We start from the raw sequence: 108,475 nt of genomic DNA, 5'->3' as shown, positions 1-108,475 counted from the left end.
GGAAGGCGCGGATGGCCCGGCAGTCGGCGGCCGACTGCTTCCCGTCGGCCTTCAGCCGCAGCAGCCGCTCGACCTGCCGCTGGTACATCCCGGTCTGCGCGGTGCAGGCGGCCTTGGTGGCGTTGCGCGGGAGGTACTCGACGAGTTCGTCGACCTCCTCCTCCGGCTCGGGGACGGGGATCTCGCCGTCGGGGGCGATCGGCGGCAGGACCTGGTCGGGGGTGTCCATGGGGTATTCGGGGCGGCCGGCGCCGGCGATGCCGGGGACGAGGACGTCGGCGGCGGGCCCGGCCTCCGCGGGGGCCGGCTCCTCCCCGTGCGCGGGGGCGGCGCCGGCCAGCAGGACGGTGGCGAGCAACGGCGGCAGGATGCGGCTTCTCCATCTGGTCACCGCTCCATCCGAACCCGCCCCGGCCGGGCCCGGCACGCGCTGGCCCCCGGGCGGAGCAGCGGAGTTGGGCCGACCGGGGGCGCGGCGCGGTCAGGGCTCGCGGACGTCCCGCCAGGCGGCGCGCAGGGCGCCGGCGACCTCCGTCGCGGTGATCGGCCCGGCGCCGGCGGCGGCCCGGCGGGCGGCGAGTCCGTGCAGGTAGGCGGCGCAGGAGGCGGCGTCGACCGCGCCGAGTCCGGCGGCGAGGAGGGAGCCGGCGAGGCCGGACAGGACGTCGCCGGAGCCGGCGGTGGCGAGCCAGGGGGTGCCGGTGGGGTTGACCCGGACGGGACCGGTGCCGCCGGGCCCGCAGACGAGGGTGGTGGAGCCCTTGAGGAGGACGGTGGCGCCGTAGCGGGCGGCGAGCGCGCGGACGGCGGCGAGCCGGCCGGCCTCCACGGCCGTCCGGTCGGTGCCGAGCAGGGCCGCCGCCTCGCCGGCGTGCGGGGTGAGCAGGGTGGCGGCGGGGCGGCCGCGGACGGCCTCGGGGTCGAGGGCGCGCAGGCCGTCGGCGTCGACGAGGACGGGCACGTCGGAGGCGAGCACCTCGTCGACCGCGAGCCGGGCGCCGGGCCCTTCGCCGAGGCCGGGGCCGACGACCCAGGCCTGGACGCGGCCGGCCTTCCCGGGCGGGCCCGCGTGCACCAGGGTCTCCGGGTGGGCGGCGATCACCGCGTCGCGGGCGTGGCCCACGTACCGGACGGCCCCGGCGCCGCCGCGCAGCGCGCCGGCCACGGCGAGGACGGCGGCGCCGGGGTACCGCTCGGAGCCGGCGACGACGCCGAGGACGCCCCGCCGGTACTTGTCGCTCTCGGCGGCCGGCGCGGGGAGCAGCCGGGCCACGTCCCGGTGCTGGAGCGCCTCGGCGTCGGGCACGGAGGGGAGGGTGGCGGCGAGCCCGATGTCCACGAGCCGCAGGGCGCCGGCGTACTCCCGTGCGGGGTCGACGAGGAGCCCCGGCTTGTACGTGCCGAAGGTGACGGTGGCGTCGGCGCGCAGGGCCTCGCCGGTGACCTCGCCGGTGTCGGCGTCGACGCCGCTGGGCAGGTCGACGGCGACGACGACCGCGTCGGAGCCGCGCGCGGCCCGGGCGACGGGCACGGCCTCGGGGCGCAGTCCGCCGACGCCGCCGATGCCGGTGATGCCGTCGAGGACGAGGTCGGCGGCGGCGAGCGCCTCGTAGGGGTCCTCGGCGACGCGTCCGCCGGCGGCCCGCAGCGCGGCGAGCCCGGCGCCGTGGGCGCGGGCGCCGAGGAGCACGGCGGTGACCCCGGCGCCGCGCCGGGCGAGGCGGGCGCCGGCGTAGAGGGCGTCGCCGCCGTTGTCGCCGCTGCCGACGAGGAGGACGACCCGGGAGCCGTAGACCCGGCCCCTGCCGAGCAGCGAGCAGCAGGCGGCGGCGAGTCCGGCGGCGGCCCGCTGCATCAGCGCGCCCTCGGGCAGCCGTGCCATCAGTGCGGCCTCGGCGGCCCGGACGGTCTCCACGTGGTGAGCGGTACGCATGGGCAGCAGTCTGCCCCAGGCGCGGGGCCCCCGCCCGGAGGGGACGGGTGGGGTGGAGGAGCGGGGCGGGTGTGCGCGAGAGGGGTGGGCGGGGCTTCCTCGGCGTCGGCCGGAAAGCGCGGTTGACACCCCTCCACACCTCGACTTAGGTTTGCCTTACCTAAGCATCCTTGCCCGGCCGGTCCCGCCGGCCCCCGAGGGGCACCGACCCCGCGCGCGGCACTCGTATCCGTCGCCGGCCCTGGCGGTCGCGCGCGGCACGGAGCGGGGCCCGGTACCGCCTCCCCGCGGCCGGGCCCCGCTCCTCCGTCCGTACGGCTCAGCCCTCGGCGATCACCACCGCCGAGGCCACCCCGGCGTCATGGCTCAGCGAGACGTGCCAGTGCTTCACGCCCAGCTCGTCCGCGCGGGCCGCCACCGTGCCGCTGACCCGCAGCCGGGGGCGGCCGGTGGACTCGACGTACACCTCGGCGTCCGTCCAGAGCAGGTTGCCCGGCGCGCCGAGCGCCTTCGCCAGGGCCTCCTTCGCGGCGAAGCGCGCCGCGAGGGAGGCCGGGCCGCGGCGCTCGCCGCTCGGCAGGAGCAGCTCGGCGTCCACGAAGAGGCGCCGGACGAGCGCCGGCGTACGTTCCAGCGACGCGGCGAAACGGTCGATCTCCGCCACGTCGATCCCCACCCCGATGATCATTTCCTCACTCACTCCACCGTCACGGACTTGGCCAGGTTGCGGGGCTGGTCCACCTCGTTGCCCCGGGCGGCGGCCAGCTCGCAGGCGAAGACCTGGAGCGGCACCGTGGAGACGAGCGGCTGGAGCAGCGTGGGCGTGGCCGGGATCCGGACGAGGTGGTCGGCGAAGGGGACGACGGCCTCGTCGCCCTCCTCCGCGATCACGATCGTCCGGGCGCCGCGGGCCCGGATCTCCTGGATGTTGGAGACGATCTTGTCGTGGAGGACCGAGCGCCCCTTGGGCGAGGGCACCACGACGACGACCGGCAGGTCCTCCTCGACGAGGGCGATCGGCCCGTGCTTCAGCTCGCCGGCCGCGAAGCCCTCGGCGTGCATGTACGCCAGCTCCTTCAGCTTCAGCGCACCCTCCAGGGCGACCGGGTAGCCGACGTGCCGGCCGAGGAAGAGGATCGTGTCCTTGTGGGCGAGGGAGCGGGCGAGCGCCCGGACGGGCTCCATGGTCTCCAGGACCCGCTCGACCTCCTCGCCGATCCGGGCGAGTTCGCGGACGACCGCGTGGATCTCGTCGCCCCACTTGGTGCCGCGCACCTGCCCCAGGTAGAGGGCGAGGAGGTAGCAGGCGACGAGCTGGGTGAGGAAGGCCTTCGTGGAGGCGACGGCGACCTCGGGCCCGGCGTGCGTGTACAGCACGGCGTCGGACTCCCGGGGGATGGTCGACCCGTTGGTGTTGCACACGGCGAGGACCTTGGCGCCCTGCTCGCGGGCGTGCCGCAGCGCCATCAGGGTGTCCATGGTCTCGCCGGACTGGGAGATCGCGATGACGAGCGTCCGCTGCCCGAGGATCGGGTCGCGGTAGCGGAACTCGCTGGCCAGCTCCACCTCGCAGGGGATCCGGGTCCAGTGCTCGATGGCGTACTTGGCGATGAGGCCGGCGTGGAAGGCGGTGCCGCAGGCGATGACGACGATCTTGTCGGCCTCGCGGAGCACGGCGTCCGGGATGCGCACCTCGTCGAGGGTGAGCCGCCCGTTCGCGTCGATCCGGCCGAGGAGGGTGTCGGCGACGGCCTTCGGCTGCTCGGCGATCTCCTTGAGCATGAAGTGGTCGTAGCCGCCCTTCTCGGCGGCGGAGGCGTCCCAGTCGACGTGGAAGGCCCGGACCTCGGCCGGCGCGCCGCCGAAGTCGGTGACGGCGACCCCGTCCCGGGTCAGCTCGACGACCTGGTCCTGTCCGAGTTCGATGGCGGACCGGGTGTGCGCGATGAAGGCGGACACGTCGGAGGCGAGGAAGTTCTCCCCCTCCCCGACGCCGACCACGAGCGGCGAGTTCCGCCGCGCGCCGACCACGACGTCGGGCTGGTCGGCGTGGACGGCGACCAGGGTGAAGGCCCCGTCGAGCCGCCGGCAGACCAGCCGCATGGCCTCGGCCAGGTCGCCGACCGAGGAGAACTCCTCGGCCAGCAGGTGGGCGACGACCTCGGTGTCGGTCTCGGAGCTCAGCTCGTGCCCGCGCTCGGCCAGCTCCTCGCGCAGGGCGGCGAAGTTCTCGATGATCCCGTTGTGCACGACGGCGACGCGCCCGGCGTTGTCGAGGTGCGGGTGGGCGTTGGCGTCGGTCGGGCCGCCGTGGGTGGCCCACCGGGTGTGCCCGATCCCGACGGACCCGCCGGCCAGCGGCCGTTCCACCAGCTCCTTCTCCAGGTTGACGAGCTTCCCCGCCTTCTTCGCCGCGGCGAGCCCGCCGTCCGCGAGCACGGCGACCCCGGCGGAGTCGTACCCCCGGTACTCCAGCCGCTTCAGCCCCGCGACGACCACATCAAGCGCCGACTGCCCGCCGACGTATCCCACGATTCCGCACATGACGGCAGCCTACGGCCGAACCCCGCCCCCGGCCCGTACCCCGCACGGAGTCGGCCGGGCGCCGTCAACCGCGCGGCACGTGACCCACCCCACGGCCCACGGCGTGCGGGAACCCGGGACAATGGAGCCCGTGATCACTTCGCCGCCACGAAGCGCCAACGGCAACGGCAACGGAGCCGGGACCGGGACCGGGGGGACCCGCCGGGGTTCCGAGCCGACGCCCTACGTCGACCTCACCCGGGCCGAGTGGAGCGCGCTGCGGGACAAGACGCCGCTCCCGCTCACCGCCGACGAGGTCGAACGGCTCCAGGGGCTGGGGGACGTCATCGACCTCGACGAGGTGCGGGACGTGTACCTGCCGCTGTCCCGGCTGCTCAACCTGTACGTGCAGGCCACCAGCGGCCTGCGGGGGGCGCTGAACACCTTCCTCGGGGAGAAGGCCGAACAGCGCGGCACGCCGTTCGTCATAGGGGTCGCCGGGTCGGTCGCGGTCGGGAAGTCGACCGTGGCGCGGCTCCTGGAGGCGCTGCTCGCCCGCTGGCCCGAGCACCCCCGGGTGGAGCGGATCACCACCGACGGGTTCCTCTACCCGATGGCGGAGCTGAAGGCGCGCGGGCTGATGTCCCGGAAGGGGTTCCCCGAGTCGTACGACCGGCGGGCGCTGACCCGGTTCGTCGCCGACGTGAAGGCGGGGAAGGACGAGGTCACCGCGCCGGTCTACTCGCACCTCATCTACGACCGGGTGCCCGGCGAGCAGCTCGTGGTGCGCCGGCCCGACATCCTGATCGTCGAGGGGCTGAACGTCCTCCAGCCGGCGCTGCCCGGCAAGGACGGGCGGACCCGGGTCGGGCTCGCCGACTACTTCGACTTCTCCGTGTACGTGGACGCGCGGCCGGAGGACATCGAGGGCTGGTACCTCAACCGCTTCCGGAAGCTGCGGGAGACCGCCTTCCAGGACCCTTCCTCGTACTTCCGGCGCTGGACGCAGGTCTCCGAGGAGGAGGCCCTCGACTACGCCCGCACGATGTGGCGGACCGTCAACAAGGTGAACCTGCTGGAGAACGTGGCGCCGACCCGCGGCCGGGCGACGCTCGTGGTCCGCAAGGGCCCCGACCACAAGGTGCAGCGCCTCAGCCTCCGCAAGCTCTGACCTCCGTAAGCTCGGGGGCATGCTGCACCTGCGGATGATCGTGCCATCGGACCGGACCGAGGCCGTGACCGAGCTGATCGGGTCGACGGTCGGCACCACCCACGTGGTGGTGCTGCCGGGAGCCGCCAGGGACCCGGCCGGGGACGTCGTCATGTGCGACGTCGCCCGCGAGGCGGGCGACGAACTCCTGCACGGGCTGCGGGGACTGAAGCTCGATCAGGACGGGTCGATCGCGGTCGAGAACATCGACCTGTCCATGTCGGAGCGGGCCGACACGGCCGAGGAGGACGCCCCCGGCGAGGGCGCCGACGCGGTGCTCTGGGAACAGCTGGCGACCTCGACGCACGAGGAGTCGACGCTCTCCTTCACCTATCTCGCCTTCATGCTCCTGGCGACGATGATCGCGGCCTGCGGCGTCGTCCTGGACAACGCGATCCTGATCGTGGGCGCGATGGCGGTGGGCCCGGAGTTCGGTCCGCTCGCCGGGGTGTGCACGGCGATCGTGAAGCGGGCGCCGCGGCTCGCGGTCCGGTCGCTGATCGCGCTGCTCGTCGGCTTCCTGGCGGCGATCCTGGCCACGACCCTGTTCAGCCTGCTGATGGACCGGCTCGGGCTGTTCAGCGTGGAGATGCTGGACGGGGAGCGGCCCCAGACCAGCTTCATCTGGCAGCCGGACCCGTTCTCCTTCGTCGTCGCGCTGCTCGCGGGCGCGGCCGGCACCCTCTCCCTGACCTCGTCGAAGGCGGGCGCCCTGGTGGGCGTGGCGATCTCCGTGACGACCGTCCCGGCGGCGGCGAACGCGGCGGTGGCGCTGAGCTACGGCGAGGTCGGCCAGACGTGGGGGTCGATCGAACAGCTGCTGCTCAACCTGCTGGGGATCATGCTGTCGGGGACCCTGACGCTGCTGGCGCAGAAGTGGCTGTGGGACACCCAGCGCGGCAAGCTGAAGCGCCGGCTGCGCCGGGGCTGACCGGGGTACGGAGAAGGGCCCCGCCGCACCGGAGTGCGCGGGGCCCTTCGCCGTACCGCCCGGAGGGCCTAGCCCAGCGCGGACTTCACGACGTCGGCGAGGCGCTGCGCGACGGCGCGGGCCTGCTCGATGTCGGCGGCCTCGACCATGACGCGGACCAGCGGCTCGGTGCCGGAGGAGCGGAGCAGCACGCGGCCGGTGGTGCCCAGCTCGCGCTCGGCGTCGACGACGGCGGCGGCCAGGTCGGCGGAGGTGGTGACGCGGGACTTGTCGACGTCCTTGACGTTGATCAGGATCTGCGGCAGCCGCTCCATGACGGAGGCCAGCTCGGCGAGGGACTTGCCGGTGGCGGCGACCCGGGCGGCCAGCATGAGGCCGGTGAGGGTGCCGTCGCCGGTGGTGGCGTGGTCGAGCACGATGACGTGGCCGGACTGCTCGCCGCCGAGGGCGTAGCCGTGCTCCTTCATGGACTCCAGGACGTAGCGGTCGCCGACCGCGGTCTGGACGAGGGTGAGGCCCTCGCGCTCCATGGCGAGCTTGAAGCCCAGGTTGGACATGACGGTGGCGACGACGGTGTCGCCGCGCAGGGTGCCGGCCTCGCGCATGGCGAGGGAGAGCACGGCGAGGATCTGGTCGCCGTCCACCTCCGCGCCGGTGTGGTCGACGGCGAGGCAGCGGTCGGCGTCGCCGTCGTGGGCGATGCCGAGGTCGGCGCCGTGCTCGACGACGGCGGCCTTCAGCAGCTCCAGGTGGGTGGAGCCGCAGCCGTCGTTGATGTTGAGGCCGTCGGGGGCCGCGCCGATGGTGACGACCTGGGCGCCGGCGCGGGTGAAGGCCTCGGGCGAGACGCGGGCGGCGGCGCCGTGGGCCTCGTCGAGGACGATCTTCAGGCCGTCGAGGCGGTTGGGGAGGACGCCGAGGAGGTGGGCGACGTACGTCTCGAAGCCCTCGGTGTAGTCGCGGACGCGGCCGACGCCGGCGCCGGTCGGGCGGTCCCAGGGGGCGCCGGTGCGGTGCTCCTCGTAGACGGCCTCGATCTTGTCCTCCAGGTCGTCGGCGAGCTTGTGGCCGCCGCGGGCGAAGAACTTGATGCCGTTGTCGGGCATGGCGTTGTGGCTGGCGGACAGCATCACGCCGAGGTCGGCGCCGAGGACGCCGGTGAGGTGGGCGACGGCCGGGGTCGGCAGGACGCCGACGCGCAGGACGTCGACGCCTGCGCTGGCGAGACCGGCGACGACGGCCGCCTCCAGGAACTCTCCGGACGCCCGCGGGTCACGGCCGACCACGGCGGTCGGCCGATGGCCCTCGAAGGTCCCCGCCTCGGCGAGCACGTGCGCCGCCGCGACCGACAGGCCGAGCGCGAGCTCCGCCGTCAGGTCGGCGTTGGCGACGCCGCGTACGCCGTCGGTGCCGAAGAGTCGTCCCACAGCTGTCCTCCGAAAATGCGTGCCCAAGACTGAAAGGAAAGAGGTTAAGAAAAAACGTACGCCCCGACGGCACGCGCAGTGCGCCGGGGCGTACGTACAAGCAGTGCGGCAGGCGATTAACGCTTGCTGTACTGCGGAGCCTTGCGGGCCTTCTTGAGACCGGCCTTCTTCCGCTCGACCGCGCGGTCGTCACGGGAGAGGAAGCCGGCCTTCTTCAGCGCCGGGCGGTTGTTCTCGACGTCGGCCTCGTTGAGGGCGCGGGCCACGCCGAGGCGCAGGGCGCCGGCCTGGCCGGAGACGCCGCCACCGGCGATGCGGGCGATGACGTCGTAGCGGTTGTCGAGCTCGAGCACCTTGAAGGGCTCGTTGACTTCCTGCTGGTGGACCTTGTTCGGGAAGTAGTCCTCGAGCGTGCGCCCGTTGATCTTCCACTTGCCGGTGCCCGGGACGATCCGGACGCGGGCGATGGCGTTCTTGCGACGGCCCAGGCCGGCGGCCGGCTGCGGGTCGCCGAAGCGGGACGCGAGGGACTCGGAGGTGTAGTCACCCTCGACGATCTCGGTCTCGGTGGTGTACTCCTCGACGCCCTCGAACTCGTCGACGGGGGTCTCGGGGGTGGTCTCGGCCACGATGCTCCTCAGATTTCTTTCGTTCTTAGGGGGTGTGGCCGGAACTACTGCGCGACCTGGGTGATCTCGAACGGGACCGGCTGCTGGGCAGCGTGCGGGTGGTTCTCGCCCGCGTAGACCTTCAGCTTCGAGAGCATCTGACGGCCCAGGGAGTTCTTGGGGATCATGCCCTTGATGGCCTTCTCGACGGCCTTCTCGGGGTTCTTGTCGAGCAGCTCGTCGTAACGGACGGAGCGCAGACCGCCCGGGAAGCCGGAGTGGCGGTACGCCATCTTCTGGGTCTTCTTGTTGCCGGACAGGTGGACCTTGTCGGCGTTGATGATGATGACGAAGTCGCCCATGTCCATGTGGGGGGCGTAGACCGGCTTGTGCTTGCCTCGCAGGAGGTTCGCGGCCGTGGTCGCCAGACGACCCAGGACGATGTCCTGCGCGTCGATGATGTGCCACTGGCGAGTGACATCGCCGGGCTTGGGGCTGTACGTACGCACTTCGTAGCCTTCGCTTCTTCAGTGGATGGAGTCCAGACACACCTGAAGCGATCATGCAGCTGGGGCCTGCACTGCCGGGTCACCGCCCGTATGCGAGCCACTGGTAACTGCTCCAGGGAACCTGCGCAAGGCCCCTCCGCGTGAGAACGACGAAGCCAATACGCATAACAGAGCAGAAGCGTACCCGCGCTCCCCCGGCCGGGTCAAAACGCTCCGCCCCGCCCCCTCACCCCCCGTCGTACGCCGCCCGCGCCACCGCCACCTCGCCCATGTGCCCGTCCGCCCACGCCTTCAGTGCCGCCACCACCGGCAGCAACGACTCCCCCAACGGCGTCAGCGCGTAATCGACCCGGACCGGAACCGACGGGGTCACCGACCGGGACACCAGACCGTCCCGCTCCAGGGAACGGAGGGTCTGGGTGAGCATCTTCTGGCTGACGCCGGCGAGCTTGCGGCTCAGTTCGCCGTAGCGGCGGGGGCCGTCGGCCAGGGCGTTCAGGACGAGGGTGACTCACTTGTCGGAGATGCGGTCGAGGAGCTGCCGGGCGGGGCATTCGGCGAGGTACGCGTCATAGGCCCGGCGCGCCTCGTCGCGGCGCTCGGCGGCGGTACGGGTGGGCACGGGACACGCTCCCTCCGGTGCGGTACGCACTTCCGGGTACCTGCTTCCCGACGGAGAGTAGCTCTCCCTAGGTTCGTGGGGAACGGTCACCCACGTCCTCCACGGAAGGTCCGGCCCATGCGCGCGCTCGTCTTCGACTCCTTCGGCGGCCCCGAGGTCCTGCGGATCGCCGAGGTGCCCGTCCCCGCGGCCGGTCCCGGGCAGGTCCGCGTCCGGGTGGAGGCCGCGACCGTCCACCCGGTGGACCTGGCCACCCGTTCCGGCGGGCTCGCCGGGGCCGGGCTGATGGGCGGCGGGGCCCGCACCGGCCTCGGCTGGGACGTGGCGGGGGTGGTCGAGGAGACCGGCTCCGGCGTCACCGCGGTCCGCCCCGGCGACCGGGTCATCGGCATGAACGACCGGCTCGACGTGCCCCTCGGCACCCAGGCCGAGCACGTGGTGCTGGACGCCCACGCGGTGGCGCCGGCCCCGGCGGGGCTCGACCCGGTGGCCGCCGCGACCCTCCCGCTGGCGGGGCTCACCGCCCTCCAGGCGCTCGACGCGCTGGCCCTGCCCGGAGGGGAGACGCTGCTGGTCACGGGCGCGGCCGGCGCGGTCGGCGGGTACGCGGTGCAGCTGGCCGCCGCGCGCGGACTGCGGGTGGTGGCGACGGCCCGCCCCGCGGACGAGCCGCTCGTACGGGAGCTGGGCGCCGCCCGCTTCGTCCCCGCCGGCCCCGGCCGGCTCGGCACGGAGGTCCGCGCCCTGGTCCCCGGCGGCGTGGCGGGCGCGCTCGACGCCGCCGTCCTGGGCGCGACGGCCCTGGACGCGGTCCGGACGGGCGGCGCCTTCGCCGCGCTGGTCGCGGGCGGAGCCCCGTACCCGCTGCGCGGCATCCGGGTCGCCCAGGTCTGGGTCCGCGCCGACGCGACCGCCCTGGCCCGTCTGGCCTCCCTGGCCGAGGCGGGCGTCCTCACCCCCCGCGTGGCGGAGGCCCTCCCCCTGGAGGAGGCGGCGAAGGCCCACCACCGCTTGGCCGAGGGCGGTCTCAGGGGCCTCCTGGTCCTGCTCCCGTAGAACCCCCGGCGGCGGCGCTCCCCCGCCGGGCGTCCGGCGTCAGCGCGCCCGCTCCACCCGCCGCTCGTCCCACACCGGCTCCGTGGACTCGCGCACGACGCCGTCGGAACCGAAGACCAGGTAGCGGTCGAAGCTCTTGGCGAACCAGCGGTCGTGGGTGACGGCGAGGACCGTGCCCTCGTAGGACTCCAGACCGTCCTGGAGGGCCTCGGCGGACTCCAGGTCCAGGTTGTCCGTGGGCTCGTCCAGGAGCAGGGCCGTGGTGCCGGCCAGCTCCAGGAGGAGGATCTGGAAGCGGGCCTGCTGGCCGCCGGAGAGCTTGTCGAAGGACTGGTCGCCCTGCCGCTCCAGCTCGTAGCGCCGCAGCATCGACATCGCCGCGCCCCGGTCCTTGGCGTGCTCGGTCCACAGGATGTCGACGAGCGGGCGGCCGGCGAGCTCGGGGTGGGCGTGGGTCTGGGCGAAGTGCCCGGGGACGACCCGCGCGCCCAGCTTCCACGTGCCCGTGTGGGCCACCGACGGGTCGCCCGCGAGCAGCCGCAGGAAGTGGGACTTGCCGGAGCCGTTCGAGCCGAGGACGCCGACCCGCTCGCCGTAGAAGATCTCCAGGGAGAAGGGCTTCATCAGGCCGGTCAGTTCGAGGTTCTCGCAGGTCACGGCCCGCACGCCGGTCCGGCCGCCGCGCAGCCGCATCCGGATGTCCTGCTCGCGCGGCGGCTCCGGCGGCGGGCCGGCCTCCTCGAACTTCCGCAGCCGGGTCTGCGCGGCGGCGTACCGGGACGCCATCTCGTGGCTGACCGCGGCCGCCTGCCGCAGGTTGACGACGAGCTTCTTCAGCTGCGCGTGCTTCTCCTCCCAGCGCCGCTTCAGCTCCTCGAAGCGGGCGAACCGCTCCCGCCGGGCCTCGTGGAAGGTGTCGAAGCCGCCGCCGTGCACCCACACGTCGGAGCCGGCCGCGCCGGGCTCCACCGCGATGATCTTCTGCGCGGCCCGGGAGAGCAGCTCCCGGTCGTGGGAGATGAAGAGCACGGTCTTGCGGGTCTCCCGCAGCCGCTCCTCCAGCCACCGCTTGCCGGGCACGTCCAGGTAGTTGTCCGGCTCGTCGAGGAGCAGCACCTCGTCGGTGCCGCGCAGCAGCGACTCCAGGACGAGCCGCTTCTGCTCGCCGCCGGAGAGCGTCCGCACCTGGCGGAACTGCGCCTTGTCGTACGGCATGCCGAGCGCGGCCGTGGTGCAGATGTCCCACAGCGTCTCGGCCTCGTAGCCCTGCACCTCGGCCCAGTCGGCGAGGGCCTGCGCGTACGCCATCTGCGCGGCCTCGTCGTCGACGGTCATGATCAGGTGCTCGGCCGCGTCGACGGCCTTCGCCGCCTCCCGGATCCGCGGGTGCGCGACGGAGACGAGCAGGTCGCGGACGGTCGACTCGTCCCGCACAGAGCCGATGAACTGCGGCATCACGCCGAGCCCGCCGCTGACGGTGACGGAGCCGCCGTGCGGCTGGAGGTCTCCCGCGATCATCCGCAGGAGGGTGGTCTTGCCGGCGCCGTTGGCCCCGACGAGCGCGACGACCGCGCCCTCTCCCACCCGGAAGGAGGCGTCCCCGAGCAGGACCCTCCCGTCGGGAAGGTAGTACTCCAGATGCGCGGCCTCGACGTGTCCCATGGGATGCATTGTCGCCGCCCGCGTCGCCCCGGCCCAACCGGTTTAGGATGCGGCGCATGAGCTTTGGGGGACCGCAGTGGCCGCAGGAGCCGCAGCAGCAGGGGCAGGGGCAGGGGCAGCCGGGCTACGGGTATCCGCCGCAGCAGGGACAGGGGCAGCAGCCGGGGTACGGGTATCCGCCGCAGCAGGGACCGTACGGGCAGCAGCAGCCGCACCCGGGCCACGGGCAGCAGCAGTGGCCGCAGCAGCCCCAGGGCGGCGGCACCCCTGACTGGAGCGCCCTCGCGGACGCCTCCGCGGCCGGGAACCGCCGCAGGCGCAGGCTGGTGATCGCGGGCGGGGTCGTCGCCACGCTCGTCGTGGGCGCGGTCGTCGCGACCGCCGTCGTGGCCACGAACAAGAAGAACGACGAGGCCAAGAACGGCACCCCGACCCCCACGGGCACGGCCACCGCGACGGTCTCCCCCACCCCCGCGCCGACCTTCTCCTCCGTGGCCCCGCCGCCCCCGCCGGACCCGAAGGACTACATCTCCGACCCGAAGAAGGACAAGGCGCCGCTGACCGCCGAGGGGCTCTACCCCGGCACTAAGCTCACCATGTACGGCCGCCCCTACAAGAAGGGCGCGATCTCCGCGGCGAAGAACTGCGCCTCGGTCACCACGGGCGGGCTCGGCTCGGTCCTGCAGAAGAACGGCTGCGAGCGCGTGCTGCGCGCCACCTACGTGAAGGACGGCGTGGCCATCACCGTCGGCGTGGCCGTCTTCCCCTCCGAGAAGGCGGCCCTCGCGGCGAAGAAGCAGGCCACCGGCGGCATCGCGACGCTCTCCGGCAAGGGCGTCGGCACCTTCTGCCACGCCACCGTCTGCCTGCGCCGCGCCAACTCGGTCGGCCGCTACGCCTACTTCACCCAGGCCGGCTTCACCAGCGGCAGGAAGGTCACCACCGCGGACAAGCCGGTCTTCCAGGCCAGCGACGACCTCGCCGCCTTCGTCTTCAACCAGATCTACGCCCGCGGCAAGAGCCAGGCGAAGGCGGCGGCCGCCGCCTCGGCCCCGCCGCAGTAGCCGCCCGGAAGCCTCAGCAGCAGCCGGCGGCGCCGGGCAGGGTCCGCTTGTTGCGGGCCTCCCGGCTGCGCGCGGCCAGCCGGTCGTCGGCCGGGTAGCCGACCTCTTCGAGGGTGAGGCCGTGCGGCCGTACGACGTGGACGGCGGAGTCCCGCACGCCGGCGGCCAGCACCTTGCCCGGCCACTCGACCGGCCGGTGCCCGTCGCCGACGAAGAGCAGCGCGCCGACCAGCGAGCGGACCATGTTGTGGCAGAAGGCGTCGGCCTTGACCGTGGCCTCCAGGACGCCGTCGGGCCGCCGCTCCCAGCGCAGCTCCTGGAGGGTGCGGATGGTCGTCGCGCCCTCGCGCTTCTTGCAGTACGCGGCGAAGTCGTGCTCGCCGACGAGCGCGGCGGCGGCCTCGTTCATGGCGTCCACGTCGAGCGTCCAGTCGTGCCACAGCACGTGCCCGCGCAGCAGCGGGTCGACGCCGCCGGGGTGGTCGGTGACCCGGTACGCGTACCGCCGCCAGACCGCCGAGAAGCGGGCGTTGAACCCCTCGGGGGCCTCGGCGACGCTCCACACCCGCACGTCGTGCGCGAGCCGCCCCGCGAGCCGCCGCAGCAGCTTCTCGCGGTGCTCCTCCCACAGCTCCGCCGGCAGGTCCACGTGGGCGACCTGCCCGCGCGCGTGCACCCCCGCGTCGGTCCGGCCGGCGACGGTCAGCTCGTACGTCTCCGGGGACCGCGTCACGGTCTTCAGGGCGTCCTCGATCTCGCCCTGCACGGTCCGCTGCCCGCGGGCCTGCTTGGCCCACCCGGAGAAGTCCCGGCCGTCGTAGGAAAGGTCCAGCCGTACCCGTACGAAGCCGGGCTGCACGTCATCGCTCACCGGGAAATCCTCTCAGACGCACGGGAACGGGCCCGCACCCCAGGGGGTACGGGCCCGTTCCGTGAGAAACGTCGGAAGAACGCTTACGCGTCCTTCGCCTCGTCCTCGGTCGCCGGGGCGGCGGCGGCCTCGTCGGCCTCCTTGACGGCGCGCTTGGTGGCGGCCTCGGCCTCGGCGACGGTCGCCTTCTTGGCGATCTCGCCCTCGACGAGCTCGATCACGGCCATCGGGGCGTTGTCGCCACGACGGTTGCCGATCTTGGTGATGCGGGTGTAACCACCCGGACGCTCCGAGTAGCGCGGGGCGATCTCGGTGAAGAGGGTGTGGACGATGCCCTTGTCGGTGATCGTCTGCAGCACCAGGCGACGGTTGTGGATGTCGCCCTTCTTCGCCTTGGTGATCAGGCGCTCGGCGACGGGACGCAGACGGCGGGCCTTGGCCTCGGTCGTCGTGATGCGGCCGTGCTCGAACAGCGACTTCGCCAGGTTGGCGAGCAGCAGCTTCTCGTGAGCGGCGGAACCGCCGAGGCGGGCACCCTTCGCGGGACGCGGCATGGTGTTTCTCCTTGTGATCTGCACCGGCCGTATGAGGTACCGGTGTCAGTATCCGAGCAGGCGGTTACCTGTCGGAGACCGGAGCTTGCGCTCCGGAGGGGGCGCGGGGAACTGCGCGATCAAGCACAGCGCTCCCGCGCCCGGGTACGGACCGTGAGGCCCGAGCTCTCAGTACTGCTCGGTCTCGACGAACCCGGCGTCCGCGTCGTCGTCGGCGCCGAAGGCGTCGGCCGCGGCGGTCGGGTCGAATCCGGGCGGGCTGTCCTTGAGCGCGAGGCCCATGCCGGCCAGCTTCGCCTTGACCTCGTCGATCGACTTCGCACCGAAGTTGCGGATGTCGAGCAGGTCGGCCTCGGAGCGCGCCACGAGCTCACCCACGGAGTGGATGCCCTCGCGCTTGAGGCAGTTGTAGGAGCGGACCGTGAGCTCCAGCTCCTCGATCGGCAGCGCCAGGTCGGCGGCGAGGGCGGCGTCCGTCGGGGACGGGCCCATGTCGATGCCCTCGGCGTCGATGTTCAGCTCGCGGGCGAGACCGAACAGCTCGACCAGGGTCTTGCCGGCGGACGCCATGGCGTCGCGCGGGCGCATGGCCTGCTTGGTCTCGACATCGACGATGAGCTTGTCGAAGTCGGTGCGCTGCTCGACTCGGGTCGCCTCGACCTTGTAGGTGACCTTGAGGACCGGCGAGTAGATGGAGTCGACCGGGATGCGGCCGATCTCCTGGCCGACCTGCTTGTTCTGGACGGCGGAGACGTAGCCGCGACCGCGCTCGACGGTCAGCTCCATCTCCAGCTTGCCCTTGGCGTTCAGGGTCGCCAGGACGAGGTCGGGGTTGTGCACCTCGACACCGGCCGGGGGCGCGATGTCGGCGGCGGTGACCAGACCCGGGCCCTGCTTGCGCAGGTACATCACGACCGGCTCGTCGTGCTCCGAGGAGACGACCAGCTGCTTGATGTTGAGGATGAGGTCGGTGACGTCCTCCTTGACGCCCGGCACGGTGGTGAACTCGTGCAGGACGCCGTCGATGCGGATGCTGGTGACGGCGGCACCCGGGATCGAGGAGAGGAGGGTACGGCGGAGGCTGTTGCCGAGGGTGTAGCCGAAGCCCGGCTCCAGCGGCTCGATCACGAACCGGGAGCGGAACTCGTCGACGACCTCTTCGGTCAGCGACGGACGCTGAGCGATAAGCATGTGTGTTCCTTCATTCGTGGACGCCCACTATTTGACGCCCGACGGGGGTCTTGCGGTACTGCGTACTGCAAGGGTACGGGCGGCACGCCCCCGGAAGGGGACGCACCGCCCGAAAGCCCGGGTCAAGCAGGCGACGCGTCAGACGCGGCGGCGCTTGGGGGGACGGCAGCCGTTGTGCGGCGTGGGGGTGACGTCCTGGATCGAGCCGACCTCGAGGCCGGTGGCCTGGAGGGAGCGGATCGCGGTCTCACGGCCGGAGCCGGGACCCTTGACGAAGACGTCGACCTTGCGCATGCCGTGCTCCTGCGCGCGGCGGGCGGCCGACTCGGCGGCCATCTGCGCGGCGAAGGGGGTGGACTTGCGCGAGCCCTTGAAGCCGACGTGGCCGGCGGAGGCCCAGGAGATCACGTTGCCCGAGGGGTCGGTGATCGAGACGATCGTGTTGTTGAACGTGCTCTTGATGTGCGCGTGGCCGTGAGCGACGTTCTTCTTTTCCTTGCGGCGCACCTTCTTGGCAGCGCCCTGACGACCCTTGGGGGGCATCTCTTACTCCTACGGGAGGTGGTCGGTCCTACAGCGAAGACCGCTTGGTCAAGCGTCCGCTGAGGACTACTTCTTGCCCGGCTTCTTCTTGCCGGCGATGGCGCGACGCGGGCCCTTGCGGGTACGAGCGTTCGTGCTGGTGCGCTGGCCGCGGACGGGCAGGCCACGACGGTGGCGCAGGCCCTGGTAGCAGCCGATCTCGACCTTGCGGCGGATGTCGGCGGCGATCTCGCGACGGAGGTCACCCTCGGTCTGGAGGTTGGCGTCCACGTACTCGCGGATCTTGACGAGGTCTTCCTCGGCAAGGTCGCGGACACGGGTGGACGGGTTCACGCCGGTCGCGGCGAGAATCTCCTCGGACCGGGTACGCCCGATGCCGAAGACGTAGGTGAGTGCGACCACCACACGCTTTTCGCGCGGGATGTCAACACCGGAAACGCGTGCCATTCAATGGCTCCTGTGTTCTCGGGGGTCTGCTGCAGAACCGTTCCCGGCTGCCGTATGAGGTACAGGTCGGGTCCCCGGCCCCCGCCGGAGGTGCCGTCAACCGCGCGGGGCGGTCGGACGGGCTCTGCGTATGTACGTGTTGCTATGCGTCGCGCGAAGAACTGCGAAGTTGCAGGTCGGTCGGCGTGCGTCAGCCCTGGCGCTGCTTGTGGCGCAGGTTGTCGCAGATGACCATGACCCGGCCGTGACGGCGGATCACCTTGCACTTGTCGCAGATCTTCTTGACGCTCGGCTTGACCTTCATGGGATGTGAGGTTCTCCGGGTCAGTGCCACCACCCGCGCGCGGAGGCGGGGTGCGGGCAAGATCTACTTGTACCGGTAGACGATCCGGCCACGCGTCAGGTCGTACGGAGAGAGCTCCACGACGACCCGGTCGTCCGGGAGGATGCGGATGTAGTGCATACGCATCTTGCCGGAGATGTGCGCGAGGACCTTGTGACCGTTCTGGAGCTCCACCTTGAACATGGCGTTCGGCAGGGACTCGATCACGGTGCCCTCGATCTCGATGGCACCTTGCTTCTTGGCCACGCTTCGCCCTTCGAATCGGCTACCTTGATCGACTCTCACTCCCCGGTGCGGACACACGGGTACACGAGAGCCGACGCATCAGTCTACGCCAGGCCCCTCGAAAAGACGAATCCGAGGAATCTGCCCCACGCAGAAGATCGTTACTCCGCCCTTCTCGGGGCGGATCGCGCCGGAGGATCCGGCGCGGGGACTACGCCAGCGGGTCCGGGGCCGCCGTCACGCCCAGCTCCGCCAGCTTCGCCCTGCCGCCGTCGACGGCGGTGAGGACCAGGGGGCCGGCCTCGGTGAGGGCGACGCTGTGCTCCCAGTGGGAGGACCAGGTGCCGTCGGTGGAGACGACCGTCCAGTCGTCCTCCAGGACCTCCGTGTGCGGGGTGCCGAGGGAGACCATGGGCTCGATGGCCAGGCAGAAGCCGGGGACCAGCTTCGGGCCCTTGCCGCGCTTGCGGGAGACGTAGTTCAGGAGGTGCGGGTCCATGTGCATCTCGGTGCCGATGCCGTGGCCGCCGTAGTCCTCGACGATGCCGTACCTGCCGAGGCTGTGGTCGCCGACGGCGGGCCGCGGCTGGCGCTTGATGTACGACTCGATCGCCTTCGAGATGTCGACCAGGCGCGCGCCCACCCGCATCGCGGCGATGCCGGCCCACATCGACTCCTCGGTCACCCGGGAGAGCTCGATCAGCTCCGGGGCGTGACCGGTGCCGACGAAGGCGGTGTACGCGGCGTCGCCGTGCCAGCCGTCGACGATCGCCCCGGCGTCGATCGAGATGATGTCGCCGTCCTTGAGGACGGTCTTCTCGTCGGGGATGCCGTGGACGACGACCTCGTTGACCGAGGTGCAGATGGTCGCGGGGAAGCCGCCGTACCCGAGGAAGTTCGACTTCGCCCCGTGGTCGGCGATCACCTTGCGCGCGACCTCGTCCAGGTCCTTCGTCGTGGCGCCCGGCACGGCCGCCTCGCGGGTCGCCGCGTGGATGGCGGCGACGACCAGCCCCGCCTCGCGCATCTTCGCGATCTGCTCGGGGGTCTTGATCTGCACCATCGTGACGGGGGCCTTTCCTTGCGCGGGAGGGGACAGAACAACGATACGGCCGCGGCGCCCGTCCGGGGCACCGCGGCCGTACCGCGTGAGCGTGGGGTTACTTCTTCAGCGCGTCCATCGCGCGCGCCGTGACCTCGTCCACCTTGCCGAGCGCCGAGATCGTCACGACCAGGTTCTGCGCCCGGTAGTAGTCGATGATCGGCTCGGTCTGCGTGTGGTAGACCTCCAGGCGGGTGCGGACGGTCTCCTCGGAGTCGTCCGCGCGCTGGTAGAGCTCGCCACCGCAGGTGTCGCAGACGCCCTCGGTCTTGGGGGCGTTGTACTCGACGTGGAAGACGTGCGAGGAGTCGTTGCGGCAGATGCGGCGACCCGCGATCCGCTTCACGACCTCGTCCTCGGGGACCTCCAGGTCCAGGACCGCGTCCAGCTGCATGTCGTCGGCCTTGAGCACGACATCCAGGGCCTCGGCCTGAGCCACGTTGCGCGGGAACCCGTCGAGCAGGAAGCCGTTGGCGGCGTCCGCCTGCTCCATGCGGTCCTTGGCCATCCCGATGGTCACCTCGTCCGGGACGAGCTCGCCCCGGTCCATGTAACCCTTCGCCTCCAGGCCCAGCGCCGTGCCCTGCGAGATGTTGGCACGGAACAGGTCGCCGGTGGAGATGTGCGGGATGTCCAGGTTCTTGGCGAGGAACGCGGCCTGCGTTCCCTTGCCGGCCCCGGGCGGTCCGACGAGGACGATTCGCATCAGCGGAGGAACCCTTCGTAATTGCGCTGCTGGAGCTGGCTCTCGATCTGCTTCACGGTCTCCAGCCCCACACCCACGATGATCAGGATGCTCGTCCCGCCGAAGGGGAAGTTGGCATTGGCACCGCCGAAGCCTGCCAACGCCATCGTCGGCACAAGAGCGATCAGACCCAAGTACAGCGAGCCCGGCCAAGTGATCCGGTTGAGCACGTAGCTCAGGTACTCGGCAGTAGGTCGACCAGCCCGGATACCCGGGATGAAGCCACCATACTTCTTCATGTTGTCGGCGACTTCCTCGGGGTTGAACGAGATCGCCACGTAGAAGAAGGCGAAGAACACGATCAGGAGGAAGTACGTCGCGATGTAGTAGGGGTGGTCACCCTTGACGAAGTGGGCTTCGATCCAGGTCTTCCAGCCCGCGGTGGAGTTGGAGAACTGCGCGATCAGGGCCGGGATGTAGAGCAGCGACGACGCGAAGATGACAGGAATCACACCCGCCTGGTTCACCTTCAGCGGGATGTAAGTGGACGTACCGCCGTACGACCTGCGGCCGATCATGCGCTTCGCGTACTGCACCGGGATGCGGCGCTGGGCCTGCTCGACGAAGACGACGAGGGCCACCATCACGAAGCCGATGAGGATGACGGTGCCGAACTCGATCCAGCCCTGGGCGAGCTTGCCGCTCTCCTTGATGGCCCACAGGGCGCCCGGGAAGCCGGCGGCGATCGAGATGAACATCAGGATCGACATGCCGTTGCCGATGCCGCGGTCGGTGATGAGCTCACCGAGCCACATGACGACCGCGGTGCCCGCGGTCATGGTGATGACCATGACGGCGATGGTGAAGATCGTGGGGTCCGGGACGACCTGGTTCGCGACGCTGCAGCCGCTGAAGAGGGCACCGCTCTTGGCGGTGGCCACCAGACCCGTGCCCTGGAGGATCGCCAGCGCGATCGTCAGGTAGCGGGTGTACTGCGTGATCTTCGCGGTGCCGCTCTGGCCCTCCTTCTTGAGGGCTTCCAGGCGCGGAATCACGACGGTGAGCAGCTGCAGGATGATGCTCGCCGTGATGTACGGCATGATGCCGAGCGCGAAGATGGTGATCTGCAGCAGTGCGCCGCCACTGAACATGTTCACCAGGCCGAACAGGCTGTTGTTGCCTTCGCGCGCCTGGTCCACGCACATCTGGACGGCCTCGTAGCTGACACCGGGGACCGGGATGTGGGCCCCGAGGCGGTACAGCACGATGATCGCCAGCGTGAAGAGCAGCTTCTTGCGCAGGTCGGGCGTCTTGAACGCCCGGGCGAAGCCGGTGAGCACGGTGCCTCCTGCGACCCCCGCGCTATGCGTCAGAGGTGACGGTCTTGAGATTCGATAAGGACTGATTGGATCGGTCCCGGCTCCGCGGTCTATACCGCATGAGCATGGACGGTGCACGCCACCTTACCGGCGACCATGCCCCCCTAGGAACGACCAACCGGGGATGCCCCTTTTGAGAGGCATCCCCGGTCGGATGTTCAGGCCATCGAGTCGTCTCAGACGAGCTCGGTGACGGTGCCGCCGGCGGCGGCGATCTTCTCCTTGGCGGAGCCGGAGACGGCGTCGACCGTCACCTGCAGCGCCACGGAGACCTCGCCGGTGCCGAGCACCTTGACGAGCTGGTTCTTACGAACCGCACCCTTGGCGACCAGGTCGGCCACCGTGACCTCGCCACCCTGCGGGTAGAGCGCGGCCAGCTTGTCCAGGTTCACGACCTGGTACTCGGTGCGGAACGGGTTCTTGAAGCCCTTGAGCTTCGGGAGACGCATGTGGAGGGGCATCTGGCCACCCTCGAAGCGCTCCGGAACCTGGTAGCGGGCCTTGGTGCCCTTGGTACCACGACCGGCCGTCTTACCCTTCGACGCCTCACCACGACCCACACGGGTCTTGGCGGTCTTGGCGCCCGGGGCGGGACGGAGGTTGTGGATCTTGAGCGGGTTGTTCTCCGCCATGATCAGTCGACCTCCTCAACCGTCACGAGGTGGCGGACGGTGTGCACCATTCCGCGGAACTCGGGGCGGTCCTCCTTGACGACCACGTCGTTCAGGCGCTTGAGCCCGAGCGAACGCAGCGTGTCGCGGTGGTTCTGCTTGCTGCCGATGTACGACTTCGTCTGCGTGATCTTGAGGCGAGCCATTACGCACCCGCTCCCGCACGCGCACGAAGCAGAGCCGCGGGGGCGACGTCCTCGAGCGGCAGACCGCGGCGGGCCGCGATCTCCTCGGGACGCTGCAGGCCCTTGAGGGCCTCCACGGTCGCGTGCACGATGTTGATCGCGTTGTCGGAGCCGAGCGACTTCGACAGGATGTCGTGAACGCCGGCGCACTCGAGGACGGCGCGCACCGGGCCACCGGCGATCACACCGGTACCGGGGGAAGCCGGCTTGAGCAGGACGACGCCCGCGGCCTTCTCGCCCTGGATCGGGTGCGGGATGGTGCCCTGGATACGGGGGACCTTGAAGAAGTGCTTCTTGGCCTCCTCCACACCCTTGGCGATGGCGGCCGGCACCTCCTTGGCCTTGCCGTAACCGACACCCACGGTGCCGTCACCGTCGCCCACCACGACCAGCGCGGTGAAGCTGAAGCGACGACCACCCTTGACAACCTTGGCGACGCGGTTGATCGCGACTACGCGCTCAACGTACGCGGTCTTCTCGGCGGCGGCAGCGCCACCGTCGCGGCCCTTCCGGTCCCGCCGCTCGCCGCCACCGGCACCGCTGCCGCGGCGCTGGGGTCCAGCCATTGGAATACCTCTCTCTGTTACGTCCGTTAGTCCCGGAACCGGGGCTTAGAACTTCAGCCCGGCTTCGCGGGCGGCGTCAGCCAGAGCGGCAATGCGCCCGGCGTACCTGTTGCCACCACGGTCGAACACGACGGCCTCGACACCGGCGGCCTTGGCGCGCTCGGCGACCAGGGCGCCGACCTGCTGGGCCTGCGAGGACTTGGAGCCCTCGCCACCGCGGATCGAAGCGTCCAGGTGGGACGCCGACGCGACGGTGTGACCCTTGAGGTCGTCGATGACCTGCGCGGTGATACCGCGGTTCGAGCGCGTCACGACGAGGCGCGGACGCTCCGCCGTACCCGACACGTTCTTACGGATGCGCAGGTGACGGCGCGCCTTCGCGGCGCGCTTGTAAGCGTCGCCCTTGGCGATCTTGACACCGTATGCCATGGCTTACTTACCAGCCTTTCCGACCTTGCGGCGGATGACCTCGCCCGCGTACTTGACACCCTTGGCCTTGTACGGGTCAGGCTTCCGCAGCTTGCGGATGTTCGCGGCGACCTCGCCGACCTTCTGCTTGTCGATGCCCTCGACCGAGAACTTGGTCGGCGACTCGACCTTGAAGGAGATGCCCTCGGGGGCCTCCACCAGGATCGGGTGGCTGTAGCCGAGCTGGAACTCCAGGCCGGAGCCCTTCGCGGCCACGCGGTAACCGACACCGCTGATCTCGAGCGCCTTGACGTACCCCTGGGTCACACCGGTGATCATGTTGGCCACCAGCGTGCGGGACAGGCCGTGGAGGGCCTTGTTCTGACGCTCGTCGTTCGGACGGGTGACGTTGAGAACGCCGTCCTCGCCCTTAACGATCTCGATCGGCGCGGCGACGGTGTGCGTCAGCGAGCCCTTCGAGCCCTTGACGGTGACCGTGCGGCCCTCGATGGTGACGTCCACGCCGGCGGGAACCGTGATGGGGAGCTTGCCGATTCGCGACATTGCTATTCCTCCGTTCCCGACTACCAGACGTAGGCGAGGACTTCCCCACCCACGCCCTTCTTCTGCGCCTGCTGGCCGGTCAGGAGACCGTGGGACGTGGAGATGATCGCCACGCCCAGGCCGCCGAGGACCTTCGGCAGGTTGGTGGACTTCGCGTAAACCCGGAGGCCCGGCTTCGAGATCCGCTTGATGCCCGCGATGGAGCGCTCACGGTTCGGACCGAACTTCAGGTCGACGACGAGGTTCTTGCCGACCTCGGCGTCCTCGACCTTCCAGCCGGTGATGAAGCCCTCCTGCTGGAGGATTTCCGCGATGTGCGACTTGATCTTGCTGTGCGGCATCGTCACGGTGTCGTGGTACGCCGAGTTCGCGTTACGCAGACGCGTGAGCATGTCTGCGATCGGATCAGTCATGGTCATGAATTGGCCTTCGGCCTCTCTCGCCGGGGTTTCCTGGTGCACCATCCCTCTCCCCGATCCGAGACGGGGCGGGTGCGGTGCGGTGGACCTACGGCGTAGTAAGTCGTAAGGGCGGCGGACGCCCAACCCCACTAGCCTAAGCCATGCGGGGACGGGAGTCCGCCAACCCAATGCCTACCGAGAGACTCCGGTCATTCACCAACGCCCAAAGGGCGAAGGGGAATTACCAGGAGCTCTTGGTCACGCCCGGCAGCTCGCCACGGTGAGCCATCTCACGAAGGCACACGCGGCAGAGGCCGAACTTGCGGTACACGGAGTGGGGGCGGCCGCAGCGCTGGCAGCGCGTGTACGCACGCACACCGAACTTGGGCTTGCGGGCAGCCTTCGCGATGAGAGCCTTCTTCGCCATCTCGCTTACGCCTCCTTGAACGGGAAGCCGAGGTGACGGAGAAGCGCACGGCCCTCGTCGTCGTTGGTCGCCGTGGTGACCACGGTGATGTCCATACCCCGGGTGCGGTCGATCTTGTCCTGGTCGATCTCGTGGAACATGACCTGCTCCGTGAGACCGAAGGTGTAGTTGCCGCGGCCGTCGAACTGCTTCGGGGACAGGCCGCGGAAGTCGCGGATGCGCGGCAGCGCGAGCGACAGGGTGCGGTCCAGGAACTCCCACATGCGGTCGCCACGGAGCGTGACGTGGGCACCGATCGGCTGGCCCTCGCGCAGCTTGAACTGCGCGATGGACTTGCGGGCCTTGGTGACGGCCGGCTTCTGACCGGTGATCGTGGTGAGGTCGCGGATCGCGCCCTCGATCAGCTTCGAGTCACGGGCGGCGTCGCCGACACCCATGTTGACCACGATCTTCACGAGGCCGGGGATCTGCATGACGTTCTCGTACTTGAACTCGTCACGCAGCTTGCCCGCGATCTCCTCGCGGTACTTCGTCTTGAGACGCGGAGTGGTGGTAGCCATCAGATGTCCTCACCCGTCCGCTTGGCAACGCGGATCTTGTTGCCCTCGTCGTCGAAGCGGAAACCGACACGCGTGACGACCTTCTTGCCGTCCTTCTCCACGACCAGCTGGACGTTGGAGACGTGGACCGGCGCCTCGGTGGTCACGATGCCGCCGGCCTGGTTGGGGCCGGCCTTCGTGTGCTTCTTGACCCGGTTGACACCCTCGACGAGAACGCGGGACTCGGCGGGGTAGGCCGCGATGACCTTGCCCTGCTTGCCCTTGTCCTTACCGGTGATGACCTGGACCAGGTCGCCCTTCTTGATCTTCATGCTTACAGCACCTCCGGCGCGAGCGAGATGATCTTCATGAACTTCTTCTCGCGCAGCTCACGGCCGACCGGGCCGAAGATACGGGTGCCACGAGGGTCGCCGTCGTTCTTGAGAATGACAGCGGCGTTCTCGTCGAAGCGGATGTACGAGCCGTCCTGGCGGCGGCGCTCCTTGACGGTGCGAACGATGACCGCCTTGACGACGTCACCCTTCTTCACGTTGCCACCGGGGATCGCGTCCTTGACGGTGGCGACGATGACGTCACCGATGCCCGCGTAGCGGCGACCCGAGCCACCGAGAACACGGATGCAAAGGATCTCCTTGGCACCAGTGTTGTCGGCGACGCGAAGTCGCGACTCCTGCTGGATCACGTCTATCTCCTGATTGTCTGCCGGTTCCCGGCGGGGGCCGCTGGTCGATCAGCGGTCCCCACCGAGCCTGGCGGAACTGTTCCTAGGGGGTCCCCCTAGGAGGGATTACTTGGCCTTCTCGAGGATCTCGACGACGCGCCAGTGCTTCGTCGACGACAGCTTCCGGGTCTCCATCAGGAGGACGCGGTCGCCGATGCCGGCAGCGTTCTGCTCGTCGTGAGCCTTGAGCTTGTTCGTACGGCGGATGACCTTGCCGTACAGCGCGTGCTTGACGCGGTCCTCGACGGCGACGACGACGGTCTTGTCCATCTTGTCGCTGACGACCAGGCCCTCGCGGACCTTGCGAGCGTTGCGCTCGGTCTTCTCAGTCACGTTGCTCTCGCTCATCAGGCGTTCTCCACCGTCTCAATGCCGAGCTCACGCTCTCGCATGAGGGTGTAGATACGGGCGATGTCCTTACGGACCGCCCGGAGACGGCCGTGGTTCTCGAGCTGACCCGTCGCCGCCTGGAAGCGGAGGTTGAACAGCTCTTCCTTGGCCTCGCGGAGCTTGGCGACAAGCTCCTCGTTGCCCAGCTCGCGCAGCTCGGACGCCTTGGTACCGGCCGACATCACAGCTCACCTGCCTCGCGCTTAACGATCTTGCACTTCATCGGCAGCTTGTGAGCCGCACGAGTCAGAGCCTCACGCGCGATCTTCTCGTTCGGGTAGGACAGCTCGAACATCACCCGACCGGGCTTGACGTTCGCGATCCACCACTCCGGAGAACCCTTACCGGAACCCATGCGGGTCTCGGCAGGCTTCTTCGTGAGCGGGCGGTCCGGGTAGATGTTGATCCAGACCTTGCCGCCACGCTTGATGTGGCGGGTCATCGCGATACGCGCGGCCTCGATCTGACGGTTGGTCACGTACGCCGGCGTGAGGGCCTGAATGCCGTACTCGCCGAACGCGACCTGCGTGCCACCCTTGCTCATGCCCGAGCGCTTGGGGTGGTGCTGCTTGCGGTGCTTGACCCTACGGGGGATCAGCATGTCGGTCAGGCCTCCGTTCCGGTGCTCTCAGCAGCCGGAGCGGCGGCGGCCTCGGCCTTGGGGGCCTCGGCAGCGGGAGCCGACTGCGGCTTGCGACCGCGACCGCCACGCTCGCCACCGCGGCCACCGCGGCCGGCCGGACGGTCAGCGCCGCCACGGGCCGGGCGGTTGCCCGCACGGGCAGCAGCGTTCTCGGCGCGGACCTCGGCGATGTTCTTGACGTCGCCCTTGTAGATCCAGACCTTCACGCCGATGCGGCCGAAGGTCGTCTTGGCCTCGAAGAAGCCGTACTCGACGTTCGCGCGCAGCGTGTGCAGCGGCACACGGCCCTCGCGGTAGAACTCCGAGCGGGACATCTCGGCGCCGCCGAGACGGCCACCGCACTGGATCTTGATGCCCTTGGCGCCAGCCTTCATGGCGGACTGCATGCTCTTGCGCATGGCCCGACGGAAGGAGACGCGGGAGGAGAGCTGCTCGGCGACGGCCTGGGCCACGAGCTGAGCGTCGACCTCGGGGTTCTTGACCTCGAGGATGTTCAGCTGGACCTGCTTGCCGGTCAGCTTCTCCAGCTGGCCGCGGATCTTGTCGGCCTCGGCGCCGCGGCGGCCGATGACGATGCCCGGGCGAGCGGTGTGGATGTCCACGCGGACGCGGTCGCGGGTGCGCTCGATCTCGACCTTGGAGATGCCGGCGCGCTCCATGCCGGACGTCAGCATCCGGCGGATGGCGACGTCTTCCTTGACGTAGTCCTTGTACAGCTTGTCGGCGTACCAGCGGGACTTGAAGTCCGTGGTGATGCCGAGCCGGAACCCATGCGGGTTAACCTTCTGGCCCATTACCGGGTTCCTTCCTTGCTGCTGACGACCACGGTGATGTGGCTGGTCCGCTTGCGGATCCGGTAGGCACGGCCCTGGGCGCGCGGACGGAACCGCTTCAGGGTCGGACCCTCGTCGACGAACGCCTCGCTGATGAACAGCGAGGAGGCGTCCGTGTGGTCGTAGTTGTGCGCGGCGTTGGCAATGGCGCTGTCGAGCACCTTGCCGACCGGCACGGAGGCTGCCTGCGGAGCGAATCGCAGAACAGCCTGAGCCTCCGTGGCGTCCATGCCACGGATCAGGTCCACCACGCGGCGGGCCTTCATGGGCGTGACGCGGATGTACCGCGCCTGGGCCCTGGCTTCCATGGTTGTCCCTCTCAGTTACTTACGTGTCTGAATGCGATCCGCTACTAGCGGCGCTTCGACTTCCGGTCGTCCTTGACGTGGCCCCGGAAGGTACGCGTCGGCGAGAACTCGCCGAGCTTGTGACCGACCATCGACTCGGTGACGAACACCGGGACGTGGGTCTTGCCGTTGTGCACCGCGATCGTGTGCCCGAGCATCGCCGGGATGATCATGGAGCGACGGGACCAGGTCTTGATGACGTTCTTGGTACCGGCCTCGTTCTGAGCGTCCACCTTCTTGATGAGGTGGCCGTCGACGAAGGGTCCCTTCTTGAGACTGCGCGGCATCTAAACCCGCTCCTAGCGCTTCTTGTTCGTCTTGCGGCGGCGGACGATGTACTTGTTCGAAGCCTTCTTCGGCGAACGAGTACGACCCTCCTTCTGACCCCACGGGGAGACCGGGTGACGACCACCGGAGGTCTTGCCCTCACCACCACCGTGCGGGTGGTCAACCGGGTTCATCGCCACACCGCGAACGGTCGGGCGGACGCCCAGCCAGCGCTTGCGGCCGGCCTTGCCCCAGTTGATGTTCGACTGCTCGGCGTTGCCGACCTCGCCGATGGTGGCGCGGCAGCGGGCGTCGACCAGACGGATCTCGCCGGACGGCATGCGGAGGTGGGCCATCGTGCCCTCCTTCGCCAGCAGCTGCACGGAGGCACCCGCGGAGCGGGCGAACTTGGCGCCGCCGCCGGGACGGAGCTCGATCGCGTGGATCGTGGTACCGACCGGGATGTTGCGGAGGGCCAGGTTGTTGCCGGGCTTGATGTCCGCGCCCGGGCCGTTCTCGACGCGGTCGCCCTGCGTCAGGCCCTTGGGAGCGATGATGTAGCGCTTCTCGCCGTCCGCGTAGTGGAGCAGCGCGATGCGCGCGGTGCGGTTGGGGTCGTACTCGATGTGAGCGACCTTGGCCGGCACGCCGTCCTTGTCGTGACGACGGAAGTCGATCACGCGGTAGGCACGCTTGTGGCCACCGCCCTGGTGACGGACGGTCACACGACCGGTGTTGTTACGGCCGCCCTTGCTGTGCAGGGGGCGGACCAGCGACTTCTCCGGCGTGGACCGCGTGATCTCGACGAAGTCGGCTACGGAGGAGCCACGACGGCCCGGCGTAGTCGGCTTGTACTTGCGGATACCCATTTCTCAGTCCTCGTCCGATATCGGACGACTCGACCGCCGTCAGGCGGTCGGGCCGCCGAAGATGTCGATTCGGTTGCCCTCAGCAAGGGTCACGATGGCGCGCTTGGTGTTGGCGCGCTTGCCGAAACCGGTGCGGGTGCGCTTGCGCTTGCCCTGGCGGTTGATCGTGTTGACCCCGGTGACCTTGACCGAGAAGACCGCCTCGACGGCCTGCTTGATCTGGGTCTTGTTGGAGCCGGGCGCGACGATGAACGTGTACTTGTTCTCGTCGAGCAGGGCGTAGCTCTTCTCGGAGACAACCGGCTTGACGAGGACGTCGCGCGGGTCCGTGAAGGTCTTGCTGGTGATCTCGGCCATCAGGCTTCGTTCCCCTCGTTGTCGTCGGCCTTGGGGCCAGACACGAAGGACTCGAGGGCGGCCTGGGTGAAGACCACGTCGTCGGATCGCATCACGTCGTACGTGTTCAGCTGGCCCGGCTCCAGGATGTGCACCTGGGGCAGGTTGCGGGCGGACAGCCACGCGGCCTCGTCGGAGCGCTCGGCGACCAGGAGCAGGTTCTTGCGCTCCGAGATCTTGCCGAACAGCGTCTTGGCGGCCTTGGTGGAGATGCCACCCTCGACCACGCCGGTGACGACGTGGATGCGGGAGTGGTTCGCCCGGTCGGAGAGGGCACCGCGGAGGGCGGCGGCCTTCATCTTCTTCGGGGTCCGCTGCGAGTAGTCACGCGGCACGGGACCGTGCACGACGCCACCACCGGCGAACTGCGGGGCGCGGGTCGAACCCTGACGGGCGCGGCCGGTGCCCTTCTGGCGGTACGGCTTCTTGCCACCACCGCGGACCTCGCCACGCGTCTTGGTCTTGTGGGTGCCCTGGCGGGCAGCCGCAAGCTGCGCGACGACGACCTGGTGGATCAGCGGGACGCTGACCTTGGCGTCGAAGATCTCGGCCGGGAGCTCGACGGTCCCGGTCTTGTCGCCGGAGGGCGACAGAATGTCAATGGTGCTCATATCCTCAGGCCCCCTTGGCCGCGGTGCGGACCAGGACGAGGCCGCCGTTCGGACCAGGAACCGCACCCTTGATCAGGAGCAGGCCCTTCTCCGCGTCAACGGCGTGAACGGTCAGGTTCTGGGTGGTCACGCGCTCGTTGCCCATGCGGCCGGCCATGCGCATGCCCTTGAAGACGCGGCCCGGGGTGGCGCAGCCACCGATCGAACCCGGCTTGCGGTGCACGCGGTGGGCACCGTGGGAGGCCTTGCCACCACGGAAGTTGTGGCGCTTCATGACACCGGCGAAGCCCTTGCCCTTGCTCTTGCCGGTCACGTCGACCTTGATGCCCGCCTCGAAGACCTCGGCGGTGATCTCCTGGCCGAGGGTGTACTCGCTGGCGTCAGCGGTACGCAGCTCGACGAGGTGGCGGCGCGGGGTGACGTCGGCCTTGGCGAAGTGGCCCTTGAGGGGCTTGTTCACCTTGCGCGGGTCGATCTCGCCGAAGGCGATCTGGACCGACTCGTAGCCGTCGACGTCGTTCGTACGCACCTGGGTCACGACATTCGGGCCGGCCTTGACGACGGTCACCGGGACGACCCGGTTGTTCTCGTCCCAGACCTGCGTCATGCCGAGCTTCTCGCCCAGGATGCCCTTGATGTTCTTAGCCATCTCGCGCGCCCTCAGAGCTTGATCTCGATGTCGACACCGGCCGGGAGGTCGAGACGCATGAGCGAGTCGACGGTCTTCGGCGTGGGGTCGAGGATGTCGATGAGGCGCTTGTGCGTGCGCATCTCGAAGTGCTCGCGCGAGTCCTTGTACTTGTGCGGCGACTTGATGACGCAGTACACGTTCTTCTCAGTGGGCAGCGGCACCGGGCCCGCGACCGACGCACCAGTGCGGGTCACCGTCTCGACGATCTTCTTCGCCGAGGAGTCGATGACCTCGTGGTCGTAGGCCTTGAGCCGGATGCGGATCTTCTGTCCCGCCATGGCTACTCCGTAGTCCTGTCTTGTCGTTAAACGCTCTGGAACCCGGCGGATTCGCGTTCTCCTCCGACCCACGCGGTCGGGCGTGTCGCACTCCCTCTACGAAGAAGTCCCGAAGGATTTCCCAACCAAGGGGGTGCGGGCCGAGGACCGCGGAACGGGGGTGAACACCCACCGGGCGCCTGGTCGGTACCCCGCTGACACTTCCCGGAAGATTCCCGTACGTCCGCTCCTGAGAAGGGGCGACGAGTACTGTGGGACTCGCTTCCGGTCCCCCCGACGGGAGGCGCGCAGCATCGGCACTCAACCGAGCAACCCCGCTAGTCTGCCATACCGCCCCTGCGGCCCGCCAATCGGGTCGAAGACTGTACCCCACGTCACGTTCGGGTACACGCAGGGGGCGAGCGGGCTTCCGGAGGCTCCGGCACCGCCCCGGCGGGTCAGCCCAGCCGGCGGGCGCGCTCCGTGAGGTGACGGCGCTCCGGCGCGCTCGTGGTGTGCCGGGCGGCCTCGCGGTAGGCCTCCGCCGCGGCCCCGGTGTCGCCGGACAGCTCCAGGAGGTGGGCCCGGGCGGCCGACAGCCGGTGGTGGCGGGCCAGCCGCTTGTCCGCGGCCAGCGCGTCGAGCAGCTCCAGGCCGGCCCGCGGGCCGTGCACCATGGCGACGGCCACCGCGCGGTTCAGGGTCACCATCGGGTTGGGGCCCGTCCGCTCCAGGAGCTCGTACAGGGCGAGGATCTGCGGCCAGTCGGTCGCCTCCGCCGACTCGGCCTCGTCGTGCACCGCCGCGATCGCCGCCTGGATCTGGTACGGGCCCACCCGCCCGCGCGGCAGGGTGCGGGCGATCAGGGCGAGGCCCTCGGCCAGCGGGGCCGCGTCCCAGCGGCTCCGGTCCTGCTCCGCCAGCGGGACCAGCTCGCCGTGCGGGCCCGTGCGGGCCGGGCGGCGGGCGTCGGTGAGCAGCATCAGGGCGAGCAGCCCGGCCGTCTCGGTGTCCTCCGGGACGAGCCGGTGCAGCAGCCGGGCCAGCCGGATCGCCTCCGCGGACAGCTCGGGCGCGGTCAGCTCCTCGCCGCCGCTCGCGGTGTAGCCCTCGTTGAAGACCAGGTACAGCACGTGCCGGACCTCGGCGAGCCGGGCGGTGCGGTCCTCGCCCTCCGGCAGCGCGAGGGAGTCCCCGGCCGCCCGGACGGCCTGCTTGGCGCGGCTGATCCGCTGCGCCATCGTCGCCTCCGGCACCAGGAACGCGGCCGCGATCTGCGCGGTGGTGAGACCGCCGACCGCCCGCAGGGTGAGCGCGATCCGGCTGGGCGGCGACAGGTCCCGGTGGCAGCAGAGGAAGAGCAGCGCGAGCGAGTCGTCCGCGGCCCCCTCGCCCGCCTCGTCGGCGGCGGGCGCGAGCAGCTCGGCCGCCGGGGTGGCCAGCGCGACGGTGTCCTCGCGCCGCCGGCGTGCGGCCTCGCTGCGCACCTGGTCGACGTACCTGCGCCGGGCGACGGCCAGCAGCCAGCTCTCCGGCCGCTCGGGCACGCCCTGCTCCGGCCACTGCCGGGCCGCCGCGATCAGCGCCTCCTGGACGGCGTCCTCGCAGCCGTAGAAGTCGCCGTGGCGGCGGACGAGCGCGCCGAGGACCCGCGGGGCGCTGGCCCGCAGCAGCTCCTCGACGCCGGCCGGCTCGCTCACACGTCCGCCGCGGACTCGTGCAGGACCGGCCACAGCTCCACCGGGTCGACGTCCGCGAAGGGCATGTCCGCGGCGATCTCCCGGGCCCGCTCCGGGGACTCGCAGTCCAGGAGGTAGAAGCTGGCCAGGTACTCCTTGGTCTCCAGGTAGGGCCCGTCGGTGACGGCCGGAGCGCCGTCCTCGCGGCGGACCAGCTGGGCGGCGGCCGCGTCGGCGAGGCCGTAGGCGCCGAGGAGTTCGCCGGTCTCCCGGTACTTCCGGTTGAAGGCCTCCTGGCGGGCGATCGCCTCCGGCCACGCCTCGGCGGGGAACGCGTCCCACTTGGCCTGGTTGCCGTAGATCATCGCGACGTACTTCATCTCGGGTGTCCTCCCCTGTGCCGCGCGCCTCTTCCGGCGCGCTGTCACCCTACGGTCGGAGCCGCCGCGGCGATCTCTACACGGCCCGGAAAGATCTTCGGAGAAAATCCTTCCGGGCCGTGCCGGGGGCGTGCGGGGTCAGATCACGCCCTGCGCGAGCATCGCGTCCGCGACCCGCTCGAAGCCGGCGATGTTGGCGCCGGTGACGTAGTCGCCGGGGGCGCCGTACCGCTCGGCGGTCTCGTGGCAGGTGCGGTGGATGTCGGTCATGATCCCGGCCAGCTCCTCCTCGACCCGGGCGGCGGTCCAGGACGTGCGGGAGTGGTTCTGGGCCATCTCCAGGGCGCTGACGGCGACGCCGCCCGCGTTGGCCGCCTTGCCGGGGCCGAAGGCGACGCCGGCCCGCTGGAGGAGGTGGACGGCCTCGGCGGTGGTGGGCATGTTGGCGCCCTCGGCGACGGCCTTGACGCCGTTGCGGACCAGCGCGGCGGCGTCGTTCTCGTCCAGCTCGTTCTGGGTCGCGGACGGCAGGGCGACGTCGGCGGGGACCTCCCAGACCCGGCCGCCGGGCACGAAGCGGGCGGAGGCGCCGCGCCGCTCGGCGTAGTCGGCGACCCGGCCGCGCTCGACCTCCTTGACCTGCTTGAGCAGGTCGAGGTCGATGCCCTTGTCGTCGTAGACGTAGCCGCTGGAGTCGGAACAGGTCAGCGGGTTGGCGCCGAGGGCGAGCAGCTTCTCGATCGTGTACAGCGCCACGTTCCCGGAGCCGGAGACGACGGCGGTCTGGCCCTCCAGGTCCTCGCCGCGCTCGCGGAGCATGGCGGCGGCGAAGAGCACGCTGCCGTAGCCGGTGGCCTCGGGTCGGATGGCGGAGCCGCCCCAGCCGGTGCCCTTGCCGGTGAGGACGCCGGCCTCCCAGCGATTGGTGATGCGCCGGTACTGGCCGAAGAGGTAGCCGATCTCCCGGCCGCCCACGCCGATGTCGCCGGCGGGCACGTCGGTGTGCTCGCCGAGGTGGCGGTACAGCTCGGTCATGAACGACTGGCAGAAGCGCATGACCTCGGCGTCGGAGCGGCCGTGCGGGTCGAAGTCGCTGCCGCCCTTGCCGCCGCCGATGCCGAGGCCGGTGAGGGCGTTCTTGAAGATCTGCTCGAAGCCGAGGAACTTCACGATGCCGAGGTTCACCGAGGGGTGGAAGCGCAGGCCGCCCTTGTAGGGGCCCAGCGCGCTGTTGAACTCGACGCGGTAGCCGCGGTTGACGTGCACGCGGCCCCGGTCGTCCTGCCACGGCACGCGGAAGACGATCTGCCGCTCGGGCTCGACGAGCCGCTCCAGGAGGCCGGGCTCGGCGTACTCGGGGCGGGCGGCGAGCACCGGCGCGAGGGAGTCGAGCACCTCGTGGACGGCCTGGTGGAACTCGGGCTGGGCCGGGTTGCGCTCCTCGATCCCGACGCGCAGGGCGTCGAGGGCGGACCGGGCGGCGGTGGTCTCGGCGATGGGACGGGACGGCACGGAGTACCCCCTTCTGGCACGGCTGTGCGCGCCAGGGAAGCGGTGCGGTGCTCGGCGCCGTTGCCGAGCCTTGACGGGCGGCGTCCTCGCGCGCCCCCGCACCTCTGGGACCGCCGCAGGACCCCACTGTTGCATCCATGTGAATGCAGACACCAGTAAGCATTCCCCTTCGTCCGGCATGCGAGACGACGGCGGCCCCCGCGCGGCGGGCAACCCCGGCCCCGCGCCGCCCGTCTTACCGGGGACCGACCCCGGGGGAAGGGCCATCCGCCGTGCACCGACCGTCCCGCCGTACGCTGCTGGCCACCGCCGTGACCACGGCGCTGGCCGCGGGCTGTTCCGTACCCGCTCCGCGGCGGGCCTCCCCGGTCGCGGACCCCGCGCCGGGCAAGCCGTTCGCCGCCGGGGAGCCGGGCCGGGCGCTGCTGCTCCAGCTCGTCGCGCACCCGGACGACGACCTGTACTTCATGAACCCGGACGCGCAGCGGCTGCTCGACGACGGGGTGCCGGTGGTCTGCGTCTACGTGACGGCCGGCGAGCACACCGGCGTCAACCGGGTGAAGGGCATGCCGAGGACGGCTCCGGACCGGGCCGCTTACTCCTCGGCCCGCCGCCAGGGCCTGCGGCAGAGCTACGCGGAGGCGCTCGGCCTGCCGCTCTTCACGCCGTGGCGGCGCGAGGCGCTGGCGCTCGGCGGCGGGCGGACGGCCGAGCGGGCGGTCCTGGCGCACGGCGGACGCCGGGTCGAACTGGTCTTCCTGGACCTGCCGATGCACACCCCGCGCCGGTACGCGGCGCTGCCCGCGCTGTGGGAGGACCGGGCCCTGGAGCTGCCGGCGCACCGCTCCGCGGGCTCGCCGGCCGTGCGCCCGGGGCCGTACGACCACGACGGTCTGGTGGCGGTCCTGACCGGGCTGCTGCGGCGCTACCGGCCCACCGTGGTGCACACCCTCGACCCGGACCCGGACGTGCAGCCGGGCGACGACGCGGCCCGCCGCCGGGACTCCGAGCAGCGGGGCTTCTCCGACCACGGGGACCACACGGCGGCGGCCTGCTTCGGCTGGGCGGCACTGGTCCGCTGGGTGGCGGAGGAGGTGCGGGCCGGGGCGCCGGTGCCGCTCTTCACGGCGAGCGCCTTCCGCGGCTACTACAACCGGCACTGGCCGAAGAACCTGCCGCCCGGGGTGCTCGCGGAGAAGGCCGCCCGGCTGGTGCCGTACGGCGGCGATCCGGCCTGGGCGTGCGGGAACCCGTCGGGGTGCGGCGACTACGGGGTGGGCGGCGGCCGGCCGCTGACCAACCGCAAGGGCTGGGTCCGCTCCACCCACCACCGCTGGCCGGGCGGGGCGCTGCGGCTCGCCGCGGAGCCGGACGGGCGGCTCGCCGCCTACGGGGTGCTGGGGCTGCGCGCGGTGCGCCGGCGGGAGGCCTCCGCCGGGGTGTGGGGCGAGCCGGAGGACCTGGGCGGCGGCCCGCTGGCGCCGGCGCTGGGCTCGGCGGTGCTGCCGGACGGGCGGGTGCTGCTCTTCGGGGTGCGCTTCGCGGCCCTGGAGGGGCGCGGCGGGCCCAACCGGCGGGAGGTGGTCGTCCTGGAGCAGCGCTCCCCCGGCGGGCCGTTCCCGGCCTGGCGGGGGCTCGGCACGCCGGACCGCGGGGCGGACCGCAGCCGCCGGCTGGGCGTGCCGGTGGCGGTGGCCGCGCCGGACGGCCGGGTGCGGCTGTACGTGCGGAACGCGGCGCGGGGCGTCGCCGAGCGGGTCCGGGAGCCGGACGGCGGCTGGGGCCCGTGGCGGGTGCTGCCGGGGGACGCGGTGGTGCAGGACGGCCTGGCCGTCTCGCTGGACGGGGCGGGGCGGACGCACGTGTACGCGGCGGGGCGGGAGTCCGTACGGCACTGGGTGGACGGCCGGGAGGCACCGGGGGCGCTGCCGGCGGCGGCCGCGGGACCGGCGAGCGCGGGCGGCGGGCTCTACCACCGGGCGCCGGCCTCGGCGCGGCTGGTCGGTCCGGACGGCGCGGACGCGGGGCTGGACGGCTACGGGGAGGTGGTGGCGGCGCACTCGGCCGCACTGGGCACGGTGCTGCTGGGGAGGGACGCGGCGGGGCGGCTGTGCGTCCGGGCCGGCGGGCGGCTGCGTACCCGGGCGCGGGGCCCGGCGGCGGTGGCGGCGGCGCTCCACGTGGACGCCCGGGACGTGACGGTGGTGGGGCTGGGCGCGGACGGCCGGCTCTGGTCCTGGCGGCCGTAGCGGTTCTCCTCGCGCCCCCGGGCCGGCCGGGAACGCGAGAGGGCCCCGCACCTGACGGTGCGGGGCCCTCCCCTACTGCTCAGCGGCTCCTGCGAGCCACCAGGTCAGTGCAAGATCAGGCGTTGATCTTGACGACCTGGCCGGCGCCGACGGTCCGGCCACCCTCACGGATGGCGAACTTGAGGCCCTCCTCCATGGCGACGGGCTGGATCAGCTCGACGGTCATGGAGGTGTTGTCGCCCGGCATGACCATCTCGGTGCCCTCGGGGAGGGTCACGACGCCGGTCACGTCCGTGGTACGGAAGTAGAACTGCGGGCGGTAGTTGTTGAAGAACGGGGTGTGACGGCCACCCTCGTCCTTCGACAGGATGTACGCCTGGGCCTCGAAGGAGGTGTGCGGCGTGACCGAGCCGGGCTTGATGATGACCTGGCCGCGCTCGACGTCCTCGCGCTTGATGCCACGGAGGAGCAGACCGACGTTCTCACCGGCCTGGCCCTCGTCGAGGAGCTTGCGGAACATCTCGATGCCGGTGACCGTGGTGGTGGTCTTCTCGGTCTTGATGCCGATGATGTCGACGGTCTCGTTGACCTTGAGGACACCACGCTCGATGCGGCCGGTGACGACGGTGCCACGACCGGTGATCGTGAAGACGTCCTCGATCGGCATCAGGAACGGCTTGTCGACGTCGCGCTCGGGCTGCGGGATGGACTCGTCCACGGCCTTCATGAGGCCGAGGAGCTTCTCGCCCCACTCCTTGTCGCCCTCGAGGGCCTTGAGCGCGGAGACGCGGACGACCGGCAGGTCGTCGCCCGGGAACTCGTACTCGGAGAGGAGCTCACGGACCTCGAGCTCAACGAGCTCGAGGATCTCCTCGTCGTCCACCATGTCGGCCTTGTTCAGGGCGACGACGATGTACGGAACGCCGACCTGGCGGGCCAGGAGCACGTGCTCCTTGGTCTGCGGCATCGGGCCGTCGGTGGCGGCGACCACGAGGATGGCGCCGTCCATCTGCGCGGCACCGGTGATCATGTTCTTGATGTAGTCCGCGTGACCCGGGCAGTCGACGTGGGCGTAGTGACGCTGCTCGGTCTGGTACTCGACGTGCGCGATCGAGATCGTGATACCGCGCTGGCGCTCCTCGGGAGCCTTGTCGATCTGGTCGAAGGCCGAGGCCTCGTTCAGGTCCGGGTACGCGTCGTGCAGCACCTTGGTAATGGCGGCCGTGAGGGTCGTCTTACCGTGGTCGATGTGACCGATGGTGCCGATGTTGACGTGCGGCTTAGTCCGCTCGAACTTCGCCTTCGCCACTGGGGTCCTCCTGGAGTGGTTCTGAACGCCTTGCTTCATCGGCGCCAGGTGATCTTTGCTGGGGTGCCGTCCGGCAGGGGGTATCCCTCTCGGGACGGCCCCCCACCGGTCGGTGTCAAGCCTAAAGCGTGTGGACGCGGTGCGTTACTCGCCCTTGGCCTTCGCGATGATCTCCTCGGCGACGTTCCGCGGAACCTCGGCGTAGGAGTCGAACTGCATCGAGTAGCTTGCGCGACCCGAGGTCTTGCTGCGGAGGTCGCCGACGTAGCCGAACATCTCCGACAGGGGCACGAGGCCCTTCACGATGCGGGCACCGTGACGCTCCTCCATGGCCTGGATCTGGCCACGGCGGGAGTTGATGTCGCCGATGACCTCACCCATGTAGTCCTCGGGCGTGGTGACCTCGACGGCCATCATCGGCTCAAGGAGCACGGGGGAAGCCTTGCGCGCGGCCTCCTTGAAGGCCTGCGAACCGGCGATCTTGAACGCGAGCTCGGAGGAGTCGACCTCGTGGTAGGCACCGTCGAGAAGGATGACGCGGACGCCGGTCATCTCGTAGCCGGCCAGGATGCCGAACTGCATGGCCTCCTGCGCACCCGCGTCGACCGAAGGGATGTACTCCTTCGGGATGCGGCCACCGGTGACCTTGTTCACGAACTCGTACGACGCCTCGCCGCCCTCGATGGGCTCGATCGCGATCTGCACCTTGGCGAACTGACCGGTACCACCGGTCTGCTTCTTGTGGGTGTAGTCCACGCGCTCGACGGCCTTGCGGATCGTCTCGCGGTACGCGACCTGCGGCTTGCCGACGTTGGCCTCGACCTTGAACTCGCGACGCATGCGGTCGACGAGGATGTCGAGGTGGAGCTCGCCCATGCCACCGATGATGGTCTGGCCGGTCTCCTCGTCCGAGTGGACCTGGAAGGAGGGGTCCTCCTCCGCGAGACGCTGGATGGCGACACCCAGCTTCTCCTGGTCACCCTTGGACTTGGGCTCGATCGCGACCTGGATGACCGGCGCCGGGAAGTCCATGGACTCCAGGATGACCGGGTTCTTCTCGTCGCACAGCGTCTCACCGGTGGTGGTCTGCTTCAGGCCCATGACGGCGACGATGTCGCCGGCGCCCACCGAGTCGATCTCCTCACGCTTGTTCGCGTGCATGCGGTAGATCTTGCCGATGCGCTCCTTCTTGCCCTTGACGGAGTTCAGCACCGCGGTGCCGGCCTCCAGGCGACCGGAGTAGATCCGGACGAAGGTGAGCTTGCCGAGGTGCGGGTCGCTCGCGATCTTGAACGCGAGGGCGGCCAGCGGCTCGTCGTCGGACGGCTTGCGCCGGACGACGACCTCGGCGTCCTTGACGTCCTGGCCCTCGATGGCCTCGACGTCGAGGGGCGACGGCAGGTAGCGGACGACGGCGTCGAGCAGGGGCTGGACGCCCTTGTTCTTGAACGCGGTGCCACAGAACACGGGGGTGACCGTGGTCTCGCCGCCCTTGCCGGAGGCGATGGTGATGCGACGGATGGCCGCGTAGAGCTGCTCCTCGGTGGGCTCCTGGCCCTCGAGGAAGAGCTCCATGAGCTCCTCGTCGTTCTCGGCGACGGCCTCGACGAGCTTGGCGCGGTACTCGTCGGCGAGCTCCTGCTTGTCGGCAGGGATGTCGACGACGTCGTACATCTCGCCCTTGGTCGCCTCGGCGGACCAGACGAGGGCCTTCATCTTGACGAGGTCGATGACGCCCTCGAAGTCGGCCTCGGCACCGATCGGGAGCTGCATCACGATCGGGGTGGCGCCGAGGCGGTCCACGATCATGTCGACGCAGCGGAAGAAGTCGGCACCGGTGCGGTCGAGCTTGTTGACGAAGCAGATGCGCGGAACGCCGTAGCGGTCCGCCTGACGCCAGACGGTCTCGGACTGGGGCTCGACGCCGGCCACGCCGTCGAACACGGTCACGGCACCGTCGAGCACGCGCAGGGAACGCTCCACCTCGACGGTGAAGTCGACGTGGCCCGGCGTGTCGATGATGTTGATCGTGTGATCGACGTTCTCGAGCGGCCAGTGGCAGGTGGTGGCAGCGGACGTGATCGTGATGCCACGCTCCTGCTCCTGCTCCATCCAGTCCATCGTGGCAGCGCCGTCGTGGACCTCACCGATCTTGTACGAAACGCCGGTGTAGAACAGGATCCGCTCGGTGGTGGTCGTCTTGCCCGCGTCGATGTGGGCCATGATGCCGATGTTGCGCACCTTGGCCAGGTCAAGCGAAGTGGTAGCCATAAGGCTTCAGTCTTCTCTCGGTCTCGATGGGGGTTGCGACTACCAGCGGTAGTGCGCGAAGGCCTTGTTGGACTCGGCCATCTTGTGCGTGTCCTCACGCTTCTTGACCGAAGCGCCCAGGCCGTTGGAGGCGTCCAGGAGCTCGTTCATGAGGCGCTCGGTCATGGTCTTCTCGCGGCGGGCGCGGGAGTAACCGACGAGCCAGCGCAGCGCGAGGGTGGAGGCACGACCGGGCTTGACCTCGATCGGCACCTGGTAGGTGGCGCCACCGACACGGCGGGACTTGACCTCGAGAGCCGGCTTGACGTTCTCGAGGGCGCGCTTCAGCGTGACGACCGGGTCGGCGCCGGTCTTCTCGCGCAGGCCCTCCATGGCGCCGTAGACGATGCGCTCGGCGGTGGAGCGCTTGCCGTCGAGCAGGATCTTGTTGATCAGCGACGTGACAAGAGGAGAACCGTAGACCGGGTCGATGATGACCGGGCGCTTCGGGGCGGGGCCCTTACGAGGCATTCTTACTTCTCCTTCTTGGCGCCGTAGCGGCTGCGGGCCTGCTTGCGGTTCTTGACACCCTGGGTGTCGAGGGAGCCGCGGATGATCTTGTAACGAACACCAGGCAGGTCCTTCACACGGCCACCACGCACGAGCACGATGGAGTGCTCCTGCAGGTTGTGTCCCTCACCCGGGATGTAGGCCGTGACCTCGATGCCGCTGGTCAGACGCACACGCGCGACCTTACGGAGGGCCGAGTTCGGCTTCTTCGGGGTGGTCGTGAACACACGCGTGCAGACGCCACGGCGCTGGGGCGAACCCTCGAGAGCGGGCGTCTTGTTCTTCTCGACCTTGTCCTGCCGGCCCTTCCGGACCAGCTGCTGGATCGTAGGCACTACTTCTCCGGTTTCTGTGTGCCGTAAGTACTACTAACCTGGAACATTCACCGACCCACGCGGTCGGGCGTGTCGGACCCGCGGGACCTTCCGCTGAGCGCGGAAAGGTGCGGATCGCGGTGGCCGCTCTCGGACTCACCGTGCGGTTGTGGACACGCACAGGAGCCCAGGCACACCCCAGGCACAAGGCATGAGCGTACCTATCGCACGGACTGCGGTCAAAAGAAATGGAACCCGCCACCTCCGCCGCGAAGATCGTCCGGCCGGACGCCCCCCGGACCCCGCCCTTCCGCCGGACGCCTCCCGGCCGGAGCCCGCCCGCCCGCCGCGCGGTCCGGGACCCGCCCGACCTCCCCCGCACCGGGGGCGACTTGGGGAATCCGCGGCCGGGCGCCCCCCGCCGGGAAGCCGAGACCTTCCGGCTCCGCCCACGGGCCGGCCGTCCGCCGTGGGCGCGGCGGGCGGCGGGAGGAGGCCGACGGAACCGTCCGGATCCCGGGATCCGGATCCCGGGGTTCGGGCAGGGGCCGGGGGCGGGTCAGTCGCGGGCCGTGCGGCGGGGTTCCGCGCGGGGGTCGTCCTCGCCGGGGGCGGCATCGGGCTCCAGGAACTGGCTGACGACCTTGACGAAGACGCCCATGCGGTCGTCGGGGACGCCCAGCCAGCGGGCGAAGTCCTCCATGGTCGGCTGCCAGTCGGACGGCGGGAGGAGGTCCGCCGCGAGGGGCAGCTCCTCCGGGGTGACCCGGCCGGAGCGGATCAGCATGTCGCGGACGGAGACCCCGAGGAGCGGGGCGATGCGGCGCATGGTCTCCAGGTCGGGCATGCTCTGCCGCTGGAGCAGGCGGGTCACCGCGGCCCGGTGGACGCCGGCCTCGTCCGCGATGCGCGACTTGCCGCCGCCGCGCGGACTGTCGATGTCGTACCCGCGCCGTCTCATGAGGTCTTCGACCCAGCCGGCGAACTCGTCGAGCCCTTGAGTGTTCATGCTTACCGCTCCCTCATCATCCCCACCCTCCGGGCCCTCCACTCTAGCGTGCTTGCGCGCACGGAATTACGTGCTTTCGGGCACGCAATAGTGTCGAATCGATGAAGAACCCTCCACAACCGTAGTTGCGAGCTCGCACGCAACATGCAAGTCTGCTGGCCGCCGCACTCGCCGGCCTCCCGCACACCGGGCCCCTTCGGGGTGCCCCGTGTTCCGGCGGCCCCGGACCGTGGAGAGAACCGTCTTGTCCCAGCCCGACCCCACCCCCTGGCAGGCCGCCGCCGCGTGCGCCGGCCTCTCCCCGTCCGTCGTCTTCGCCCGCCGCGAGCGACAGGCGGCCCCCGCCCTGGAGGCCTGCGCCGCCTGCCCCGTCGCCCGCGAGTGCGAGGAGGCCGTCGCCCCCGCCGAGAGCTGGTTCGACGGCGTCTGCGCCGGCCGCCTCTGGCGCAACGGACGCGCCGTGAAGCCCCGTTCGCCCCGCGCCCGGCGGGCCGCCGGCGCCGTGCCGGCCGGCGACCCGTTCGACGTCCGGGCCGTCGCCGCCCAGCTCGACGCCGCGCTCGCGGGCACCGGGGGCACCCGTGGCTGAACGTTCCGCCGCCGGCGCGGAGGCCGTCCTGCGGGACACCGTGCTCTGGGCCGCCGCCCTCGTCCGCCACTTCCCCGAACTGGCCGAGGAGCTGGCCCCCGTACGCCGCTCCCCCGTCGGCCCCGCGCCCGCCGGCCCGCACCCCGGCGCCGGCGAACTCCTCCGCCAGGAGCGGCGCGAGGCACTGCTCCTGGAGCAGCGGCACGGGCTCGCCGTCCCCGGTCACGGCGCCGCCCCGATCCGGCTCCACGTCTCGGACTGCATCCGGGACGTCACCGACGGCGTGGTGGAGCTGGAGGAGGCCGTGCACGCGCGGCTCGGCCTGCCCCGGCCGCCGCGGGCCGGGGTGACGGACCGGCTGCGCCGGATCGTCGCCCTGCTCGACGGCGTCGCGGCCCACCCGGACCTCGCCCGGCACGTGCGGGACGAGATCCGGCGGATGGCCCGCCGGTGCGCCCGCACCCTCGGCGAGGCCGAGACGGTCGTCCGGGTGGCGGGCCGCTGCCCCTGGTGCGACTCGGTCTCGCTGCGCGCCTTCCCCGACCGGCGGGCGGTGCTCTGCGTCAACCCGGCCTGCGTGTGCGCGGACCCGGTCTGCGGCTGCCAGGACGACCCCGCCTACCGGCACCTGTGGCGGGAGGCGGAGTGGCCGGAACTGGCCGACGCCTCCGGGGCCAGCACGGAGGAGATGGCGGCGGCGATGGACGACGCGAACGGCCCGGACGCCACGGCCTGCACGGACCGCACGGACGGCACGACCCGCCCGGACGGCACGAACCACACGGACGGCACGAACCACACGGACGACACGACCCGCACGGAGGAGACCGCATGCTGAGCACCCCCCACCTGCCGGTCCTGATCCCCGGCCCGCTCGCCGCCGAGGAGGCGGGCGTCGCCCCCGCCACCATCCGCAAGTGGGTCCAGCTGGGCCACCTGCGGGCCGCGGGCAAGGCGGGCCGGGCCCAGCTCTTCCGCCTGGAGGACGTCTTCGCGGCGGAGCGGGCGACCCGCCGCCGCCCCCGTACCGTCTGAGCCCGTTCGAGGGCCGCCCACGGCGCCCCCGTGTCCCGACGGACGCGGGGGCGCTTCGTCATGCCTTCAGGAAGTCCCGGAGCGAGCGGGTCAGTTCCGCGGCGAAGCGGGCGCGGACCGGCTCGCCGACGCGGTCGAGGGAGAGGTACGGGTTGAGGTCCTCCAGCTCGACCAGGAGCAGCCCGCCGTCCGGCGCCCGGCAGGCGTCCACCCGCTGGACGCCGTGGCGCAGGGTGTTCCAGGCGACGAAGCGGCGCGCGAAGTCGAGGTCGGCCGCGGTGGACTCGTACGGCACCAGCTCCCAGCGGCGCGCGGGGTCGGGGGCGTACAGCGCGTACTGGAAGCGGTCGTCGACGAAGTAGAAGGAGACCTCGTACCGGAAGTCGATCCGGGGCTGGACGAGGAGGTCGCCGCCGGCCGCGAGGGCGGGGAGTTCGGCGTACGGGACGAAGCGCAGTCCTATGGAGTCGGCGCCGGTCCTGGGCTTGACCGCGTACTCCCCGGCCTCGGGCAGGCGGTGCAGGTCCTCCGGCCGGTCGACCGTGGGGATGACGGGGAGGCCTTCGGCGGTGAGGTCGAGGAGGTACTGCTTGCCCGCCATGTCCCCGCGGCCGTGGAGCGGGTTGTAGACGCGGGTGCCGAGGGCGGCGGCGCGCTCGCGGAAGCGGTCGTACGCCTCCTGGTGGTGGAGGACCGGGCCGCTGTTGCGGACGACGACGGCGTCGAAGGAGTCCATGAGGGCGGCGGCGTCGCGGGGGTGGCAGAGGGCGAGGTCGAAGGAGGCGCGGAGGCGGGCGGTGAGGTCGATGTCCTCGTCGCAGTAGCGGCGTCCGCGGGCCGGGTAGGCGAGGTCGGTGACGTAGAGCAGGCGGGGGCGGTCGGCGGACACGGGCGGCTCCTCGGGGGGTCGGGGAGGGCCAACCTATCGGCGGGCACCGGCTCTTCGGAAGACGTTTCCGCAGGTCAGGGCCGCACGCCCGAGAGGTCGGCCCGGTCGGCCACCGAACTAGTTGCGTGCGCGCACGCTCTCTGTCACAGTTGGCGCAGCGGCGGAGCTGCGCCCGCAGGACGGGCGGCGGCTCCGCCGTCCGCCGTCCGGGCGCGTTCCCGCGCCCCTCGCCCCCTCCCCCGCGGGAACCCCGGACGGCGGCCCCTCCCCTGCCCTCCCCACCGCCCCTCCCTCCCGAGGAGAACCGTCATGACCACTCCCCCGAGTGCGTTCCCGGACGTCGAGAAGCTGGTCGTCGACGTCCTCAAGGCCGACCCGGCCCTGGCCGGGGCGGTGATCGCCGTCCAGCCGCCCGCCGGCTTCGACGGCACCCAGGCCGCCGTCCTGGTCAACCGCCGCGGCGGCGCCTGGATCGGCGACCTCCACGTCGACATGCCGCTGATCGAGTTCGAGGTGTACGGCCCCACCAAGGAGGCCGCCCACGTCCTCGCCAACGGCGCCCGGCGCGCCCTGCTCGCCACCCTCGGCAAGCAGGTCGGCGCGGGCAACGTCGTCCACGACGTGGAGGAGCAGGACGGCCCGCGCTGGCTGCCCGACTACCTCTACCGGGGCGCGAACCGCTACCTCTGCGTGCTGCGCCTCTCCCTCACCGTCTTCTGACGGCCGGGGCGGCCGCCCCTTCCGCGCGCCGCTCCCCCGCCGTCCCGCGACGGCCCGCCGGACCCCGTCCGGCCCCACCGACAAGGCCCCGCCGCCCGGCGGGGCCTTTGCCGTGCCCGGGCCTTCCCTCGCCCGGGCGCGGTGCCCTCACCCTCACAAGGAGAAACCCACCATGGCAGGAAACAACTCGGCCGAGATCCGCGTCGCCGGCACCGGCAAGCTCTTCGTCGCCGCCGCCGGCGCGGCCGCCCCGTCCTTCGGCGCCGACCCGGCCGCCGACTGGTCCGCGACGACCTGGACGAACCTCGGCTACACCACCGGCGACGGCGTCACCTTCTCCAAGAAGGACAAGCTGGAGCCGATCGACACCTGGCAGTCGGTCTCCCCGGTGCACTTCATCTACTCCAGCCGCGACCTCTCGCTGAAGTTCTCGATGCTGCAGTTCAACGAGGACACGCTGCCGTTCTTCATGGGCGGCGGCAAGGTCGAGGCGGAGCCGGCCGCGTCGACCGACACGTACAAGTACGAGATCGCCGAGCGCCCGTACGCGGACGCCCGCGCCCTCGGCCTGGAGTTCACCGACGTGAAGGTCGGCGGCGTCGCGGTCACCTACCGCTTCATCATCCCGCGCGGCCAGGTCACCGCTTCCGACGACATCAAGCTGGCCCGCAAGGCGGCGTCCACCCTCGGCGTCACCTTCACCGCCATGTCGAACGGCGACGGCAAGCCGCTGGCGACCTTCCTCATGAAGGACGGCCAGTACGGCACGGCCTCGGCCTGATCCACCCTCCGGGGCGGGACGGCCGAGCGCCGTCCCGCCCCGGGCCCCCTCCCCACCCCACGCACCCGACGCACCCGACGCACCCGACCAAGGAGTACGCATCGCCATGGCCCGTTTCGACGTCAACGCCGCCCGCGCCCAGCGCCAGGAGGGCCGCGGCCGCTCCTGGACCTTCGAGCTGGACGGCGACACCTTCACCCTCCCGACGGAGCTCTCCCGCACGACCGCGAAGGGGCTGCGCAAGCTCGACGACAACGACGTGGACGGGCTGCTCGCGCTCCTGATGGGCGCCGAGGAGTTCGCCCGCTTCGAGGAGCACGAGGTCACCATGCAGGACATCGCCGCGATCCTGGAGGCGTACGGCAAGGAGACCGGGCTCGGCCTGGGGGAAGACTGAGCCTCGTCGAGTTCGTCGACGAACACGCCGAGGCCCTCGAAGCGGACCTGATCCGCTACTACGGGACCGACATCCTCGACTGGCACCGGGGCGAGCTGTCCAGCCGGCGGCTGATGGTGCTGATCAAGCACCTGCCCCGGGACAGCGCGCTCCAGCGCGACCTCCACGGCGAGGCGGCCGACTGGTCGGTCACCGACCACCTGCTGGCGGCGGCGGTGGACCACCTGGCCGTCGCCAACTGGATGTTCTCCTGCGTCAACAGCGGGGAGGACGACGAGACGCCGGAGTTCCCGCAGCCGGTGCCCCGGCCGAAGCCCGGGGAGGACGAGGAGAGCGAGGAGGACGGGGGCGGGCCCGGTGCGGACGGGTCCTCCGGGGCGGCCTCCGCCCCCGACGGCGGGAAGGCGCCCCCGGCCGTCTCCCCCGGCCAGCTGGCCCGCTTCTTCGGCTGACCCCGCCCGGCCGCCCCGGCGGCACCGCCCTCCCGGAGTCCGTTCCCGTCAGGGGGCGGACTCCGGAGGTGCTTCCTGGGCGCGTTCGGCGGCCAGTTCCTCCTCCAGGGCCTTGGCGCGCTCGGAGAGCGTGCGGGACCTGCGGGACTCGGCGTCCCGGCGTTCGCCGGAGCCGCCGGCCTGCTGGGCGGGGACGTGGGAGAGCGGCGGGACGATCGGACGGCCGCCCTTGCCCCGTACGACCTTCCGCACGGGCCGCGCGGCGCGCCGGGCGCGGCTCTCCTGGGCCGTGACCAGGGCGTCGGGCGCGGACTCCCGGCCGTACTCGGGCCCGGCCTCGGTCTCGGGCCCGGTCGCGGGCCCGAGACCGAGGCCGCCTTCGGGTTCGCCCACGGGGCCGGCCCCGCCTCCGTCCCCGGCCCCGACCCCTCCTCCCGTCCCCGCCCCGTCCTCGTCCCCCGGGTCGCCCTCCGGTGCGGCGCCCTGTTCGAACAGCGCGCGCTCCCTGCGCACCCGTTCCTCCGCCTCGACGACGGAGGCGGGCGGTTCGAGGAGCCGTGCGAAGGGCAGGGCGATGACCCGGGCGCCGTCCTGCGGGCCGGTGTCCGTGCGGCGCTGCGGCCGTCTGATGCCGCGGCCGTCGCTCTGGCCCTGGGCGTAGGCGTCGGCGACGCGGCGCTCGTACTCCCTCCGGATGCGCGGGAGTTCGTCGGAGACGGCCTCGGCCCAGCCGGAGGTGAAGGCGGTGGTCTCCCGGCGGTCGATCTCGGACCGGGGGATCACGACGAGTTCCTCGGGGGCGTGCCCGAAGACGTGGACGAGTTCGGAGAGCCGTGCGAAGAGGTGGGGCAGGTCCGGGTGGGAGGCGAGCCAGTCGACCACCCGCTCCCGCCGGTCGGCGTCCGTCTCCGTGTCCATGTGCCAGTGCTGCCTTCCAGCCCCCTGGGGTCCCCGCGCGCCCCTCGCGCCCCGTGCCGCCCCGGAGCGGTCAGGTCCGGGAGAGCACCCTCCAGATTACCCGGTCCGGTTTTCCTTTCGATCACGGCCAACTCGTTCGGGAACCTGACGAGAAGACACACCGTCAGCCCCTTCTCGCTCGACAAACCTCGAACGTATGTTCCACACTCTGTTCGCACAGTAGTTCGAAAACGTGGTGCCCCCGCTCTTCCCACGCACGCGGCGCCGCCACGCACGCACGGGCAAGCAAAGGAAGGCAGGCGTCCATGACTCAGCCGGGCGAGGCACCGCGACCGCACATCCCCCTCCAGGACCGCCTTCGCCAGCTCCTCGACGGACCCGCCGCCCTCGACAAGAGGGTCCTGCTCGGCACCCTGTGCGCCGAGGTCTCCCGCCGCGAGACCCTCGCGTACGCCGCCGGCTGGAACGACGCCCTCGCGACGGCGCGGCGTGCCCCCCGCCGGGACCACGACGCCCAGCCGTAGCGCACCGCCCCTGCGAACGAGCCCCCGCCGGAGACCGGCGGGGGCTTTTCGGCGCTTGGCCCCCACGGGCCGGAAGCGGAGCAATCATGACCACGAAGGACCAGGAGATCCTCGACAGGATCTCCGAACTCAAGAACGCCCTGCTCGTCGACAGGCCCAACAAGGACAAGCCGGAGGAGTCGAAGCTCTCCGAGCTCAAGGAACACCTCATCAACAAGGAGCCGGGGCTGGTGACCCGGCAGTGGCTCGAGAAGCAGCTGCCGGAGAAGTTCGCCGAGCGGTTCCAGGCGATGTACGACGAGCTCACCAAGGCGAAGAAGACCGAGTGGCTCGAAGCCATGGGCCTGGACGGCTTCGCCTCCGCCCTGGAGAAGTTCCACGAGGGCAGCAAGTGGTGGCCCGTCTACCTGCTCTCGGGCTTCATGGGGCTCGCCGTCCCGGCGTTCATCGCCATCCTCGCGCTGAACCTCAAGGTGCTCCAGCGCGGCATCCAGAAGGCGGTCTCCAAGTTCTTCACCGGCCGGGAGACCGTCCTGGCCACCTCCGACAGCGGTCGCGGCATCCGCCCCCAGAACGCCACCACCGTCGAGGGCCGCGAGGCCAACGGCGCCGTCACCGGCACCAACACCCCGCCGGACCCGGCGACCCTGGAGCCCCTGTACCAGAAGCTCGGCCAGGTCAACCGCCGCATCCTGGTGTTCAACAAGGGCATCAAGCGGATGGCGAGCCCCCGCGAACTCGGCAAGCTCGCCACGGGCATCGGCAAGGTCAACGACGCCGTCGAGGCCAGCAGGCCCGAGACGATCGAGACCCTCGCCACCCACGTCGGCACCCTCAAGACGGTCATGGCGGACTTCAAGCCCGGCAGGATCCCGCAGGACCTCCAGAACACCCGGACGGAGACGCGGAACCTCGGCCGCACCGTCGACGAGCTGAAGACCTCGTTCCAGCAGCTCAAGGAAGAGGCCACGCGCGTCGCCACCGTTCTCGCCTGACACCTCTCACGGAAGGAGGTGACCCATGTCCCTCGTCAAGTCCCTCAAAAGCGCGTCCGACAGCCTGCGCGCCCTCAAGTCGCAGGCATCCGGCGCCGGCACCTCGGTCAAGAAGGTCGGCGACGCCGGCCGCGCGGCCAACGGCCAGCTGAAGAACCTCAAGAGCGGCGCCCAGGGCGCCGGCACCCAGCTGAAGAACCTCAAGACCGCCTCCGACCAGGCCGAGCGGGCCATGAAGAAGGCCGGCAGCACCGCCCAGTCCGCCGGCGGCAAGCTCGCGAAGTACGAATCCGGCGCCGGCAAGGCCGCCAAGGGCCAGGACAGGCTCAACAAGTCCATGAAGGGCAACTTCCTGGTCCGCCTGCTCGAACTCTTCATGCCGCTCATCGAGGCCGTCGTCGACATGGCGCTGCGCTCGAAGACGATGCAGACGGTCCTGAAGAAGGCCTTCAGCGCGGTCAAGAGCGTCATCAGCTCGGTCATGAAGGCCATCGGGCCGATCATGAAGAAGGCCGGCAGCCTCATCAAGACGGTCTGGAACGGCATCAAGAAGGCCATCTCCAGCGTCGTCAAGGCCGTCGCCACCGTCATCAAGACCTACGTGAAGATCTGGAAGACGGTCATCACCACGGTCATGAAGGCGATCAAGAGCGTCGTCAGCACCGTCTGGAACGGCATCAAGCGCGTCATCACCCCGGTGGTGAACTGGATCAAGAGCGCGATCCCCAAGGCGTTCAGCGCCGTCAAGGAGAAGATGTCGTCCATCTGGAACGGCCTCAAGGGCATCGCGTCCCGCGCCTTCGACGGCATCAAGAGCGGCGTCAAGGGCCCGATCAACGCCGTCATCGGCCTGATCAACTCCATGATCCGCGCCATCAACCGGGTCAAGGTCTCCGTCCCCGGCTGGGTCCCCGTCGTCGGCGGCAAGACCTTCGGCGTCAACATCCCGACCATCCCGATGCTCGCCACCGGCGGCGTCGTGATGCCCCGCACCGGGGGCGTCCCCGCCATCCTCGCCGAGGCCGGCGAGGCCGAGGCCGTCCTGCCGCTCTCCAAGCTCGACCGGCTCCTCGCCCTCACCGCCCGCCGCGCCCGCCAGGCCCGGGGCCAGGCCGCCGCGGCCGGCGCCGGACTGCACATCGAGCACTACCACGCGGCCCGCGGCAGCGACCCGCACGCCACCGCCGACGCCCTGATGTACCTGGTGAAGGCGCGTGGAGCGCGGGCATGAGTGCCGCGCTCGCCATGCCCCGGCTCGTCATGCCCCGCTTCCGGGTCGCCGCCGGCCCGATGCGCGGCCTCCGGCAGGGGGCCGTCTCGGCGAGGGGAGCGGTACGGAGCCTCCGGGACGGCGCCCAGCGGGCGGCCTCCGGCGCCGGCGCGCTCGCCACCGCCGTCCGTGACGCCGCCACCGCCACCGGCGCCCTCGGCCGGAACGCCACCGGCACCCGCACCGCCCTCGACAAGCTCCGCCGCTCCCCCGCCGCCACCCGCCTCAAGCGGATCGCCACCGCCGCGGGCAGGGCCCGCACCGCCGCCGGACGGATCGGCACCGCGGCCGGGACGGTCCTCGGGCTCCTCCTGCCGCTGCTGCCCGTCGCCGACGTCCTCACCGGCCTGATGGACACCTTCGGCACCGTCATGACCGTCGCCTCGGTCGCCATGACGGGCGTCAACGTCGCCATGCGGGCCAACCCGCTCGGCTTCCTCGTCGGCCTGCTCGTGCCCGTCGCCGCGTACCTCGTCGAACTGGCCGTCAACTCCGAGACGGGACAGCGGATCATCCGCCAGGTCCTCCAGCAGGCGCTCAAGGTCGTCCGGTCCGTCTGGAACTTCCTCAGCCCCTTCATGAAGGCCCTCGGCAAGGCCGTCGGAACCTACGCCAAGGCCTACCTGACCGTCTTCAGGACCGCCCTCAGGATCGTGGGCGCGGCGATCGGCGGGATCTCCCGGATCGGCTCCGCCGTCCGCTCCGCGAGCAACGCCCTCGGCGGCATCGCCTCCCGCACCCTCGGCGGCGTCAAGAGCGCCGTCCGGCCCGTCGTCCGCTGGATCACCGAGAAGATCCCCGGCTTCTTCCGCACCGCCAAGGACGCCGTCGCCAAGGCCCTCAAGGGCATCGGCGACCTGGTCAAGGGCGGTCTCAGCGCCGTCCTCGGCGTGGTCAAGGGCCCCCTCAACGGCCTCATCGCCTTCGCCAACTGGATCATCGACGGCCTCAACAAGCTCAGCTTCAAGATCCCGCTCACCGGCAAGAAGTTCGGCGTCTCGCTCGACAAGATCCCGATGCTCGCCGAGGGCGGCATCGTCGCGCCCCCCGAGGCCGGCGAGTACCGCATCGACGCCCTGAACGAGCTGGAGCACCGGCGCGTCCCGGCGCTCACCGAACCGCCCCCGCGCCCGCACCGCGTCCGGGAGTTCCGCGAGGAACCCGGCGCCGGCCCCCGGGGGGCGGCCGAGGACCTCTTCTTCCTCCTCACCGCCCACGCCGGAGCCGGCTCCGCGGAGCCGGTCCTGACCTGACGACCCGCCCACCGAAGTGAGGTGACGGCCCCATGGCCGAGACCACGACCCCGTACGCCGGAAACACCCACACCGCCGACCTCGCGCCCGGCTCGCTCATCACCCAGGACGGGCAGATGCAGTGGGCCGGGCTGCTCATCGGCCCCGGCACCCCCTTCGCCGTCGACAAGTCCGGCCTGAGCGGCTGGGAGGACCTGCCCGAGTACGACTCCTCCGACGCCGACCGGCCCACCTCCCACGGCGCCTGGCCCGGCTCCCGCTACGCCAAGCCCCGCAAGGTCGGCGGCACCATCGTGCTGATGCCCGAACACGGCGCGGCCGCCGCGGCCGTCCGGGCGCTGCGCCAGGCGCTGGCCCTGCTCGACGAGGAGCGCTGGCTCGCCGTCCGGCTGCACGGCGAGACCCTCGCCGTGCGGGCCCGGATCGCCCAGCGCGTGATCCCCGCCGACCAGGGCTTCGCCACCCAGGGCAGCTCCCGCATGTCCGTCCAGTGGCTGGCCTCCGACCCGCGCCGGTACGTGACGAACGAGCAGCTCGCCACGACCACCCCGCCGCAGCCGGAGGACGGCCTCACCTGGCCGCTGACCTGGCCGCTGTCCTGGGGCGAGGCCAAGAGCACCGGCGACGCGGTCGCCGAGAACACCGGCTCTGCCCCCGCCCACCCGGTGATCGTCTTCCGCGGCCCCTGCTCGATGCCGAGCATCACCGAGCGGGTCAGCCGGCGGCGGCTGCGGTACGCGATCGACCTGGCCGCCGGCGACGAGCTCACCGTCGACACCCGCGCGGGCACGGTGATGCTCAACAACTCCGCCTCCCGGCTGCACACGGCGATGGCCGACTCCACCCCGGAGGAACTGTTCGTCCTGGAGCCCGGCCGCAGCGACCTCTCCTTCCGCCCCGAGGAGGGCACCGAGCAGGCCCTGATGACCGTGCGCTGGCGCAGCGCCGAATGGTGACACCCGCCTGAAGCCCGGAGCGGCCCCGAATCCACCCCCGGCACCGCACACCGCGCCCCCACCCCGCCGACCGGCGGCCGTCCAGGCCCGCGCCCCGCGCCGCCACGGCCGCCGGCCGGCCCCCAGGCACGCCCGCACCCACCCGGACGGGCCGGTGGACGCACCCCCGCACACCCGCGCGGGGCCCGCACCCACCCGCGTACACCCGCACGGTCCCGGTACGCGCCCGCGCGGGGCCGGCACCCCGCCCCCGCACACCCGCACGGGCCCGCGCCCGCCCCCGTGGGACCCCGTACCCCAGCCGTGCACCCGCCCGGCCGCCCCGCGTAGCCGCCCCGCGCCCCCGCGTAGCCGCCCCGCGCCCGGTCCGCCGACGGCGGCCGCGCCCCTCCCTCTCCCACCCCGAGGTGATCCCATGACCGTACGAGCCGCCTGGCTCCAGTCCGACGGGCAGACCCGCGAGGACACCCGACTCACCCTCGCCGCCCTCCTCACCCCCAGCGGCCAGAGCCCCCAGGAGACCCCGCTCCGCTCCCGGCCCGGCGTCGTGCCGGGCGGGCTCGGGCTCACCGCCGGGTCGCCGATGCAGGCCATCATCGGCACCGGCCGCGCCATCGTCCAGGGCAAGGACACCGCCCAGGGGGCGTACCTCGTCGCCGTCACGGCGCCGGAGACCCTGACGCTGGAGGACGGCAACGCGCAGTACGACCGGATCGACCTGATCGAACTGGCCGTCGTCGACGACGCCTACGACCGCACCGGCGTCACCGAGGCCGTCGTCCGCCTGGTCAAGGGCGAGCCGAGCGCCACCCCGGTCGCCCCCGCGAGCGGCCCGGGCAGCGTCCTGCCGCTGTACACCGTCAAGGTGCCGAAGGGCACCTCGGCCGGCACCGGCGGCATCGCCTGGGGCACCTCCGCCGTCACCACCCAGCACTGGCCGGTCGTCGCCCTCGGCGGGATCATGCCGACCAGCGGCTACAAGGGCGCGTACACCGGGCAGTACCGGGACGCCGCCGGGCTGCTCCAGCGCTGGGACGGCGCCACCTGGGTCTCGTACCCGAAGGCGATCGGCGGCATCGCGCCGAACTCCACCACCACCGGCACCTACACCGGGCAGTTCCGCGACAACGCCGGCTCCCTCCAGCGCTGGGACGGGACCGCCTGGCAGTACACCGAGGGCGCCTCCACCGTGCTGTTCGGCGCCACCCAGTGGACGACCGCCCAGCAGCAGACCCTGGCCTCCAACAGCTGGACGGTGCTCAGCCTGCCGACCGTCGAGATCGACGACGCCGGCGGCTTCAACGGCACCACCACCTACACCGTCTCCCGCCCCGGCTGGTACCGGATCACCGCCCACGCCACCTTCGCCAACGACAGCCAGACCGGCATGCGCGGCAGCCGCGTCGTCGTCAGCGGCGTCGGCCAGGCCCGCCTCACCTGGCTCGTCCCGGCCGGCAACGGCGCCGTCTCGGTCGGCGGCAGCGGCCTGCTCCGGCTCTCGGCCGGCGACACGCTCCAGCTCTCCGCCTTCCAGAACAGCGGCACCGCGGTGAAGACCCTCGGCGGCTCCGGCTACGGCTGCGCCCTCGCCGCCGAATGGATCAGGTCCTGACCCCCACCGCCCTCGCCCCCGCCCCTCCCCCGATCGGAGAACCCCGTGAACCTGCGCAGCAGCTGGACCGCCGAGACCGGCCAGACCCGCGAGGACACCCGCCTCACCCAGACCGGCGTCACCACCCTCGTCAACCCGGTCCAGGTCCGCTCCGGAGTCCTGCCCGGCTCCTACGACGGCCAGTACCGGCTCGCCGCCTTCTGGACCTTCGGCTCCGCCCCGATGACCGCCACCGTCTCCGAGGGCCGGGCCGTCATCCAGGGCGAGATCTCCCAGGGCGCCTACCCGGTGACCCTGCCGAACTCCGAGACCCTCACCTTCGCGCCGGGCAACGCCTACAACCGCATCGACCTGATCGTCCTCAAGGTCTACGACGGCCTGTACGACGAGAACCAGCGGTACGAGGCCAAGCTGGAGATCATCCAGGGCGCCGCCGACCCGAACCCGCAGGCCCCGGTGGTCCCGCCGCGCTGCCTCCCGCTCTACGAGGTCCTCGTCCCGGCCGGCGTCAGCGCGGGCAACGGCGGCATCCCGTGGAACACCTCGCTCAAGGACCTCCGCACCCCGGTCGTGGGCCTCGGCGGCATCCTCCCGGTCGAGGGCCAGGTCCTGCCCGGCGCCTACCCGGGCCAGTACCAGGACGCCGGCGGCGCGCTCCAGCGCTGGGACGGCGGCGCCTGGGTGTCGTACCCCTCCGCACTCGGCGGCATCGTCCCCAGCTCGGCGGGCAGCACCCCCGCCAGCTACATCGGTCAGTACCGGGACTCCGCCACCGGCGTCCTCCAGCGCTGGAACGGCACCGCCTGGGTGCCGGCGGTGCCGGGGCCGTACTTCGCCGACAACACCGACCAGGGCGAGACCAGCTCCGCCACCTACACCTCCACGCTGGTGGGCCGCGCCGTCAACCCGCTCAAGGTCAGCTTCACCGCCCCGCCGTCGAAGTCGGTCGCCGCCTCCTACGGCTGCCGCACCCGCGCCCGCGACGACCTCTACTCGTACATGGCGCTCGAACTCTCCCTCAACGGCACGGTCATCACCCCCGCCGAGGACGAGTACGGCATCTACACCGCCACCACCACGACGACCTCGATCTCCTCCGTCCGCCGGTTCGCGAACCTGACGCCGGGCGCCACCTACACGCTGACCGCCTACTTCCGGGTCGTCCCCGCCACGCCGGTCGTCAAGGCCTTCTTCGACAACACCTACATCAAGGTCGACCCGCTGCCGTAGCCCGGCCCGCCACCCGACCACCGAGAGGAGCACCCCATGCCCCTGCGTCCCGGCTGGCTGCTGCCCAGCGGCCAGACCCGCCAGACGACCCGCCTCACCGACCTCGGGGCCGGCACCCCGGTCGACCCGCTCGTCTCCCGCTCCGGCATCCTGCCGGGCTCCGCCGACGGCACCTACCGTGTCAGCGGCCTGTCGATGACCGGAAGCGGGCCGATGACCGCGACCGTGCACGCCGGGCGGGCCCTCGTCCAGGGCCGGCCCGAGCAGGGCGCCTACCCCGTCGCCCTCGACGGCGACACCGTCCTCACCTTCGGCGACGGCGACCCGCTCAACCCGCGCGTCGACCTCGTGGTACTGCGCGTGTACGACGACGAGTTCGACAGCCTCACCCGCCACGAGGCCGTCCTGGAGGTGCTCGTCGGCCAGCCGTCGGCCACCCCCTCGGCCCCGCCCGCCCCCGCCGCCTCGCTGCCGCTCTTCACCGTCCGGGTCAAGGCCGGCGCCTCGGCCGGCACCGGCGGCATCGAATGGGCCAAGGACCTCACCGACCTGCGCACCACCATCGCCTCGGTCGGCGGCATCCTGCCCGTCTACAACAACGCCGGCGTCCCCGGCTCCTACCCGGGCCAGTACCAGGACAACGACACCGCCCACCACCTCCAGCGGTGGAGCGGCACCGGCTGGGTCGCGTACCCCAGGGAGATCGGCGGCGTCGCCCCCCAGGGCGCGCTCACCGTCGGCAGCTACGCCGGGCAGTACCGCGAGCACAACGGCGTCCTCCAGCGGTGGAACGGCACCACCTGGGCCACCTACCACCCCCCGGTGGAGACCGAGACCGTCACCGCCGGGGCGGTCGCCCTCGCCAACTGGTCGCTCGTGTCCTACGAGGCCCGCCGCACCAGGGGCGGGCTCTGCACCATGTCGGTGATCGTCACCCGCAGCGGCACCCAGGTCGACGCGAGCTCCGCCGGCAACATCGTCAACGACGAGCCGCTGTGCACCCTGCCCTCCGGCTGGCGCCCCGCCCTCGCGATGGAGGCGAGCGCCGCCGACGGCTACGGCAGCGGCTCGGCGGTGATCACCACCGGCGGCACGGTCACCCTGCGGACCTGGTCGTCCAGCGGCGCCCTCGTCCCCGGCCGCAACATCCGCGTCAGCGCCACCTACATCCTTCCGTGAGGGCCGCCCCATGAGTCTCGACACCCCTTACCGGGCCGTCTTCTGCGACCTGGTGACCGACCAGACCCTCGACATCCTGCCGCTGCGGGACGTCTCCTTCGAGGACTACATCGGACGGGCCGGCTCGCTCTCCGGCACCGTGCCCGTCCCCGACCGGGCCATGGCCGAGCGCGCCCACAAGATCAAGCCCGGCCGGACCACCGTCTACCTGGAGCGCGGCGGCTTCCTGTGGTGGGGCGGCATCGTCTGGACCACCAACCTCCAGGGCAGCGACCGGGGCGTGGTGACCCTCGGCATCCAGGCGTCCACCTTCGACTCGTACGCCGCCCGGCGCCGCATCCGCACCGACGCGCTCAAGTTCGGCGAGGTCGAGCAGTTCCAGATCGTCCGCCGCCTCTGGGAGGAGCTCGGCGCCGGTCTCGGAGCCAGCGCGGTCGAACCCGGGGACGACGTGCCCTCGACACCGGTGCCGCGGACCATCTCCTGGCGGCTGGGCGACGAGACCGTCTACCAGGAGGCGCTCGACCAGCTGAGCGCGTACGAGGACGGGGTCGAGTACCAGGTCCTCGTCTACCACGACCCCACCGACGGGCGCCGCGTGCGCCGGCGCCGGCTCCGGCTCGGCTCGCCCCGGATCCGCACCGGCGCCACGGACATGGTCTTCGACCGTCCCGGCACCATCCTCAGCTACTCCCTCCCGGACGACGCCACCCGCGGCGGCACCACCTCGCTCGCCCGCGGCGCCTCCACCAACGCCAACGCCGCCGCCGAGTCCCGGCCGACCCTGTCGGACGAGATCCCCGCCAAGGACCTGCCCGACCGCTGGCCGCAGCTGGACCTGTCCACGGACTACAACGACATCAGCGACAAGGGCACGCTCGACGCGCTCGCCGAAGCCGTCCTGAAGGAGGCGCAGGGCTCGGTGCTGATCCCCGAGATCAGCGTCCGGCTCTCCGAGGTCGTCCCCTCGGCACTCCTCGGCCGCACCGCCCGCATCCGGATCACCGACGAATGGCATCCGACGGGCCTCGACGCCCGCTACCGGATCGTCGGCGTGAAGGTCCGGCCGGCCGAGCGGGGCCGCCCCGACACCGCCGAACTCGCCCTGGAGGAAGCCTGATGGCCCTGCTGCCCGAGAACATCGTCGACCGGCTGCTCCAGATGGAACGCCGGCTCAACGCCCTGTCCACGGCGGTCAACACCCGGCCGCCGCTGACCGAGATCACCAACGGCTCGCTCACCCTGAAGCGGCAGCCCAGGCCGGAGGACCCGGTCGCCCTCGTCGCCCAGTTCTCCACCACCGGCCCGGGCGGCTCCAAGCCCGTGCTGCGGGTCAACGACGCGTACGGCCACGAGGTCGTCTCCGACGACGTCATCACCGGCGGCCTCGCCCGGCCCTGGCTCCCGATGCTGCCGCCGCAGAACATGGCCACCGCGAGCTGGCCGGCGACCACCTCCACCACCTGGACGACCGTCGCCCAGTCGCAGAACCCCCTCTGGCAGCCCAAGCTGCGGCTGCGGCTGCTCACCCGGGTCTCCTCCGGGGCCGCCGGCCAGGTCCGGGTGCTGGTCGGCGGCGTGCCGTTCGGCCCGGCCGTCGCCGCGGGCGGGGTCTTCGACCACACCGCCACCGTCACCACCGACATGCAGACCGACTTCGGCAAGGACCTCACCGTGGAGGTCCAGGCCCTCGTCACCAGCACCTCCGGCACGGTCTACGCCCAGCCCGTCCTGATGCACGGCCGCCAGACCTGACCCCGTCCCCCCTTCCGGGAGAGGAGCACGCATGATCCCCGACCCCACCCAGCCCTGGGGCGTCGCCATCGACTACGCCGGCCGCGCCACCCTCACCGAGAACGGCCACGCCGTCGCCCTGCGACTGTACGACAGCACCCTCGGCGGCCCGCTGGAGCCCGACCAGGTGACCGGCGAGTACCCGGCGGTGTACGTCACCGCCCAGGTCACCGAGGACGGCGAGGGCGGCGCCCAGCTGCGCGGCCACGGCCTCGTCGTGGTCCAGCCGTCCGGCGGCCGGCCCGTGGTGCCGGACCCCGACGCCGTGGCCCGCGCGGTCGCCGCCGCGCTCACCGACTTCGAGGCCCGCCGGGCCTCCTACGCCACGCTCTGCGCCGCCTGGGCCCCGGTCACCGGGCCCGCCCCCGAGCCGGAGCCGGACCCGGAGCCCGCGCCGGACCCGGAGCCCGCCCCGTAAGCGCCCGCCCCATCCGCCCCACCCGCCCCGTGCCGCCGACGGCCGGGGTTTTCGCACGTCAGGAGGACAACAGTTGGCCACTCCCCTGTCCGCGGACCGGTTCCTCGCCGCGCTCCGCGCCGAAGGCGTCACCGTCGTCGAACACCCCGGCTGGCGCACCCACGACCGCAACGGCGCCGGCGCCTGGGGCCCCGTCGCCGGCGTCATGATCCACCACACCGTGTCCACCGGCACCGCGTCCTCCGTCGCGATGTGCTTCGACGGCTACGAGAGCCTCCCCGGCCCGCTCTGCCACGGCGTGATCGCCAAGGACGGCACCGTCCACCTGATCTCGAACGGCCGCGCCAACCACGCCGGCGGCGGCGACCCGTCCGTCCTGCGGGCCGTCGTCACCGAGGCGTACGGCGACCGGCCCCCGGCCCCGCGCGAGCACCAGGGCAGCGCCGGCGCCGTGGACGGCAACTCCCGCTTCTACGGCTTCGAGTGCGTCAACCTCGGCAACGGCGCCGACCCCTGGCCGGCCGCCCAGCTGGACGCGATCGAGCGCGTCTCCGCCGCCCTGTGCCGGGCCCACGGCTGGGGCGCGAAGTCCGTCATCGGCCACCTGGAGTGGTCCGACTGGAAGAGCGACCCCAAGGGCTTCGGCATGCCGGGGATGCGCGACCGGGTGCAGAAGCGCCTCGGCGCCGCCCCCGCCCCGAAGCCCCCGGCCCCGCAGAAGCCCGCCGCCCCCCGCTACCACCCCTTCCCCGGCACCTCGTTCTTCCGGAGCGGCCCCAGCTCCCCGGTGGTCACCGCGATGGGCCGCCGGCTGATGGCGGAGGGCTGCGGCCACTACCGGGTCGGCCCCGGCCCCCGCTGGTCCGAGGCCGACCGAAGGTCGTACGAGGCCTGGCAGCGCAAGCTCGGCTTCCGCGGCGCCGACGCCGACGGCTGGCCCGGCGCCGCCTCCTGGAACGCGCTGAAGGTCCCGTACACCAAGTGACACCACCCGAGGAGTCAGAACCCATGTCCGAAGCCGCGAAGCGCACGGCCCGCACCGTGCTGCAGACCGCCGTCGCCCTCGCCCTGGTCCTGCCGGGGCTCGTCGACGCCTCCGGCCTCCCCGCCACCCTGCCCTGGGTCGCCGGGGCGCTCGCCGTCGCCGGCGCCCTCACCCGGGCCATGGCGGTCCCCGCCGTACAACTCCTGCTGCCCTCGTGGCTGCGGACGGACCCGGGCGGCGCCGATGACCGAGGCTGACCCGAACGACCCGGTGGCGGTGGCGCTCGAACTGGAACGGCTCCGCGGCACCCTCGAAGCCGGCTTCGCCCGCGTCGACGGCTCGCTCGCCCTGCTCGTCCAGCGCAGCGACCAGACCGACAAGCAGCTCGCCGACCACGAGGCCAGGCTCGACGACCTGGAGCGGGCCCGCTGGCCGCTCGCCTCGATCGCGGCGATGACCGCGGGCGCGGGCGTGCTCGTCGCGCTCTGGGAGCTCGCCTCCCGGTGAAACCCCGAAGGGCGGCCACCCCGTGCGCAACGGGGTGGCCGCCCTTCGGTCAAGCGACTCGCTTACTGGTTGTACGGACCGTAGTCGTAGTCCTCCAGCGGAACGGCCTGGCCGGAGCCGGTGCCGAACGGCGAGTAGTCGAGGTCGTCGTAGCCGACGGACGAGTACATCGCCGCCTTGGCCTCCTCGGTCGGCTCGACCCGGATGTTGCGGTAGCGGGACAGACCCGTACCGGCCGGGATGAGCTTACCGATGATGACGTTCTCCTTGAGGCCGATGAGGCTGTCGGACTTGGCGTTGATCGCCGCGTCCGTCAGGACTCGGGTCGTCTCCTGGAAGGAGGCGGCCGACAGCCAGGACTCCGTCGCGAGCGAGGCCTTGGTGATACCCATCAGCTGCGGACGGCCGGAGGCGGGGTGACCGCCCTCGGTGACCACGCGACGGTTCTCCTGCTCGAACTTCGACCGCTCGACCAGCTCGCCCGGGAGGAGCTCCGCGTCGCCGGACTCGATGATCGTCACGCGGCGGAGCATCTGCCGGATGATGATCTCGATGTGCTTGTCGTGGATCGACACGCCCTGCGAGTTGTAGACCTTCTGGACCTCGCCGACCAGGTGGACCTGGACCGCGCGCTGACCGAGGATCCGGAGCACGTCGTGCGGGTTGGTGGCACCCACGGTGAGCTTCTGGCCCACCTCGACGTGGTCGCCCTCGCCCACGAGCAGACGGGCACGCTTCGAGATCGGGAACGCCGTCTCGTCGGTGCCGTCGTCCGGGGTGACGACGATCTTCTTGGTCTTCTCGGTCTCCTCGATGCGGACGCGACCGGCCGCCTCGGAGATCGGGGCGACACCCTTGGGCTGACGCGCCTCGAAGAGCTCGACGACACGCGGCAGACCCTGGGTGATGTCGTCACCGGCCACACCACCGGTGTGGAAGGTACGCATCGTCAGCTGGGTACCGGGCTCACCGATGGACTGGGCGGCGATGATGCCGACCGCCTCACCGATGTCGACCAGCTTGCCGGTGGCCAGCGAGCGGCCGTAGCAGAAGGCACAGGTGCCGACGGCGGACTCGCAGGTCAGGACCGAGCGGGTCTTGACCTCCTCGACGCCCGCGTTGACCAGGGCGTCGATGAGCACGTCGCCCAGGTCGACGTTGGCCGGCGCGATGACCTTGCCGTCGACGACGACGTCCTCGGCGAGCATCCGCGCGTACACGGAGGTCTCGACGTCGTCCGTCTTCCGCAGGACACCGGCCTCGTCCTTGGCCGCGATCCGCAGCTTCAGACCGCGCTCGGTGCCACAGTCCTCCTCGCGGATGATCACGTCCTGCGAGACGTCCACCAGACGACGGGTCAGGTAACCCGAGTCGGCGGTACGCAGGGCGGTGTCGGCGAGACCCTTACGGGCACCGTGCGTCGAGATGAAGTACTCGAGGACGGTGAGGCCCTCGCGGAAGGACGCCTTGATGGGACGCGGGATCGTCTCGTTCTTGGCGTTCGACACCAGACCACGCATACCGGCGATCTGACGCATCTGCATCATGTTTCCTCGGGCGCCCGAGTCCACCATCATGAAGATCGGGTTCGTCCGCGGGAAGTTCGCGTTCATCGCCTCGGCGACCTCGTTGGTCGCCTTGGTCCAGATCGCGATGAGCTCCTGAGTGCGCTCTTCCTTCGTGATGAGACCGCGCTCGTACTGCTTCTGGACCTTCTCGTCCTGCTCCTCGTAGCCCTTGACGATGGCCTTCTTGGCCTCGGGCACGACGACATCGGAGATGGCCACGGTGACGCCCGAACGGGTCGCCCAGTGGAAGCCGGCCGCCTTCAGGTTGTCGAGCGTCGCCGCCACGATGACCTTGGGGTAGCGCTCCGCCAGGTCGTTGACGATCTCGGAGAGCTGCTTCTTGCCCACCGAGTAGTCGACGAACGGGTAGTCCTCGGGCAGCAGCTCGTTGAAGAGCGCACGGCCCAGCGTCGTCCGCAGACGGAAGCTGTCGCCCTGCTGCCACTCCGGCTCGCCCTCCTCGGCGACCGGGGGGACCCAGCCGCGCGGCGGGACGGTGCCGATCGGGAAGCGGATGTCGATCTCCGACTGGAGCGCGAGCTCGCCGGCGTCGAAGGCCATGATCGCCTCGGCCGTGGAGCCGAACGCGCGGCCCTCGCCCTTGGTGTCACGCAGCTCGCCGTCGGTGGTGAGGAAGAACAGACCGAGGACCATGTCCTGGGTCGGCATCGTCACCGGGCGGCCGTCGGCCGGCTTGAGGATGTTGTTCGAGGACAGCATCAGGATGCGGGCCTCGGCCTGCGCCTCCGCGGAGAGCGGCAGGTGGACGGCCATCTGGTCACCGTCGAAGTCCGCGTTGAACGCGGTGCAGACGAGCGGGTGGATCTGGATGGCCTTGCCCTCGACCAGCTGCGGCTCGAAGGCCTGGATGCCGAGGCGGTGCAGCGTGGGCGCACGGTTCAGCAGGACCGGGTGCTCGGCGATGACCTCTTCGAGGACGTCGTACACGACCGTGCGGCCGCGCTCGACCATCCGCTTCGCGCTCTTGATGTTCTGCGCGTGGTTCAGGTCGACCAGGCGCTTCATCACGAACGGCTTGAAGAGCTCCAGCGCCATGGCCTTCGGCAGACCGCACTGGTGCAGCTTGAGCTGCGGGCCGACGACGATGACGGAACGCGCCGAGTAGTCGACGCGCTTGCCGAGCAGGTTCTGACGGAAACGACCCTGCTTGCCCTTGAGCATGTCGCTCAGGGACTTCAGCGGGCGGTTGCCGGGGCCCGTGACCGGGCGACCGCGACGGCCGTTGTCGAACAGCGCGTCGACGGCCTCCTGGAGCATGCGCTTCTCGTTGTTCACGATGATCTCGGGCGCGCCGAGGTCGAGAAGCCGCTTCAGGCGGTTGTTGCGGTTGATCACGCGGCGGTACAGGTCGTTCAGGTCGGAGGTCGCGAAGCGGCCACCGTCCAGCTGCACCATCGGACGGAGGTCCGGCGGGATGACCGGCACGCAGTCGAGAACCATGCCCTTGGGGCTGTTCGCGGTCTGCAGGAACGCGGAGACGACCTTGAGGCGCTTGAGCGCGCGGGTCTTCTTCTGGCCCTTGCCGGTGCGGATGATCTCGCGGAGCTTCTCGGCCTCCTCCTCGAGGTCGAAGGACTCCAGGCGCTTCTGCAGCGCCGCGGCACCCATCGAGCCGTCGAAGTACGTGCCGAAGCGGTCGCGCAGCTCGCGGTAGAGGAGCTCGTCGCCCTCCAGGTCCTGGACCTTGAGGTTCTTGAAGCGGGACCAGACCTCGTCCAGACGGTCGATCTCGCGCTGCGCGCGGTCGCGCAGCTGCTTCATCTCGCGCTCGGCGCCCTCGCGCACCTTGCGGCGCACGTCGGCCTTGGCGCCCTCGGCCTCCAGCTCGGCCAGGTCGGACTCGAGCTTCTTGGCGCGGTTCTCCAGGTCGGAGTCGCGGCGCTGCTCGATCTGCTGGCGCTCGACGGAGACGTGGGCCTCCAGCGACGGGAGGTCGCGGGTGCGGCGCTCGTCGTCGACGAAGGTGATCATGTACGCCGCGAAGTAGATGACCTTCTCGAGGTCCTTCGGGGCGAGGTCCAGCAGGTATCCGAGGCGCGACGGGACGCCCTTGAAGTACCAGATGTGGGTGACGGGAGCGGCCAGCTCGATGTGGCCCATCCGCTCACGGCGCACCTTGGCGCGGGTGACCTCGACGCCACACCGCTCGCAGATGATGCCCTTGAAGCGGACGCGCTTGTACTTGCCGCAGTAGCACTCCCAGTCCCGGGTCGGACCGAAGATCTTCTCGCAGAAGAGTCCGTCCTTCTCGGGCTTCAGGGTGCGGTAGTTGATGGTCTCCGGCTTCTTGACCTCGCCGTGGCTCCACTGACGGATGTCGTCAGCGGTGGCCAGACCGATCCGGAGCTCGTCGAAGAAGTTGACGTCGAGCACTATGCGTCAATCCCTCTCAGGGTTGTAAGGCTGTGGGGTCTGATACGGGGGTCCTGGGGCCGGCGGACCTTGATCACTCAAGGTCCGCCGGACTCCCGTCAGACCTCTTCGACGCTGCTCGGCTCGCGCCGGGACAGGTCGATGCCGAGCTCCTCCGCTGCGCGGAAGACGTCCTCGTCGGTGTCGCGCATCTCGATGGACATGCCGTCCGAGGACAGCACCTCCACGTTGAGGCACAGGGACTGCATCTCCTTGATGAGCACCTTGAAGGACTCGGGGATGCCGGGCTCAGGGATGTTCTCGCCCTTGACGATGGCCTCGTAGACCTTCACGCGGCCGGTCACGTCGTCGGACTTGATCGTCAGCAGCTCCTGGAGGGCGTACGCGGCGCCGTAAGCCTCCAGCGCCCACACCTCCATCTCACCGAAGCGCTGGCCACCGAACTGGGCCTTACCACCCAGCGGCTGCTGGGTGATCATCGAGTACGGGCCGGTCGAACGCGCGTGCAGCTTGTCGTCGACCAGGTGGTGGAGCTTGAGGATGTACATGTACCCGACGGAGATCGGGTCCGGGAACGGCTCGCCGGAGCGGCCGTCGAACAGCCTCGCCTTGCCGGTCGGGAGCACCATGCGCTCGCCGTCGCGGTTCGGGATGGTGTGGTTGAGCAGGCCGGCCAGCTCGTCCTCGCGCGCACCGTCGAAGACGGGGGTGGCGACGTTGGTGCCGGGGGCGACCTGGTCGGCGCCGATCGCCTGGAGGCGCTGCGCCCACTCGTCCGCGAGGCCGGAGACGTCCCAGCCGCGGCTGGCGAGCCAGCCGAGGTGGATCTCCAGGACCTGTCCCGGGTTCATTCGGGACGGGACGCCCAGCGGGTTGAGGATGATGTCGACCGGGGTGCCGTCCTCAAGGAACGGCATGTCCTCGATCGGCAGGATCTTGGAGATGACGCCCTTGTTGCCGTGGCGGCCGGCGAGCTTGTCACCGTCGGTGATCTTGCGCTTCTGGGCGACGTAGACGCGGACCAGCTGGTTCACGCCCGGGGGAAGCTCGTCGCCCTCCTCGCGGTCGAAGACGCGGACGCCGATGATCTTGCCGATCTCGCCGTGCGGGACCTTCAGCGAGGTGTCGCGGACCTCGCGCGCCTTCTCGCCGAAGATCGCGCGGAGCAGGCGCTCCTCCGGGGTCAGCTCGGTCTCGCCCTTGGGCGTGACCTTGCCGACCAGGATGTCGCCGGCGACGACCTCGGCACCGATGCGGATGATGCCGCGCTCGTCGAGGTCGGCGAGGACCTCCTCGGAGACGTTCGGGATGTCCCGGGTGATCTCCTCGGGGCCGAGCTTGGTGTCACGGGCGTCGACCTCGTGCTCCTCGATGTGGATCGAGGAGAGGACGTCGTCCTGCACGAGGCGCTGCGACAGGATGATCGCGTCCTCGTAGTTGTGGCCCTCCCACGGCATGAACGCCACGAGCAGGTTCTTGCCGAGCGCCATCTCGCCGTCTTCGGTGGCGGGGCCGTCGGCGAGGACCTGGCCCTCGATGACGTGGTCGCCCTCGTTGACGACGACCTTCTGGTTGACCGAGGTGCCCTGGTTCGAGCGGGAGAACTTGTGCAGGCGGTACGTGTTGTACGTGCCGTCGTCGTTGGCGACCGTGACGTAGTCGGCCGACAGCTCCTGGACGACACCGCTCTTCTCGGCCTTGAGCACGTCGCCGGCGTCGGTGGCGCAGCGGTACTCCATGCCGGTGCCGACGAGCGGGGCCTCCGACTTAATCAGCGGCACCGCCTGACGCATCATGTTCGCGCCCATGAGGGCACGGTTGGCGTCGTCGTGCTCGAGGAAGGGGATCATGGCGGTCGCGACCGACACCATCTGGCGCGGCGAGACGTCCATGTAGTCCACGTCCGACGGCTCGACGTAGTCGACCTCGCCGCCGCGCTTGCGGACCAGGACGCGGTTCTCGGTGAAGCGCAGTTCGTCGTCGAGCGCGGCGTTGGCCTGCGCGATGACGAACCGGTCCTCCTCGTCGGCGGTGACGTAGTCGACCTCGTCGGTGACCCGGCCGTCGACGACCTTGCGGTACGGCGTCTCGATGAAGCCGAACGCGTTGACGCGGCCGTACGAGGCGAGCGAACCGATCAGACCGATGTTCGGGCCTTCGGGGGTCTCGATCGGGCACATGCGTCCGTAGTGGGACGGGTGCACGTCTCGGACCTCGAAGCCGGCCCGCTCGCGGGAGAGACCACCGGGGCCCAGCGCGGACAGACGACGCTTGTGCGTCAGACCCGAGAGCGGGTTGTTCTGGTCCATGAACTGGGACAGCTGGCTGGTGCCGAAGAACTCCTTGATGGAGGCGACGACCGGCCGGATGTTGATCAGGGTCTGCGGCGTGATCGCCTCGACGTCCTGGGTGGTCATGCGCTCGCGGACGACGCGCTCCATGCGGGCCAGACCCGTGCGGACCTGGTTCTGGATGAGCTCGCCGACGTTGCGCAGACGACGGTTGCCGAAGTGGTCGATGTCGTCGGTCTCGACGACGATCTCGTTGCCGTTCTCGCCGATCGTCTCGGTCTCGCCCGCGTGGAGCTTCACGAGGTACTTGATCGTGGCGATGATGTCGTCGGTCGTGAGCACGCCGGCGTCCAGCGGCTCGTCGGCGCCGAGCTTCTTGTTCACCTTGTAGCGGCCGACCTTCGCGAGGTCGTAGCGCTTCGGGTTGAAGTAGAGGTTCTCGAGCAGCGTCTGAGCGGCCTCGCGGGTCGGCGGCTCGCCCGGACGCAGCTTGCGGTAGATGTCGAGCAGCGCGTCGTCCTGGCCCTGGGTGTGGTCCTTCTCCAGGGTGGCGCGCATGGACTCGTACTCGCCGAACTCCTGGAGGATCTGCTCGGTGGTCCAGCCGAGGGCCTTGAGGAGGACGGTGACGGACTGCTTGCGCTTGCGGTCGATGCGGACACCGACGAGGTCGCGCTTGTCGATCTCCATCTCCAGCCAGGCACCCCGGGACGGGATGATCTTGGCGGAGAAGATGTCCTTGTCGGACGTCTTGTCGATGGAGGAGTCGAAGTAGACGCCCGGCGAGCGGACGAGCTGCGAGACGACGACACGCTCGGTGCCGTTGATGACGAAGGTGCCCTTGTTCGTCATGAGCGGGAAGTCGCCCATGAAGACCGTCTGGGACTTGATCTCGCCGGTCTCGTTGTTGGTGAACTCGGCGGTGACGAAGAGCGGGGCGCCGTACGTGAAGTCACGGTCCTTGCACTCGTCGATGCTGTTCTTCGGGGGCTCGAAGCGGTGGTCGCGGAAGGTCAGCGACATCGACCCGGAGAAGTCCTCGATCGGGGAGATCTCCTCGAAGATCTCCTCCAGACCGGACTTCGTGGGGACGTCCTGTCCCGACTCGAGGGCGGCCTCGACGCGAGCCTTCCAGGCGGCGTTGCCGAGCAGCCAGTCAAAGCTCTCGGTCTGCAGCGCGAGGAGGTTCGGAACCTCGAGGGGCTCCTTGATCTTTGCGAAGGAGATGCGCAGCGGGGCGGTGCTGGCGGCGTTGTTCATGTTGTTCGAGGCGTTGCGCGAGGCGGCCAAGAGGGGGTCCTTCCGAGGGCTCGGACTCACTACGCGCGTACCGGTCCCCAGCAACGCTTCACGGCAGACGTTTCCTGAAGTGACCAAAAGGCCAGGTCAGACGGGGTCGGTCCACGAAGCTGATGCGAAGGTATGCCCCTGGTGACGGGCAGGGGGCAGCTAACAGGCAGCGCAAAGGGACAGTGTAGCCACTTGGCCCACTGATGTCCAGGGCGACTTCCTCGCGACCCTCGTTGCTCTCAACTCCGCGGTACTCGCGCCGTGCGGCGCACCTCGATACTGCCCGTTCGGTCGTCGATCCATGCCTCGGAATCGGATCGTTTGACGACGCGTCCTGAGAATTGCGCGCGGCGTGCCGTTCGTCAAGGCCCCCGCCCGCGAGCGGCGCACGGCGAAGATCACCATACTCCGCTTCCGGCGGCTCGCAGGACCCCCGCCACGCGGGTCCCGGGAACGCCGAAAGGCGACCACCCAGATGGATGATCGCCTTTCGGTGCCTCCGCGTTACACGGGGGCGGGATTCGGCTCAGCGAACCGAAACGGTCTTACTTGACCGTGACGGAGGCACCGGCGGCCTTGAGGGCCTCGGCGGCCTTGTCAGCGGCCTCCTTCGCGACCTTCTCGAGGACCGGCTTCGGGGTGCCGTCGACGAGGTCCTTGGCCTCCTTGAGGCCCAGGGAGGTGAGCTCGCGCACGACCTTGATGACCTGGATCTTCTTGTCGCCGGCACCCTCGAGGATGACGTCGAACTCGTCCTGCTCCTCGGCGGCACCGGCAGCGTCGCCACCACCGGCGGCGGGGGCGGCAACGGCGACGGCCGCGGCGGCGGTGACGTCGAACTTCTCCTCGAAGGCCTTCACGAACTCGGAGAGCTCGATGAGGGTCATCTCCTCGAACTGGGCGAGGAGGTCGTCCTGAGAGAGCTTCGCCATGATGGGCGATCCTTCCACTAATTCGGCAGGTGCCGATGTGTCTGTAGAGGCGGGCGTAACGGCCCGCTACGACCCGCGCGCTAGGCGGCGCGGATCAATGCGCGAGCCGAATTACTCGGCACCGCCCTGCTCGGCCTGCTTGGCACGGAGCGCGTCCACGGTGCGGACGAGCTTCGACGGCAGAGCCTGGAAGAGCTGAGCAGCCTGAGACTGCTTGCCCTTGAAGGCGCCGGCCAGCTTGCTGAGCAGAACCTCGCGGGACTCGAGGTCCGCAAGCTTCTTGATGTCGTCGGCGGAGAGAGCCTTACCGTCAAGGACACCGGCCTTGATGATGAGGTTCGGGTTCTCCTTGGCGAAGTCACGCAGGGCCTTCGCCGACTCCACCGGGTCACCGGTGACGAAGGCGACCGCGGTCGGACCAGCGAAGTGCTCGTCCAGTGCGGTGATCCCGGCCTCGTTGGCCGCAATCTTGGTCAGCGTGTTCTTCACCACGGCGTACTGGGCGTTCTCACCGAGCGAGCGGCGCAGCGTCTTGAGCTGCGCGACGGTGAGACCCCGGTACTCGGTCAGCACGGCGGCGTTGGAGCTCTGGAACGCGTCCTTGAGCTCGGCCACCGATGCAGCCTTGTTGGGCGTCGGCATAGTGCGTTCGCCTCCTTCCGGGTGATGAGGACCGCTCAGAAGGGGCTGAACAAGCAAAACGCCCCGGCGCAGGCGCACGGGGCTGAGCTCGACCGGACGAAACGTCCGGGAACTTTCCACAGTCACCTGCGCGGGTCGTCCGTCGTCAACGGATCCTTCGGCCACCGCACCCGGTAAGGGCACAGCAACGACCAGCGGTCTTTGGCTTCTGTGGAAGCGTACGTGATGGCCTGGGCCATGGGCAAATCAGCCTTCGGCGCCCTCTCCGGACATGCCCTTCATCATCTCCAGGAAGTCCACGGTCTCCCCGGCCGGCGGCGCCTCGACGGCGGCCTGGGTGCCGTAGTCGGAGTAGAAGGCGGTCAGCTTCACCGCGCCCTGCGGCATCTCCATGTCGACGATCATCTTCGCCGGGTAGCCGTTCTGGTCGACCCAGAGCTCGGTGTCGTACCCCTCGACGCCGGACTTCTCCAGGGTCGCGGTGAAGGACTTGCGCTGCTCCGCCGTCATGCCCTTGAACGACTTGTCGTTCTTGAGGACCTCGTCCATGGAGACCGAGCCCTTGTAGTGCTCGGTGTCGACGCCCTCGACCTTCTCCGGCCCGACGTGCTTGATGCCGGGGGACTCCAGGAGGATCGCGAGCTGCTGCGCGGGGTCCTGGTTGGTGCTGCCGCCCATGCCCTGGGTCAGCTGCTGGAGGGAGGCGTCGCCGGACTCCTCCGCGAGGCCGGCGAGGTCCATCTTGATCCAGCGCTTGCCGTCCATCTGGGCGGCCTGCTTCTCGCCCATGTCCATGTACATGACGTCGTCGCGCATGATCATGCGCATCTTGTCGGGTCCGCCCGCGGACTTCCCGGCGGCGAAGGCGCCGCCGGACATGGTGACGTCCATGAGGGTCGGGTCCCAGCCCTGCACGCCGGTCATGGTGATGGTGCCGGCGTCGGCACCGGTGCCCTCCACCTCCATCGTCATGCGGAACTTGGCGGACTTCGCCGCCGAGGTCTTCTCGTACGCCGCCGTGAGGGCCTGCAGCGGGTCGGCGAGGGCCTTGCCGGCCGCCTTCGCGTCGCCGTCGTCACAGCCGGCCAGGCCCGCAACGAGAGCCGCCGCGGAGAGGGTCGCGACGCCCGCGCGCTTCCAGGAGGACTTGCTCATAGGTGTTCCCCACCCCTTGATCTTCGTGATCATCGTCTTTGCGTTCCCTTGAACCGTATCGGACGGCTACGACAGGAGGAGACGCGAAAAAAGCCGCCCCCCGTTCCTCCGGAGAGGAACGGGGGGCGGCTTTCAGACTGACTGCGTCAGAGCCGGAAGGCTCAGACCGCGGCCGGGTCCTCCTCGACGAGGAGGTTACGGGTGCGGTTCGAGTCGACCGGGATGCCGGGGCCCATCGTGGTGCTGATGGCGGCCTTCTTGATGTAGCGGCCCTTGGCGGCGGACGGCTTCAGACGGAGGATCTCCTCCAGGGCCGCACCGTAGTTCTCCACCAGCTGCGTGTCGTCGAAGGACGTCTTGCCGATGATGAAGTGCAGGTTCGAGTGCTTGTCGACGCGGAACTCGATCTTGCCGCCCTTGATGTCGTTGACGGCCTTGGCGACGTCGGGGGTGACGGTGCCGGTCTTCGGGTTCGGCATGAGACCACGCGGACCGAGCACGCGGCCGAGGCGGCCGACCTTGCCCATGAGGTCCGGGGTGGCGACCACGGCGTCGAACTCGTTCAGGCGCTGGCCCTTGGCGATCTCGTCGATCAGCTCGTCGGAACCGACGATGTCGGCGCCCGCGGCAACCGCGGCCTCGGCACGCTCACCGGTCGCGAAGACCAGGACCCGGGCGGTCTTGCCGGTGCCGTGCGGGAGGTTCACGGTGCCACGGACCATCTGGTCGGCCTTGCGCGGGTCGACACCCAGGCGGAAGGCGACCTCGACGGTGCCGTCGAACTTCGTGGTGGAGGTCTCCTTGGCAAGGCGGACGGCCTCGAGGGGAGCGTAGAGCTTCTCCCGGTCGACCTTGGCGTCCGCAGCGCGGAGGGACTTGCTGCGCTTCACTTCTGCTCCTGTGGTGTTTCAGGTGTGGAGTCGTGGTGCGGACCAAGCGCTGGCCCTACCACTGAGGTCACGAGGGGGGGTGATCAGCCCTCGACCGTGATGCCCATGGAACGGGCGGTGCCGGCGATGATCTTCGACGCGGCGTCCAGGTCGTTCGCGTTGAGGTCGGGCATCTTGGTGGTGGCGATCTCGCGGACCTGCGCCTCGGTGATCTTGGCGACCTTGGTCTTGTGCGGCTCGCCGGAGCCCTTCTCCACGCCCGCGGCCTTGAGGATCATCTTCGCGGCCGGCGGGGTCTTGGTGATGAAGGTGAAGGAGCGGTCCTCGTAGACCGTGATCTCCACCGGGATCACCCAGCCACGCTGCGACTCGGTCGCGGCGTTGTAGGCCTTGCAGAACTCCATGATGTTGACGCCGTGCTGGCCGAGCGCGGGGCCGACCGGCGGGGCCGGGTTGGCCGCACCGGCGTTGATCTGGAGCTTGATGAGCCCCGTGACCTTCTTCTTCTTGGGAGGCATTGCTCTCTCCGGGTCCTAGTGAGAGTTTTCAGCCGATCCATCCGGTCATCCGGATGGAGGCATACCGCACAACGATAACGGGTATGGTCGTGCGTCCAAAAACCGAGCAGGTCAGAGGGGCTGTGACAGCCCCTCTGACCTGTTCGGAAACTCGGTGACGATCCAGCGAACGACCGGGAAGGCGGTCAGTTCTTCTGGATCTGGTCGAAGCTGAGCTCGACCGGGGTCTCGCGGCCGAAGATCTCGACGAGGCCCTTGACCTTCTTCGAGTCCGGGTTGATCTCGTTGATCGTGGCCTGGAGGGTGGCGAAGGGGCCGTCGGTGACGGTGACCGAGTCGCCGACCTCGAAGTCGAGGACCTGGACCTCCAGCTTGCGGGCCGGAGCCGGCTTGCCCTCGGCCTCGGCGGCCTCGCGGGCGGCCTTCTCCTCGGCCTCCGGGGCGAGCATCTTGACGATCTCGTCCAGGGTCAGCGGGTACGGGTCGTAGGCGTTGCCCACGAAGCCGGTGACGCCGGGGGTGTTGCGGACGACGCCCCAGGACTCGTTGGTCAGGTCCATGCGGACGAGGACGTAGCCGGGGAGCTTGTTCTGCTTGACGTTCTTCCGCTCGCCGCCCTTGATCTGGACGATCTCTTCCTCGGGCACCTCGGCCTGGTAGATGAAGTCCTCGACGTTGAGCGAGACGGCGCGCTGCTCCAGGTTGGCCTTCACGCGCTTCTCGTAGCCCGCGTAGGTGTGGATGACGTACCACTCGCCGGGCAGCGTGCGCAGCTCCTCGCGGAGCGCGGCGACGGGGTCGACGGGGGCGGCCGGCTCGGCCTCCTCCTCGGTCTCCTCGATCGCGTCCTCGACCTCGGCGTCGTCCTCGTCGGACTCGTCCTCGGCGGCCTCGTCGTCCTCGGTCTCGTCGGCGACGGGCTCGGACTCGTCGTCCGCGTCCTCGTCGTCCGCGAAGTCCTCGACGGCGTCGTCCGCCGCGGCGTCCGCAGCCTCGTCCTCGTCGGCGGCCTCGACGATGTCCAGCTCGTCCTCGACGGACTCGGACTCGAAGGCGTCGTTCAGGTTCGCGTCAGACACGGTGGCTGCTTCTTCCTGCGATACAGATGGGGTGGAACAAAAAGTCAGCCGAAGACGTACTTGACTGCTTCCTGGAAGCCAAAGTCAATCACGGTCACCAGGCCGATCATCACGACCACGAAGACGATGACGACCGTGGTGTACGAGGTGAGCTGACTACGCGTGGGCCAGACGACCTTGCGGAGCTCGGCGATGATCTGCCGGTAGAAGACGGCGAGACGGCCCAGGGGGCCCTTCTTCCCGCGCTTGCCGCCCTTGCGGCCCTTCTTCTTCGACTCGGACGCGTCTTCGGCATCAGGCATGTCGATGGAGCCAACGGCGTCCGTCACGATCTCTCACCTGATTCCGGGTCGTGGCCGTGCCGCGCCCGGGTGGAGCCGCACGACAATGCAATGAAGACGTACATGCGCACACAACCTGGCGGTGTGTGTAGCAGGGCCGGAGGGACTTGAACCCCCAACCGCCGGTTTTGGAGACCGGTGCTCTACCAATTGAGCTACGACCCTTTGCGGTGTCCCCCAACCTACCCCATGTGTGACGGGGCCGGTGCGGGCCAACGAGGAGTGAGTGTACGTGACCTTGGGCCCCCGCGTCGAACAGGAACCGCGCCGACCTGCCCGCGGGCCCCTTCCCGACCGGTATCGACCGCTCCTGTCCGCTCCCTGAAACCTGTGTGCCGGGCCGCGAGGGGGTCTGGGACGATGGCCGTATGAGCGCTGCTACCCCTCCCACCGAGCGTCGGGTCTCCGCCCGGATCGGTGCGATCTCCGAGTCCGCCACCCTCGCCGTCGACGCCAAGGCCAAGGCCCTCAAGGCCGCCGGGCGCCCGGTGATCGGTTTCGGCGCCGGCGAGCCCGACTTCCCGACCCCGGACTACATCGTCGACGCGGCCGTCGAGGCCTGCAAGAACCCGAAGTACCACCGCTACACGCCGGCCGGCGGCCTGCCCGAGCTGAAGGCCGCGATCGCCGCCAAGACGCTCCGCGACTCCGGCTACGAGGTGGACGCCTCCCAGGTCCTGGTGACCAACGGCGGCAAGCAGGCGATCTACGAGGCCTTCGCCGCGATCCTCGACCCGGGCGACGAGGTCATCGTCCCGGCCCCGTACTGGACCACCTACCCGGAGTCGATCCGGCTCGCCGGCGGTGTCCCGGTGGAGGTCGTGGCCGACGAGACGACCGGCTACCGCGTCTCGGTGGAGCAGCTGGAGGCGGCCCGCACGGAGCGGACCAAGGTCGTCCTCTTCGTCTCCCCCTCGAACCCGACGGGCGCCGTCTACAGCGAGGCCGACGCCGAGGCGATCGGCCGCTGGGCCGTCGAGCACGGCCTGTGGGTCCTCACCGACGAGATCTACGAGCACCTGGTCTACGGCGACGCGAAGTTCACCTCGCTGCCGGCGATCGTGCCCGAGCTGCGCGACAAGTGCATCGTCGTCAACGGCGTGGCCAAGACGTACGCGATGACCGGCTGGCGCGTCGGGTGGATCGTGGGCCCGAAGGACGTCGTGAAGGCGGCGACCAACCTCCAGTCGCACGCCACCTCGAACGTCTCCAACGTGGCGCAGGTCGCCGCGCTGGCCGCCGTCTCCGGGAACCTGGACGCGGTCGCGGAGATGCGCACCGCCTTCGACCGGCGCCGCCAGACGATCGTGCGGATGCTCAACGAGATCGAGGGCGTCTACTGCCCGACCCCCGAGGGCGCGTTCTACGCGTACCCGTCGGTGAAGGGGCTGCTCGGCAAGGAGATCCGCGGCAAGCGCCCGCAGAGCTCCGTCGAGCTGGCCGCGCTGATCCTGGACGAGGCCGAGGTCGCGGTCGTCCCGGGCGAGGCCTTCGGCACCCCCGGCTACCTGCGCCTCTCGTACGCGCTCGGTGACGAGGACCTGGTGGAGGGCGTGTCCCGGATCCAGAAGCTGCTGGCCGAGGCCCGCGACTGATCCGCCGCGCACGGCGACGGGCCCCGGTTCCGCCGGAACCGGGGCCCGTTTTTGCGTTCGGTCGGGTATCGATCGGGGAATCGCCGTGCATACCGCCATTCGGGTAAGGCAGGATCGGGCGATGGAGCACCCCCGCGATCTCACCCTGTTGCCCAAGGCCCACCTGCACCTGCACTTCACCGGTTCGATGCGGCCCTCGACCCTCCTCGAACTGGCCGACAAGTACGGGGTGCACCTGCCGGAGGCCTTGAAGAGCGGGACGCCGCCGCAGCTGCGCGCGACCGACGAGCGCGGCTGGTTCCGCTTCCAGCGCCTGTACGACATCGCCCGCTCCTGCCTGCGTTCGCCGGAGGACATCCGGCGGCTGGTGCGGGAGGCGGCGCAGGAGGACGTGCGGGACGGTTCGGGGTGGCTGGAGATCCAGGTCGACCCGACCTCGTACGCGCCGCACCTGGGCGGCCTCATCCCGGCCCTGGAGATCATCCTGGACGCGGTCGACGCGGCCTCCCGGGAGACCGGCCTCGGCATGCGCGTCCTGGTGGCCGCGAACCGGATGAAGCACCCGCTGGAGGCCCGCACCCTGGCGCGGCTGGCGGTGCGGTACGCGGACCGGGGCGTGGTGGGCTTCGGGCTCTCCAACGACGAGCGCCGGGGCATGGCCCGCGACTTCGACCGGGCCTTCGCGATCGCCCGCGAGGGCGGCCTCCTGGCGGCCCCGCACGGCGGCGAGCTGACCGGCCCCTCCTCCGTGCGCGACTGCCTGGACGACCTGCGGGCGGCCCGCGTCGGGCACGGCGTGCGGGCGGCCGAGGACGAGCGGCTGCTGCGCAAGCTCGCCGAGCGCGGCGTGACGTGCGAGGTGTGCCCGGCGTCGAACGTGGCCCTGGGCGTCTACGAGAAGCACGAGGACGTCCCCCTGCGCGCCCTCTTCGAGGCGGGCGTCCCGATGGCCCTCGGCGCCGACGACCCGCTCCTCTTCGGCTCCCGGCTGGCCGCCCAGTACGAGATCGCCCGCCGCCACCACGGCTTCACGGACGAGGAGCTGGCGGAGCTGGCCCGGCAGTCGGTCCGCGGCTCGGCGGCCCCGGAGGGCGTGCGGAAGGAGCTGCTGGCCGGGATCGACGGCTGGCTGGCTAGCTGAGGCCCCTGATCAGGGTGCGGGCGACGGCGGCCGCGAAGGCGTCCAGCGGCTGCGGCGGCTCCCCCTCCGGGGTCGTCCCGTAGGCGAAGGCCCGCTGGACGCAGGCCCCGAGGAGGAGGGCGGCGGCGGCCTGCGGGTCGGCGTGGGGGCCGATGCGGCCGTGCCGCTGCTCGGCCCGGAGGTAGGCGGTGAGGCCCTCGATCGGCTGGTGCGGTCCGGCCCCGAGTTCCCGCATGCCGGCGTCGTGGCGGGCCTTGAGCCGGGGCTCGGCGTACAGCGAGGCGGCGATCGGGAAGGACTGCTCGTAGAAGAGGGCGGCCCGGCGGGCGATCTCGGTGAGGTTCTCCTCGACGGTGCGGTCGCCGGGGTCGACGGCGAGCGCCTCCAGGAGGCCGCCGAGCCGCGGCAGCCGTTCCGTGAGGACGGCGAGGAAGAGCTCCTCCTTGCCGGTGAAGTGCTTGTAGAGCGCGGCCTCCGAGCAGCCCGCCGCCCGGGCGATCTCCTTGGTGGTGGTGCGGGCGAGGCCCACGGTGGCCATGAGGTCGCGCGCGGCGTCGACGATCCGGGTCCGGGTCGGCTTCTGTTCCACGCATCCTCCACGCACGCTTGACGTGTGAGCGAGTATCCACCCACCCTGAGGTGAGTGAGTACTCACCCACCTCGGGAGGCTGCGTCATGAAGCTCACCGTCTTCGGTGCGACCGGCGGCATCGGACAGGAGATCGTCCGGCAGGCCCTGGGGGCCGGGCACGAGGTGACGGCGGTCGTGCGGGATCCCGCGCGCTTCGCGGTGACCGGGGATCGCCTGGAGGTCTTCCGCGCCGACCTCACGGACGCCGGGGCCCTGCGGCCGGCGGTGGCCGGCCGGGACGCGGTCCTGTCCGGTCTGGGCGCCCGCAGCCGGGCGGACGCGGCCGCGGGCGTCGCCACCCGGCTGACCCGGCCGGTGCTCGCCGCGATGGACGCCGAGGGCGTGCGGCGGCTGGTGGTGGTGAGCGCGGCCCCCGTGGGGCCGGCGCCGGAGGACGAGGGCCTGCTCGACAAGGCCGTCCTGGCGGTGATCAGCCGGGTCCTGAAGGACGTCTACACCGACCTGCGGGCCATGGAGTCCGAGCTGGCCGCCGGCGCCGCCGACTGGACCTCGGTCCGGCCGCCCAAGCTGACGGACAAGCCGCTCACCGGCCGCTACCGCACGGTCGTCGGCGGCAATCCGCCCCGGGGCCGCACCCTGGCCCGCGCGGACGTGGCCCACGCGATGCTGGCGTCGCTCGACGACCCGGCGACGGTCGGGCGGGGCGTCGGGGTGGCGTACTAGAGCTCCACGCCCACGGTGACGGGCTCGTTGACGAGGGTGATCCCGAAGGCGTCCCGGACGCCGGCGACGACCTCGCGGGCGAGGGCGAGCAGGTCCTCGGTGGTGGCCTCGCCGCGGTTGGTGAGGGCGAGGGTGTGCTTGGTGGAGATCCGGGCGGGCCCGGAGCCGTACCCCTTGGTGAAGCCGGCCTTGTCGATGAGCCAGGCGGCGGAGGTCTTGGTGAACGAGGTCCCGACCGGGAAGGCCGGGGCCTGGGCGTCCGGCCCGAGCCGCTCGGCGACACGGGCCCGGAAGGCGTCGAACTCGTCGTTGGTGAGGATCGGGTTGGTGAAGAAGGACCCGGCGGACCAGGTGTCGTGGTCCTCGGGGTCCAGGACCATGCCCTTGTCCGCGCGCAGCTTCAGGACGGTCTCGCGGGCCCGGGCGAGCGGCACCCGGTCGCCCATCCCGACGCCGAGGGCGCGGGCCGTCTGCTCGTAGGCGATCGGGGCGGACATGCCGCCGGCGTCCTCCAGCTCGAAACGGACGCGCAGCACCACGTAGGTGTCCGGCAGCTTCTTGAAGAGGCTGTGCCGGTACGAGAAGTCGCACTGCTCGTTCGTGAGCGTGACGACCTGGTGGTCGTCCCTGTCGTACGCCACGACCTCGGTGATCGTGGCGGAGACGTCCTGCCCGTAGGCGCCGACGTTCTGGATCGGGGTGGCGCCGGCCGAGCCGGGGATGCCGGCGAGGCACTCGACCCCGGCGAGTCCGGCCTCCACGGTCCGGGCGACGACGTCGGTCCAGACCTCGCCGGCGGCGACCTCCAGCCGGGTCCCGTCGAGGGTGAAGCCGGTGGTGGCGATCCGCAGCGCGGTCCCCTCGAAGCCCTTGTCCCCGATGACCAGGTTGGAGCCGCCGCCGATGACGAGCAGCGGCGTCCCGGAGACCTCGGCCTCGCGGACCGCGGCGATCACCTCGTCGTCGGTGGTGGCCGTGACGAGCCGGGTGGCGGGACCGCCGAGCCGGAAGGTGGTCAGGGGGGCGAGGGGGGCGTCGTTGAGGAGCTGCACCCGCCCCACATTACGGCTTGCTTTTTCGCGGGCGAAAAAGCAAGCCGTCGTGGCCGCTCAGGCGAGGCGGACGACCGCCCGGCTCATCCCCAGCACCTTCTGTCCGGCGCTGGTGGCCGTGAGGTCGACGCGGACGAGGTTGTCGTCCAGCTTGGCGGCGACCTTGGCGGAGACCTCGATCACGGCGCCGACGCCGTCGTTGGGGACGACGACGGGCTTGGTGAAGCGGACGCCGTACTCGACGACGGCGGCGGGGTCGCCGGCCCAGTCGGTGACGACGCGGATCGCCTCGGCCATGGTGAACATGCCGTGGGCGATGACGTCCGGGAGCCCGACCTCGACGGCGAACTTCTCGTTCCAGTGGATCGGGTTGAAGTCCCCGGAGGCGCCCGCGTAGCGGACGAGGGTGGCGCGGGTCACGGGGAAGGTCTGCGCGGGCAGCTCGGTGCCGGCCTCGACCTCGGCGTAGGCGATCTTCGCGGTCATGGTCAGGCCTCCTCGGGGGCGCGGGAGACGAGCTTGGTCCAGGCGGTGACGACGTGCTCGCCGGTCTCGTCGTGGACCTCGCCGCGGATGTCCAGGATGTCGTTGCCGGCCAGCGACTTGACGGCCTCGATGGTGGAGGTGACCGCGAGGCGGTCGCCGGCGCGGACGGGCCGGGTATAGGCGAACTTCTGGTCGCCGTGGACGACCCGGCTGTAGTCGAGGCCGAGCTGCGGGTCCTCGATCACCTGGCCGGCGGCCTTGAAGGTGATGGCGAACACGAAGGTCGGCGGGGCGATCACGTCGGGGTGGCCGAGTTCCTTGGCCGCCTCGGGATCGGTGTACGCGGGATTCGCGTCACCGACCGCTTCGGCGAATTCGCGGATCTTCTCGCGGCCGACCTCGTAGGGCGCGGTGGGCGGATAGGTCCGGCCCACGAAGGACTGGTCGAGCGCCATGGACTCGATACCTCCTGCTGGATCTTTATGCCGATGGTGCGGAGCGTGTCGGGAAACGCCACGAGGCCGCCCCCTGGTGGGGACGGCCTCGTGAACGAGCCTGATTAGCGCGTCTCGCGGTGCGCGGTGTGCGAGTTGCAGCGGGGGCAGTGCTTCTTCATCTCAAGACGGTCCGGGTTGTTACGCCGGTTCTTCTTGGTGATGTAGTTCCGCTCCTTGCACTCCACGCAGGCCAGCGTGATCTTCGGGCGGACGTCGGTGGCAGCCACGTGAGTGCTCCTTGACGGACGGATTGGATGGATGAACGCATGAAAGAGTAGCCGATCGCAGGACCGACCCCACAATCGGCTACCGTGTGTAGCGGTGACCGGACTTGAACCGGTGACACAGCGATTATGAGCCGCTTGCTCTACCGACTGAGCTACACCGCTTTGATGTCGGCAACCCCGCCCGAAGGCGGGATTCCCAGCACCAGAGCCCCAATACGGAATCGAACCGTAGACCTTCTCCTTACCATGGAGACGCTCTGCCGACTGAGCTATTGGGGCGAGCGAGGAAGACATTACACGGTCTGCGGCCCATCACCCAAATCCGTTTCGCCGGGGCCCTCCGGCGGGCCCGCGCCCCCGCCCCGTACGCCACTCGTGGACTCATCGGTACGACTATTGCGCTCCTCCCCGAAGGCGGCGCCGGCCGCCCCTAGGCTCTGCCCCACGCTGCGTGATCTCGATCTTGGTGACTTGGTGAGGAGCCCGATGTCGGCCGACAGCAAGCAGCCCCGTCCGCCCTCCGACGACGCGGGCGACGCGGGCGGCGCGGCGACCGGGGACGCGCACGCGCTCCTGCTGTCGAACGCCCGGCTGGCCGACGGACGGACCGTGGACGTGCGGCTCGCGCGGGGCCGGATCGAGGCCGTCGGCACGGCGGGCAGCCTGAGCACCGCCGGCTCCCGGGTGGACCTGTCCGGCCATCTGCTGCTGCCGGCGCCGGCCGAGCCGCACGCCCACGCCGACACCGCGCTCTCCGCGGACGCCCCGGGCCCGGTCTCGTACGCCCCCGAGGAGGTGCAGCGCCGGGCCACCGAGGCGGCGCTGCTCCAGCTCGGGCACGGGGCGACCGCGCTGCGGGCCCACGTCCGGATCGGCGGCGTGCACGCGCTGGGCCCGCTGGAGGCCGTCCTCCAGGCCCGGCGCTCGCTGCGCGGGCTGGCGGACCTCACGGCGGTGGCGGTGCCCCGGCTGCTGACCGGGGCGGCGGGCGCGGACGGCCTCGCGATGCTGCGGGACGCGGTGAAGATGGGCGCCGGGGTGGTGGGCGGCTGCCCGGACCTGGACCCGGACCCGGCGGGGTACGTGGAGGCGGTCCTGGAGGTGGCGGCCGAGCACGGCGTGCCGGTGGACCTGCACACGGACGGGGACGACCCGGCGCGGCTCGCCCGCTTCGCGGCGATGGCGGGCGGGCTGCGGCCCGGGGTGGCGATCGGCCCGTGCGCGGGGCTCGCCGGGCTGCCGGAGGAGGTGGCGGGGCGGGCGGCGGACCGGCTGGCGGCGGCGGGCGTGACGGTGGTGTGCCTGCCGCAGGGCGGCTGCGCGGGGAGCGGGCGGCGGGGCGCGGCCCCGGTGCGGCTGCTGCGGTCGGCGGGGGTGCGGCTGGCGGCGGGCGGCGGAGCGCTGCGGGACGTGGCGAACCCGGTGGGGCGCGGGGATCCGCTGGAGGCGGCCTTCCTGCTGGCCTCGCTGGGGGGCCTGGAGCCGGAGGAGGCGTACGGGGCGGTGAGCGCCCGGGCGCGGGAGGCGATGGGCCTTCCGGAGGTCCGGGTGGAGGCGGGCTTCCCCGCGGAGCTGGTGGCGGTGCGGGGCGAGCGGCTCGCGGGCGTGCTGTCGCTGGCGTACAGCCGGATCGTGGTGCACCGGGGGCGGGTGGTGGCGCGGACGAGCGCGGTGCGGGAGTACTGCGACTCGGCGGCGGCGCTGGACCTGCCGCGACAGGCCGGCCGGCCCGAGCCGGGAGGCCCGGCGGCCCGCTGAGCCGTACGGTCGGGGTATGCGCATCGTCATCGCTGGAGGACACGGTCGGATCGCCCTGCGCCTGGAGCGGCTGCTCTCGGCGGGCGGACACGAGGCGGTCGGGCTGATCCGCCGCCCGGAGCAGGCGGAGGACCTGCGGGCGGCGGGCGCGGAGCCCGTCGTGCTGGATCTGGAGGCGGCGTCCGTGGAGGAGGTCGCGGAGGTCCTGCGGGGCGCGGACGCGGCCGTCTTCGCGGCGGGCGCGGGCCCGGACAGCGGGGCCGCCCGCAAGGACACGGTGGACCGCGGGGCGGCGGTCCTGTTCGCGGACGCGGCGGAGCGGGCGGGTGTCCGCCGTTTCGTCGTCGTCTCCTCGATGGGCGCGGACGCCCGGCACGAGGGGGACGAGGTTTTCGACGTCTACCTGCGGGCGAAGGGCGCGGCGGACGACGCGGTCCGGTCCCGTCCGGGCCTGGAGTGGACGATCCTGCGCCCCGGCATGCTCACCGACGACGCCGGCACGGGCCTGGTCCGCCTGGAGGCCCGCACGGGCCGCGGCCCGGTCCCCCGCGACGACGTGGCGGCGGTCCTCGCCGAGCTGGTGGACTCCCCCGGCACGGCCGGCCTGACCCTGGAACTGGTCGGCGGATCGACCCCGGTCACGGTCGCGGTGAGGGACGTGGCCGGCAACTGACCGGCCGCCCCCCGTCCACGGACGGAACGAAGAAGGTCCCCGGTGCGAACACCGGGGACCTTCTTCAGTGTGGCGACGCCAGGATTCGAACCTGGGTAGGCTAAGCCGACGGATTTACAGTCCGCTCCCATTGGCCACTCGGGCACATCGCCATGGGTTGTCGCCTCGGTTCCCCGCTTTTCGGCGGTGTTCCCTGGCAACGACGTAAACAATACCCGATCCCGGGGGGTGGTTCGCCACCCGGTTGATCAGCGGTTCGGGCGCCGGGTCACCCCCTAGGCTTTGGGGGTACCCCACAGCATCCGAGCAAGGAGCCACGAGTCATGGCCGACTCCAGTTTCGACATCGTCTCCAAGGTCGAGCGGCAGGAGGTCGACAACGCCCTCAACCAGGCCGTGAAGGAGATCTCCCAGCGCTACGACTTCAAGGGAACCAACGCCTCGATCTCCTGGTCGGGCGAGAAGATCCTGATGCAGGCGAACGGCGAGGAGCGCGTGATGGCGATCCTCGACATCTTCCAGTCCAAGCTGATCAAGCGGGGGATCTCGCTCAAGTCGCTGGACGTCGAGGGCGAGCCGCAGCTGTCCGGCAAGGAGTACAAGCTCTTCGCGTCGGTCACCGAGGGCATCTCGCAGGAGAACGCGAAGAAGGTCGCGAAGACCATCCGCGACGAGGGCCCCAAGGGCGTCAAGGCGCAGGTGCAGGGCGACGAGCTGCGGGTCAGCTCGAAGAGCCGTGACGACCTCCAGGCCGTGCAGGCGCTGCTCAAGGGCAAGGACTTCGACTTCGCGATCCAGTTCGTGAACTACCGCTGACCCCTCCGGGTCCCGCAGGGTCGTGTCCGAAAGCCGCCGGTCTCCGGGCGGCGGGGCTCGCACACTGGAGCCATGGACGACATCACCGTGTACGCGTACGCCGACGGCCCCCTGGGCGAGATGCTGCTGACCGGGCGGCTCTCGACGGGGGGCCGCGCCGTGCTGCGGTCGCTCTCGCTGCCGGGGCAGAAGGGGGCCGTCGCGGTCGGCGAGGGCTGGGTCCGCGACCAGGGGGCCTTCGACGGGGCGGTGCGGCAGCTGGCGGAGTACTTCGACGGGCGGCGGGAGCGGTTCGACGTGGAGCTGGACGCCGGCGTCGGGACGGAGTTCCAGCGGCGGGTCTGGGCGGCCCTGGAGGAGATCCCGTACGGGACGACCGTCAGCTACGGCGAGATCGGGCGGCGGGTCGGGGCCGGCGGGGTCGGGGTGCGGGCGGTGGGGACGGCGATCGGGCGCAATCCGCTGCTCGTGGTGCGGCCCTGCCACCGGGTGATCGGCGCGGACGGGAGTCTGCGCGGGTACGCGGCCGGGCCGGAGCGCAAGCGGTCGCTGCTCGGCCTGGAGGGAGCCCTCGCGTGACCGAGGGGCTCTTCCCGCGCGAGCGGGCGGAGGTCGCGCCCGGTGCGGTGCACGTCCCGGGGTGGCTGCCGGCCGGCCGGCAGCGGGAACTGGTCGAGGCCTGCCGGGAGTTCGGGCGCGGTCCGCTGACGTACCGGCAGACCGTGCTGCCCGGCGGGGGCGTGATGTCGGTGCGGTCGCTGTGCCTGGGGCGGCAGTGGGTGCCGTACCGCTACCTGGACTCCGTCGCCGTCGAACTGCCCGGCTGGCTGCGCGCGTTGGGGCGGGCGGCGGTGGCCGAGGCGTACGGGGACGACGGCGGCTACGCGCCCGACACGGCGCTGGTGAACTTCTACGGGGACGGCGCCCGGATGGGCATGCACCAGGACAGGGAGGAGCGGTCGGGGGCGCCCGTGGTGTCGCTGAGCCTCGGCGACCGCTGCGTGTTCCGGCTGGGCAACGCCGAGGGCCGGGGACGGCCCTGGACCGACGTGGAGCTGGCCTCCGGGGACCTCTTCGTCTTCGGCGGGGAGTCCCGGTGGGTGTACCACGGGGTGCCGAGGGTGTTTCCTGGGACGGCCGATCCGTCGCTCGGCCTGACCGGGCGGCTCAACATCACTCTGCGGGAGACGGGAAGCGCGTGACCACCGGACTCAGCCGTTCCCTCGGCGTCCTCGACGCCGTCGTCGTCGGGCTGGGCGCCATGGTCGGCGCCGGGATCTTCGTGGCCCTCGGGCCGGCGGCCGGCGCGGCCGGGACGTCGGCGGGGCTGCTCGCGGCGCTGGGGCTCGCCGCCGCGGTGGCGTACTGCAACGCGATGGCGTCGGCCCGGCTCGCCGCCCTGTACCCGGAGTCCGGCGGCACCTATGTGTACGGTCGCGAACGGCTGGGTCCCTTCTGGGGGTATCTGGCGGGGTGGGCCTTCGTGGTGGGCAAGACGGCCTCCTGCGCGGCGATGGCGCTGACCGTCGGCGCCTATCTGTGGCCGGAGCGGGCGCACGCGGTGGCGGTGGCCGCCGTGGTCGCCCTGACGGCCGTGAACTACCGGGGCGTCCAGAAGTCGGCGCTGCTGGCGCGGGTGATCGTGGCGGGGGTCCTGGCGGTGCTCGCGGCCGTCGTCACGGCTTCCTTCGCCGGCGCTCCCGGGGGCCTTTCCGGCCTCGGCGGGGAGGTGTCGGCGGGCGGGGTGCTCCAGGCCGCGGGTTTGCTCTTCTTCGCGTTCGCGGGGTACGCGCGGATCGCCACGCTCGGCGAGGAGGTGCGCGATCCGGCGCGGACGATCCCCCGGGCGGTGCCGCTCGCGCTGGGCCTCGCGCTCGGGGTGTACGCGCTGGTCGCGGTGGCCGTCCTGGTCGCGCTCGGGCCGCTCGGCCTGGCCGGCTCCGCCGCGCCGCTCGCCGACGCCGTGCGGGCGGCGGGCGCCTCCTGGCTGGTGCCGGTGGTGACCGCCGGCGCGGCGGTCGCGGCGCTGGGCTCGCTGCTCTCGCTGATCCTCGGGGTGTCCCGTACGACGCTGGCGATGGCCAGGGACGGGTACCTGCCCGGGGGGCTGGCCGCCGTGCACCCGAGGTTCCGGGTGCCGCACCGGGCGGAGCTGGCCGTGGGCGCGGTGGTGGCCGTGGCGGCGGCGACGGCGGACGTGCGGGGCGCGATCGGCTTCTCGTCCTTCGGCGTCCTCGCGTACTACGGGATCGCGAACGCCTCGGCGTGGACGCTGGGCGGGCGCCACCGGGTCCTGGCCGCGGCGGGGCTCGCCGGGTGCGCGGCGCTGGCGGCGGCGCTGCCGCTGGGCTCGGTGCTGGCCGGGGCGGCGGTCCTGGCGGCGGGCGTGGTGGCGTACGCGGTCAGTCGAGGACGACCCGGACTCCCTCGGCCCTGAGGCCGTCGACGAACTCCTGGAAGGTGGCGGGGCGGCGGGCCGCGAGGAGCGGGGTGACGCCGAGGCAGGCGCGGGCGACGGCGGCGTGGTGCCAGACCAGGGTGCAGCCGGACAGTTCGGCGCCGAGGGCGCGGGGGGCGCCCACCTCGAAGGCGCGGCCGGGGCCGAGGACGGCCTCGCCGAGGGCGCAGAGAAAGGCGTCCTCGTCGGTGACGCCGCGCCCGTCGAGTGCGTACGCGGTGCCGGGGACGGGCCGCGGGTCGCGGTGGGCGCGGCGGGCGGCCTGGTTCAGCCACTCGGCGCGCGCGGTGCCGGTGTAGCGGCGCCAGGTGCCGGGGGCGGGCGGCGGCTCGTACCCGTGGAAGAGGTCCCAGACCTCGCGGGTCGGCGGGGGGATCAGGCCGGAGCGGGGGAAGGCCACGGTGAGGTCGACGAGCCCGTGGTGGAGGCGGGAGTCCGCGGCGGCGGTCACCCGGCCGGCCTCAGCCTCGTGCTGGGGTCCCGAGGTCCGGTCGAGGACCTGGTAGCGGACGGTCTCGAACTCGGTGGCGCCGGCGGCCAGGGCGTCGCGGAGGGCGCCGCGCGGGGAGCAGCCGAGGAAGGTGACCTCCTCGTGGGTCAGCTCCTCGGGCGGCCTCGGGGAGACCCGGACGAGGTTTCCGCAGGGGACCGCGCCGACCGCGCCGTGCAGGCGGCGCGGCGGGCCGGCGGACTCGACGGTGACGACGTCGCCGCGGGCGCCGAGGACCCGGACGGCGGTGAGCCGCCAGTCGCCGCCCGGGGTCCCGACGTCGAGCGTGCCGAGCGGGGCCGTGCCCTCGACGATCGCCTGGGTGACGGCCCGGGCCAGTTCGCCGCGCGGTTCGCAGCCGCGCAGTTCGTGGCGGACCCGCGGGGGCGGCACGGGGTCGCCGTAGAGGCCGCGCACGTCGCGGCAGAGGGCGACGGCGTGGAGGCCGGAGAGCAGGGCGTAGCGCGGTTGGTGCACGGCTCAGAAGCCGGGGCGGCCGTAGGTCTGCTGGGCGTGGGCCTGGCCGCCGTACGCCTGGTCGGTGGGGACGATGTCCTTGCCGAGGGGCAGCAGCGAGACGGGGATGAGCTTGAAGTTCGCGATGCCGAGCGGGATGCCGATGATCGTGATGCAGAGCGCGACGCCGGTGACGATGTGGCCGATGGCGAGCCACCAGCCGGCGAGGATCAGCCAGAGGACGTTGCCGATGCAGGAGGCGGCGCCGGCGCCGGGCTTGTCGACGACGGTGCGGCCGAAGGGCCAGAGGGCGTAGAGGCCGATGCGGAAGGCGGCCAGGCCGAAGGGGATGCCGATGATCGTGATGCAGAGCAGGACCCCGGCGAGGAGGTAGCCGAGGAACAGCCAGAAGCCGGAGAGGACGAGCCATATGACGTTGAGAACGGTCTTCACGGGCGGCGACCTGCCATCTCTTCGAGCCGGGCGATCCGCTCGGCCATGGGCGGGTGGGTCGAGAACATCTTGGAGAGTCCCTTACCCGGACGGAAGGGGTTCGCGATCATCATGTGGCTCGCGGTCTCGATGCGTGGCTCGGGGGGCAGCGGGAGCTGCTTGGTGCCGGCTTCGAGTTTCCTGAGGGCGCTGGCGAGGGCGAGGGGGTCGCCGGTGAGCTGGGCGCCGGAGGCGTCGGCCTCGTATTCGCGGGAGCGGGAGATGGCGAGCTGGATGATGGAGGCGGCGACGGGGCCGAGGACCAGGATCAGCAGGTAGCCGAGGAGGCCGGGGCCGTCGTCGTCGCCGGAGCGGCCGACGGGGATGAGCCAGGCGAAGTTGACCAGGAACATCACGACGGAGGCGAGTGCGCCGGCGACCGAGGAGATGAGGATGTCCCGGTTGTAGACGTGGCTCAGTTCGTGGCCGATGACGCCGCGGAGCTCGCGCTCGTCGAGGATGGCGAGGATGCCCTCGGTGCAGCAGACGGCGGCGTTGCGCGGGTTGCGGCCGGTGGCGAAGGCGTTGGGCGCCTGGGTCGGCGAGATGTAGAGGCGCGGCATCGGCTGGCGGGCCTGGGTGGAGAGCTCCCGCACCATCCGGTAGAGGGCGGGGGCCTCGAATTCGCTGACGGGGCGGGCGCGCATGGCCCGCAGGGCGAGCTTGTCGCTGTTCCAGTACGCGTACGCGTTGGTGCCGATCGCGACGACGAGTCCGACGATCAGGCCCGTACGGCCGAAGAAGCTGCCGATGACGATGATGAGGGCGGAGAGCCCTCCGAGGAGTACGGCGGTCCTCAGCCCGTTGTGCCGGCGGTGCACGGTACGCCCTCCAAGTGGTGCGGCAGGGGAACCCTTTGCTTGGTGGTCCACGCCTCAAGTGGACCCTCACGTACTGGTCAACGCCAGGCGAGAGGCTGCGGTTCCCCCGGCCGCACCGGGGGCGTGTTGCGCCGTCCGGGTGATTCCCGGGCGTCAGCGCGCGGCGGGGACCTTCTCGGCGGCCGGGGCGAGGCCGGCCTTGACGAGGGCGTCGGCGAGCGGCTCGACCTCGCTGGTGCAGTGGGCGCAGCGGGTGGCGATGGCCGGGATCTCGGCGAAGCAGCGGGGGCAGTCGCGCTTCTCGGACTTGGGGTCGAGGGCCTCTTCCTTGGCGAACCTCGCCTGGACCTTCGCCATGGGGAGGACGAAGAGGAAGTAGAGGACCAGGGCGGTGATGAGGAAGGCGATGGTGGCGGCGATGGCCAGGCCGTAGGGGAAGACGGTCTGGCCGACCTTGAACTTCGCCTCGCTGAAGTCGCCGACGGAGCCGGTGGCGAGGCCGATGAGCGGGGTGATGAACGCCTTGCTGAAGCCGGTGACGACGGCCGTGAACGCCGAGCCGACGGCCAGGCCGATGGCCATCGAGACGACGTTCCCGCGGAGTATGAAGTCCTTGAATCCGTTCAGCACGGCGTGTTGCTCCCAGGGGTTTCGTGGGGGGTCAGAAGAGGCCGGTCGTCGCGAAGCGGAGGGCGAACTGCGGGTAGCCCGACAGGACGGCTCCGGCGGCGGCGGTCAGCACGATCGCCAGGGTGACGGGCGCGGGGGCCCGCCGCGGCTCGGTGGCGATCGCGTCCTGGGGCGTGCGGAACAGCAGGGCCGTCCACCGCAGGTAGTACGCGAGGCCGATGACGACGTTGACGCCCATGACCACGGCCAGCCAGCCGAGGCCCGCGTCGACGGCCGACGAGAACACGGTCACCTTGGCGAAGAGGCCGATGATACCCGGGGGCAAACCGGCCAGATTCAGGAGGAAGAAGGCGAGCGCGAGGGCGGCGGCGGGGCTGGCGGCGTAGAGCCCGGCGTGGTCGGCGATCCGCTTGCCCGGGTGGGTGCGGGCGACGAGGGCGACGACGGCGAAGGCGCCGAGGTTCACGACGGCGTACATGAGGGCGTACGCGACGGTGGCGCCGACCTGCTCGTCGCTGGAGTACGCGGCGGCCCCTATCGGCACCAGGAGGTAGCCGGCCTGGGCGACGGAGGACCAGGCGAGCAGCCGGACCGCGCTGCCGGGGCGGGCGGGGTCCTGGCGGAGGGCTGCGACGTTGCCCGCGGTCATGGTGAGGGCGGCGAGGACGGCGAGGGCGGGGCCCCAGACGTCGGCGTACGGGGGGAAGGCGACGACCGTCACCAGGATGAGTCCGGTGAAGCCGACGGCCTTGCCGACGACCGACAGGTAGGCGGCGACGGGCAGCGGGGCGCCGGTGTAGGTGTCGGGGACCCAGAAGTGGAAGGGGACGGCGGCGAGCTTGAAGGCGAAGCCGACGAGGGTGAGGGCGACGCCGGCCTCGGCGAGGGTCTGGAGCCCGCGGGGGACCTCGTCGAGCCGGGCGGCGATCTCGGTGAGGTGGAGGGTGCCGGTGGCGGCGTAGACGAAGCTCACACCGAGGAGGGTGACGGCGGTGGCGGTCACCGAGGAGAGGAAGAACTTGAGGGCGGCCTCGCTGGAGCGGCGGTCGCCGCGCTTGAGGCCGACGAGCGCGAAGGCGGGCAGCGAGGCGACCTCCAGGGCGACCACGAGGGTGGCGAGGTCCCGGGAGGCGGGCAGCAGGGCGGCTCCGGCGGCGGAGGACAGCAGCAGGAACCAGTACTCGCCGGCCGGGAGCTTCTCGCGGGTGGCGGGCAGCGAGAGCAGGGCGGTGAGCAGGGCGCCGCCGAGCACGAGGAGCTGGACGACCAGGGTGAAGTGGTCGGCGGTGTAGCTGCACCCGGCGGTCCGGGCGGCGCTGTCGGCCTGGGCGGCGGGGGTGAGGCAGAAGGTGGCGCGGTCGCCGGCGCGCAGCGGCAGGAGCAGGACGAGGGCGGCGGCGAGGCCGGCGACCGAGACCCAGCCGAGGACCTGCTTGCGCGCGGCGGGCACGAAGAGGTCGGCGACGAGGACGCCGAGGGCGACCAGGGCGGTGAGGGTCGGGGGCGCGATCGTCAGCCAGTCGACGGACTGGACGAGCGAGGTGGTGGCCGGCATCACTGGGTGCCTCCCGCGAGGAGCTGCTGGACGGCCGGGTCGGTGAGGCCGAGGAGGACCGCGGGCCAGAGTCCGGCGAGGACGGTGAGGGCGACGAGCGGGGTCCAGGCGGCCAGCTCGTACGGCTGGACGTCGGCGAGCTCCGGTTCGCCGGCCGGGCGGGGGCCGCCCATGCAGACGCGGCGGACCACGATCAGCAGGTACGCGGCGGTCAGCAGGGTGCCGAGGCCGCCGAGGACCATGAAGACGAGGTACGCGGCCCGGTTCAGCCCTTCGGCCGGGTCGAAGGCGGCGAAGAGGGCGAGCATCTCGCCCCAGAAGCCGGCAAGCCCGGGCAGGCCGAGGGAGGCGACGGCGGCGAAGGCGAGGAGGGCGCCGAGGCGGGGGGCGCGGCCGTAGAGGGCGGCGCCGGTGGCCCCGGCGAGGGTGTCGAGGTCGGCGGTGCCGTAGCGGTCCTTCAGGGCTCCGACGAGGAAGAAGAGCAGGCCGGTGATGAGGCCGTGGGCGATGTTGGCGAAGAGCGCGCCGTTGACGCCGGTGGGGGTCAGGGTGGCGATGCCGAGGAGGACGAAGCCCATGTGGCCGACGGAGGAGTACGCGATGAGCCGCTTGAGGTCGCCCTTGGCGCCGGGCCGCGCCAGGGCGAGGCAGGCCAGGGAGCCGTAGACGATGCCGGCGGCGGCGAAGGCGGCCAGGTAGGGGGCGAGGGTGTGCATGCCGTCGGGGGCGATGGGCAGCGCGATGCGGACGAAGCCGTACGTGCCCATCTTGAGGAGCACGCCGGCGAGGAGGACCGAGCCGACGGTGGGGGCGGCGGTGTGGGCGTCCGGCAGCCAGGAGTGCAGCGGCCACATGGGGGTCTTCACCGCGAGCCCGATGCCGATCGCGAGGACGGCGGTGACCTGCACCGACGTGGTCAGTCCGCGGCCGTGGTCGGTGGCGAGCGCGACCATGTCGAAGGTGCCGGCCTTTATCCCGATGAGGAGCAGGCCGAGCAGCATGACGACGGAGCCGAGCAGCGTGTAGAGGATGAACTTCCCGGCGGCGGCGCGGCGGCCCTCGCCGCCCCAGCGGGAGATGAGGAAGTACATCGGGACGAGGACCGTCTCGAAGGCGAGGAAGAAGAGGACCAGGTCGAGGACGGCGAAGGTGGCGAGGGTGCCGGCCTCCAGGAGGAGCAGCAGCGCGACGAACGCCTTCGGGGACGGGCCCGGCGGCAGCTTGAAGTAGGAGTACAGCGCGCAGAGGAAGGTCAGCAGCGCGGTCAGCACCAGGAGGGGGAGGGAGACGCCGTCGACGCCGAGGTGGATCCGGACGTCGAGCGCCCTGATCCAGCTGATGTCGGTGGTGGCCTGCATCCGCGACGGGTGGTCGTGGTCAAAGCCCAGGGCGAGGGCGATCGCCGCGAGGAGGATCACGCCGGTGACGGTGACGCCGTGGCGGAGGACCGCCTGGTCGGGCGACTTCCCCTTGAGTCCGGGCGGGGCGGGCAGGAGCGCGGCGGCGGCGCCGAGGAGCGGCGCCGCGACGAGGAACGCGAGGAGGAACTGCATCACGGATTCGCTGATATCGATCACGGCTCACGCTCCGGCGAAGGCGTTGGCGAGGGCGACGGCGGCGATCGCCAGGACGACGGAGCCGGCGAGCAGGGCGCTGAGGTAGGTCTGCACGTTGCCGGTCTGGGCGCGGCGGACGAGCCACCCGAGGCCCTTGGCGGTGCCGGCGGCGCCGCGCACGTAGGTGTCGACGACCTCGCGGTCCAGGAAGCGGACCAGGGAGGCGGCGCCGAGCACCGGGCGGACGAACGCCTTGGCGTAGAGGGCGTCCAGGTGGAAGCCGTCGGCGGCGGGGCCGTGCAGCGGGCCGAGGAGGGCGCGGCCGGGGTCGGCCGGGTCCTCGGCGGGGTGCGGCAGGCGCAGCGCCTCGGCCTCGACCAGGCCGGCGTCGGCGTCCGGGTGGGCGACGTGCGGGGCGGTCGCGGCGGGTACGGCCCGGGCGGCCAGGGTGCGCCAGACGGCGTAGGTGACGGCGCCGCCGGCGACGGCGAGGCCGGTGCCGAGGACGGCGGTGGTGAGGGTCGGGGCGAGGGCCTCGCCGTCGAACCAGTCGTCCAGGACGAAGGCGCCGAGGCCGAAGCCGAGGGACGGGACCGCGAGGACCCACAGGACGCCCGTCATGGCGATCGGCTGGCGCCCGTGGTCCGGCGCGGCCGGGCCCCGGCCGCGGAAGGCGCGCAGCCAGAGGCGGAGCGCGTACGCGGCGGTGAGGAGGGCGGTCAGCAGGCCCGCGACGAGGACGGTCCAGCCGGCCCCCGCGGGGACGCCGGGCCGGTCGCCGAGCGCCGTGTGCTCGGCGGCGACCAGGACGGCCTCCTTGGAGAAGAAGCCGGCGAAGGGCGGGATCGCGGCGAGCGCGAGGAGGGCGACGGTCATCGTCCAGTACGCGTCGGGGATCCGCTTCGCCAGGCCGCCCGTCCGGGACATGGCGGTGAGCGAGTTGGTGCCGGCGGCGTGGATGACCGCGCCGGCGGCGAGGAAGAGCAGCGCCTTGAAGGCGGCGTGCGACAGGAGGTGGAAGACGGCGGCGCCGCGGTCGCCGACGGCGAGCGCGCCCGCCATGTAGCCGAGCTGGCCGATCGTCGAGTAGGCGAGGACCCGCTTGATGTCGTCCTGGGCGAGGGCGGCGAGCGCCGAGCCGACCATGGTGACCGCGGCCATCACGGCGAGCACGGTCATCGCGGCGGCGGAGGCGGCGAAGACCGGCAGCAGCCGGGCCACGAAGTAGATGCCGGCGGCGACCATGGTGGCCGCGTGGATGAGCGCGGAGACCGGCGTCGGGCCGGCCATGGCGTCGGGGAGCCAGGTGTGCAGGGGGAACTGCGCGGACTTCCCGGCCACGCCGGCGAGGAGCAGCAGCGCCACCGGGGTGGGGTGGTCGAGGCCGCCGCTCGCGACGGTGGAGAGGATGCCGTCGATGCGGAAGGTGCCGGCGTCGGCGGCGAGCGCGAAGAGCCCGAAGAGGAAGGGGACGTCGCCGAGCTTGGTGACGAGGAAGGCCTTCAGGGAGGCGGAGCGCGCCTCGGGGGTCTCCCAGTAGTGCCCGACGAGGAAGTACGAGCAGATGCCCATGACCTCCCAGCCGACCAGGAGCACCATCAGGTCGCCGGAGTAGACGACGAGGAGCATCGCGGCGGTGAAGAGGGAGACGAGCGCGGCGTACGAGGCGTAGCGGGGGTCCTCGCGGAGGTAGCCGGTCGAGTAGATCTGCACGCAGCTCGCGACCACGCCGACGAGGACGGCCACGAGGGCGGCGAAGCCGTCGATGTGGACGCCGAGGGTGATCGGGACGGAGCCGGTGGGCGTCAGCTCGGTGGCCGCCTCGATCACCGTGTTCCCGCCCTGGCGGACGGCGACGAGGACGGCGAGGACGGCGGCGGCGAGGGTCGGGAGGACGGCGAGCGGCCGGACGAAGCCGGGTGCGGCGCGGCCGACGGCGAGACCGGCGGCGGCGCCGAGGAAGGGCAGGAGGGGGACGAGGACGGCGAGGGTCGTGGTGGTCACGCGGCGGCCTCGGCCTTCTCGTCGGTGCTGTCCGGGGTCGCGGCCGGCTCGGGGCGCTCCGCCGTGTCGCGGAGGCGGTCGACGTCGGAGGTGCCGCGGTTGCGGTACACCATCAGGACGATCGCGAGGCCGATGCCGATCTCGGCGGCCGCGACGGCGATGGTGAAGAGGGTGAGGGCCTGGCCGGCGTGGAGGGCGTCGCGGAGCCAGACGTCGAAGGCGACCAGGTTGAGGTTGACGGCGTTGAGCATCAGCTCGACCGACATCAGGACCAGGATCGCGTTGCGGCGGGCGAGGACGCCGTACAGGCCGACGCAGAAGAGGAGCGCGGCGAGGACGGCGGGGTAGGCGAGGTGCATCAGTCCCGCTCCCCTTCCGGCTTCTTGCGGGACAGGACGATGGCGCCGACCAGGGCGGCGAGCAGCAGCACGGAGAGCGCCTCGAAGGGCAGCACCCAGTGCCGGAAGAGCGTCTCGCCGGTCACGTCGGTGGAGCCCCGGGCGGGCCCGTCGAGCTCGATCCAGGTCTTGCGGAAGGCGTCCCAGACCACCCAGACGAGCGCGGCGGCGGCGGCCGCCGCGACGGCGAGGGCGACCGGCCGGTTGCCGGAGTCGGCGTCCGGGGAGCGGCCGATCGGCGCCTTGGTGAGCATCAGTCCGAAGAGGAGCAGGACGACGACCGAGCCGACGTAGATCAGGACCTGGACCCAGGCGATGAACTCGGCGGTCAGCAGGAGGTACTCGACGGCGAGGCCGCCGAGGGCGACCACGAGCCAGAGCGCGGCGTGCACGAGCTGCTTCGTGGTGACGGAGACGACGGCGGCGCCGAGGGTGACGAGACCGACCAGGAGGAAGGCGATCTCGACGCCGGTGGGCGAGAGGAAGCCGGGGTGGGCCGGCGGGGCGGCGAGAATCACTGCGGGCCCTCCTGCTGCTGGGCCGCGGCCTCGGCGGCGGCCTGGGCGGCGGCGGCCTTCTCGGCGGCCTTGTGGGCGGCGGCGATCTCCTTGGGCTCCTCGGCCCTCGGGTCGAGCGCGGGCGGCTCGGGGACGGTCCACATCCACTCGCGGAGCTTGTCCCGCTCGTGGGTCAGCTCCAGGATGTCGGTCTCGGCGTACTCGAACTCCGGCGACCAGAAGAGGGCGTCGAAGGGGCACACCTCGATGCAGATCCCGCAGTACATGCAGAGGGAGAAGTCGATGGCGAAGCGGTCGAGGACGTTCCGGCTGCGCTCGCGGCCGCCGGGGGCGGCGGCCGGGACGGTCTCCTTGTGGGAGTCGATGTAGATGCACCAGTCGGGGCACTCGCGGGCGCACAGCATGCAGACCGTGCAGTTCTCCTCGAACAGCGCGATCACCCCGCGCGAGCGGGGCGGCAGCTCGGGCTGCGCGTCCGGGTACTGCGCGGTGACCGACTTGCGGGTCATCGTGCGGAGGGTGACGGCGAGGCCCTTGGCGAGGCCGGAGCCGGGGATCTTGGGGGACATCTAGCTGATCGCCACCTTCACGATGCCGGTGAGCGCGATCTGCGCCAGGGCGAGCGGGACGAGCGTCGTCCAGGCGAGCTTCTGGAGCTGGTCCTCGCGCAGGCGCGGGTAGCTCACCCGCAGCCAGATGACGACGAAGGCCAGGACGGCGGTCTTGAGCAGGGTCCAGAGCCAGCCGAGGCCGTCGTCGCCCCACGGGCCGTGCCAGCCGCCGAGGAAGAGGACGGTGGTGAGGCCGCAGAGGACGACGATGCCGGCGTACTCGGCGAGCAGGAAGAGCGCGAAGCGGAGGCCCGTGTACTCGGTGTACGCGCCGAAGATGATCTCCGAGTCGGCCACCGGCATGTCGAACGGCGGGCGCTGGAGCTCGGCGAGGCCCGCGACGAAGAAGACGAGCGCGCCGACGATCTGCCACGGCACCCACCACCACGCGAAGGCGTCGAGGACGCCGGTGAGCGAGACGGTGCCGGCGGCCATCGCGACGGAGGCGGCGGCGAGCAGCATCGGCAGCTCGTACGCGAGCAGCTGGGCGGCCGTGCGCAGGCCGCCGAGCAGGGAGAACTTGTTCGCGGACGCCCAGCCGGCCATCAGGCTGCCGAGCACGCCGACGCCCATGACGGCGAGCGCGAAGAAGACGCCGGCGTCGACGACCGCGCCGGCGGAGCCCGGACCGACCGGGATCGCGACGAGGACGAGGAGGTACGGGAGGAGGGCGACGGCCGGCGCGAGCTGGAAGACCCGGCGGTCGGCGTCCTTCGGGACGACGTCCTCCTTCTGGGCGAACTTCACGCCGTCGGCGACGAGCTGGGCCCAGCCGTGGAAGCCGCCGGCGTACATGGGGCCGAGGCGGCCCTGCATGTGGGCCATGACCTTGTGCTCGGTCTGGCCGACGACGAGCGGCAGCACGAGGAACGCGGCGAAGACCAGCAGCAGCCGGACGGCGACGTCGAGTGCGTCGTTCACGCGGGATCGCCTCCGGCGGAGTCGGGATGGTCGTCGTCGCCGTCACGGCCTTCGCCTGCGGCGGGCTTCGGCGCGGGCTCGCCTGCGGCGGGCTCGGCCGGAGTGGGGCCGGGCTGCGCGGTGGCCTTCGGCTCCGGTGCGGGCTTCGGCTCGGGCGCGGGCTCGGCCGTGGCGGGCTTCGGCGCGGGCTCGCCTGCGGCGGGCTCGGCCGGAGTGGGGTCGGGCCCCGGGGCGGGTGGTTTCCGGGGCTCGTCGAAGGCCGGGCGGGCGTGGTGCCAGGGGGCGTCGGAGCTGCGGGTGCGCGGGGGCGGCGAGGCAGCCCCGGCCTGCTCGGCCGGCTCCGCCGGCTCGGCCTTCGCGGTCTGCTCCGCCTGCCGGCTCGCCGAGCCCTGGCTCGCGCTGCGCGTGCGGCGCGGGGCGGCGGCCGGGGGCGTCTGGCTCGCCGAGCCGTCGGACGCGGAGCGCGTACGGCGAGGGGCCGGGGCGGCGGCCGGTTCCGGGGTCGCCTGGCTCGCCGAGCCCTCCGAGGCGGAGCGCGTACGGCGGGGGGTCGGGGCGGCGCCCGGCTCGGGCGCGGCCGGGGACGCCGGGGGCGTCTGGCTCGCGGAGCCGGCCGCGGCGGAGCGGGTGCGGCGGGGGGCCGGGGCTTCCTGGGTCGCCGAGCCCTCCGCCGTCGTGCGGGTGCGGCGGGGGCGGTCGGCGGCGGCGCCCCGGGCGGGGCGTTCGGGGGCCGGGGGGAGCTGGCCCTTGAGGGGGCCCCACTCGTTGGGGTCGGGGACGCCGGGCGGGAGCATCTGGCGGCGCTTGGGGCCGCCGTCGTGGGACTCGCCCGGCTCCTTCGCGCCCGGCCAGGCCTTCGCCACGCGGGCGGCGAGGACGAAGTCCTTGCGGAGGGGGTGGCCCTCGAAGTTCTCGGGGAGCAGGAGGGGGGTGAGGTTCGGGTGGCCCTCGAAGACCACGCCGAACATCTCGTGGGTCTCGCGCTCGTGCCACGCCGCGCCCGCGTAGACGCCGATGGCCGTCGGCAGCGACGCGGCCTCGTGCGGGACCGTCGTGCGGAGCAGGAGGCGGCGGGGGGCGCCGCCGCCGACGGCGACGACGTGGGCGCAGACGCGGAAGCCGGTGCCGGGCTCGTCGACCGCGCTCAGCCAGTCGAAGTAGGTGCAGCCCAGCTCGTCCCGGGCGGTCCGCAGCGCGTCGAGCCATTCCGTGGCGGGGACGTCGACGGTCAGCAGGTCGTACGCCCTCTCGGCCGCCGCCTCGTCGCCGAACAGGTCCGTCACGGCCTCGGGGAGGGAGTCGTAGCGGTTCATCGGTCGTCGCCTCCCGGCGGCGGGGTGACCAGCGGGCTGGTGAGCTGGGCGACCGTGGCGCCGGAGCCGTACCGCTCGCCGAGGTTCTCGCGGGCGATCTTCTCCTGGAGCTTGAGGATGCCCTGGAGCAGCGCCTCGGGGCGGGGCGGGCAGCCGGGGACGTACACGTCGACCGGGATGATCTGGTCGACGCCCTTGGTGACGGAGTACGAGTCCCAGTAGGGGCCGCCGCAGTTCGAGCAGGCGCCGAAGGAGATCACGTACTTCGGCTCGGGCATCTGCTCGTAGAGCCGCTTCACCGCCGGTGCCATCTTGTCCGTCACCGTGCCGGAGACGATCATGAGGTCGGCCTGGCGCGGGCCGGGCGCGAAGGGGATCACGCCGAGCCGGATGAAGTCGTGCCGGGCCATGGACGCGGCGATGAACTCGATCGCGCAGCAGGCGAGGCCGAAGTTGAAGACCCAGAGGCTGTAGCGGCGGCCCCAGTTCAGGACCACCTTCATGGGCTCGGGGGCGAGCCGGGAGAGCGTGCCCAGCTTGGGGGCGGGCAGGGGCACGGCGCTCCCCGCGGGTGTTACGTCCATGCCAGGACGCCCTTCTTGTACGCGTAGAGCAGTCCGACGGCCAGGAAGCCGAGGAAGACGAACATCTCGACGAGGGTGGTCGCGCCGTAGCCGGGCGCGGCGAAGACCGTCGCCCACGGGAAGAGGAAGATCGAGTCGACGGCGAAGATGACGTAGAGGAAGGCGTAGACGTAGTAGCGGACCTGGGTGTGGGCCCAGCCCTCCCCCACGGGGTCGACGCCGCACTCGTAGGTGAGGAGTTTCTCCGGGGTCGGCACGACGGGCCGGAGCAGCCGGCCGGCGCCGAAGGCGACCGCGACGAAGAGCACGCCGACGACGGCGAGCAGCCCGACGACGGAGTACGTATCGAAATAGTCCGCCGCGACTACGGTCGGTTCCCGCACGTCGGCCGCCCCTCTCGGTCCCTCGGCATTTTCACCGACGCGAGTCTAGGCCCTGCTAAAAGGAGCGTAAGCAGGTGCCGGTGGGGTTATCCCCCCTGGCCGACACCCACTCCCCCCATGGCCCCGGGAGGCCGGGGGACGGCAGGCTGGGGGCATGACCGCTGATCACCCGAGCCCCTCCGCCCCCGCCGTCACGGCCGGGGACCCGCCCGCGCGGCGGCGGACCGCGTACGGGAAGGAGACCTGGAAGGAGGTCTCCTTCCTCCTCCTCAACCTGCCCGCCTCTCTCGTGGGCTTCGTCTACGCCGTCACCACGGTGTCCGTCGGGGCCGCCCTGTCGGTCACCGTCATCGGCCTGCCGCTGCTGGCGGCGGGGCTCGCGGGGGCGCGCGGGATCGGGCGCTCGGAGCGGGCGCGGGCGCGGTGGCTGCTCGACGCGGACGTGGCGGAGCCGTCGCCGCTGCCCCGGGCCGGCGGCGCGCTGCCGTGGCTGTGGGCGCAGCTGAAGGACCCGGTGGCGTGGCGGAGCCAGCTGTACGGGCTGATCCGGCTGCCGTGGGGCGTCCTCACCTTCGGCGTGACGCTGGGGTCGCTGGTGGGCCTGTGGCCGGTGCTGCCGTTCATCGCGCGGGGCCTGGCGGCGGCGGACCGGGGCATGGTGCGGGGGCTGCTCTCGCCGTCGGACGAGCTGGAGCGGCGGATCGTCGAGCTGGAGACGGACCGGGGCGTGGTCGTGGACACGGCGGCGGCGGACCTGCGGCGGATCGAGCGGGACCTGCACGACGGGGCGCAGGCGCGCCTGGTGGCGCTGGCGATGGGGCTCGGGCTGGCGAAGGAGAAGCTGCACGAGGACCCGGAGGCGGCGGCGGAGATGGTCGCGGAGGCGCACGGCGAGGTGAAGCTTGCCCTCCAGGAGCTGCGGGACCTGGCGCGGGGCATCCACCCGGCGGTGCTGACCGACCGGGGGCTCGGGGCGGCGCTGTCGTCGCTCGCGGGGCGGTGCACGGTGCCGGCGACGGTGGCGGTGGAGCTGCCCGACCGGCCGGCGGAGGCGATCGAGGGGATCGCGTACTTCACCGTCTCGGAGCTGCTGCAGAACGTGTCGAAGCACGCCCGGGCCCGCGCGGCCTCGGTGGAGGTGTGGCGGTCGGGGGACCGGCTGCTGCTCCAGGTGCGCGACGACGGGCGGGGCGGCGCGCGGCTCGACGGCGGCACGGGTCTGGCGGGGCTGGCGGAACGTCTCGGCGCGGTGGACGGCCTGCTGGTCGTGGACTCCCCCGAGGGCGGCCCGACGACGGTGACGGCGGAGCTGCCGTGGCGGGACCGCCGGGGCTGAGGCCCGGGGGCGGCGGGCGCCGGGCGGGGCGCGGGGCGGCGGCCACGGGGGGTGGGCGCGGGGCGGCGCATGTCGGATCCCGGCTGCCTGGCGCCGGATGGTGGATCCCGGATGGTGGATCCCGGATGGTGGATACCGGCCCCGAAGATGTCAGGTGTCGGCCCCGGCGGGCCCCGCCCCCGAGGGCCGGGTAGGGATAACCCCCCTCGGGAGACGCCGACCCGCCTCATGGTGCCGGAGGGGGCCCGGACGGAACCCTGGAGTCGTACCCAGGAACCCCTCCCAGGAGAGAAGGACGTCCGATGGATTCGCCCCTCGTCCCCGCAGCGCTTCGGGCCCCCTTCCAGGCACGGACCTGGAAGGCCTTCGTCTTCACGCTGGTGGGGCTGCCGCTGGCCGTGCTGTGGTTCTCGCTGGCGGTCTCGCTGACCTCGACGGGGGCGGGGCTGCTGATCACCTTCCTCGGGGTGCCGGTGCTCGCCGCGTCGCTGGCCGTGTGCCGGGGGATGGGCGCGGTGGAGCGGGGCCGGGTGCGGGGGCTGCTCGGGACGGACGTGGCGGCGCCGGAGCCGGTGCGGGGCCGGACGGGCGGGGCGTTCTCGTGGATGGCGGCGATGCTGCGGTCCGGGGCCTCGTGGCGGCACCTGCTGTACGCGCTGGTGCACTTCCCGTGGGCGGTGTTCTCGTTCTCGGTGTCGCTGGTCTTCTTCACGTGGGGCTGGGGCCTGTTCACGTACCCGGTGTGGCGGTGGGTCTTCCCCGCCTACCTGGGCCAGGACGGGATCCAGCTGTACGGGGACGAGACCCACGCCCTGTACCTGGACTCGCCCTTCGAGGTGGGCGTCACCTGCCTGGTCGGGCTGCTGTTCGTGCTGGCGTGGCCGCCGGTGCTGCGGGGGCTGACGGCGGTGGACCGCTTCCTGGTGGCGGGGCTGCTGGGCCCGGGGCGGCTGGCGGAGCGGGTGACGGAGCTGGAGTCGGACCGGGGCGTGGTCGTGGACACGGCGGCGGCGGACCTGCGCCGGATCGAGCGGGACCTGCACGACGGGCCGCAGGCGCGGCTCGCGTCGCTGGCGATGGACCTGGGGCTGGCCCGGGAGACCCTGGCCCGTGACCCGGAGGCGGCGGCGGTGCTGGTGGAGGAGGCGCACGGCGAGGTGAAGCTGGCGCTGAGCGAGCTGCGGGACCTGGCGCGGGGCATCCATCCGGCGGTGCTGACCGACCGGGGTCTGGACGCGGCGCTGTCGTCGGTGGCGGGCCGCTGCGCGGTGCCGGTGGCGGTGACGGTGGACCTGCCGGGGCGGCCGGTGGCGGCGATCGAGGGCCTGGCCTACTTCACGGTGGTGGAGCTGCTGCGGAACGTGACCCGGCACTCCCGGGCCCGGCGGGCCTCGGTGGACGTGTGGCGGTCGGAGAAGCGGCTGATGCTCCAGGTGCGGGACGACGGCGTCGGCGGCGCGGACCCGGCGCGCGGGCAGGGCCTGGCCGGGCTCGCGGAGCGGCTGCGGGCGGTGGACGGGGTGCTCGCGGTGGACTCCCCGGCGGGCGGCCCGACGACGGTGACGGCGGAACTGCCCTGGCGCGCCTGAGCCGACGGCCGGCGGCCGGGCCTCCGTGACGCGTGCGGGGCGCGGGCCGGCGGCCGGGCCCCCGTGGCGCGCCCGGGACGGCGGCCGGCGGCCGGGCCCCGGGACGCTCCCGGGACGGCGGCCGGCGGCCGGGCCCTCCGTGGCGCGCCCGAGGCGTCCCGTGTCCCCGGTGGGGGCTTTCCTGCGATGCTGATCACGCGGCGCCGACCGGGCCGCGTGATCGTACGGCAGGGACAGGGGGCGGCGGACGTGGGTGCGGGAGAGGCGGCGGACCGGGTGCGGGTGGTGATCGCCGAGGACTCGGTGCTGTTGCGCGAGGGGCTGACGCGGCTCCTCACGGACCGGGGGCACGAGGTCGTGGCGGGCGTCGGGGACGGCGAGGCGCTGGTGAAGACGGTGGCGGAGCTGGCGGACGCGGGCGCGCTGCCGGACGTGGTGGTGGCCGACGTGCGGATGCCGCCGACCCACACGGACGAGGGGGTGCGGGCGGCGGTGCGGCTGCGCGCGGAGTACCCGGACCTGGGGGTGCTGGTGCTGTCGCAGTACGTGGAGGAGCAGTACGCCACCGAGCTGCTGGCCGGGTCCACGCGGGGCGTGGGCTATCTGCTGAAGGACCGGGTCGCGGAGGTGCGGGAGTTCACCGAGGCGGTGGTGCGGGTGGCCGGGGGCGGTACGGCCCTGGACCCGGAGGTGGTGCAGCAGCTGCTGGGCCGGAGCCGGCAGCAGGACGTGCTGGCCCATCTGACGCCGCGCGAGCGGGAGGTCCTGGGTCTGATGGCCGAGGGCCGGACGAATTCGGCCATCGCGAAGCAGCTGGTGGTGAGCGACGGCGCGGTGGAGAAGCACATCGGCAATATCTTCCTCAAGCTGGGCCTGTCGCCGAGCGAGGGGGACCACCGCCGGGTGCTCGCGGTGCTGACGTACCTCAGGTCCTGAGCCGTTTTCCGCACCCGCAAGCCTTGATCTTCTGACACTCTGTCAGATACGGGTCCGGCCGGCCGCCGCGGACCCACCCCGGACCCCGGCCGGTCCGGCGGACCCGGGGCGGGCCCGCGGCGGACCCGGGACGGAAGAACGAGGCGGAATACGGCGTTCCGGAGCAATCCGGGTAGGCGCAGAACAGGACAATGCACAGCGAAAGGGCGTCTCAAAGAGAGGCCCATCATGCGAGAAGTCCCGGGAAGGCCCACCTCACCGTCGTAGGGTGGGCCGAGAGTCCCGCTTGCCGCTAGGGAGGTCCAGTAAGTGACCAGCCAGGTCAGTAGCGAGGCCGGCGAGGCCCTGCTCGGGGAGCAGCGCAGCGCCCCGGCGGAGGCCCACAACGGCGCCGAGAAGGAAGTCCGCCGCCTCGACCGGGTGATCATCCGGTTCGCGGGCGACTCCGGTGACGGCATGCAGCTCACGGGTGACCGCTTCACCTCGGAGACGGCGTCCTTCGGGAACGACCTGTCCACGCTGCCGAACTTCCCGGCCGAGATCCGCGCCCCCGCGGGGACCCTGCCCGGCGTCTCGTCCTTCCAGCTCCACTTCGCCGACCACGACATCCTGACCCCCGGCGACGCGCCGAACGTGCTGGTCGCGATGAACCCGGCCGCCCTCAAGGCGAACATCGGCGACGTGCCGCGCGGCGGCGAGATCATCGTGAACACCGACGAGTTCGCCAAGCGGGCCATGGCGAAGGTCGGGTACGCCGAGAGCCCGCTGGAGGACGGCTCGCTGGACGGCTACCGGGTCCACCCGGTGCCGCTGACGACGCTGACCATCGAGGCGCTCAAGGAGTTCGGCCTGTCGAGGAAGGAGGCCGAGCGGAGCAAGAACATGTTCGCGCTCGGGCTGCTGTCCTGGATGTACCACCGGCCGACCGAGGGCACCGAGGCCTTCCTGCGGTCCAAGTTCGCGAAGAAGCCGCAGATCGCCGAGGCGAACGTGGCCGCCTTCCGGGCCGGCTGGAACTTCGGCGAGACCACCGAGGACTTCGCCGTCTCCTACGAGGTCGCCCCCGCGACCCGCGCCTTCCCCACCGGCACGTACCGCAACATCTCCGGGAACCTGGCCCTCTCCTACGGCCTGATCGCCGCGGCGAAGCAGGCGGAGCTGCCGCTCTACCTGGGCTCGTACCCGATCACCCCGGCCTCGGACATCCTGCACGAGCTGTCGAAGCACAAGAACTTCGGCGTGCGGACCTTCCAGGCGGAGGACGAGATCGCCGGCATCGGCGCGGCGCTCGGCGCCGCCTTCGGCGGCTCCCTGGCGGTGACGACCACCTCGGGCCCCGGCGTGGCCCTCAAGTCCGAGACGATCGGCCTCGCGGTCTCGCTGGAGCTGCCGCTCCTGATCGTCGACATCCAGCGCGGCGGCCCGTCCACCGGCCTGCCGACCAAGACCGAGCAGGCCGACCTCCTCCAGGCCATGTACGGGCGCAACGGCGAGGCGCCGGTCCCCGTGGTGGCCCCGAAGACCCCGGCCGACTGCTTCGACGCGGCCCTGGAGGCGGCCCGGATCGCGCTCGCGTACCGCACCCCCGTCTTCCTGCTCTCCGACGGCTACCTCGCCAACGGCTCCGAGCCCTGGCGGATCCCCGAGGTCGCGGACCTGCCCGACCTGCGCACCCCCTTCGCGGCCGGCCCGAACCACACCCAGGCCGACGGCACCGAGGTCTTCTGGCCCTACAAGCGCGACCCGGAGACCCTCGCCCGCCCCTGGGCCGTCCCCGGCACGCCCGGCCTGGAGCACCGCATCGGCGGCATCGAGAAGCAGGACGGCACGGGCAACATCTCGTACGACCCCGCCAACCACGAGTTCATGGTCCGCACCCGGCAGGCCAAGGTCGACGGCATCGACGTCCCCGACACGGAGGTCGACGACCCGGACGGCGCCCGGACCCTGGTCCTCGGCTGGGGCTCCACCTACGGGCCGATCACCGCCGCCGTACGCCGCATCCGCCGCGAGGGCGGCCACATCGCCCAGGCCCACCTGCGCCACCTCAACCCCTTCCCGAAGAACCTCGGCGAGGTCCTGGGGCGGTACGAGAAGGTCGTGGTCCCCGAGATGAACCTCGGCCAGCTCGCCACCCTGATCCGCGCGAAGTACCTCGTCGACGCCCGCAGCCACACCCAGGTCAACGGCATGCCGTTCAAGGCCGAGCAGCTCGCCGCCGCCCTCAAGGAGGCCATCGATGCCTGAGAACCTGCTGCGCCTGGTGCCCAAGGCCGAGGCCGCCCAGACGATGAAGGACTTCAAGTCGGACCAGGAGGTCCGCTGGTGCCCGGGCTGCGGCGACTACGCCGTCCTCGCCGCCGTCCAGGGCTTCATGCCCGAGCTGGGCCTGGCGAAGGAGAACATCGTCTTCGTCTCCGGCATCGGCTGCTCGTCCCGCTTCCCGTACTACATGAACACCTACGGGATGCACTCCATCCACGGCCGCGCCCCGGCCATCGCCACCGGTCTGGCGACCTCCCGCCGCGACCTGTCGGTGTGGGTGGTGACCGGTGACGGCGACGCGCTGTCGATCGGCGGCAACCACCTGATCCACGCCCTGCGCCGGAACGTCAACCTCAAGATCCTGCTCTTCAACAACCGGATCTACGGCCTCACCAAGGGCCAGTACTCCCCCACCTCCGAGGTCGGCAAGATCACCAAGTCGACCCCGATGGGCTCCCTCGACGCCCCCTTCAACCCGGTGTCGCTCGCGATCGGCGCGGAGGCCACCTTCGTCGCCCGCACCGTCGACTCCGACCGCAAGCACCTCACCGAGGTGCTCCGCCAGGCCGCCGACCACGACGGCACGGCGCTGGTGGAGATCTACCAGAACTGCAACATCTTCAACGACGGCGCCTTCGAGGTCCTCAAGGACAAGGACCTGGCCAAGGAGGCCGTCATCCGCCTGGAGCACGGGCAGCAGATCCGCTTCGGCGCGGAGAACGAGAAGGGCGTCGTCCGCGACCCGGCCACCGGCGACCTGGAGGTCGTCACGGTCACCGCGGAGAACGAGTCCCGGGTCCTCGTCCACGACGCGCACGCCGCCTCCCCGACGACCGCCTTCGCGCTCTCCCGCCTCGCCGACCCCGACACCCTCCACCAGACCCCCATCGGCGTCTTCCGCTCGGTGGAGCGCCCGGTCTACGACACCCTGATGGCCGAGCAGCTCGACCGCGCGGCCGCCCAGCAGGGCGAGGGCGACCTCGGCCGCCTCCTGGCGGGCAACGACACCTGGACCGTGGTCGGCTGACCCCGCGTCACGGGAACCGAGGGGCGCGGCCGGGACACCGGCCGCGCCCCTCGGCGCTTCCGGGAGACGGCGGGGTCACCGCCCGCGGGCCTCGTCGTAGCGGGCGCGGGCGGCCTCGACGGCGGGGACGCGGTCCTCGGTCCAGAGGGCGAGGGCCTTGACGCGGTGGGCGGCGTCCTCGCCGAGGGGGGTGAGGGCGTAGTCGACGCGGGGCGGGATGACGGGCTTGGCGTCGCGGTGGACGAAGCCGTCCCTCTCCAGGGTCTGGAGGGTCTGGGTCAGCATCTTCTCGCTGACGCCGCCGATCCGCCGCCGCAGCTCGCTGAAGCGGTACGAGCGCTCCAGGAGGGCGATCAGGACGAGCACGCCCCAGCGGCTGGTGACGTGCTCCAGGACGAGCCGGGACGGGCACATGGCGCCGTCGACGTCGGCCAGCAGGGGCCGGGCCCCGGACGCTTCGGTACGTACCTCCATGCCAGTACCTTACTTCAAAGTGGGTACTTTCTTCTGGTTAGTGCCCGTCGTACGGTGAGTGTGCACCCCGAGAGCCCCCTTGGCGGGCCCCCACCGCACCCCCGAAGGAACCCCCCCATGAGCATCGTCGTCACCGGAGCCACCGGACAGCTCGGCCGTCTCGTCGTCGAGGCCCTCCTCGCGGACCCGGCCGTCCCCGCCGGGTCCGTCGCCGCCGTCGTGCGGAACAAGGAGAAGGCCGCCGACCTCGCGGACCGCGGCGTCGAGCTGCGGATCGCCGACTACGGCCGGCCGGAGACGCTGGCCGGCGCCTTCGAGGCGGGCGACCGGGTGCTGCTGATCTCCGGCAGCGAGGTCGGGCGGCGGGTGCCGCAGCACGCCGCCGTGATCGACGCGGCCAGGGCGGCGGGCGTGGCCCAGCTCGCGTACACCGGCATCCTGGGCGGCCCCGACGCCGACTTCGACCTGGCGGCCGAGCACAAGGCGACGGAGGAGCTGATCCTCGCCTCCGGCCTGCCGTACACGTTCCTGCGGAACGGCTGGTACAGCGAGAACTACACGGCGAACCTCGCCCCCGTCCTCGCCCACGGCGCCGTCGTCGCCAACGCGGGCGAGGGCCGGGTCGCCTCCGCCACCCGCGCCGACTACGCCGCCGCCGCGGCGGCCGTGCTGACCGGCCCGGCCGGGGAGCACCTGGGCAGGGCCTACGAGCTGAGCGGCGACGAGGCGTGGTCGTTCGCGGAGTACGCGGCGGAGGTCGGCGCCCGCTCCGGGCGCGAGATCGCGTACACGAACGTGCCGGCCGAGGCGCACCTGGAGATCCTGACGGGCGCGGGCGTGCCGGAGCCCTTCGCGGCGATCCTCGTGGACGTGGACAGGGCGATCGAGCGGGGCGCGCTGGCGATCCGGACCGGCGACCTGGCGCGGCTGATCGGCCGCCCGACCACCCCGATCGGCACGACGGTCGCGGAGGCGCTGGCCGCGGCGGAGTGACCGCCCCTCGGCACCTCCCCCCAAGGTCATGACCGTATAGCGGTACACGCATGACAGCCCGCCCTGTGCGGCGCTACCTTCGTCGGAACAGCGCGCGCAGGGCGGGAGGCTTTCATGGGCGGCGGAAGAGGCACGGTCGTCGGGACCGGCACGACGGGCGAGGGCGCGGGGACCGAGAACCGCGCCGGCCTGCTGTACGGCATGGCCGCGTACGCGATCTGGGGCCTGGTCCCGCTCTACTGGCCGCTGCTGAAGCCGGCGAGCGCGGGCGAGATCCTGGCCCACCGGATGGTGTGGTCCTTCGTCTTCGTCGGCCTCGCCCTGCTGGCGCTGCGGCGCTGGGGCTGGGTGCGGGAGCTGGCGGCCAGCCCGCGCAAGCTGGCCCTGCTGACGCTCGCCGCGACCGTCATCACCGTGAACTGGGGCCTCTACATCTGGTCGGTCAACAACGGCCACGTCGTCGAGGCGTCCCTCGGCTACTTCATCAACCCGCTGATGACGATCGCGCTCGGCGTCCTCGTCCTGAAGGAGCGCCTCCGCCCGGCCCAGTGGGCGGCGGTCGGCATCGGCTTCGCGGCCGTGCTGGTCCTGGCGGTGGGCTACGGCCGCCCGCCGTGGATCTCCCTCGTCCTCGCCGTCTCCTTCGCCGTCTACGGGCTGGTGAAGAAGCAGGTGAACCTCGGCGGCCTGGAGTCGCTGGCGGCGGAGACCGCCGTCCTGTTCCTGCCGGCGCTGGGCTACCTGGTCCTCCTCGGCTCGCGCTCCGAGCTGGCCTTCGGCACCGAGGGCGCGGGGCACATGGCGCTGCTGGCCTCGACGGGCGTCGTCACGGCGATCCCGCTGGTCTGCTTCGGCGCGGCGGCGATCCGGGTGCCGCTGTCCACCCTGGGGCTCCTCCAGTACCTGGCCCCCACCTTCCAGTTCCTGCTGGGCGTCGCGTACTTCCACGAGGCCATGCCGCCGGAGCGCTGGGCCGGCTTCTCCCTGGTCTGGCTCGCCCTCACGCTCCTCACCTGGGACGCCCTGCGCACCGCCCGCAGCAGCCGCGCGGAGATCGCCCGCGCCGCGAAGGAGGCCGCGGAACGCCTCGCGGAGGAAGCCGGCACCCTCCGGACCCCGGCCCCGGCCACCGCACCGGCCCCGGCGCCCTCGGCCCCGGGCTCCGGCGACGGCCGCGCCTGACACCGTCCCGGCCCGCGCGAAAACCGCCGGCCCGGGGCGGCACCGGGCTCCACGCTGTCCCCATGTCCGCACCCGTGCCCGTACCCGCCGCCGCACCCCCACCCGTGCCCACCTCCGCGTCCGGGCCCTCGCCCGGGCCGGAGCGCCGCGTCCGCGCGCTGCACACCGCCACCACGGTCACCGTCTACCAGGCGTACCGGCCGGAGATCGGCCTGCCCGCCGCGCGGGACGGGCGGTTCCCCGCCGCCTGGAAGCGGGACCGGATGACGTGGATCAAGCCGTCGTTCCTGTGGATGATGTACCGCTCCGGCTGGGGCACCAAGGAGGGCCAGGAGACGGTCCTCGCCGTGGAGATCA

Annotated in this window: 121 protein-coding genes, 4 tRNA genes and 1 pseudogene (2 of these 126 running past the window's edge); 43 read left to right on the top strand and 83 right to left on the bottom strand. The window is 71.7% G+C overall.

Annotated elements, in window-relative coordinates; genetic code table 11:
- The 4 genes from ACFW6A_RS19335 to glmS all read right to left on the bottom strand — a co-directional run.
- A protein-coding gene (locus ACFW6A_RS19335; RefSeq protein ID WP_351845788.1) for a L,D-transpeptidase family protein crosses the window boundary here: on the bottom strand, positions 1-391 show its 5' portion. Its footprint begins 476 nt before the window's first position; 391 of the gene's 867 nt are visible here — the first part of the coding sequence; the start codon lies at positions 389-391; its stop codon lies off the left edge, out of view.
- Between the two features lie 90 nt (positions 392-481).
- Positions 482-1,933, bottom strand: coding sequence for an NAD(P)H-hydrate dehydratase (locus ACFW6A_RS19330; RefSeq protein ID WP_351845791.1), 1,452 nt, complete (start codon positions 1,931-1,933; stop codon positions 482-484).
- Between the two features lie 319 nt (positions 1,934-2,252).
- Complete coding sequence (locus ACFW6A_RS19325) at positions 2,253-2,621, bottom strand: holo-ACP synthase (protein ID WP_351845794.1); 369 nt, start codon at positions 2,619-2,621, stop codon at positions 2,253-2,255.
- A gap of 8 nt (positions 2,622-2,629) precedes the next feature.
- Positions 2,630-4,477 (bottom strand): glutamine--fructose-6-phosphate transaminase (isomerizing), encoded by a 1,848-nt coding sequence (glmS, locus tag ACFW6A_RS19320; protein ID WP_386641590.1) that lies wholly within the window; start codon positions 4,475-4,477, stop codon positions 2,630-2,632.
- 130 nt (positions 4,478-4,607) lie between these two features.
- On the opposite strand from glmS, the gene coaA reads away from it, so the two are divergent.
- Positions 4,608-5,627 (top strand): type I pantothenate kinase, encoded by a 1,020-nt coding sequence (gene coaA, locus ACFW6A_RS19315; protein WP_386476209.1) that lies wholly within the window; start codon positions 4,608-4,610, stop codon positions 5,625-5,627.
- A gap of 19 nt (positions 5,628-5,646) precedes the next feature.
- Positions 5,647-6,597 (top strand): DUF389 domain-containing protein, encoded by a 951-nt coding sequence (locus ACFW6A_RS19310; protein WP_351845802.1) that lies wholly within the window; start codon positions 5,647-5,649, stop codon positions 6,595-6,597.
- Positions 6,598-6,665: 68 nt separating this feature from the next.
- Here ACFW6A_RS19310 and glmM read toward each other — a convergent pair whose 3' ends face one another.
- The 4 genes and pseudogenes from glmM to ACFW6A_RS19290 all read right to left on the bottom strand — a co-directional run bounded on the left by glmM (position 6,666) and on the right by ACFW6A_RS19290 (position 9,763).
- Entirely contained in the window at positions 6,666-8,024 is a 1,359-nt protein-coding gene (glmM, locus tag ACFW6A_RS19305) for a phosphoglucosamine mutase (protein ID WP_351845805.1), read from the bottom strand.
- A gap of 116 nt (positions 8,025-8,140) precedes the next feature.
- Positions 8,141-8,653, bottom strand: a complete 513-nt coding sequence (gene rpsI / locus ACFW6A_RS19300; protein WP_030750225.1) for a 30S ribosomal protein S9 — start codon at positions 8,651-8,653, stop codon at positions 8,141-8,143.
- 44 nt (positions 8,654-8,697) lie between these two features.
- A complete protein-coding gene (gene rplM / locus ACFW6A_RS19295) occupies positions 8,698-9,141 on the bottom strand; it encodes a 50S ribosomal protein L13 (RefSeq protein ID WP_041130788.1) in 444 nt (147 codons plus the stop codon).
- A gap of 226 nt (positions 9,142-9,367) precedes the next feature.
- A pseudogene (locus ACFW6A_RS19290) lies at positions 9,368-9,763 on the bottom strand (winged helix-turn-helix transcriptional regulator).
- 117 nt (positions 9,764-9,880) lie between these two features.
- On the opposite strand from ACFW6A_RS19290, the gene ACFW6A_RS19285 reads away from it, so the two are divergent.
- Positions 9,881-10,819, top strand: a complete 939-nt coding sequence (locus ACFW6A_RS19285; RefSeq protein ID WP_351845810.1) for an NADP-dependent oxidoreductase — start codon at positions 9,881-9,883, stop codon at positions 10,817-10,819.
- Positions 10,820-10,858: 39 nt separating this feature from the next.
- Here ACFW6A_RS19285 and ACFW6A_RS19280 read toward each other — a convergent pair whose 3' ends face one another.
- On the bottom strand, positions 10,859-12,481 hold the full coding sequence (locus ACFW6A_RS19280) for an ATP-binding cassette domain-containing protein (RefSeq protein ID WP_351845813.1): 1,623 nt from the start codon (positions 12,479-12,481) through the stop codon (positions 10,859-10,861).
- Positions 12,482-12,537: 56 nt separating this feature from the next.
- Between ACFW6A_RS19280 and ACFW6A_RS19275 the strand changes: the two genes are divergently transcribed.
- Complete coding sequence (locus tag ACFW6A_RS19275; RefSeq protein ID WP_386476215.1) at positions 12,538-13,545, top strand: hypothetical protein; 1,008 nt, start codon at positions 12,538-12,540, stop codon at positions 13,543-13,545.
- Positions 13,546-13,558: 13 nt separating this feature from the next.
- Here ACFW6A_RS19275 and truA read toward each other — a convergent pair whose 3' ends face one another.
- From truA to gdhA, 34 genes are all read right to left on the bottom strand, one after another.
- Positions 13,559-14,416, bottom strand: coding sequence for a tRNA pseudouridine(38-40) synthase TruA (gene truA / locus ACFW6A_RS19270; protein WP_351845818.1), 858 nt, complete (start codon positions 14,414-14,416; stop codon positions 13,559-13,561).
- Between the two features lie 83 nt (positions 14,417-14,499).
- On the bottom strand, positions 14,500-14,970 hold the full coding sequence (gene rplQ, locus ACFW6A_RS19265) for a 50S ribosomal protein L17 (RefSeq protein WP_351845821.1): 471 nt from the start codon (positions 14,968-14,970) through the stop codon (positions 14,500-14,502).
- Between the two features lie 168 nt (positions 14,971-15,138).
- Positions 15,139-16,161, bottom strand: coding sequence for a DNA-directed RNA polymerase subunit alpha (locus ACFW6A_RS19260; RefSeq protein ID WP_004946635.1), 1,023 nt, complete (start codon positions 16,159-16,161; stop codon positions 15,139-15,141).
- Between the two features lie 138 nt (positions 16,162-16,299).
- Positions 16,300-16,704: a 30S ribosomal protein S11 gene (rpsK, locus tag ACFW6A_RS19255; protein ID WP_003956432.1), complete on the bottom strand. Its 405-nt coding sequence runs from the start codon at positions 16,702-16,704 to the stop codon at positions 16,300-16,302.
- 66 nt (positions 16,705-16,770) lie between these two features.
- Positions 16,771-17,151 (bottom strand): 30S ribosomal protein S13, encoded by a 381-nt coding sequence (gene rpsM / locus ACFW6A_RS19250; RefSeq protein WP_015035595.1) that lies wholly within the window; start codon positions 17,149-17,151, stop codon positions 16,771-16,773.
- A gap of 190 nt (positions 17,152-17,341) precedes the next feature.
- A complete protein-coding gene (rpmJ, locus tag ACFW6A_RS19245) occupies positions 17,342-17,455 on the bottom strand; it encodes a 50S ribosomal protein L36 (protein ID WP_003956441.1) in 114 nt (37 codons plus the stop codon).
- 63 nt (positions 17,456-17,518) lie between these two features.
- Complete coding sequence (infA, locus tag ACFW6A_RS19240; protein ID WP_003956442.1) at positions 17,519-17,740, bottom strand: translation initiation factor IF-1; 222 nt, start codon at positions 17,738-17,740, stop codon at positions 17,519-17,521.
- Positions 17,741-17,930: 190 nt separating this feature from the next.
- A complete protein-coding gene (gene map, locus ACFW6A_RS19235; protein WP_351845825.1) occupies positions 17,931-18,782 on the bottom strand; it encodes a type I methionyl aminopeptidase in 852 nt (283 codons plus the stop codon).
- A 97-nt stretch (positions 18,783-18,879) separates the two neighbouring features.
- Positions 18,880-19,527 carry an adenylate kinase gene (locus ACFW6A_RS19230; protein WP_351845828.1) on the bottom strand — a complete coding sequence of 216 codons (648 nt, stop codon included), beginning with the start codon at positions 19,525-19,527 and terminating at the stop codon, positions 18,880-18,882.
- On the bottom strand, positions 19,527-20,846 hold the full coding sequence (gene secY / locus ACFW6A_RS19225) for a preprotein translocase subunit SecY (protein ID WP_351845830.1): 1,320 nt from the start codon (positions 20,844-20,846) through the stop codon (positions 19,527-19,529). Before secY ends, ACFW6A_RS19230 begins: the two co-directional genes overlap by 1 nt.
- Before the next feature lie 215 nt (positions 20,847-21,061).
- Positions 21,062-21,517, bottom strand: coding sequence for a 50S ribosomal protein L15 (gene rplO / locus ACFW6A_RS19220; protein WP_030494264.1), 456 nt, complete (start codon positions 21,515-21,517; stop codon positions 21,062-21,064).
- Positions 21,518-21,519: 2 nt separating this feature from the next.
- Entirely contained in the window at positions 21,520-21,702 is a 183-nt protein-coding gene (rpmD, locus tag ACFW6A_RS19215) for a 50S ribosomal protein L30 (protein ID WP_005313525.1), read from the bottom strand.
- A complete protein-coding gene (gene rpsE / locus ACFW6A_RS19210; protein ID WP_030201551.1) occupies positions 21,702-22,307 on the bottom strand; it encodes a 30S ribosomal protein S5 in 606 nt (201 codons plus the stop codon). The genes rpmD and rpsE overlap by 1 nt, the downstream gene beginning before the upstream one ends.
- 45 nt (positions 22,308-22,352) lie before the next feature.
- Complete coding sequence (rplR, locus tag ACFW6A_RS19205) at positions 22,353-22,736, bottom strand: 50S ribosomal protein L18 (protein ID WP_030759358.1); 384 nt, start codon at positions 22,734-22,736, stop codon at positions 22,353-22,355.
- 3 nt (positions 22,737-22,739) lie between these two features.
- Positions 22,740-23,279, bottom strand: coding sequence for a 50S ribosomal protein L6 (gene rplF / locus ACFW6A_RS19200; protein WP_351845835.1), 540 nt, complete (start codon positions 23,277-23,279; stop codon positions 22,740-22,742).
- Positions 23,280-23,299: 20 nt separating this feature from the next.
- On the bottom strand, positions 23,300-23,698 hold the full coding sequence (rpsH, locus tag ACFW6A_RS19195; RefSeq protein ID WP_030759363.1) for a 30S ribosomal protein S8: 399 nt from the start codon (positions 23,696-23,698) through the stop codon (positions 23,300-23,302).
- Between the two features lie 223 nt (positions 23,699-23,921).
- The gene (locus tag ACFW6A_RS19190; protein ID WP_003956452.1) at positions 23,922-24,107 is read right to left on the bottom strand and encodes a type Z 30S ribosomal protein S14; all 186 of its coding nucleotides are present in this window, start codon (positions 24,105-24,107) and stop codon (positions 23,922-23,924) included.
- 5 nt (positions 24,108-24,112) lie between these two features.
- Positions 24,113-24,670 carry a 50S ribosomal protein L5 gene (rplE, locus tag ACFW6A_RS19185; RefSeq protein WP_106979021.1) on the bottom strand — a complete coding sequence of 186 codons (558 nt, stop codon included), beginning with the start codon at positions 24,668-24,670 and terminating at the stop codon, positions 24,113-24,115.
- Positions 24,667-24,978, bottom strand: coding sequence for a 50S ribosomal protein L24 (gene rplX, locus ACFW6A_RS19180; protein ID WP_030759367.1), 312 nt, complete (start codon positions 24,976-24,978; stop codon positions 24,667-24,669). Before rplX ends, rplE begins: the two co-directional genes overlap by 4 nt.
- A 2-nt stretch (positions 24,979-24,980) precedes the next feature.
- Positions 24,981-25,349, bottom strand: a complete 369-nt coding sequence (gene rplN / locus ACFW6A_RS19175) for a 50S ribosomal protein L14 (RefSeq protein WP_003956455.1) — start codon at positions 25,347-25,349, stop codon at positions 24,981-24,983.
- A gap of 105 nt (positions 25,350-25,454) precedes the next feature.
- Positions 25,455-25,736, bottom strand: a complete 282-nt coding sequence (gene rpsQ, locus ACFW6A_RS19170; RefSeq protein WP_024755411.1) for a 30S ribosomal protein S17 — start codon at positions 25,734-25,736, stop codon at positions 25,455-25,457.
- Positions 25,736-25,960: a 50S ribosomal protein L29 gene (rpmC, locus tag ACFW6A_RS19165; protein ID WP_030494258.1), complete on the bottom strand. Its 225-nt coding sequence runs from the start codon at positions 25,958-25,960 to the stop codon at positions 25,736-25,738. The genes rpsQ and rpmC overlap by 1 nt, the downstream gene beginning before the upstream one ends.
- A complete protein-coding gene (gene rplP, locus ACFW6A_RS19160; RefSeq protein WP_015035580.1) occupies positions 25,960-26,379 on the bottom strand; it encodes a 50S ribosomal protein L16 in 420 nt (139 codons plus the stop codon). The genes rpmC and rplP overlap by 1 nt, the downstream gene beginning before the upstream one ends.
- 5 nt (positions 26,380-26,384) lie before the next feature.
- Positions 26,385-27,215 carry a 30S ribosomal protein S3 gene (gene rpsC / locus ACFW6A_RS19155; RefSeq protein WP_030494256.1) on the bottom strand — a complete coding sequence of 277 codons (831 nt, stop codon included), beginning with the start codon at positions 27,213-27,215 and terminating at the stop codon, positions 26,385-26,387.
- On the bottom strand, positions 27,215-27,562 hold the full coding sequence (gene rplV / locus ACFW6A_RS19150; protein WP_030359020.1) for a 50S ribosomal protein L22: 348 nt from the start codon (positions 27,560-27,562) through the stop codon (positions 27,215-27,217). Before rplV ends, rpsC begins: the two co-directional genes overlap by 1 nt.
- Before the next feature lie 44 nt (positions 27,563-27,606).
- Positions 27,607-27,888, bottom strand: coding sequence for a 30S ribosomal protein S19 (gene rpsS / locus ACFW6A_RS19145; protein ID WP_043230274.1), 282 nt, complete (start codon positions 27,886-27,888; stop codon positions 27,607-27,609).
- Between the two features lie 12 nt (positions 27,889-27,900).
- On the bottom strand, positions 27,901-28,737 hold the full coding sequence (gene rplB / locus ACFW6A_RS19140) for a 50S ribosomal protein L2 (RefSeq protein ID WP_030494254.1): 837 nt from the start codon (positions 28,735-28,737) through the stop codon (positions 27,901-27,903).
- A 39-nt stretch (positions 28,738-28,776) separates the two neighbouring features.
- Positions 28,777-29,094, bottom strand: coding sequence for a 50S ribosomal protein L23 (gene rplW, locus ACFW6A_RS19135; RefSeq protein ID WP_030759382.1), 318 nt, complete (start codon positions 29,092-29,094; stop codon positions 28,777-28,779).
- Positions 29,094-29,744: a 50S ribosomal protein L4 gene (rplD, locus tag ACFW6A_RS19130; protein WP_351845842.1), complete on the bottom strand. Its 651-nt coding sequence runs from the start codon at positions 29,742-29,744 to the stop codon at positions 29,094-29,096. Before rplD ends, rplW begins: the two co-directional genes overlap by 1 nt.
- 4 nt (positions 29,745-29,748) lie before the next feature.
- On the bottom strand, positions 29,749-30,393 hold the full coding sequence (gene rplC / locus ACFW6A_RS19125) for a 50S ribosomal protein L3 (protein ID WP_043230269.1): 645 nt from the start codon (positions 30,391-30,393) through the stop codon (positions 29,749-29,751).
- Positions 30,394-30,404: 11 nt separating this feature from the next.
- On the bottom strand, positions 30,405-30,713 hold the full coding sequence (rpsJ, locus tag ACFW6A_RS19120) for a 30S ribosomal protein S10 (protein ID WP_003948644.1): 309 nt from the start codon (positions 30,711-30,713) through the stop codon (positions 30,405-30,407).
- Positions 30,714-31,150: 437 nt separating this feature from the next.
- On the bottom strand, positions 31,151-32,392 hold the full coding sequence (locus ACFW6A_RS19115; protein ID WP_351845845.1) for a DUF6596 domain-containing protein: 1,242 nt from the start codon (positions 32,390-32,392) through the stop codon (positions 31,151-31,153).
- Positions 32,389-32,751 carry a YciI family protein gene (locus ACFW6A_RS19110; protein WP_351845847.1) on the bottom strand — a complete coding sequence of 121 codons (363 nt, stop codon included), beginning with the start codon at positions 32,749-32,751 and terminating at the stop codon, positions 32,389-32,391. The genes ACFW6A_RS19115 and ACFW6A_RS19110 overlap by 4 nt, the downstream gene beginning before the upstream one ends.
- A 138-nt stretch (positions 32,752-32,889) precedes the next feature.
- The gene (gene gdhA, locus ACFW6A_RS19105; RefSeq protein WP_351845877.1) at positions 32,890-34,248 is read right to left on the bottom strand and encodes an NADP-specific glutamate dehydrogenase; all 1,359 of its coding nucleotides are present in this window, start codon (positions 34,246-34,248) and stop codon (positions 32,890-32,892) included.
- 287 nt (positions 34,249-34,535) lie between these two features.
- Here gdhA and ACFW6A_RS19100 point away from each other — a divergent pair, with 287 nt between their 5' ends.
- Entirely contained in the window at positions 34,536-36,512 is a 1,977-nt protein-coding gene (locus ACFW6A_RS19100; protein ID WP_386641585.1) for a PIG-L family deacetylase, read from the top strand.
- Positions 36,513-36,627: 115 nt separating this feature from the next.
- Here the strand turns inward: ACFW6A_RS19100 and tuf are convergent, their stop codons facing one another.
- From tuf to ACFW6A_RS19075, 5 genes are all read right to left on the bottom strand, one after another.
- Positions 36,628-37,821, bottom strand: a complete 1,194-nt coding sequence (gene tuf, locus ACFW6A_RS19095; protein WP_043230265.1) for an elongation factor Tu — start codon at positions 37,819-37,821, stop codon at positions 36,628-36,630.
- A gap of 144 nt (positions 37,822-37,965) precedes the next feature.
- The gene (gene fusA / locus ACFW6A_RS19090; protein ID WP_351845852.1) at positions 37,966-40,092 is read right to left on the bottom strand and encodes an elongation factor G; all 2,127 of its coding nucleotides are present in this window, start codon (positions 40,090-40,092) and stop codon (positions 37,966-37,968) included.
- A 39-nt stretch (positions 40,093-40,131) separates the two neighbouring features.
- Complete coding sequence (rpsG, locus tag ACFW6A_RS19085) at positions 40,132-40,602, bottom strand: 30S ribosomal protein S7 (protein WP_030494244.1); 471 nt, start codon at positions 40,600-40,602, stop codon at positions 40,132-40,134.
- A 2-nt stretch (positions 40,603-40,604) separates the two neighbouring features.
- Positions 40,605-40,976 carry a 30S ribosomal protein S12 gene (rpsL, locus tag ACFW6A_RS19080; RefSeq protein ID WP_003948652.1) on the bottom strand — a complete coding sequence of 124 codons (372 nt, stop codon included), beginning with the start codon at positions 40,974-40,976 and terminating at the stop codon, positions 40,605-40,607.
- A gap of 538 nt (positions 40,977-41,514) precedes the next feature.
- Positions 41,515-41,964 carry a helix-turn-helix transcriptional regulator gene (locus ACFW6A_RS19075; protein ID WP_351845855.1) on the bottom strand — a complete coding sequence of 150 codons (450 nt, stop codon included), beginning with the start codon at positions 41,962-41,964 and terminating at the stop codon, positions 41,515-41,517.
- Positions 41,965-42,208: 244 nt separating this feature from the next.
- On the opposite strand from ACFW6A_RS19075, the gene ACFW6A_RS19070 reads away from it, so the two are divergent.
- From ACFW6A_RS19070 to ACFW6A_RS19060, 3 genes are read left to right on the top strand one after another with little or no spacing between them, the layout of a single operon-like run.
- The gene (locus ACFW6A_RS19070) at positions 42,209-42,553 is read left to right on the top strand and encodes a WhiB family transcriptional regulator (protein WP_386641581.1); all 345 of its coding nucleotides are present in this window, start codon (positions 42,209-42,211) and stop codon (positions 42,551-42,553) included.
- Entirely contained in the window at positions 42,546-43,391 is an 846-nt protein-coding gene (locus tag ACFW6A_RS19065) for a hypothetical protein (protein WP_386641578.1), read from the top strand. The genes ACFW6A_RS19070 and ACFW6A_RS19065 overlap by 8 nt, the downstream gene beginning before the upstream one ends.
- Entirely contained in the window at positions 43,385-43,588 is a 204-nt protein-coding gene (locus ACFW6A_RS19060) for a hypothetical protein (protein ID WP_386486030.1), read from the top strand. The genes ACFW6A_RS19065 and ACFW6A_RS19060 overlap by 7 nt, the downstream gene beginning before the upstream one ends.
- A 58-nt stretch (positions 43,589-43,646) precedes the next feature.
- Here ACFW6A_RS19060 and ACFW6A_RS19055 read toward each other — a convergent pair whose 3' ends face one another.
- Positions 43,647-44,477, bottom strand: coding sequence for a hypothetical protein (locus ACFW6A_RS19055; protein ID WP_386641575.1), 831 nt, complete (start codon positions 44,475-44,477; stop codon positions 43,647-43,649).
- Between the two features lie 309 nt (positions 44,478-44,786).
- Between ACFW6A_RS19055 and ACFW6A_RS19050 the strand changes: the two genes are divergently transcribed.
- The 4 genes from ACFW6A_RS19050 to ACFW6A_RS19035 all read left to right on the top strand — a co-directional run bounded on the left by ACFW6A_RS19050 (position 44,787) and on the right by ACFW6A_RS19035 (position 46,827).
- Positions 44,787-45,197, top strand: coding sequence for a hypothetical protein (locus tag ACFW6A_RS19050; RefSeq protein ID WP_386486024.1), 411 nt, complete (start codon positions 44,787-44,789; stop codon positions 45,195-45,197).
- Positions 45,198-45,369: 172 nt separating this feature from the next.
- The gene (locus ACFW6A_RS19045) at positions 45,370-45,978 is read left to right on the top strand and encodes a phage tail protein (RefSeq protein WP_351845869.1); all 609 of its coding nucleotides are present in this window, start codon (positions 45,370-45,372) and stop codon (positions 45,976-45,978) included.
- A gap of 106 nt (positions 45,979-46,084) precedes the next feature.
- Positions 46,085-46,375 (top strand): hypothetical protein, encoded by a 291-nt coding sequence (locus ACFW6A_RS19040; protein ID WP_351857347.1) that lies wholly within the window; start codon positions 46,085-46,087, stop codon positions 46,373-46,375.
- Between the two features lie 113 nt (positions 46,376-46,488).
- On the top strand, positions 46,489-46,827 hold the full coding sequence (locus tag ACFW6A_RS19035) for a hypothetical protein (RefSeq protein ID WP_386641572.1): 339 nt from the start codon (positions 46,489-46,491) through the stop codon (positions 46,825-46,827).
- A 48-nt stretch (positions 46,828-46,875) separates the two neighbouring features.
- Here ACFW6A_RS19035 and ACFW6A_RS19030 read toward each other — a convergent pair whose 3' ends face one another.
- Positions 46,876-47,745, bottom strand: a complete 870-nt coding sequence (locus tag ACFW6A_RS19030) for a hypothetical protein (RefSeq protein WP_386641569.1) — start codon at positions 47,743-47,745, stop codon at positions 46,876-46,878.
- Positions 47,746-48,050: 305 nt separating this feature from the next.
- Here ACFW6A_RS19030 and ACFW6A_RS19025 point away from each other — a divergent pair, with 305 nt between their 5' ends.
- The 14 genes from ACFW6A_RS19025 to ACFW6A_RS18960 all read left to right on the top strand — a co-directional run bounded on the left by ACFW6A_RS19025 (position 48,051) and on the right by ACFW6A_RS18960 (position 60,468).
- Entirely contained in the window at positions 48,051-48,269 is a 219-nt protein-coding gene (locus ACFW6A_RS19025) for a hypothetical protein (RefSeq protein WP_351844859.1), read from the top strand.
- Positions 48,270-48,355: 86 nt separating this feature from the next.
- Positions 48,356-49,264 (top strand): hypothetical protein, encoded by a 909-nt coding sequence (locus ACFW6A_RS19020; protein ID WP_386641566.1) that lies wholly within the window; start codon positions 48,356-48,358, stop codon positions 49,262-49,264.
- Positions 49,265-49,289: 25 nt separating this feature from the next.
- Positions 49,290-50,495: a phage tail protein gene (locus ACFW6A_RS19015; protein ID WP_351844856.1), complete on the top strand. Its 1,206-nt coding sequence runs from the start codon at positions 49,290-49,292 to the stop codon at positions 50,493-50,495.
- On the top strand, positions 50,492-51,787 hold the full coding sequence (locus ACFW6A_RS19010; RefSeq protein WP_386480783.1) for a tape-measure protein: 1,296 nt from the start codon (positions 50,492-50,494) through the stop codon (positions 51,785-51,787). The genes ACFW6A_RS19015 and ACFW6A_RS19010 overlap by 4 nt, the downstream gene beginning before the upstream one ends.
- Before the next feature lie 32 nt (positions 51,788-51,819).
- Entirely contained in the window at positions 51,820-52,743 is a 924-nt protein-coding gene (locus ACFW6A_RS19005; protein WP_351844852.1) for a phage distal tail protein, read from the top strand.
- Between the two features lie 415 nt (positions 52,744-53,158).
- The gene (locus ACFW6A_RS19000; protein ID WP_386480778.1) at positions 53,159-54,355 is read left to right on the top strand and encodes a hypothetical protein; all 1,197 of its coding nucleotides are present in this window, start codon (positions 53,159-53,161) and stop codon (positions 54,353-54,355) included.
- 45 nt (positions 54,356-54,400) lie between these two features.
- Positions 54,401-55,585: a hypothetical protein gene (locus tag ACFW6A_RS18995; RefSeq protein WP_351844848.1), complete on the top strand. Its 1,185-nt coding sequence runs from the start codon at positions 54,401-54,403 to the stop codon at positions 55,583-55,585.
- Between the two features lie 36 nt (positions 55,586-55,621).
- The gene (locus tag ACFW6A_RS18990) at positions 55,622-56,764 is read left to right on the top strand and encodes a hypothetical protein (protein ID WP_351844846.1); all 1,143 of its coding nucleotides are present in this window, start codon (positions 55,622-55,624) and stop codon (positions 56,762-56,764) included.
- A gap of 10 nt (positions 56,765-56,774) precedes the next feature.
- Positions 56,775-57,884: a hypothetical protein gene (locus ACFW6A_RS18985; protein ID WP_351844844.1), complete on the top strand. Its 1,110-nt coding sequence runs from the start codon at positions 56,775-56,777 to the stop codon at positions 57,882-57,884.
- Positions 57,884-58,519: a hypothetical protein gene (locus ACFW6A_RS18980; RefSeq protein ID WP_386641562.1), complete on the top strand. Its 636-nt coding sequence runs from the start codon at positions 57,884-57,886 to the stop codon at positions 58,517-58,519. The genes ACFW6A_RS18985 and ACFW6A_RS18980 overlap by 1 nt, the downstream gene beginning before the upstream one ends.
- A 31-nt stretch (positions 58,520-58,550) precedes the next feature.
- Positions 58,551-58,976, top strand: coding sequence for an ATP-binding protein (locus tag ACFW6A_RS18975; RefSeq protein ID WP_386641560.1), 426 nt, complete (start codon positions 58,551-58,553; stop codon positions 58,974-58,976).
- A gap of 73 nt (positions 58,977-59,049) precedes the next feature.
- A complete protein-coding gene (locus tag ACFW6A_RS18970) occupies positions 59,050-59,961 on the top strand; it encodes a peptidoglycan-binding protein (protein ID WP_351844838.1) in 912 nt (303 codons plus the stop codon).
- A 23-nt stretch (positions 59,962-59,984) separates the two neighbouring features.
- The gene (locus ACFW6A_RS18965) at positions 59,985-60,218 is read left to right on the top strand and encodes a hypothetical protein (RefSeq protein WP_351844836.1); all 234 of its coding nucleotides are present in this window, start codon (positions 59,985-59,987) and stop codon (positions 60,216-60,218) included.
- The gene (locus ACFW6A_RS18960; RefSeq protein WP_351844834.1) at positions 60,205-60,468 is read left to right on the top strand and encodes a hypothetical protein; all 264 of its coding nucleotides are present in this window, start codon (positions 60,205-60,207) and stop codon (positions 60,466-60,468) included. Before ACFW6A_RS18965 ends, ACFW6A_RS18960 begins: the two co-directional genes overlap by 14 nt.
- Before the next feature lie 62 nt (positions 60,469-60,530).
- On the opposite strand, the gene ACFW6A_RS18955 is transcribed toward ACFW6A_RS18960, so the two are convergent.
- The 10 genes from ACFW6A_RS18955 to ACFW6A_RS18910 all read right to left on the bottom strand — a co-directional run bounded on the left by ACFW6A_RS18955 (position 60,531) and on the right by ACFW6A_RS18910 (position 73,733).
- Positions 60,531-64,430, bottom strand: coding sequence for a DNA-directed RNA polymerase subunit beta' (locus tag ACFW6A_RS18955; protein WP_351844832.1), 3,900 nt, complete (start codon positions 64,428-64,430; stop codon positions 60,531-60,533).
- Between the two features lie 98 nt (positions 64,431-64,528).
- Positions 64,529-68,011 carry a DNA-directed RNA polymerase subunit beta gene (rpoB, locus tag ACFW6A_RS18950; RefSeq protein WP_351844830.1) on the bottom strand — a complete coding sequence of 1,161 codons (3,483 nt, stop codon included), beginning with the start codon at positions 68,009-68,011 and terminating at the stop codon, positions 64,529-64,531.
- 545 nt (positions 68,012-68,556) lie between these two features.
- The gene (gene rplL / locus ACFW6A_RS18945; protein WP_360800197.1) at positions 68,557-68,943 is read right to left on the bottom strand and encodes a 50S ribosomal protein L7/L12; all 387 of its coding nucleotides are present in this window, start codon (positions 68,941-68,943) and stop codon (positions 68,557-68,559) included.
- Positions 68,944-69,054: 111 nt separating this feature from the next.
- Positions 69,055-69,585, bottom strand: coding sequence for a 50S ribosomal protein L10 (rplJ, locus tag ACFW6A_RS18940; RefSeq protein WP_030757401.1), 531 nt, complete (start codon positions 69,583-69,585; stop codon positions 69,055-69,057).
- Between the two features lie 246 nt (positions 69,586-69,831).
- Complete coding sequence (locus ACFW6A_RS18935; RefSeq protein ID WP_386641556.1) at positions 69,832-70,773, bottom strand: hypothetical protein; 942 nt, start codon at positions 70,771-70,773, stop codon at positions 69,832-69,834.
- A gap of 128 nt (positions 70,774-70,901) precedes the next feature.
- A complete protein-coding gene (gene rplA / locus ACFW6A_RS18930; RefSeq protein WP_351844824.1) occupies positions 70,902-71,630 on the bottom strand; it encodes a 50S ribosomal protein L1 in 729 nt (242 codons plus the stop codon).
- An 83-nt stretch (positions 71,631-71,713) separates the two neighbouring features.
- A complete protein-coding gene (gene rplK / locus ACFW6A_RS18925) occupies positions 71,714-72,148 on the bottom strand; it encodes a 50S ribosomal protein L11 (protein ID WP_030494213.1) in 435 nt (144 codons plus the stop codon).
- A gap of 185 nt (positions 72,149-72,333) precedes the next feature.
- Complete coding sequence (nusG, locus tag ACFW6A_RS18920; RefSeq protein WP_386482668.1) at positions 72,334-73,227, bottom strand: transcription termination/antitermination protein NusG; 894 nt, start codon at positions 73,225-73,227, stop codon at positions 72,334-72,336.
- Positions 73,228-73,271: 44 nt separating this feature from the next.
- The gene (gene secE, locus ACFW6A_RS18915; RefSeq protein WP_043228836.1) at positions 73,272-73,556 is read right to left on the bottom strand and encodes a preprotein translocase subunit SecE; all 285 of its coding nucleotides are present in this window, start codon (positions 73,554-73,556) and stop codon (positions 73,272-73,274) included.
- 104 nt (positions 73,557-73,660) lie between these two features.
- Positions 73,661-73,733 (bottom strand) — tRNA-Trp (locus ACFW6A_RS18910).
- 203 nt (positions 73,734-73,936) lie between these two features.
- On the opposite strand from ACFW6A_RS18910, the gene ACFW6A_RS18905 reads away from it, so the two are divergent.
- Both ACFW6A_RS18905 and ACFW6A_RS18900 read left to right on the top strand, forming a co-directional pair.
- Positions 73,937-75,163, top strand: a complete 1,227-nt coding sequence (locus tag ACFW6A_RS18905) for a pyridoxal phosphate-dependent aminotransferase (RefSeq protein WP_351844819.1) — start codon at positions 73,937-73,939, stop codon at positions 75,161-75,163.
- Between the two features lie 121 nt (positions 75,164-75,284).
- A complete protein-coding gene (locus tag ACFW6A_RS18900; protein WP_386641553.1) occupies positions 75,285-76,304 on the top strand; it encodes an adenosine deaminase in 1,020 nt (339 codons plus the stop codon).
- Here the strand turns inward: ACFW6A_RS18900 and ACFW6A_RS18895 are convergent.
- Positions 76,297-76,893 (bottom strand): TetR/AcrR family transcriptional regulator, encoded by a 597-nt coding sequence (locus ACFW6A_RS18895; protein ID WP_386641550.1) that lies wholly within the window; start codon positions 76,891-76,893, stop codon positions 76,297-76,299. The two genes, ACFW6A_RS18900 and ACFW6A_RS18895, sit on opposite strands and share 8 nt — an antisense overlap.
- Before the next feature lie 86 nt (positions 76,894-76,979).
- Between ACFW6A_RS18895 and ACFW6A_RS18890 the strand changes: the two genes are divergently transcribed.
- Positions 76,980-77,618 (top strand): NAD(P)-dependent oxidoreductase, encoded by a 639-nt coding sequence (locus ACFW6A_RS18890; protein ID WP_386641547.1) that lies wholly within the window; start codon positions 76,980-76,982, stop codon positions 77,616-77,618.
- Here ACFW6A_RS18890 and ACFW6A_RS18885 read toward each other — a convergent pair.
- From ACFW6A_RS18885 to ACFW6A_RS18860, 6 genes are all read right to left on the bottom strand, one after another.
- Positions 77,615-78,679: a UDP-N-acetylmuramate dehydrogenase gene (locus ACFW6A_RS18885; protein WP_351844811.1), complete on the bottom strand. Its 1,065-nt coding sequence runs from the start codon at positions 78,677-78,679 to the stop codon at positions 77,615-77,617. The genes ACFW6A_RS18890 and ACFW6A_RS18885 overlap by 4 nt on opposite strands.
- A gap of 48 nt (positions 78,680-78,727) precedes the next feature.
- The gene (locus ACFW6A_RS18880; RefSeq protein WP_351844809.1) at positions 78,728-79,156 is read right to left on the bottom strand and encodes a MaoC family dehydratase; all 429 of its coding nucleotides are present in this window, start codon (positions 79,154-79,156) and stop codon (positions 78,728-78,730) included.
- Between the two features lie 2 nt (positions 79,157-79,158).
- Positions 79,159-79,611, bottom strand: coding sequence for a MaoC family dehydratase N-terminal domain-containing protein (locus ACFW6A_RS18875; protein WP_386482655.1), 453 nt, complete (start codon positions 79,609-79,611; stop codon positions 79,159-79,161).
- Between the two features lie 104 nt (positions 79,612-79,715).
- Positions 79,716-79,880, bottom strand: a complete 165-nt coding sequence (rpmG, locus tag ACFW6A_RS18870) for a 50S ribosomal protein L33 (protein ID WP_003956487.1) — start codon at positions 79,878-79,880, stop codon at positions 79,716-79,718.
- A gap of 89 nt (positions 79,881-79,969) precedes the next feature.
- Positions 79,970-80,042, bottom strand: a tRNA-Met gene (locus ACFW6A_RS18865).
- Between the two features lie 44 nt (positions 80,043-80,086).
- A tRNA-Thr gene (locus ACFW6A_RS18860) sits at positions 80,087-80,159 on the bottom strand.
- A gap of 207 nt (positions 80,160-80,366) precedes the next feature.
- On the opposite strand from ACFW6A_RS18860, the gene ACFW6A_RS18855 reads away from it, so the two are divergent.
- Both ACFW6A_RS18855 and ACFW6A_RS18850 read left to right on the top strand, forming a co-directional pair.
- Positions 80,367-81,638, top strand: a complete 1,272-nt coding sequence (locus tag ACFW6A_RS18855) for an amidohydrolase family protein (RefSeq protein WP_351844805.1) — start codon at positions 80,367-80,369, stop codon at positions 81,636-81,638.
- Between the two features lie 16 nt (positions 81,639-81,654).
- Positions 81,655-82,311 carry an SDR family oxidoreductase gene (locus ACFW6A_RS18850; RefSeq protein ID WP_386641542.1) on the top strand — a complete coding sequence of 219 codons (657 nt, stop codon included), beginning with the start codon at positions 81,655-81,657 and terminating at the stop codon, positions 82,309-82,311.
- 70 nt (positions 82,312-82,381) lie between these two features.
- On the opposite strand, the gene ACFW6A_RS18845 is transcribed toward ACFW6A_RS18850, so the two are convergent.
- Positions 82,382-82,463: transfer RNA gene (locus ACFW6A_RS18845), tRNA-Tyr, on the bottom strand.
- 171 nt (positions 82,464-82,634) lie between these two features.
- On the opposite strand from ACFW6A_RS18845, the gene ACFW6A_RS18840 reads away from it, so the two are divergent.
- From ACFW6A_RS18840 to ACFW6A_RS18825, 4 genes are all read left to right on the top strand, one after another.
- Positions 82,635-83,126, top strand: coding sequence for a YajQ family cyclic di-GMP-binding protein (locus ACFW6A_RS18840; RefSeq protein ID WP_031009290.1), 492 nt, complete (start codon positions 82,635-82,637; stop codon positions 83,124-83,126).
- Between the two features lie 72 nt (positions 83,127-83,198).
- A complete protein-coding gene (locus ACFW6A_RS18835; RefSeq protein ID WP_386478814.1) occupies positions 83,199-83,705 on the top strand; it encodes a methylated-DNA--[protein]-cysteine S-methyltransferase in 507 nt (168 codons plus the stop codon).
- Positions 83,702-84,328, top strand: coding sequence for an alpha-ketoglutarate-dependent dioxygenase AlkB family protein (locus tag ACFW6A_RS18830; protein WP_386478811.1), 627 nt, complete (start codon positions 83,702-83,704; stop codon positions 84,326-84,328). Before ACFW6A_RS18835 ends, ACFW6A_RS18830 begins: the two co-directional genes overlap by 4 nt.
- Entirely contained in the window at positions 84,325-85,563 is a 1,239-nt protein-coding gene (locus ACFW6A_RS18825; RefSeq protein WP_351844797.1) for an amino acid permease, read from the top strand. Before ACFW6A_RS18830 ends, ACFW6A_RS18825 begins: the two co-directional genes overlap by 4 nt.
- Here ACFW6A_RS18825 and ACFW6A_RS18820 read toward each other — a convergent pair.
- The 14 genes from ACFW6A_RS18820 to ACFW6A_RS18755 all read right to left on the bottom strand — a co-directional run bounded on the left by ACFW6A_RS18820 (position 85,529) and on the right by ACFW6A_RS18755 (position 98,316).
- On the bottom strand, positions 85,529-86,551 hold the full coding sequence (locus ACFW6A_RS18820; protein WP_351844795.1) for a hypothetical protein: 1,023 nt from the start codon (positions 86,549-86,551) through the stop codon (positions 85,529-85,531). The two genes, ACFW6A_RS18825 and ACFW6A_RS18820, sit on opposite strands and share 35 nt — an antisense overlap.
- A gap of 3 nt (positions 86,552-86,554) precedes the next feature.
- Positions 86,555-86,983: a YccF domain-containing protein gene (locus ACFW6A_RS18815; RefSeq protein ID WP_351844793.1), complete on the bottom strand. Its 429-nt coding sequence runs from the start codon at positions 86,981-86,983 to the stop codon at positions 86,555-86,557.
- The gene (gene htpX, locus ACFW6A_RS18810; RefSeq protein WP_351844791.1) at positions 86,980-87,843 is read right to left on the bottom strand and encodes a zinc metalloprotease HtpX; all 864 of its coding nucleotides are present in this window, start codon (positions 87,841-87,843) and stop codon (positions 86,980-86,982) included. The genes ACFW6A_RS18815 and htpX overlap by 4 nt, the downstream gene beginning before the upstream one ends.
- A gap of 153 nt (positions 87,844-87,996) precedes the next feature.
- Positions 87,997-88,473 carry a large conductance mechanosensitive channel protein MscL gene (gene mscL, locus ACFW6A_RS18805; protein WP_351844789.1) on the bottom strand — a complete coding sequence of 159 codons (477 nt, stop codon included), beginning with the start codon at positions 88,471-88,473 and terminating at the stop codon, positions 87,997-87,999.
- A gap of 31 nt (positions 88,474-88,504) precedes the next feature.
- Entirely contained in the window at positions 88,505-90,028 is a 1,524-nt protein-coding gene (locus ACFW6A_RS18800) for an NADH-quinone oxidoreductase subunit N (protein ID WP_351844787.1), read from the bottom strand.
- A complete protein-coding gene (locus ACFW6A_RS18795; RefSeq protein ID WP_386641539.1) occupies positions 90,028-91,605 on the bottom strand; it encodes a NuoM family protein in 1,578 nt (525 codons plus the stop codon). The genes ACFW6A_RS18800 and ACFW6A_RS18795 overlap by 1 nt, the downstream gene beginning before the upstream one ends.
- Positions 91,606-91,608: 3 nt before the next feature.
- Positions 91,609-93,588, bottom strand: a complete 1,980-nt coding sequence (locus tag ACFW6A_RS18790; RefSeq protein ID WP_386641536.1) for an NADH-quinone oxidoreductase subunit L — start codon at positions 93,586-93,588, stop codon at positions 91,609-91,611.
- Positions 93,585-93,947, bottom strand: a complete 363-nt coding sequence (gene nuoK / locus ACFW6A_RS18785) for an NADH-quinone oxidoreductase subunit NuoK (protein ID WP_351844783.1) — start codon at positions 93,945-93,947, stop codon at positions 93,585-93,587. Before nuoK ends, ACFW6A_RS18790 begins: the two co-directional genes overlap by 4 nt.
- The gene (locus tag ACFW6A_RS18780; protein WP_351844781.1) at positions 93,947-94,504 is read right to left on the bottom strand and encodes an NADH-quinone oxidoreductase subunit J; all 558 of its coding nucleotides are present in this window, start codon (positions 94,502-94,504) and stop codon (positions 93,947-93,949) included. The genes nuoK and ACFW6A_RS18780 overlap by 1 nt, the downstream gene beginning before the upstream one ends.
- A complete protein-coding gene (locus tag ACFW6A_RS18775; protein WP_351844779.1) occupies positions 94,501-95,073 on the bottom strand; it encodes an NADH-quinone oxidoreductase subunit I in 573 nt (190 codons plus the stop codon). The genes ACFW6A_RS18780 and ACFW6A_RS18775 overlap by 4 nt, the downstream gene beginning before the upstream one ends.
- The gene (locus tag ACFW6A_RS18770) at positions 95,074-96,036 is read right to left on the bottom strand and encodes a complex I subunit 1 family protein (RefSeq protein ID WP_351844777.1); all 963 of its coding nucleotides are present in this window, start codon (positions 96,034-96,036) and stop codon (positions 95,074-95,076) included.
- Positions 96,033-97,349 carry an NADH-quinone oxidoreductase subunit C gene (locus tag ACFW6A_RS18765; RefSeq protein WP_386641533.1) on the bottom strand — a complete coding sequence of 439 codons (1,317 nt, stop codon included), beginning with the start codon at positions 97,347-97,349 and terminating at the stop codon, positions 96,033-96,035. The genes ACFW6A_RS18770 and ACFW6A_RS18765 overlap by 4 nt, the downstream gene beginning before the upstream one ends.
- Positions 97,346-97,933 carry an NADH-quinone oxidoreductase subunit B family protein gene (locus ACFW6A_RS18760; protein WP_351844773.1) on the bottom strand — a complete coding sequence of 196 codons (588 nt, stop codon included), beginning with the start codon at positions 97,931-97,933 and terminating at the stop codon, positions 97,346-97,348. The genes ACFW6A_RS18765 and ACFW6A_RS18760 overlap by 4 nt, the downstream gene beginning before the upstream one ends.
- Positions 97,924-98,316 (bottom strand): NADH-quinone oxidoreductase subunit A, encoded by a 393-nt coding sequence (locus ACFW6A_RS18755; protein ID WP_031009254.1) that lies wholly within the window; start codon positions 98,314-98,316, stop codon positions 97,924-97,926. The genes ACFW6A_RS18760 and ACFW6A_RS18755 overlap by 10 nt, the downstream gene beginning before the upstream one ends.
- Positions 98,317-98,470: 154 nt before the next feature.
- Between ACFW6A_RS18755 and ACFW6A_RS18750 the strand changes: the two genes are divergently transcribed.
- The 5 genes from ACFW6A_RS18750 (at position 98,471) to ACFW6A_RS18730 (ending at position 105,469) form a co-directional block, all read left to right on the top strand.
- Complete coding sequence (locus ACFW6A_RS18750; protein WP_351844771.1) at positions 98,471-99,652, top strand: sensor domain-containing protein; 1,182 nt, start codon at positions 98,471-98,473, stop codon at positions 99,650-99,652.
- Between the two features lie 302 nt (positions 99,653-99,954).
- A complete protein-coding gene (locus ACFW6A_RS18745) occupies positions 99,955-101,241 on the top strand; it encodes a sensor histidine kinase (protein ID WP_386641529.1) in 1,287 nt (428 codons plus the stop codon).
- 276 nt (positions 101,242-101,517) lie between these two features.
- Positions 101,518-102,177 (top strand): response regulator transcription factor, encoded by a 660-nt coding sequence (locus ACFW6A_RS18740; protein WP_200426128.1) that lies wholly within the window; start codon positions 101,518-101,520, stop codon positions 102,175-102,177.
- Between the two features lie 309 nt (positions 102,178-102,486).
- Positions 102,487-104,424, top strand: coding sequence for a 2-oxoacid:acceptor oxidoreductase subunit alpha (locus ACFW6A_RS18735; RefSeq protein WP_351844767.1), 1,938 nt, complete (start codon positions 102,487-102,489; stop codon positions 104,422-104,424).
- The gene (locus ACFW6A_RS18730; RefSeq protein WP_351844765.1) at positions 104,417-105,469 is read left to right on the top strand and encodes a 2-oxoacid:ferredoxin oxidoreductase subunit beta; all 1,053 of its coding nucleotides are present in this window, start codon (positions 104,417-104,419) and stop codon (positions 105,467-105,469) included. The genes ACFW6A_RS18735 and ACFW6A_RS18730 overlap by 8 nt, the downstream gene beginning before the upstream one ends.
- Before the next feature lie 75 nt (positions 105,470-105,544).
- On the opposite strand, the gene ACFW6A_RS18725 is transcribed toward ACFW6A_RS18730, so the two are convergent.
- The gene (locus ACFW6A_RS18725; RefSeq protein WP_351844763.1) at positions 105,545-105,943 is read right to left on the bottom strand and encodes a helix-turn-helix domain-containing protein; all 399 of its coding nucleotides are present in this window, start codon (positions 105,941-105,943) and stop codon (positions 105,545-105,547) included.
- 117 nt (positions 105,944-106,060) lie between these two features.
- Between ACFW6A_RS18725 and ACFW6A_RS18720 the strand changes: the two genes are divergently transcribed.
- From ACFW6A_RS18720 to ACFW6A_RS18710, 3 genes are all read left to right on the top strand, one after another.
- The gene (locus ACFW6A_RS18720) at positions 106,061-106,936 is read left to right on the top strand and encodes an SDR family oxidoreductase (RefSeq protein ID WP_351844761.1); all 876 of its coding nucleotides are present in this window, start codon (positions 106,061-106,063) and stop codon (positions 106,934-106,936) included.
- Between the two features lie 114 nt (positions 106,937-107,050).
- Complete coding sequence (gene rarD, locus ACFW6A_RS18715; RefSeq protein WP_386641526.1) at positions 107,051-108,118, top strand: EamA family transporter RarD; 1,068 nt, start codon at positions 107,051-107,053, stop codon at positions 108,116-108,118.
- Positions 108,119-108,180: 62 nt separating this feature from the next.
- Positions 108,181-108,475 carry the 5' end (the start) of a DUF4291 domain-containing protein gene (locus tag ACFW6A_RS18710; RefSeq protein ID WP_386641523.1) on the top strand. The gene runs 368 nt beyond the window's last position, so only the first 295 of its 663 coding nucleotides appear in the window; it begins with the start codon at positions 108,181-108,183; its stop codon lies beyond the right edge, outside the window.

Origin of the sequence: Streptomyces sp. NPDC058758 (assembly GCF_042746075.1) — a bacterium.
Classification (GTDB): Bacteria; Actinomycetota; Actinomycetes; order Streptomycetales; family Streptomycetaceae; genus Streptomyces.
Note: the sequence above shows the minus strand (reverse complement) of the source record. Positions and strands in the feature narration are given on the sequence as shown.

Excerpts from the sequence above, each read along its gene's own strand:
- ACFW6A_RS19005 (WP_351844852.1), top strand. The coding sequence starts at position 51,820 with ATGGCCGAGACCACGACCCCGTACGCCGGAAACACCCACACCGCCGAC.
- ACFW6A_RS18960 (WP_351844834.1), top strand. The coding sequence starts at position 60,205 with ATGACCGAGGCTGACCCGAACGACCCGGTGGCGGTGGCGCTCGAACTG.
- ACFW6A_RS19060 (WP_386486030.1), top strand. The coding sequence starts at position 43,385 with ATGCTGAGCACCCCCCACCTGCCGGTCCTGATCCCCGGCCCGCTCGCC.
- map (WP_351845825.1), bottom strand. The coding sequence starts at position 18,782 with ATGGTGCAGATCAAGACCCCCGAGCAGATCGCGAAGATGCGCGAGGCG.
- rpmJ (WP_003956441.1), bottom strand. The coding sequence starts at position 17,455 with ATGAAGGTCAAGCCGAGCGTCAAGAAGATCTGCGACAAGTGCAAGGTG.
- ACFW6A_RS19050 (WP_386486024.1), top strand. The coding sequence starts at position 44,787 with ATGACCACTCCCCCGAGTGCGTTCCCGGACGTCGAGAAGCTGGTCGTC.
- ACFW6A_RS19015 (WP_351844856.1), top strand. The coding sequence starts at position 49,290 with ATGTCCCTCGTCAAGTCCCTCAAAAGCGCGTCCGACAGCCTGCGCGCC.
- rarD (WP_386641526.1), top strand. The coding sequence starts at position 107,051 with ATGGGCGGCGGAAGAGGCACGGTCGTCGGGACCGGCACGACGGGCGAG.
- rplK (WP_030494213.1), bottom strand. The coding sequence starts at position 72,148 with ATGCCTCCCAAGAAGAAGAAGGTCACGGGGCTCATCAAGCTCCAGATC.
- ACFW6A_RS18975 (WP_386641560.1), top strand. The coding sequence starts at position 58,551 with ATGATCCCCGACCCCACCCAGCCCTGGGGCGTCGCCATCGACTACGCC.
- ACFW6A_RS18890 (WP_386641547.1), top strand. The coding sequence starts at position 76,980 with ATGAAGCTCACCGTCTTCGGTGCGACCGGCGGCATCGGACAGGAGATC.
- rplJ (WP_030757401.1), bottom strand. The coding sequence starts at position 69,585 with ATGCCGACGCCCAACAAGGCTGCATCGGTGGCCGAGCTCAAGGACGCG.
- ACFW6A_RS18880 (WP_351844809.1), bottom strand. The coding sequence starts at position 79,156 with ATGACCGCGAAGATCGCCTACGCCGAGGTCGAGGCCGGCACCGAGCTG.
- ACFW6A_RS19010 (WP_386480783.1), top strand. The coding sequence starts at position 50,492 with ATGAGTGCCGCGCTCGCCATGCCCCGGCTCGTCATGCCCCGCTTCCGG.
- ACFW6A_RS19260 (WP_004946635.1), bottom strand. The coding sequence starts at position 16,161 with ATGCTTATCGCTCAGCGTCCGTCGCTGACCGAAGAGGTCGTCGACGAG.
- rpmD (WP_005313525.1), bottom strand. The coding sequence starts at position 21,702 with ATGGCTCGCCTCAAGATCACGCAGACGAAGTCGTACATCGGCAGCAAG.
- ACFW6A_RS18850 (WP_386641542.1), top strand. The coding sequence starts at position 81,655 with ATGCGCATCGTCATCGCTGGAGGACACGGTCGGATCGCCCTGCGCCTG.
- ACFW6A_RS19330 (WP_351845791.1), bottom strand. The coding sequence starts at position 1,933 with ATGCGTACCGCTCACCACGTGGAGACCGTCCGGGCCGCCGAGGCCGCA.
- rpsG (WP_030494244.1), bottom strand. The coding sequence starts at position 40,602 with ATGCCTCGTAAGGGCCCCGCCCCGAAGCGCCCGGTCATCATCGACCCG.
- ACFW6A_RS18765 (WP_386641533.1), bottom strand. The coding sequence starts at position 97,349 with ATGAACCGCTACGACTCCCTCCCCGAGGCCGTGACGGACCTGTTCGGC.
- rplV (WP_030359020.1), bottom strand. The coding sequence starts at position 27,562 with ATGGAAGCCAGGGCCCAGGCGCGGTACATCCGCGTCACGCCCATGAAG.
- rplR (WP_030759358.1), bottom strand. The coding sequence starts at position 22,736 with ATGGCATACGGTGTCAAGATCGCCAAGGGCGACGCTTACAAGCGCGCC.
- ACFW6A_RS19275 (WP_386476215.1), top strand. The coding sequence starts at position 12,538 with ATGAGCTTTGGGGGACCGCAGTGGCCGCAGGAGCCGCAGCAGCAGGGG.
- rplC (WP_043230269.1), bottom strand. The coding sequence starts at position 30,393 with ATGGCTAAGAACATCAAGGGCATCCTGGGCGAGAAGCTCGGCATGACG.
- ACFW6A_RS18985 (WP_351844844.1), top strand. The coding sequence starts at position 56,775 with ATGAGTCTCGACACCCCTTACCGGGCCGTCTTCTGCGACCTGGTGACC.
- ACFW6A_RS19000 (WP_386480778.1), top strand. The coding sequence starts at position 53,159 with ATGACCGTACGAGCCGCCTGGCTCCAGTCCGACGGGCAGACCCGCGAG.
- ACFW6A_RS18750 (WP_351844771.1), top strand. The coding sequence starts at position 98,471 with ATGACCGCTGATCACCCGAGCCCCTCCGCCCCCGCCGTCACGGCCGGG.
- ACFW6A_RS19285 (WP_351845810.1), top strand. The coding sequence starts at position 9,881 with ATGCGCGCGCTCGTCTTCGACTCCTTCGGCGGCCCCGAGGTCCTGCGG.
- ACFW6A_RS18775 (WP_351844779.1), bottom strand. The coding sequence starts at position 95,073 with ATGTCCCCCAAGATCCCCGGCTCCGGCCTCGCCAAGGGCCTCGCCGTC.
- rpsQ (WP_024755411.1), bottom strand. The coding sequence starts at position 25,736 with ATGAGCGAGAGCAACGTGACTGAGAAGACCGAGCGCAACGCTCGCAAG.
- ACFW6A_RS18800 (WP_351844787.1), bottom strand. The coding sequence starts at position 90,028 with ATGCCGGCCACCACCTCGCTCGTCCAGTCCGTCGACTGGCTGACGATC.
- ACFW6A_RS18730 (WP_351844765.1), top strand. The coding sequence starts at position 104,417 with ATGCCTGAGAACCTGCTGCGCCTGGTGCCCAAGGCCGAGGCCGCCCAG.
- rpmC (WP_030494258.1), bottom strand. The coding sequence starts at position 25,960 with ATGTCGGCCGGTACCAAGGCGTCCGAGCTGCGCGAGCTGGGCAACGAG.
- ACFW6A_RS19045 (WP_351845869.1), top strand. The coding sequence starts at position 45,370 with ATGGCAGGAAACAACTCGGCCGAGATCCGCGTCGCCGGCACCGGCAAG.
- rpsJ (WP_003948644.1), bottom strand. The coding sequence starts at position 30,713 with ATGGCGGGACAGAAGATCCGCATCCGGCTCAAGGCCTACGACCACGAG.
- ACFW6A_RS19025 (WP_351844859.1), top strand. The coding sequence starts at position 48,051 with ATGACTCAGCCGGGCGAGGCACCGCGACCGCACATCCCCCTCCAGGAC.
- rplW (WP_030759382.1), bottom strand. The coding sequence starts at position 29,094 with ATGGCCGAGATCACCAGCAAGACCTTCACGGACCCGCGCGACGTCCTC.
- ACFW6A_RS19110 (WP_351845847.1), bottom strand. The coding sequence starts at position 32,751 with ATGAAGTACGTCGCGATGATCTACGGCAACCAGGCCAAGTGGGACGCG.
- rpsS (WP_043230274.1), bottom strand. The coding sequence starts at position 27,888 with ATGCCGCGCAGTCTCAAGAAGGGACCCTTCGTCGACGGCCACCTCATC.
- ACFW6A_RS18875 (WP_386482655.1), bottom strand. The coding sequence starts at position 79,611 with ATGGCGCTCGACCAGTCCTTCGTGGGCCGGACCTATCCGCCCACCGCG.
- rpsK (WP_003956432.1), bottom strand. The coding sequence starts at position 16,704 with ATGCCCCCCAAGGGTCGTCAGGGCGCTGCCAAGAAGGTGCGCCGCAAG.
- rpsM (WP_015035595.1), bottom strand. The coding sequence starts at position 17,151 with ATGGCACGCGTTTCCGGTGTTGACATCCCGCGCGAAAAGCGTGTGGTG.
- ACFW6A_RS18745 (WP_386641529.1), top strand. The coding sequence starts at position 99,955 with ATGGATTCGCCCCTCGTCCCCGCAGCGCTTCGGGCCCCCTTCCAGGCA.
- rpsC (WP_030494256.1), bottom strand. The coding sequence starts at position 27,215 with ATGGGCCAGAAGGTTAACCCGCATGGGTTCCGGCTCGGCATCACCACG.
- rplD (WP_351845842.1), bottom strand. The coding sequence starts at position 29,744 with ATGAGCACCATTGACATTCTGTCGCCCTCCGGCGACAAGACCGGGACC.
- ACFW6A_RS19310 (WP_351845802.1), top strand. The coding sequence starts at position 5,647 with ATGCTGCACCTGCGGATGATCGTGCCATCGGACCGGACCGAGGCCGTG.
- ACFW6A_RS18965 (WP_351844836.1), top strand. The coding sequence starts at position 59,985 with ATGTCCGAAGCCGCGAAGCGCACGGCCCGCACCGTGCTGCAGACCGCC.
- ACFW6A_RS18855 (WP_351844805.1), top strand. The coding sequence starts at position 80,367 with ATGTCGGCCGACAGCAAGCAGCCCCGTCCGCCCTCCGACGACGCGGGC.
- rplL (WP_360800197.1), bottom strand. The coding sequence starts at position 68,943 with ATGGCGAAGCTCTCTCAGGACGACCTCCTCGCCCAGTTCGAGGAGATG.
- ACFW6A_RS19280 (WP_351845813.1), bottom strand. The coding sequence starts at position 12,481 with ATGGGACACGTCGAGGCCGCGCATCTGGAGTACTACCTTCCCGACGGG.
- ACFW6A_RS18720 (WP_351844761.1), top strand. The coding sequence starts at position 106,061 with ATGAGCATCGTCGTCACCGGAGCCACCGGACAGCTCGGCCGTCTCGTC.
- ACFW6A_RS19075 (WP_351845855.1), bottom strand. The coding sequence starts at position 41,964 with ATGAACACTCAAGGGCTCGACGAGTTCGCCGGCTGGGTCGAAGACCTC.
- fusA (WP_351845852.1), bottom strand. The coding sequence starts at position 40,092 with ATGGCTACCACTTCGCTTGACCTGGCCAAGGTGCGCAACATCGGCATC.
- glmS (WP_386641590.1), bottom strand. The coding sequence starts at position 4,477 with ATGTGCGGAATCGTGGGATACGTCGGCGGGCAGTCGGCGCTTGATGTG.
- ACFW6A_RS18725 (WP_351844763.1), bottom strand. The coding sequence starts at position 105,943 with ATGGAGGTACGTACCGAAGCGTCCGGGGCCCGGCCCCTGCTGGCCGAC.
- ACFW6A_RS18760 (WP_351844773.1), bottom strand. The coding sequence starts at position 97,933 with ATGGACGTAACACCCGCGGGGAGCGCCGTGCCCCTGCCCGCCCCCAAG.
- nuoK (WP_351844783.1), bottom strand. The coding sequence starts at position 93,947 with ATGCACCTCGCCTACCCCGCCGTCCTCGCCGCGCTCCTCTTCTGCGTC.
- ACFW6A_RS19020 (WP_386641566.1), top strand. The coding sequence starts at position 48,356 with ATGACCACGAAGGACCAGGAGATCCTCGACAGGATCTCCGAACTCAAG.
- rplF (WP_351845835.1), bottom strand. The coding sequence starts at position 23,279 with ATGTCGCGAATCGGCAAGCTCCCCATCACGGTTCCCGCCGGCGTGGAC.
- ACFW6A_RS18980 (WP_386641562.1), top strand. The coding sequence starts at position 57,884 with ATGGCCCTGCTGCCCGAGAACATCGTCGACCGGCTGCTCCAGATGGAA.
- ACFW6A_RS18935 (WP_386641556.1), bottom strand. The coding sequence starts at position 70,773 with ATGATCACGAAGATCAAGGGGTGGGGAACACCTATGAGCAAGTCCTCC.
- ACFW6A_RS19190 (WP_003956452.1), bottom strand. The coding sequence starts at position 24,107 with ATGGCGAAGAAGGCTCTCATCGCGAAGGCTGCCCGCAAGCCCAAGTTC.
- ACFW6A_RS18900 (WP_386641553.1), top strand. The coding sequence starts at position 75,285 with ATGGAGCACCCCCGCGATCTCACCCTGTTGCCCAAGGCCCACCTGCAC.
- ACFW6A_RS18990 (WP_351844846.1), top strand. The coding sequence starts at position 55,622 with ATGCCCCTGCGTCCCGGCTGGCTGCTGCCCAGCGGCCAGACCCGCCAG.
- ACFW6A_RS19230 (WP_351845828.1), bottom strand. The coding sequence starts at position 19,527 with ATGCGAATCGTCCTCGTCGGACCGCCCGGGGCCGGCAAGGGAACGCAG.
- rplX (WP_030759367.1), bottom strand. The coding sequence starts at position 24,978 with ATGAAGATCAAGAAGGGCGACCTGGTCCAGGTCATCACCGGTAAGGAC.
- rpsH (WP_030759363.1), bottom strand. The coding sequence starts at position 23,698 with ATGACCATGACTGATCCGATCGCAGACATGCTCACGCGTCTGCGTAAC.
- ACFW6A_RS19325 (WP_351845794.1), bottom strand. The coding sequence starts at position 2,621 with ATGATCATCGGGGTGGGGATCGACGTGGCGGAGATCGACCGTTTCGCC.
- ACFW6A_RS19035 (WP_386641572.1), top strand. The coding sequence starts at position 46,489 with ATGGTGCTGATCAAGCACCTGCCCCGGGACAGCGCGCTCCAGCGCGAC.
- rplO (WP_030494264.1), bottom strand. The coding sequence starts at position 21,517 with ATGGCGGAGAACAACCCGCTCAAGATCCACAACCTCCGTCCCGCCCCG.
- ACFW6A_RS19030 (WP_386641569.1), bottom strand. The coding sequence starts at position 47,745 with ATGGACACGGAGACGGACGCCGACCGGCGGGAGCGGGTGGTCGACTGG.
- ACFW6A_RS18840 (WP_031009290.1), top strand. The coding sequence starts at position 82,635 with ATGGCCGACTCCAGTTTCGACATCGTCTCCAAGGTCGAGCGGCAGGAG.
- ACFW6A_RS19040 (WP_351857347.1), top strand. The coding sequence starts at position 46,085 with ATGGCCCGTTTCGACGTCAACGCCGCCCGCGCCCAGCGCCAGGAGGGC.
- rplB (WP_030494254.1), bottom strand. The coding sequence starts at position 28,737 with ATGGGTATCCGCAAGTACAAGCCGACTACGCCGGGCCGTCGTGGCTCC.
- rpsE (WP_030201551.1), bottom strand. The coding sequence starts at position 22,307 with ATGGCTGGACCCCAGCGCCGCGGCAGCGGTGCCGGTGGCGGCGAGCGG.
- rplQ (WP_351845821.1), bottom strand. The coding sequence starts at position 14,970 with ATGCCGCGTCCCGCGAAGGGTGCCCGCCTCGGCGGTTCCGCCGCTCAC.
- ACFW6A_RS18905 (WP_351844819.1), top strand. The coding sequence starts at position 73,937 with ATGAGCGCTGCTACCCCTCCCACCGAGCGTCGGGTCTCCGCCCGGATC.
- rplP (WP_015035580.1), bottom strand. The coding sequence starts at position 26,379 with ATGCTGATCCCCCGTAGGGTCAAGCACCGCAAGCAGCACCACCCCAAG.
- ACFW6A_RS18835 (WP_386478814.1), top strand. The coding sequence starts at position 83,199 with ATGGACGACATCACCGTGTACGCGTACGCCGACGGCCCCCTGGGCGAG.